The sequence below is a fragment of the Aestuariivivens insulae genome (assembly GCF_022662195.1).
GTDB lineage: Bacteria > Bacteroidota > Bacteroidia > Flavobacteriales > Flavobacteriaceae > Aestuariivivens > Aestuariivivens insulae.
In genome coordinates this window covers 1-115,343 of the sequence record NZ_JAKMCS010000001.1, presented here as the reverse complement: position 1 = coordinate 115,343, position 115,343 = coordinate 1, and the positions used below count along the sequence as shown (strand labels likewise).

At 38.6% G+C, this 115,343-nt stretch carries 83 protein-coding genes and 1 pseudogene (1 of these 84 running past the window's edge); 37 read left to right on the top strand and 47 right to left on the bottom strand.

Going from position 1 to position 115,343, the window contains the following annotated elements; translation table 11 throughout:
* From MR062_RS00420 to MR062_RS00405, 4 genes are all read left to right on the top strand, one after another.
* Positions 1-355: the end of a sodium:solute symporter family transporter gene (locus tag MR062_RS00420; protein ID WP_242202078.1), read on the top strand. It extends 2,327 nt beyond the left edge of the window; the window shows 355 of its 2,682 coding nt (coding positions 2,328-2,682); its start codon lies off the left edge, out of view; the stop codon is at positions 353-355.
* A gap of 342 nt (positions 356-697) precedes the next feature.
* On the top strand, positions 698-2,167 hold the full coding sequence (locus MR062_RS00415; protein WP_242202077.1) for a BspA family leucine-rich repeat surface protein: 1,470 nt from the start codon (positions 698-700) through the stop codon (positions 2,165-2,167).
* Positions 2,168-2,299: 132 nt separating this feature from the next.
* Positions 2,300-2,731, top strand: coding sequence for a nuclear transport factor 2 family protein (locus MR062_RS00410; protein WP_242202076.1), 432 nt, complete (start codon positions 2,300-2,302; stop codon positions 2,729-2,731).
* A 110-nt stretch (positions 2,732-2,841) separates the two neighbouring features.
* Positions 2,842-3,165: a DUF7670 domain-containing protein gene (locus MR062_RS00405; protein ID WP_242202075.1), complete on the top strand. Its 324-nt coding sequence runs from the start codon at positions 2,842-2,844 to the stop codon at positions 3,163-3,165.
* A 135-nt stretch (positions 3,166-3,300) separates the two neighbouring features.
* Here MR062_RS00405 and MR062_RS00400 read toward each other — a convergent pair whose 3' ends face one another.
* Positions 3,301-3,750, bottom strand: coding sequence for a hypothetical protein (locus tag MR062_RS00400; RefSeq protein ID WP_242202074.1), 450 nt, complete (start codon positions 3,748-3,750; stop codon positions 3,301-3,303).
* A gap of 350 nt (positions 3,751-4,100) precedes the next feature.
* Between MR062_RS00400 and MR062_RS00395 the strand changes: the two genes are divergently transcribed.
* The 6 genes from MR062_RS00395 (at position 4,101) to MR062_RS00370 (ending at position 8,948) form a co-directional block, all read left to right on the top strand.
* Entirely contained in the window at positions 4,101-5,261 is a 1,161-nt protein-coding gene (locus MR062_RS00395; protein WP_242202073.1) for a DUF2652 domain-containing protein, read from the top strand.
* Between the two features lie 276 nt (positions 5,262-5,537).
* Positions 5,538-5,951: a DsrE family protein gene (locus MR062_RS00390; RefSeq protein WP_242202072.1), complete on the top strand. Its 414-nt coding sequence runs from the start codon at positions 5,538-5,540 to the stop codon at positions 5,949-5,951.
* Between the two features lie 156 nt (positions 5,952-6,107).
* Positions 6,108-6,971 carry a helix-turn-helix domain-containing protein gene (locus MR062_RS00385; protein WP_242202071.1) on the top strand — a complete coding sequence of 288 codons (864 nt, stop codon included), beginning with the start codon at positions 6,108-6,110 and terminating at the stop codon, positions 6,969-6,971.
* 108 nt (positions 6,972-7,079) lie between these two features.
* Positions 7,080-8,204, top strand: coding sequence for an acyl-CoA dehydrogenase family protein (locus tag MR062_RS00380; protein ID WP_242202070.1), 1,125 nt, complete (start codon positions 7,080-7,082; stop codon positions 8,202-8,204).
* Positions 8,205-8,340: 136 nt separating this feature from the next.
* On the top strand, positions 8,341-8,610 hold the full coding sequence (locus tag MR062_RS00375; protein WP_242202069.1) for a hypothetical protein: 270 nt from the start codon (positions 8,341-8,343) through the stop codon (positions 8,608-8,610).
* A gap of 2 nt (positions 8,611-8,612) precedes the next feature.
* Positions 8,613-8,948, top strand: coding sequence for a hypothetical protein (locus MR062_RS00370; RefSeq protein WP_242202068.1), 336 nt, complete (start codon positions 8,613-8,615; stop codon positions 8,946-8,948).
* 22 nt (positions 8,949-8,970) lie between these two features.
* Here MR062_RS00370 and MR062_RS00365 read toward each other — a convergent pair whose 3' ends face one another.
* The gene (locus tag MR062_RS00365; protein WP_242202067.1) at positions 8,971-10,134 is read right to left on the bottom strand and encodes a hypothetical protein; all 1,164 of its coding nucleotides are present in this window, start codon (positions 10,132-10,134) and stop codon (positions 8,971-8,973) included.
* A 254-nt stretch (positions 10,135-10,388) separates the two neighbouring features.
* Between MR062_RS00365 and MR062_RS00360 the strand changes: the two genes are divergently transcribed.
* Positions 10,389-10,718, top strand: coding sequence for a DUF6090 family protein (locus MR062_RS00360; protein WP_242202066.1), 330 nt, complete (start codon positions 10,389-10,391; stop codon positions 10,716-10,718).
* A gap of 516 nt (positions 10,719-11,234) precedes the next feature.
* Here MR062_RS00360 and MR062_RS00355 read toward each other — a convergent pair.
* The 5 genes from MR062_RS00355 to MR062_RS00335 all read right to left on the bottom strand — a co-directional run bounded on the left by MR062_RS00355 (position 11,235) and on the right by MR062_RS00335 (position 17,315).
* Complete coding sequence (locus MR062_RS00355; RefSeq protein WP_242202065.1) at positions 11,235-12,437, bottom strand: hypothetical protein; 1,203 nt, start codon at positions 12,435-12,437, stop codon at positions 11,235-11,237.
* Between the two features lie 89 nt (positions 12,438-12,526).
* Complete coding sequence (locus MR062_RS00350; protein ID WP_242202064.1) at positions 12,527-13,288, bottom strand: outer membrane lipoprotein-sorting protein; 762 nt, start codon at positions 13,286-13,288, stop codon at positions 12,527-12,529.
* 18 nt (positions 13,289-13,306) lie between these two features.
* Positions 13,307-15,685, bottom strand: a complete 2,379-nt coding sequence (locus MR062_RS00345; RefSeq protein WP_242202063.1) for an efflux RND transporter permease subunit — start codon at positions 15,683-15,685, stop codon at positions 13,307-13,309.
* A 2-nt stretch (positions 15,686-15,687) separates the two neighbouring features.
* Entirely contained in the window at positions 15,688-16,296 is a 609-nt protein-coding gene (locus MR062_RS00340; protein ID WP_242202062.1) for a DUF2461 family protein, read from the bottom strand.
* A 158-nt stretch (positions 16,297-16,454) separates the two neighbouring features.
* The gene (locus MR062_RS00335) at positions 16,455-17,315 is read right to left on the bottom strand and encodes a helix-turn-helix domain-containing protein (protein WP_242202061.1); all 861 of its coding nucleotides are present in this window, start codon (positions 17,313-17,315) and stop codon (positions 16,455-16,457) included.
* A 156-nt stretch (positions 17,316-17,471) separates the two neighbouring features.
* Here MR062_RS00335 and MR062_RS00330 point away from each other — a divergent pair, with 156 nt between their 5' ends.
* The 4 genes from MR062_RS00330 (at position 17,472) to MR062_RS00315 (ending at position 19,402) form a co-directional block, all read left to right on the top strand.
* Positions 17,472-17,939, top strand: coding sequence for a GNAT family N-acetyltransferase (locus MR062_RS00330; protein WP_242202060.1), 468 nt, complete (start codon positions 17,472-17,474; stop codon positions 17,937-17,939).
* 211 nt (positions 17,940-18,150) lie between these two features.
* Positions 18,151-18,519 (top strand): DsrE family protein, encoded by a 369-nt coding sequence (locus MR062_RS00325; protein ID WP_242202059.1) that lies wholly within the window; start codon positions 18,151-18,153, stop codon positions 18,517-18,519.
* A gap of 11 nt (positions 18,520-18,530) precedes the next feature.
* The gene (locus MR062_RS00320) at positions 18,531-18,899 is read left to right on the top strand and encodes a rhodanese-like domain-containing protein (protein WP_242202058.1); all 369 of its coding nucleotides are present in this window, start codon (positions 18,531-18,533) and stop codon (positions 18,897-18,899) included.
* 128 nt (positions 18,900-19,027) lie between these two features.
* Positions 19,028-19,402, top strand: coding sequence for a hypothetical protein (locus MR062_RS00315; RefSeq protein WP_242202057.1), 375 nt, complete (start codon positions 19,028-19,030; stop codon positions 19,400-19,402).
* A gap of 24 nt (positions 19,403-19,426) precedes the next feature.
* On the opposite strand, the gene MR062_RS00310 is transcribed toward MR062_RS00315, so the two are convergent.
* Positions 19,427-20,311 (bottom strand): helix-turn-helix domain-containing protein, encoded by an 885-nt coding sequence (locus tag MR062_RS00310; protein ID WP_242202056.1) that lies wholly within the window; start codon positions 20,309-20,311, stop codon positions 19,427-19,429.
* 536 nt (positions 20,312-20,847) lie between these two features.
* Here MR062_RS00310 and MR062_RS00305 point away from each other — a divergent pair.
* Positions 20,848-21,498 carry a class I SAM-dependent methyltransferase gene (locus MR062_RS00305; RefSeq protein WP_242202055.1) on the top strand — a complete coding sequence of 217 codons (651 nt, stop codon included), beginning with the start codon at positions 20,848-20,850 and terminating at the stop codon, positions 21,496-21,498.
* 459 nt (positions 21,499-21,957) lie between these two features.
* Positions 21,958-22,602: a hypothetical protein gene (locus tag MR062_RS00300; RefSeq protein WP_242202054.1), complete on the top strand. Its 645-nt coding sequence runs from the start codon at positions 21,958-21,960 to the stop codon at positions 22,600-22,602.
* Positions 22,603-22,738: 136 nt separating this feature from the next.
* On the opposite strand, the gene MR062_RS00295 is transcribed toward MR062_RS00300, so the two are convergent.
* Entirely contained in the window at positions 22,739-23,230 is a 492-nt protein-coding gene (locus tag MR062_RS00295) for a hypothetical protein (protein ID WP_242202053.1), read from the bottom strand.
* 402 nt (positions 23,231-23,632) lie between these two features.
* The gene (locus MR062_RS00290) at positions 23,633-23,902 is read right to left on the bottom strand and encodes a hypothetical protein (protein ID WP_242202052.1); all 270 of its coding nucleotides are present in this window, start codon (positions 23,900-23,902) and stop codon (positions 23,633-23,635) included.
* A 363-nt stretch (positions 23,903-24,265) separates the two neighbouring features.
* On the opposite strand from MR062_RS00290, the gene MR062_RS00285 reads away from it, so the two are divergent.
* Positions 24,266-24,688, top strand: a complete 423-nt coding sequence (locus MR062_RS00285) for a hypothetical protein (protein WP_242202051.1) — start codon at positions 24,266-24,268, stop codon at positions 24,686-24,688.
* 246 nt (positions 24,689-24,934) lie between these two features.
* Here MR062_RS00285 and MR062_RS00280 read toward each other — a convergent pair whose 3' ends face one another.
* Positions 24,935-25,486: a hypothetical protein gene (locus MR062_RS00280; protein ID WP_242202050.1), complete on the bottom strand. Its 552-nt coding sequence runs from the start codon at positions 25,484-25,486 to the stop codon at positions 24,935-24,937.
* A gap of 36 nt (positions 25,487-25,522) precedes the next feature.
* Positions 25,523-27,070: a hypothetical protein gene (locus tag MR062_RS00275; protein ID WP_242202049.1), complete on the bottom strand. Its 1,548-nt coding sequence runs from the start codon at positions 27,068-27,070 to the stop codon at positions 25,523-25,525.
* A 481-nt stretch (positions 27,071-27,551) separates the two neighbouring features.
* On the opposite strand from MR062_RS00275, the gene MR062_RS00270 reads away from it, so the two are divergent.
* Complete coding sequence (locus MR062_RS00270) at positions 27,552-30,383, top strand: IPT/TIG domain-containing protein (RefSeq protein WP_242202048.1); 2,832 nt, start codon at positions 27,552-27,554, stop codon at positions 30,381-30,383.
* A 567-nt stretch (positions 30,384-30,950) separates the two neighbouring features.
* Here the strand turns inward: MR062_RS00270 and MR062_RS00265 are convergent.
* The 23 genes and pseudogenes from MR062_RS00265 to MR062_RS00155 form a co-directional block, all read right to left on the bottom strand.
* Complete coding sequence (locus tag MR062_RS00265; protein ID WP_242202047.1) at positions 30,951-33,257, bottom strand: hypothetical protein; 2,307 nt, start codon at positions 33,255-33,257, stop codon at positions 30,951-30,953.
* 373 nt (positions 33,258-33,630) lie between these two features.
* Positions 33,631-35,097 carry a vanadium-dependent haloperoxidase gene (locus MR062_RS00260; RefSeq protein WP_242202046.1) on the bottom strand — a complete coding sequence of 489 codons (1,467 nt, stop codon included), beginning with the start codon at positions 35,095-35,097 and terminating at the stop codon, positions 33,631-33,633.
* Between the two features lie 131 nt (positions 35,098-35,228).
* Positions 35,229-35,951: a gluconate 2-dehydrogenase subunit 3 family protein gene (locus MR062_RS00255; protein WP_242202045.1), complete on the bottom strand. Its 723-nt coding sequence runs from the start codon at positions 35,949-35,951 to the stop codon at positions 35,229-35,231.
* Positions 35,952-35,954: 3 nt separating this feature from the next.
* Positions 35,955-37,679 (bottom strand): GMC family oxidoreductase, encoded by a 1,725-nt coding sequence (locus MR062_RS00250; protein ID WP_242202044.1) that lies wholly within the window; start codon positions 37,677-37,679, stop codon positions 35,955-35,957.
* A 355-nt stretch (positions 37,680-38,034) separates the two neighbouring features.
* The gene (locus MR062_RS00245; protein ID WP_242202043.1) at positions 38,035-38,703 is read right to left on the bottom strand and encodes a bifunctional 4-hydroxy-2-oxoglutarate aldolase/2-dehydro-3-deoxy-phosphogluconate aldolase; all 669 of its coding nucleotides are present in this window, start codon (positions 38,701-38,703) and stop codon (positions 38,035-38,037) included.
* A gap of 17 nt (positions 38,704-38,720) precedes the next feature.
* Complete coding sequence (locus tag MR062_RS00240; protein WP_242202042.1) at positions 38,721-39,767, bottom strand: sugar kinase; 1,047 nt, start codon at positions 39,765-39,767, stop codon at positions 38,721-38,723.
* 65 nt (positions 39,768-39,832) lie between these two features.
* Positions 39,833-41,227 carry a glycoside hydrolase family 76 protein gene (locus MR062_RS00235; RefSeq protein WP_242202041.1) on the bottom strand — a complete coding sequence of 465 codons (1,395 nt, stop codon included), beginning with the start codon at positions 41,225-41,227 and terminating at the stop codon, positions 39,833-39,835.
* Positions 41,228-41,249: 22 nt separating this feature from the next.
* Complete coding sequence (locus MR062_RS00230) at positions 41,250-43,946, bottom strand: glycoside hydrolase family 38 N-terminal domain-containing protein (RefSeq protein WP_242202040.1); 2,697 nt, start codon at positions 43,944-43,946, stop codon at positions 41,250-41,252.
* Between the two features lie 55 nt (positions 43,947-44,001).
* Positions 44,002-45,069 carry a mannonate dehydratase gene (locus MR062_RS00225; RefSeq protein ID WP_242202039.1) on the bottom strand — a complete coding sequence of 356 codons (1,068 nt, stop codon included), beginning with the start codon at positions 45,067-45,069 and terminating at the stop codon, positions 44,002-44,004.
* Positions 45,066-46,244, bottom strand: coding sequence for a CaiB/BaiF CoA transferase family protein (locus MR062_RS00220; RefSeq protein ID WP_242202038.1), 1,179 nt, complete (start codon positions 46,242-46,244; stop codon positions 45,066-45,068). Before MR062_RS00220 ends, MR062_RS00225 begins: the two co-directional genes overlap by 4 nt.
* 56 nt (positions 46,245-46,300) lie before the next feature.
* Positions 46,301-47,350 (bottom strand): lactonase family protein, encoded by a 1,050-nt coding sequence (locus tag MR062_RS00215; RefSeq protein ID WP_242202037.1) that lies wholly within the window; start codon positions 47,348-47,350, stop codon positions 46,301-46,303.
* Positions 47,351-47,355: 5 nt separating this feature from the next.
* Positions 47,356-48,123, bottom strand: coding sequence for an enoyl-CoA hydratase/isomerase family protein (locus MR062_RS00210; protein ID WP_242202036.1), 768 nt, complete (start codon positions 48,121-48,123; stop codon positions 47,356-47,358).
* Complete coding sequence (locus MR062_RS00205) at positions 48,107-49,276, bottom strand: ABC transporter substrate-binding protein (RefSeq protein ID WP_242202035.1); 1,170 nt, start codon at positions 49,274-49,276, stop codon at positions 48,107-48,109. Before MR062_RS00205 ends, MR062_RS00210 begins: the two co-directional genes overlap by 17 nt.
* 14 nt (positions 49,277-49,290) lie before the next feature.
* Positions 49,291-50,088 (bottom strand): SDR family NAD(P)-dependent oxidoreductase, encoded by a 798-nt coding sequence (locus MR062_RS00200; RefSeq protein ID WP_242202034.1) that lies wholly within the window; start codon positions 50,086-50,088, stop codon positions 49,291-49,293.
* A gap of 9 nt (positions 50,089-50,097) precedes the next feature.
* Positions 50,098-52,002, bottom strand: a complete 1,905-nt coding sequence (locus MR062_RS00195; RefSeq protein ID WP_242202033.1) for a sugar porter family MFS transporter — start codon at positions 52,000-52,002, stop codon at positions 50,098-50,100.
* A 41-nt stretch (positions 52,003-52,043) separates the two neighbouring features.
* Positions 52,044-52,739 carry an RraA family protein gene (locus tag MR062_RS00190; RefSeq protein ID WP_242202032.1) on the bottom strand — a complete coding sequence of 232 codons (696 nt, stop codon included), beginning with the start codon at positions 52,737-52,739 and terminating at the stop codon, positions 52,044-52,046.
* Positions 52,740-52,755: 16 nt separating this feature from the next.
* Complete coding sequence (locus MR062_RS00185) at positions 52,756-56,193, bottom strand: glycoside hydrolase family 38 N-terminal domain-containing protein (RefSeq protein WP_242202031.1); 3,438 nt, start codon at positions 56,191-56,193, stop codon at positions 52,756-52,758.
* Between the two features lie 204 nt (positions 56,194-56,397).
* Positions 56,398-59,286 carry a glycoside hydrolase family 38 N-terminal domain-containing protein gene (locus MR062_RS00180; RefSeq protein WP_242202030.1) on the bottom strand — a complete coding sequence of 963 codons (2,889 nt, stop codon included), beginning with the start codon at positions 59,284-59,286 and terminating at the stop codon, positions 56,398-56,400.
* 60 nt (positions 59,287-59,346) lie between these two features.
* Complete coding sequence (locus MR062_RS00175) at positions 59,347-59,544, bottom strand: hypothetical protein (protein WP_242202029.1); 198 nt, start codon at positions 59,542-59,544, stop codon at positions 59,347-59,349.
* Positions 59,545-59,719: 175 nt separating this feature from the next.
* Positions 59,720-61,195, bottom strand: a complete 1,476-nt coding sequence (locus MR062_RS00170; protein WP_242202028.1) for a RagB/SusD family nutrient uptake outer membrane protein — start codon at positions 61,193-61,195, stop codon at positions 59,720-59,722.
* Positions 61,196-61,209: 14 nt separating this feature from the next.
* Positions 61,210-63,408, bottom strand: a complete 2,199-nt coding sequence (locus MR062_RS00165) for a SusC/RagA family TonB-linked outer membrane protein (protein ID WP_242202027.1) — start codon at positions 63,406-63,408, stop codon at positions 61,210-61,212.
* Positions 63,409-63,608: 200 nt separating this feature from the next.
* Positions 63,609-64,223: pseudogene (locus MR062_RS00160) on the bottom strand (carboxypeptidase-like regulatory domain-containing protein); the annotation flags it as partial.
* Between the two features lie 304 nt (positions 64,224-64,527).
* A complete protein-coding gene (locus MR062_RS00155; protein ID WP_242202026.1) occupies positions 64,528-65,559 on the bottom strand; it encodes a LacI family DNA-binding transcriptional regulator in 1,032 nt (343 codons plus the stop codon).
* A 629-nt stretch (positions 65,560-66,188) separates the two neighbouring features.
* Between MR062_RS00155 and MR062_RS00150 the strand changes: the two genes are divergently transcribed.
* From MR062_RS00150 to MR062_RS00120, 7 genes are all read left to right on the top strand, one after another.
* Positions 66,189-69,365: a DUF1553 domain-containing protein gene (locus tag MR062_RS00150; RefSeq protein ID WP_242202025.1), complete on the top strand. Its 3,177-nt coding sequence runs from the start codon at positions 66,189-66,191 to the stop codon at positions 69,363-69,365.
* Between the two features lie 5 nt (positions 69,366-69,370).
* Positions 69,371-70,825, top strand: coding sequence for a DUF1501 domain-containing protein (locus MR062_RS00145; protein ID WP_242202024.1), 1,455 nt, complete (start codon positions 69,371-69,373; stop codon positions 70,823-70,825).
* A gap of 20 nt (positions 70,826-70,845) precedes the next feature.
* On the top strand, positions 70,846-72,171 hold the full coding sequence (locus tag MR062_RS00140) for a c-type cytochrome domain-containing protein (RefSeq protein ID WP_242202023.1): 1,326 nt from the start codon (positions 70,846-70,848) through the stop codon (positions 72,169-72,171).
* A 16-nt stretch (positions 72,172-72,187) separates the two neighbouring features.
* Complete coding sequence (locus MR062_RS00135; RefSeq protein ID WP_242202022.1) at positions 72,188-73,276, top strand: NHL repeat-containing protein; 1,089 nt, start codon at positions 72,188-72,190, stop codon at positions 73,274-73,276.
* Positions 73,277-73,532: 256 nt separating this feature from the next.
* A complete protein-coding gene (locus MR062_RS00130) occupies positions 73,533-74,342 on the top strand; it encodes a phytanoyl-CoA dioxygenase family protein (protein ID WP_242202021.1) in 810 nt (269 codons plus the stop codon).
* A gap of 29 nt (positions 74,343-74,371) precedes the next feature.
* Positions 74,372-75,304, top strand: coding sequence for a 3-keto-disaccharide hydrolase (locus tag MR062_RS00125; RefSeq protein WP_242202020.1), 933 nt, complete (start codon positions 74,372-74,374; stop codon positions 75,302-75,304).
* A gap of 152 nt (positions 75,305-75,456) precedes the next feature.
* Complete coding sequence (locus MR062_RS00120; protein ID WP_242202019.1) at positions 75,457-76,476, top strand: sterol desaturase family protein; 1,020 nt, start codon at positions 75,457-75,459, stop codon at positions 76,474-76,476.
* Between the two features lie 444 nt (positions 76,477-76,920).
* Here the strand turns inward: MR062_RS00120 and MR062_RS00115 are convergent, their stop codons facing one another.
* From MR062_RS00115 to MR062_RS00105, 3 genes are all read right to left on the bottom strand, one after another.
* On the bottom strand, positions 76,921-80,277 hold the full coding sequence (locus tag MR062_RS00115; RefSeq protein WP_242202018.1) for a VCBS repeat-containing protein: 3,357 nt from the start codon (positions 80,275-80,277) through the stop codon (positions 76,921-76,923).
* A 128-nt stretch (positions 80,278-80,405) separates the two neighbouring features.
* Entirely contained in the window at positions 80,406-82,247 is a 1,842-nt protein-coding gene (locus tag MR062_RS00110; protein WP_242202017.1) for a RagB/SusD family nutrient uptake outer membrane protein, read from the bottom strand.
* A gap of 11 nt (positions 82,248-82,258) precedes the next feature.
* Complete coding sequence (locus tag MR062_RS00105) at positions 82,259-85,432, bottom strand: SusC/RagA family TonB-linked outer membrane protein (protein WP_242202016.1); 3,174 nt, start codon at positions 85,430-85,432, stop codon at positions 82,259-82,261.
* A gap of 342 nt (positions 85,433-85,774) precedes the next feature.
* Between MR062_RS00105 and MR062_RS00100 the strand changes: the two genes are divergently transcribed.
* The 3 genes from MR062_RS00100 (at position 85,775) to MR062_RS00090 (ending at position 90,961) form a co-directional block, all read left to right on the top strand.
* Positions 85,775-86,662, top strand: coding sequence for an AraC family transcriptional regulator (locus tag MR062_RS00100; RefSeq protein ID WP_242202015.1), 888 nt, complete (start codon positions 85,775-85,777; stop codon positions 86,660-86,662).
* 211 nt (positions 86,663-86,873) lie between these two features.
* The gene (locus tag MR062_RS00095; RefSeq protein WP_242202014.1) at positions 86,874-90,335 is read left to right on the top strand and encodes a glycoside hydrolase family 38 N-terminal domain-containing protein; all 3,462 of its coding nucleotides are present in this window, start codon (positions 86,874-86,876) and stop codon (positions 90,333-90,335) included.
* A 131-nt stretch (positions 90,336-90,466) separates the two neighbouring features.
* On the top strand, positions 90,467-90,961 hold the full coding sequence (locus MR062_RS00090) for a hypothetical protein (protein WP_242202013.1): 495 nt from the start codon (positions 90,467-90,469) through the stop codon (positions 90,959-90,961).
* Positions 90,962-91,468: 507 nt separating this feature from the next.
* On the opposite strand, the gene MR062_RS00085 is transcribed toward MR062_RS00090, so the two are convergent.
* From MR062_RS00085 to MR062_RS00060, 6 genes are all read right to left on the bottom strand, one after another.
* Positions 91,469-92,239: an SDR family NAD(P)-dependent oxidoreductase gene (locus MR062_RS00085; RefSeq protein ID WP_242202012.1), complete on the bottom strand. Its 771-nt coding sequence runs from the start codon at positions 92,237-92,239 to the stop codon at positions 91,469-91,471.
* Position 92,240: 1 nt separating this feature from the next.
* A complete protein-coding gene (locus MR062_RS00080; RefSeq protein ID WP_242202011.1) occupies positions 92,241-93,617 on the bottom strand; it encodes a sugar porter family MFS transporter in 1,377 nt (458 codons plus the stop codon).
* Between the two features lie 94 nt (positions 93,618-93,711).
* Positions 93,712-94,749, bottom strand: coding sequence for a mannonate dehydratase (locus MR062_RS00075; RefSeq protein WP_242202010.1), 1,038 nt, complete (start codon positions 94,747-94,749; stop codon positions 93,712-93,714).
* Positions 94,750-94,789: 40 nt separating this feature from the next.
* Complete coding sequence (locus MR062_RS00070; RefSeq protein ID WP_242202009.1) at positions 94,790-96,973, bottom strand: MGH1-like glycoside hydrolase domain-containing protein; 2,184 nt, start codon at positions 96,971-96,973, stop codon at positions 94,790-94,792.
* A 108-nt stretch (positions 96,974-97,081) separates the two neighbouring features.
* A complete protein-coding gene (locus MR062_RS00065; protein ID WP_242202008.1) occupies positions 97,082-98,329 on the bottom strand; it encodes a polysaccharide deacetylase family protein in 1,248 nt (415 codons plus the stop codon).
* Positions 98,326-101,040, bottom strand: coding sequence for a glycoside hydrolase family 38 N-terminal domain-containing protein (locus MR062_RS00060; RefSeq protein ID WP_242202007.1), 2,715 nt, complete (start codon positions 101,038-101,040; stop codon positions 98,326-98,328). The genes MR062_RS00065 and MR062_RS00060 overlap by 4 nt, the downstream gene beginning before the upstream one ends.
* Positions 101,041-101,406: 366 nt before the next feature.
* Here MR062_RS00060 and MR062_RS00055 point away from each other — a divergent pair, with 366 nt between their 5' ends.
* The 6 genes from MR062_RS00055 (at position 101,407) to eno (ending at position 107,749) form a co-directional block, all read left to right on the top strand.
* On the top strand, positions 101,407-102,495 hold the full coding sequence (locus MR062_RS00055) for a mannonate dehydratase (RefSeq protein ID WP_242202006.1): 1,089 nt from the start codon (positions 101,407-101,409) through the stop codon (positions 102,493-102,495).
* A gap of 173 nt (positions 102,496-102,668) precedes the next feature.
* A complete protein-coding gene (locus tag MR062_RS00050; RefSeq protein WP_242202005.1) occupies positions 102,669-103,733 on the top strand; it encodes a lactonase family protein in 1,065 nt (354 codons plus the stop codon).
* 36 nt (positions 103,734-103,769) lie between these two features.
* Complete coding sequence (locus MR062_RS00045) at positions 103,770-104,546, top strand: SDR family NAD(P)-dependent oxidoreductase (protein ID WP_242202517.1); 777 nt, start codon at positions 103,770-103,772, stop codon at positions 104,544-104,546.
* Between the two features lie 10 nt (positions 104,547-104,556).
* Positions 104,557-105,402 (top strand): fumarylacetoacetate hydrolase family protein, encoded by an 846-nt coding sequence (locus MR062_RS00040; RefSeq protein WP_242202004.1) that lies wholly within the window; start codon positions 104,557-104,559, stop codon positions 105,400-105,402.
* Positions 105,403-105,454: 52 nt separating this feature from the next.
* On the top strand, positions 105,455-106,450 hold the full coding sequence (locus tag MR062_RS00035) for a phosphotransferase family protein (protein WP_242202003.1): 996 nt from the start codon (positions 105,455-105,457) through the stop codon (positions 106,448-106,450).
* 12 nt (positions 106,451-106,462) lie between these two features.
* On the top strand, positions 106,463-107,749 hold the full coding sequence (gene eno, locus MR062_RS00030; protein WP_242202002.1) for a phosphopyruvate hydratase: 1,287 nt from the start codon (positions 106,463-106,465) through the stop codon (positions 107,747-107,749).
* 194 nt (positions 107,750-107,943) lie between these two features.
* Here eno and MR062_RS00025 read toward each other — a convergent pair whose 3' ends face one another.
* From MR062_RS00025 to MR062_RS00015, 3 genes are all read right to left on the bottom strand, one after another.
* Positions 107,944-109,803: a lectin-like domain-containing protein gene (locus MR062_RS00025; protein ID WP_242202001.1), complete on the bottom strand. Its 1,860-nt coding sequence runs from the start codon at positions 109,801-109,803 to the stop codon at positions 107,944-107,946.
* A gap of 25 nt (positions 109,804-109,828) precedes the next feature.
* Positions 109,829-111,058, bottom strand: coding sequence for a DUF4185 domain-containing protein (locus MR062_RS00020; RefSeq protein ID WP_242202000.1), 1,230 nt, complete (start codon positions 111,056-111,058; stop codon positions 109,829-109,831).
* Between the two features lie 91 nt (positions 111,059-111,149).
* Entirely contained in the window at positions 111,150-113,897 is a 2,748-nt protein-coding gene (locus MR062_RS00015) for a GH92 family glycosyl hydrolase (RefSeq protein ID WP_242201999.1), read from the bottom strand.
* A 153-nt stretch (positions 113,898-114,050) separates the two neighbouring features.
* On the opposite strand from MR062_RS00015, the gene MR062_RS00010 reads away from it, so the two are divergent.
* Together MR062_RS00010 and MR062_RS00005 are read left to right on the top strand one after the other, a co-directional pair.
* Positions 114,051-115,043 carry a hypothetical protein gene (locus MR062_RS00010; protein WP_242201998.1) on the top strand — a complete coding sequence of 331 codons (993 nt, stop codon included), beginning with the start codon at positions 114,051-114,053 and terminating at the stop codon, positions 115,041-115,043.
* A 124-nt stretch (positions 115,044-115,167) separates the two neighbouring features.
* The coding region (locus tag MR062_RS00005; protein ID WP_317235759.1) for a helix-turn-helix domain-containing protein at positions 115,168-115,343 on the top strand (176 nt) is incomplete at its 3' end.

Here is a 115,343-nt window from a genome sequence, read left to right as displayed (position 1 = left end):
CACTCTGGGCGTGGGTATAATGGGCACCGTTATTGCCTGTTTAATGGCGGCTTTCCCCGTCACTTCCATATTTTTCTTTTTTCAAGAAATGATAGGGCTTTTTGGTAGTGCCATAGCAGGGATATTTTTGCTAGGGGTATTTATAAAAAAAGCCCATTGGAAAGGGACTTTAATTGGAGCTATATCAAGTATTGTAACATTGATATTTATGAAATACAATACAGCCATTAACTTTTATATTTATCCACTTATTGCCATACCCATATGTGTTGGGATAGGTTACATTTTTAGTTTAATAATTCCGGTAAAACATAAAGCTATTGATGGGTTAGTGTATGTTAAAAAGCATCATTAATTTCCCTACCCAAACCATAAAGAGTCAAACATCAAGACTTTCAGCAATTACATTTTAGCAAAACAAGCTACTTTGTCCAATTTTTTCTTTTAATAAAGAATAGTCTATTTAAAAGTATAATACTATAGAGTACTAATTTCACTTTCATTTTCAAACTAAAATTCGTACTTTTAGCTATCTATCTCTCTTGCTAATAGCAAAATTACCCATCATGGGGTATTTCAAATAATGCCCTTTGTACCGTTTGGTTCCCAAATTCCATTTGCTAACACTAGGCATGTTCCGTTTTCAATTGAAAACGGAAAAACATCTATAACTGTTGTTTAACCTTAAAATAGCGTCATGAATACAAGGTTTTTTTGCTACATCAATCCCCAAAAATTTTTAAATGTATTTGTCCTTTTCTTTTGTTCTTTTGCATTTTCGCAAACGGAGTTTATCACCACTTGGAAAACCGATAATCCAGGAGTATCAAACAGCACGTCCATTACCATTCCAACTACCGGTGCAGGATATAACTATGAAGTAGATTGGACTTATGATGGGATGACCTTCAACGTCGAAGACACAGGGGTTACAGGAAATATTACCCACGACTACATGGCTCCAGGAACTTATACTGTGGCTATTCGTGGTGTCTTCCCTAGAATCTATTTTAACTGTGGAGGAGATAAGGAAAAAATCATGTCCATTGAACAATGGGGAACAATAGCTTGGACATCTATGGCCGACGCCTTTGCCTGTTGTGAAAATTTAACCTATAACGCTACAGATGCCCCTAATCTTTCTGGGGTCACAGACATGTCTTATATGTTTAATTATTGTATTGTATTTAATGGCGATTTAAGCAGTTGGGATGTAAGCAACGTAACCAATATGGCTAACTTGTTTAATGATGCGAATTCTTTTAATGGAGATATTAGCACTTGGGATGTAAGCAACGTAACTGATATGCGCGGTATGTTTTCCTATGGCACCCCATTTAATGGAGACATTAGCTCCTGGAATGTTGGAAATGTAACTCGTATGGATTTTATGTTTCAATATAATACGGTATTTAATGGTGACATAAGTAATTGGGATGTAAGCAGCGTGATAGATATGGACCAAATGTTTGAGAACAATACGGCTTTTAATGGGGATATTAGTGGTTGGGATGTGAGCAATGTAATTCATATGAGCAGTATGTTTGCTTATAACAACGCTTTTAATGGAGATATTAGTGGTTGGAATGTGAGCAAGGTTGAAGATATGGATAGCATGTTTGATAGCAATACTGCATTTGATGGCGATTTAGGCAATTGGGATATTAGTAGTGTAGAGCGAATGGACAGTATGTTTTACGAAGCTACTTTATCGACTACCAATTACGATAACACCTTAATAGGCTGGAGCACTTTATCTATTGGCGAAACTCAAATCCCTGGCCCTATTTTGAATATCCAGTTTGACGGTGGGTATAGCACCTATTGCAATGGTGAATCGGCACGCCAAACACTAATAAGCACATACGGCTGGTCTATTAATGACAGCGGAAAGGATTGCTCTGGTCTAAGCGTTGATGATTATAATCTTACGTCCTCATTAAGGTTGTACCCTAACCCCACTAGAAATATATTACACATTAAATCTGAACGTAGCATAGAACGCATTTCCATATACGATGTAAATGGCAAAACCTTAATGGATATAGCCACTAAAAATGAAAGGCTAAAGCAAGGCCTTCCAATAGCTAATTTAGCAAGCGGATTGTACTTTATTAAAGCCCATTCAAATGATGGACAAGCCACAACTAAATTTATAAAACAGTAAACTTTGAGTTACTATTTCTGATTTATTTCTTAACACTATTTCATTAACAGTTTATCATAATTTCACTAAATCAATTTCTGTTCTTCCCCAAAAACACTATTAAGAACACTCCTCCTTTTAAAACTTATCTTTATGAAAACTTTATTCTGTACCATCGCTCTAATTTTGCTCGTATCTCTTTCATTTTCCCAAACCCAAGAAAGTTTAAAGAAACGTATTCAAGAACATTATAAAGCCATTCACGCAAAAAACACTGAAGCTCTTTGGTCGCATCATTTGGAAGAATTCACCATGTTCCCTTATAATGGCCATGCATTATATGAATCTGGATTTAAAAAAACACATAAGGACATGGGAACCACTTTAAAGCTGCCCAGCCCTAATGTTGTTATGAAACACTTTAATTCCCAAATATATAACAATGTAGGGATTGCCACCTTTTATTTGGATGGATCGTATGACGGCAATATCACTTTTGGCCTGTACAGGGTCACCGCTGTTTGGGTCTGGGAAAATGGTGTATGGAAAGAAGCCCACCATCATGAGTCTAAATTGGAATATTAATGGATCTCTGAACCATAGTCCTTATTCGGTACTGACTAACATAAAAACACCTGTTTTCTAAGATTTCCTAAGTTTACCTTATTTATTATGCCTCTTTTAAGTAAAATAAGATGAAAGCAAATAAAGCTGCAGTTATAATAAGATGGATCGCCAGAATATATGGAAGTATCGTGCTCTTAATACTATTAATTGCTCTATTTAGGATTCTTGCAGGAGGGCATAACTTTTTATCCGATTGGAAAAGTATTGTTCTGTATTCTTGCTTAATTATTGGGCTTTCAATTGCCTACAAATGGGAATTAATTGGAGGTGCCATAGCTACTTTGGGATTATTAATTTCTGGGTTTATACATCCTTTATTGTTGCCTCCAGGAATTCTATATATAACGTATTGGTTTCTTAGTAAAAGAAGGGAAATCAAACCATTTAAATGAAAGACCCCTCAGAACAAGTTTCACAACTGCCATAACCTTCTAGCTATAAGACTTCCTGTAATTATGTAGGCTTTACTCATGAAACCTAAAAGGACAGGGTTACCCCTATGCTTGTAACATTACCAAGCATTGATATTAACGTCTGCCTGCTTTTTTTTTATGATTATGTTTTTTTCCAGAACCTTTGCCTTTTTTTGAACTAGCATTATGCTTTAATTGATGAAAGGCTGCAGAACCGGGTTTTACACCCAATTCTTTGGCTATAACACCCCAACCTTTTGACTTATGCGACCTGTAGACTGTTAATACCCTGTCTAAGGACACCCTGGCTATTTTTGCTATTTCTAAAGAGATATAAATCTCACCGGGAATCATTCCTAAGCTTACAGACATATAATTAAGTTTCTTTTCCGAAACGTTATATGATACATGCATTTCTTTATTAAAGAGGCTTAAATCTAAGTTTGCGCGGCTGTTTATAGTTTTTAAATCTGAATCTAACTGTACACTTCCTGTATTAAAGGCAATCTGTGCAGGTGCTAAATAAACACTACATGTAAGCATGAATAGAAGTAGGTATTTCATGGTATCTTGATTTGGGTTAATACACTTATCTACGAGAGAATATTTAATTTGGTTTAGATACTACAGATTTTATTGGAGAAACTACTTCTCTTCACAATAAATAACGGCACACCCCTATTACCCGACAAGCTATTTAAACAATTTATTTTCTCAAGTTATTTTGTTATATTTATAGGTCTGTTAATACATAAGCCCCTTTCTTGATCTTATTATGGGGATATGCAATAACCCATAGGCACATCTTCATTTATAAAACTTGGTTTTTCGCCATACTTGAGTTTTTAAACGCGTTAACCAATGTTAATTATTTCAATACTGCCAAAAGACTACTCATTTAAAGCTTGAGAATTATGAAATCAACCAATGACCATTCCGCCGAACCAACGCTCCTCTTTATACCAGACATAAGTGGTTTTACCAAGTTTGTTCACGAAACCGAAATATCCCATAGTGAGCATATTATTAAAGAACTGCTTGAGACGCTTATAGATGCCAATGAAATGAATCTTGAAATCTCTGAAATTGAAGGAGATGCCATTCTTTTTTATAGAAAAGGCAAAAAACCTACTGCTGCCGAAACCTTAGCACAGGTACAAAGAATGTACATTAAGTTTCATACCTGCTTGAGAAAGTACGAATCGCAACGCATTTGCCAATGCGGGGCCTGCGCCAATTGTGATGGCCTTCGCTTAAAATTTATTATTCATTATGGAGACATCTCTATCAATCAGGTGAAATCCAGATCGAAACTATTTGGAAGTGATTTGATTGTCGCCCACCGCCTAATGAAAAATGATGTTCCCTTAAAAGAATATGTTTTAATTACAGATCAACTTATAAATGCATGTTCATCTTGGGTTGAAATTGATCAGGTAGCTTGGGCAACACCAAATCACGGCGAAGGACACTACGACTTTGGCGAGGTTAAATATTGTTACTTGCCGCTAGCTCCATTGGAATCGCATATCCCTCCACCAACTATTGAAGATTATGCCACAACGCTAAATATGAGCAAAGTCCTTTCTGTGGAATCTGTAATAACAGCACCTATAGAATTGGTATTTGATGTGGTCTCGGATGTTAATGCCAAACACCTTTGGGTGCTAAACGTTAAAGGGAGTGATAAGACAAATGGTGAAATCACAAGAAATGGCAGTACCCATAGATGCATCATGAACGAAGATGAAAACGATCCTTTTTTTACTTCACACAGCTTTAAAATAACCAAAGACCTTATAACTTGGATAGATACCAACCACACACATGACGCTAATATGGTAGTCACACTTAGGCGTATAGGAAAAGGCTTGACAAGAACAAATCTAACCGTTTTAAAAAAGATAAACCCGTTAAAAAAAATACTCTTTAATTTATTTATGAAGAAAGGTTTTGTGCAATTCTATGATGCTTCATTAAAAAAATTGGATACCTACTGCCAAGGTTTACAACAAAAGGGAAAGAACCATACAACTAGTATTTTACTGGAACCTGTGAGTTATCCTGTAGCCTAAAACAATAAAAAAACCTACTCTAAAATCATTCATATACTATTTAATACCAATGGTATAACATTGCCTGCTTTAATATTTAACTATTCGTCCTAAGTCATATAAAATCTGTTTCAACATTGGCTATATATTAAACTACCCTACCCAAAACTCTTCTAACACCAGTAAACATGTTAATAGCTACGCATTAACTTAAAAATCAAAACAATGAACTTTTAAGCAAAACCCACAGTTCATCTTTGTTATTTCTTTGCATGAAACCATTAAAACTTTAAAATCATGAAAAATATTTTAGCCGGTGTAATTTTAGCTTTCTCTTTTTTTAGCTCCTATTCCCAAGACACCAATCAAAAGATCATTATTGATGTAACCAGTACTAATTTTAAGGTATATCAATCTGTATTACTTACATTAAAAATAATGACAAAAAGCCACCCTAACACACAATTTGATGTAATCGCTTACGGTGAAGCGGTCCCCATGATGATGAAAAACCAATCTGTGGTGGCCAACAAAATATTAAAGTACAAAAACAATAGCAATGTTACCTTTACAGCCTGCGAAGTAAGCATGTCCTTATTCAATATTAAAAGAGAACAGTTATTGGATGGTGTTCTTACTGTTGAAAATGCTATAGACGACATCGTAAAGAAACAAGAAAAAGGGTGGGGCTATATTAAATCGGGCGGTTAAATAGCATCTCATTCAAAGAAAACCTATCGCACACACAATCAACCCCTTTTCCTCACACAGCTTTTTATTTATAAAATTTAATGCTTAAATTTGTTAAGCTGCCCTTTATTTATTCTCTAGAATTACAATATCCTAACACCCTTTTAGAAAAAATAAATGGATAACTTATTTGAAAGCATAAAGGAGAGTTTAGTCTTCAACAAGTTCGCATTAGATGAACTTGTTTGTGTAGAATATACCTGTGGTGTTGTAGATGAAGAAGTAGGGGTTTATACGCAGTCTGATTATATCATTTATGTTTTAAGTGGTAAAAAAACCTGGCGCACTATTGAAAACGAGTGGCTCATGGAGGCTGGCCAAACCATATATGTAAAAAAGGGTGCTGCCATTGTACGACAGTTTTTTGAGGATGATTTTTGCATGTTTGGATTCTTCCTTCCAGACGACATTATACGCGAAGCCCTAAAAGATGTCATCCATAACATCCCTATCAACAACCAAATAAATATACATCAATTTACTGCGACAAAACTTTTGCCTAAAGACTACATAAATGATTTCATTAAGTCTATGTATCCATACTTCAAGGATAGAAAGGAACCACCCGAAGCTATTTTGAGATTAAAACTAAAAGAACTCCTAATAAACATTTTATACAATTGCGAAAATGACCTTTTGGTTTCCTATTTAAAATCGGTTACAATTAACCCCGAACCATCACTTACCCATATTATGGAAACTAACTTCACTTTTAATTTAAGGTTAGAAGAGTTTGCAAAAATGTGCCACCGCAGCCTCTCTAAATTTAAACGGGATTTCTTTAACCATTATAATACAACACCGGGTAAATGGTTATCCAATAAGCGACTCGAACATGCGGCAGGTTTGCTATTGAACTCCAATTCCAACATTACCCAAGTTGCCTTTGATTGTGGTTTTGAAGATGTCTCACACTTTAGCCGGGCATTTAAAGAAAAATTCGGAATGAGCCCAAGCAATTATTGTAAAAGCCTGAATTAATATCATTTACAGAGGCCTGAACTTCTAAAACCAACTTTTAAACTTTTAAGCAAAGCATAGTGATGACTATACTGCGAAATTTGCTGTATCAATTTAATCTTAAAAATTATGTCATCACTAACACTACAACATTCAGACTGGCAAGTATTAACAAACAACATTGGTAAAGATTTTGCCCAACGATCCTTAAAGCACGATTTAGAAGGCACTTTTGTAAAAGAAAATTATAACCAGCTTAGGGAACACAATTTCTTTTCGGCCGCCATTCCAAAAGAATTGGGTGGTGGTGGCTTAACACATTCTGAGATGTGCCAAATTATTAAGACCATCGCACATTACTGTAGCTCTACTGCATTATCCTTTTCAATGCATCAACATTTAATTGCTGCTGCTGTTTGGAAATACAAACATCAAAACGTTGGTAAAGAAATGCTCCGCAACATTGCACAAAATGAACTTATACTTATTAGTACCGGAGCAAGGGATTGGCTGGGATCCAATGGCGAATTAAAAAAAACAAATGGAGGATATTTATTTTCAGGCACTAAGCATTTTGCAAGTCAATCTGCAGGAGGAGATCTTGTTGTTACCAGCAGCACATATTTAAACCATAATAACAACTGGGAAGTGCTACACTTTACAGTGCCAATGACTTCAAATGGGGTTTCTATTTTAGACAATTGGGATGTTATGGGCATGCGGGGCACTGGATCTAATTCAATCCTTTTTGAAGACGTTTTTATTCCAGACTCAGCAATCTCTCTGTCGAGGCCTAAAGATGAATTCCACCCTGTTTGGAATGTGGTTTTAACCGTAGCTATGCCCTTGATTATGGCAACCTATGTGGGTATTGCAGAAAAAGCAAAAGCGATAGCAATTGAAAAAGGCAAAAAATACCATCGCAATCAAGACCATATAGCCACCCTTATAGGGCGATTAAATAATACCTTATTAAGCGCCCAAACCGAATGGAAAGCCATGTACGCCCTTACAAACGAACTTGATTTTAGTCCTAATGAAGCAACTACAATGGATATTCTAACCCATAAGACCAATATTGGTGAGACCACAAAAAAAACAGTGGACTATGCTATGGAAGCTATAGGCGGGCAAAGTTTCTATCGTGCCAATATTTTAGAACGATTATTTAGGGATGTGCAAGCCTCTCCATTTCATCCCTTGCCCAAATGGGAACAGTATGCCTTTACAGGAAAACGATTGTTAGAATTGTAATTAGTGCTCTTATCATTTTAAGAATTATCTATTAATGAAACATAAAGTAAGTTCGGGCAATAGCATAAGAACCTCTAAAGAGAAACATTAATTCAAATTCTTAATTACAACTTTCTTAAGATTAAAGTATTGCATTATGAATTTAGAACACCTTTATATCGATGAACTCATTGCTTTACGTGAAGAAGCAAGACAATCGAAGAACTACAAATTATCGGATGACATACGGGACTTTTTAGACAGCAAACACATATTCGTTTTCGACACGCCAAACCAACAAGTGGTCTACCATAGAACAACAGGATCCCGTGAAGATCTTATCAATGAGCTAAAAAAAGAACAACGGGCACAAAAGCTTTTCGATGCCTGGCTATATTCGGTAAACAAAACCTTAAAAGCATCTTAACCATGAAAACTTTAAACAATACACAACATAAAAACCGACTAAAGGCTTTCATACTAACCTATTGCTCCAGTGCCAATAATAGACACTCTAATCAAGAAATAAAGTTTATCAAATCCAAAACCAAAATTGATAATTTAGCCCAAATCTATTGTGAAATTAATAAGCATAACGATTATCAAATCATTCAAAAAATAGTGAGCTGTATTGATAAATATGGGTACACAAAACATGAGATAGAAAACCTGCTCAATGACATTAAAGAAATGATTGAAATCAATAGCGGCTATAGTTTGTTGCAATTGAATACCTACAGAGGACTAAAACACATTCTAAGGTGAGCTATTACAACGGACAATAATTTTATTGATAATAATCTATGGTTCGTTCGATGAGAACATATTGCGGTTTATTTTTCTGGTTATCAGAAAGCATACAGCTTATCCAATTCCCATATGAATCATAGGTATATTTAGCGGTAAATTCCGATATTTTTTTGTTTTTTTTAAATAATGCATGGCTTGTATGATTACCTCTTTCATCATATCTGTCTACAGATTTTCGCTTATCACCCTCTACTATTATTTCAATTAATTTATGGGCTTCATCAAAGATTTTGGTGGTGACATACTCTAAAGCCCCTTTATCATCATAGGTATAGATAACATGCTTTTTATCGCCATCCAAATACTCATGTGTTCGCTTAAATGTTCTTGTATTGCCCTTAATTTTCAAGAACCCTGTTTTACTTGGCTTTTGTTCTATAATTTTAATCTCCTCTTTTATTTTATCTTTACTGTTATAGTTGTACTCCCAGGTAGTAATGCTATTATCATACATTCTCATTGGTGGCAACCCCTTTTGCAATGACCTTTTCTCTACATTCTTTCTTTTATTTTTCAAAAGGCCATTTTCAAAATATTCATATTCCCACTGCACGGTTATGGTATCTATAGTTTTTGGTTCTAAAGGACCTATTTGTGTCGTATCGACATACCTATATTTCTCTTTCAACAAATTTCCCTTTGCATCAAACAATTCAAAATAATGGTTGTTTATTAATGTAATGCTATCAAATTCTGCTTCTTGTATCCCTTTCAAGTCATTCTCGCTTGAAAGAAAATATCTGTGGTAATCTTCATCGACAAGGTCCCTACTAAAATATTTATAGAATAATTTTTTAAACCAACCCTTAATAGGCACAGACTGTTTATTCCACCTCGTTGTTAAAAGATGCCCCTTGGGATCGTAGGTCATTTTTAATACAATGCTATCATTTAACTCGAGCATGGTCATTACGGCCTTTATTACATTATTATATTCGTTATAGTAATAATTATCCTTTAAATAATACGCTCCCTTATTATTGGGGTAATATATTTCCGTTACAAGACCATAAGCATTATATGCTATCTTACCTGTAAAAAAATTTCCGTCAATGTGGTAATCGTGTCTTATTGTAAAAACCTGCTTTTCTTTACTAATTTGTCCGTTTACCACCTGTGCCTTAAAAAATTTCGCGTCCATACTTTTTATATGACTTTCACTATTAGCCTCTTGGGCCCAAGAGGCCAGGCTCAATAGCATGCACAGCGATATATAGTATAAACACCTCATTTCAATGCCCTTATAAATTAAAATATTCCAAATATCCAATTTTGACTCAGTAATTTAACCCTTAAAATCATTTCCTAAAATGATCTATATCATTATAAAATGTAGTTTATGTCTGCTTTATTTACATTTTTATTGTATTTTCTTATCGTATTATTCTATCTATAATGAAATTCTTTCGTAAAATCTGGCAACAACTGCTTTCTGAAAACAAGTTCAGCAAATACCTCATTTATGCTATTGGAGAAATTATTCTTGTGGTCATTGGTATTTTAATTGCTCTGGCCGTAAACAACTGGAACCAAGAAAACAAAGAAAAGGATTTGGAACAGGATTTGTTAGTTAGAATCCATAGGGATTTGGTACTGGACACCATTAACTTTAAAGGCTTAATCACCCCCAACAATAAGTTAAGGGAAGACCTTAAAGACTTACTTGTAAATTTGTATAACGGTGTCGATTCTATGGAAGAGGCACATCTCCTAAGCAATACATAGAACCTATTACTGGGCCAGCAATTTGCGCCAAACGACAATACCTACCAAAGCATGTTGAGTTCTGCTTCCTTTAGGACTTATAATAAATCCCGAATTAAAACATAACATAATCGATTTGTATAGTGAATACGATCAAACTAGGGCCTTGTTATAATCTATTAGTTATTGGAGATTGGTATTGCCTCTAACATAGATTTTAACACAGACTTCATTAAATTTTGATGTGGTGTTTCAGATATATTCCAGAGCCAAGACATGTTTAATGCGCAAGATTATGCTTTTTTAAATGATAGGAATAGTCCGAAGTTTAAATTATTTATAAGAGCCATGTCTTCGGCTGCCTTTTACCAAAAAGTAAACAATATCTACCGATTGAAACTCATTAAAAAGTGTAATACGGTTTTGAAATCCATTGATCAGGAACTAAAGAAGGAGAATCATACTTAAGCAAGTGAACAAACAAACTCTCCACTCACGAACATATAAATTAATAACTATTAGACAGGCTTAAGCTTCTTAAAAATATTTTAGAATTGTAAGCCCTATAAAACTATCATTTTTAAAATTCGACAAGAAGTTCTCGTTTACGGCAATACTACTAAAAATCCGTCCTTCCAATTCAAGCTTGATGGTGCTACCTATTCTTCTTGAGGCTTCAACCCCAATTATTTTACTACTTTTTTCTAAATCGCATATTACACCTAATAAAATAGAAGTATCCTGAACATCATTAAACGCAATTCTAGAGCCCAAAAAGACATCATTTTGCAAAGCACTTAAAGTTAATGCATCACGTTCGTCGAAACTATACTCACCAATTAAGCCAATATCAATACCAGAGCTGTTTATATTACTTATTGTATACTCTAATCCGGCGGTAAAAGCTATAAATTTTTGAAGCGTACTTGACCTGTAAATAGATTCTAACTTCCATAAAAAGGCATTATTGGTAATTTGAAGATCTAAACCTACTTGATGTATAATGGGATAAAAAGCCATAATACCTGCTTCACTGTTAAATTGAATAACAGGTTCTCTTCCGGTACCATAAAAATATGACAATCCCAAATCAAAACTATTAAAGCTATTACTGTACCGCATCGCAACATCCTGATGCCATGCTTTAGCTGCACTTTCATAGCCTACATTATTAGTATTTATAATTACAGGAAATCTAAACCGTCCCTTTTCTCCTGGCAAGGTTCTTTTTCTATGGTAAGGTAAATAGAAAAAATCGAAAGTTCCCTGCTTGGTATTAATAGAAAACTGTAGCATAGGCTGCCCTAGTTTTTCCTCGCCGTCAAAACTTTCAATAGCATCGGTCTGATTAATAATGTCTACCAAATGATTACTTTCTGTAACTCCCCAAAATATCTTTTTCAACCCAATGCTCAACTCCCAATTCCTGCTTACCTTAAGATAATAAAACTCTCTAAAATCGAAATGTGTTCTTTCCTCATCCACATCAACCCTAGCAAACCCTTCTATGTTTAAACTATTATCATTGGCTTCCCATTCCAGCGTATATGTAGGCCTAAGTGCCACTGATGGAAAATATCGATTTTGCCCATTGAAAGATGGAGCCTCCATAAAAAACCTGTTTTCCATTTCAATTTCCAAATCTAAGGTATGGGAAGACCTATTAGTTCCCTCCCTTTCTTGGGCATGTCCTAAACTCAGAAAAGCGACTATTAATATGACTATTAAACCGAATTGCATTTTATAAACATTTATAAGAAATTGGGAACATAGTTTCAGTTCCCAATTTCAATAATCAAACAACTAATTAAAATCTATACAGCACGATTTCAACTTCTTTTTAAAGCATTTTGGGTAAAATGATCGTCGGTTAGATGAACATCAAAATCATAATTCAAAAAATACAATAAGGTTTCTTTATGACTTTGATGGTTAACCATATTTAATCGAGAGGCCCTCCAATATTTTCCTTTATAAAGATTATAACCGCTATAGGTTAGAGTTTTTAACAGGGCATTTTTTCGATCATAGAATTCAATTTTTTCAATACGGTATTCAGCATCCTTATTATAACTTACCACTCTTTTGGTATAACCCGATTTTGGGTCGACTGGATATTGCTCAACTACCAAGAGATGGTTATCTGCTTTCAAAAATTTATAGGTATACTTTTCAACTTCTTGCGAAGACAAATCTTCATAAGCAAACTCACTGCCTACAAAGGGTCCCGATTTGTTATTAGAAGAAATACGTTTCACTCGCTTAATGGATGGCAAGTACAACCATTGGTCATCTGCTCCCTGTTTATGAGTATAGGTTAGAGTAGAAGTACCCTTAACATCCTTAGGGCTATTAAAAATAATCAAGGATTTATCTCCATCTTCTACCAATTCAAGTGTACTAACCTCTAAGGCCCGTTCACTTACTTGTCCGTTCCTATTCTTTAAGACCATTTTTAATGTGGAAACAGAACTTTTAAATCCAAGATCAGCATTTTCAGCTGCTTTTGCTATCTCCAGACCTCTATCTTGCGCTTGGGCCACGGTATAAATCATGAGAGATAGGACCACCGTTAATAATACTTTTTTCATTGTTATTAATTTTAATTGTTATCTGTAATATAAAATTGAGGTATATTTTTTCTTAGTCCTTTTTACGGAGCTTGTTATAATTAATAATGCAGGCAACAGGAGAAAATCAATTATTAAAGCCGCAATAATTATAACTAAGGTAATTCTGGCCATATAACTATTTAGGGCAAAAGACGAGGTTGACAATACCGCAAACCCGGAAACCAGGACCACTGTAGTGGTAATCAAAGCTTTGCCCACAGTTTGAAACGCATATTCTACCGCCCTTTCTGGGCCATAACCATATTCCCTTCTTGCTCTTAAAAACTTACTCATAAAGTGTACGGTATCATCAACGATTATCCCCAGTGTCATTCCAAAGACTATCACCATACCCGTGTTAATTTGCGATTTGTACAAGGCCCAAATACCAAAGCCCACCAATACAGGCGCAATATTCGGGATTAGGCTCAATATCCCAAGTTTAAAATTCCTTAAAGCTAACATTAACACTAAAGAAATTAATAGTAGTGCCACAATATTGCCTTTAAACATACTATCGGCCTGTCTAAACCCCAGTTTAGAAAACATAAGCATAGGGCTCACCCCTATAGCATGCATGGCTTTGGGTGTATTTCGCTTTAACCAATCCTCTCCTCTTTGTGCAAATGCAATCATATCTGGGCTGTCTAGATTTTTTACTGTAACCGTTACCCTTGATTCAGATTTGTCAACATTTATCTGATTATTTAAATCCAATCCAAAAGGCAAGGACAGTTCATAAAGCAATAAATACTGGGCTGCTTCTTCCCTTGTTTCTGGAATTTTATAATAACCTTCATCATCACCATGCATCGATTTATTAATACGCCGTGCGACTTCGCTAAAGGCATTAACATGAACCACTTCTGGTTGATGGTACAACCAATCTTCAAATTCATTTAACTTTTTTAAGTATTCTGGGTTATTGATACCACCACTTTCACCACTACCAATGGAATACTCGACATTGTAAACCCCTGTTAAGTTTTCACTTATATAATCGGTATCCGATCTAAATTGAACGGAGGTATCGAAATAATTAATAAACTCGTCATTAAAGCTATTTTTGGTAGATAAATAGGTTAATCCTCCAATAAGACCAAAGGATATCAAGGTAACCATAATGGGGCTACCAATAACCAGACGTGACAATCCTCTATACCAATCCAATGTATGCCCGGAATTTTTACTGATTAGCTTTACCCCTCTTTTCTTAAAGGGCAAAATAGCTACAAGTGCCGGTAAGGTGGTAGTAGAGAACAAGAATGCCATCGTCATACCAAAGGCTACTATGTTTCCTAAATCCCAAAACGGTGGCACATCACCAAAGTTCATGGTTAAAAATCCAATGATCGTGGTTAAACTGGTTATAAAAACAGGCATAAAATTTAAACGCAGCGACTCTATTAGGGCATCATATTTATCAAGTCCCTCCTTTTTCATTTTCTGTAGCATCGTTATGAGGATGTGTATACTATCGGCCACTGCCAGAGTTAAAATCATGGTAGGGAATACCGATGAAGGCGGAGTTAATTTTATACCCATAATCCCCACAAAGCCTACAGTACTTACTATAGAGAACAAGACCACCAATAAGGTAGCAACAGTGCTTTGCAGGCTTCTTGTTAGCAAAAAGGTGGTTATAATAACAATAAGCAGCATAATACCTGTCAAGCCCATGTCTTTCATTGAGGCTTCAAAAAAAGCTGTATTCAAAGGTACCATCCCAGAAATATGCACCTCAAACTGTGGGTGCTTTTGTTGAAATTGTTCTACCATCTCTCTTACTGAAGTCATTACCTCGGGCACTTCTACAGCACTATCCTCCCCTGGTAGTCTAACCGTAATATTAACTGCCGTAACACTTCCCGCTTTGTTAATAATTCTATTGACCAACATTGGCTCTTTTAATGCAATATCCCTTATGGCCTTTATCTCGGTTTCACTTTTATGTTTTGAATCGTAAGACAGGTCATCAACATAAAGGTCATCATGCTCGGCACTGGTGTGTTGAAAATTAGTTATAGCATCTACCCTTGAAGAATATGGGGTATTCCAGGCATTTGCAGTTAACTCTTCAATGGCCATTAAATTTTCCCTGGTAAAAACATTCTTGTTTTTTGGTGAGAGCACCAAAATTACATTATCATCTTTGGTATACTTATCCTGTAATGCATCAAAAGCTTCTAATTCAGGATTGGATTCACTAAAAAACACATGGTAATCCCCATCGAATTTCATTGTTCCCTGTAACCCTAAGGCTATGGTTAACACAATGGATGCTATTAATACATACCATTTATTTTTGATAACAAACCTTGCCCAGTTAATGGCAAATTTATTAGCTGAATTCCTTATTTTTTTAAACGCATTCATAATTATTTATTTAAAATAGTTTTAAAAGTATCTATCACTGGTTTTGACATACGCCAATACATTAATATCAACTCATTTAAACCCTCGTTATCAATAATATGTATAGGTAAAATGGTCTGAAAAGCCATACTATTTTTCTCTTTAATCAAAACTCCGAAGGTGTTTTTGAAATGTACTTGTTCCGTCAAAGCATCAATCTTATGCATTTCATCTTCAAGCCTTTTAATTTGAGATGGCTTAAGCTTAAAGCAACCCAAAGCCATTTTTATGTATTGGGCTCCTATTTCAAGATAAAAGCCTGGCTCTTCCTTAAATTTTCTGCCCTTGGCACTTATTAAAGCCGATTTAAATAGCTTATAGGGCTTTCCATCTTTGTTAAACCTCATATCCTTTTGAATCCTGAACACGGCATCACTGGTTTGAATTTTTATGGCTGGATCTTCAACTTTAATAGCTCCCAACAAATCATCGATAAAACGGTGAAACGGTAAGTTTACACGATGTTCGTAATTAGATTTGTTCAATAAGAACCATTCCCGATTATTATGCCTTTCAAGTGCTTCAAAAAATTCAATATAGTCCCGTGTAAAATATTTTGTAGTCGTTTCCATTTTATATGATTTGCCAGAACATGTCTGCTTTATCCCTTATTATGATTGAACTGTTTTAAAGTTTCAATGCAAAGAAACAGCACAGATTAATTTTACATTATTCAAATAAGCCCAATGTTTTGACTAAAAAGTCCAGACTGCTATTTTGTAGTATTTTGCTAGTCTATTTTTCTAAATGAGGAAGGTGTTGTATTATATTTTGCTTTAAATGCCCTACTAAAATGGGCAGCACTTTCAAACCCACAATCGTAGGCTATTTGGGAAACACTATCAGTATTTAATTTTAAATGTTCTGCAGCTTTTTTAAGCCGCCTTTCTAAAATCCATTTTCCAGGGCTGGAGTTATAGTGATTTTTAAAATCTCTTTTAAAGCTCGATTTGCTTCTATTACAAAGCTTGGCTAACTGATCTAAATTTAGGTTATAATAAAAATTGGCCTCCATGATATTGGGCAATGAAGGAAGTTTGTTTATAACAACATGCTTTAAATATGAAGCTATTTTTAAATTATCCTTACTGTTTGCCAAACTTAACATAAGTTCTTTGGCTTTTAACTGCAGCATACTATTCAACGGCTTATTGGTATTATGGAAATACCCCAGTAAGGACTGAAAAAAGGTTTCTAATTCAACACCCATTTCAAGTGGTTCTACAACAAAGGTATCTGCCTCATCCATATTTCTAATGGGTATTTTTTTGATTTCGTCGTTTAAACTGGATTTAATGATATGATCTGAAAAAAATATGCCAAGCATGCAAAACTCTTCCTTAAAGCTTTGTTTGATAATAGATGCTCCCTTTTTAACATATAAAGCCTCTCCTTTTTTTACTAACCATTGCGATTCTTTGGTACTCCATGTTTTTTTTCCACTTAAAATATATACGATATAATCGTACCGTGACCATATTTCTATAGTATCTTGATCTAATGGACACTTATATTCAACAAATAAAAGATCATCTACCTCAAATTTATTCGGAACAATATTACTTTTCATTATGGAATAGAAGTCGTACATAAATTAAAAGAAGTGGTTAATGCTTAAACAAATTTAAGTAATTTAATAGTGTTGTTATATAAATCCTCCCATTGCTGTTTTATACCTTTTTTTAAGAAAACCGTACCTTTAGGCCTGAAGCATAATTTTTTAGTGCAAATAATGTATTAGGCCCTTATGGAATTCCTTCAAATGTTAACCATACCAGAACCATTTAAGATTGATATTTTCAACTTATGGAACCAAGAATACCCCCAACAATTAAGCTATGAAACTTTGTCTGACTTCAATAACTATTTGAAAAAGTTAACCAAAGCCTCACACATATTGATTATTAAGGATGGCAAGGTGTTTGGGTGGTATGTCGACTTTATACGTGATAACAAAAGATGGTTTGTTATCTTATTAAACTCCAACACTCAAGGTAAAGGTTATGGCACCCAACTATTAAATCTGGCCAAACAAAAAAAAATGGAACTTAACGGATGGGTAATCGATCATAATAACGACTTAAAATATAATGGCGAACACTATCTATCACCTTTAGGGTTTTATCTAAAAAATGGATTTGAAATCATTTCTAAAGATCGGTTAGAACTAAAAACCATATCTGCCGTTAGGATTAGGTGGCAACAACCGAATTAGCAAAAGTCTAACAATGAATTGATTTAAGAATCTAAGCACGTTACTATTTATATAACAACATTTTAATCGTCAACTTAAAAAGTCTCAACACAAGTTGAGGCTTTTTAAGTTGACCCAATCAGGCCATTTTTTGAACGTATCGATCAATTCCCTCTTTGCATTCCTATATACATTTGCCTCATAATCAATTATTAATCAAATAAATTAAATCATGAGCACAACAAAGAAATTAGTCGTATTAATAAGCTACGGTTTAGATGATGAAAGAGCATCTGTAGCTTGGAGCATTGCAAACGGAGGTATTAAATCTGGTTTGGACGTTAGTATTTTCCTGGTAAGTTCTGGCGTAGACTGGGTTAGAAAAGGAGCCGCCGACAATGTTCACCTTAATCCCAAAGATCCAACTATGAAAGCAATGATCGATGCCGTTATCGACAACAAATGCAGGATCATGGTTTGTCCGCCCTGTGCAGAGGTAAGGGGGTATTCTGTAGACAACCTTATTGACGGTATTGAACTTATTGGGTCTGGAGCCTTACACCAATTAATTATAGAAGGTGCCGAAGTCATTTCAATTTAAAATTTAAAACTATGAACCATTCAAATGTAACAACTTCCAAAAAGGCTATTCCACAAGTAACCTCCAATCAACTAGATGCTATTATTGCCGAAGAACATTTTAGTATTATAGACGTTAGAAACCCAAAGGGCATTGAATCCCAAGGCAGCATCCCCAAGGCCCATAATATTCCTTTTGAAACTATTGAACATGCCGTCGATAAAGAACATGAAGATTATAACCCTATTTTCGATGGTGACGGGCCTTTTTTATTTTGCTGTACGGGAGGCGTCATGTCGTATATGGCAGCTCTAAAAGCTCAGGAAAAAGGTGTTGAAAATGTACATAATTTAGAAGGTGGGCATGCCGCTTGGCTAAAATTTAAAAACACACAAAATTAACCTCTAAATCTTGAGAAGACACGCTATATTAATACAAAATGCAAGTTTTCTAATATGTTTAAATAATTACTAACAACTGAAAACTTGCATTTTATTTATTACTTACAAGTAACCTTAAAATTAATTTCATGGATTTATTAACCACCATATTGACCGTTTATGGCATATCTGCCATTATAACTATTAGTAAACTATTTGAACCCCTAAGGGATTTGGCCGAGAAACACAGCCCTAACTTCTGGAAATATTTAACAAGTTGTATGCAGTGCTTACCTTTTTGGGTCGGACTATTGGTGTCGCTTGTAACGGAAGCGCCCCTCGTTGTTAGCTGCGAATTATTTCATCCGCTATTAAATGGATTTTTCACCTATGTGTTTTCTGGAGCATTTTTTAGTGGAACCACCATGCTCATTCATACCCTATTTGTTAGGCTAAAGGGCAATGACTGGAAAGACTATCAGGAAAAGGAAAAACAAAGAAAAATAAAAAAAGGCATCCTTTAAAGCATTAACCTAATGTTTTATGCACTATGCAACACTATTTTGGAGTGATTTTTTTGCGTTTCTCCACTGCTTGGGCGTTTGACCAAATTTATCTTTAAAACTTCTTATAAAGTGGGAGTCACTTTCAAACCCGCAATCGTAACAGATTTGCTGAATGGTAAAGTCTGTACCTAACATTAAATTGCTGGCCAGATTTAATCGCTTGGTCAATAGCCATTTCCCTGGTGTTGTGTTATATACATTTTTAAAATCCCTTTTAAAGGAGGATGTGCTTCTACCACATAATCTTGCAAATTCATCTATTTTTAAATTATAGATAAACTGTTCTTCCATAATCTGCTCTATTGTGCCACCTGCATTTTGGCCAATAGTATAAAACACGTTCTTAATTTCAGCATTGTTGTAGTCCGAACAGATGTTCAGCAACATTTCCCTAAATTTTAATTCTATAATTTTTTGTGAAATTCGCTTGCCTTCCTTCAAATAGGAGAAAAAAGAATGATACAAGGCTTCTAAACTTTCCGAAACTTTAATTCTATATATAAATTCTGGATGATCTATTTTCTTCAGGGCCTTTATTTCACTGCTAATATCTTCTTGTACGCATCGCTTTACAAAATCATCTTTCATAAAAAACATGAGCACACAAAAGCCTTCTTCAAAATATTGTTGGTTTTTAAAGGCTCCTTTTCTAACAAAAATGGATTGGTTTTCTTTTACCAGATATTCATTGGCAGGGGTAATCCATTTTTTTTGGCCACTTAGCACATAAACCACACTATGGCATTCTGACCATGCCGTAAACAATTCTTCTTTAATAGGGCATTTAAACTCTACTATTAAATAATCTTCCCCAATTATTTTATTATAACCAGGGGTTTCTAAAAAATGTTTATATGAATCGAACATCTGTTGCGGCCTATAGATTCATCATAAAGTTAACAATCTTTTTTTAAATTAACACACTACATTCTAAGCATTTACGATTTTCACTCATTCCTACAAACCTCCTGAATGCCTCAAAAAATAATGACTTTCTATTTAAGGAAAATTATAGGAAGATAAAAAAGGGAGTCCCACGCATCATTTAACTCACTAACGACCAGCTTTATATCAGTTTTAATCACCCTCTATTATTCACTATATTTATACTTTATTCTAAATAAACCACTATGGATTAAAAATCCATAGTTTTAAACAAAGAATGAAATTCTTTTGGAGTTGGTGTTGTCATTCCGAATGTGTCACACTGAGCGCTGTCGAAGTGAGGCACGAAGAGGAATCTCATAATTTTGATGTATGATGAGATTTCTCTCTTTAGCCTGTCTTGAGCGACAGTCGAAAGATACGAAATGACAGTCAGTTTGCTAAAAGTTTATAGAAACTAAAGTAACTACAATGGAATTGCAGGGTTTTAACCTTTAACTAAATAATAAAATTTAGGCATGGCCTTTTCAAAAAATGAATTAAGCGATATGTATGGTTTTGAAAGCCCATTCAAACCAGACCCAATCGCCAAGAGGGCTTTAAATTATATTAAAAACAACAATAAACTTCTAGATATAGGTTGTGGTGAAGGAGCAGACAGTGTGTTTTTTGCCAAAAATGGATTTCAAGTTGATGCTTTAGACAATAACGCCATTTACTTAAGTCGTCTTAAAGCTTATAAAAATGACCATCAAATTTCAAATATTTTCATTCAAAACTGTGATGTTATCACTTATAATTATCCGAAACACTATTATGATGTTGTAAACTGTATTTTAGTGGGATGCTGCATGAGAAAAAGTGAATTTGAAAGCCTGCTTACATCAATAAAACAAACCATAAAACACAATGGTTTTATAATCATGTCCTTAAGAAATTATCTTGACCCAGAGTTTATTGAATATTCTTTAACAGAAAAGATGATAGAGCCCAATACTTTTCTAAAAAAAGATGCATGCTGTAAAACAAGGTATTATATTGAAAAAAATCGCCTTCGTGATTTATTTAAGGATTTTGAAATTCTATATTACTTCGAAGGGTTATCTCCAGATAAATATGAAGAAACAGAACATCATGGAGATTCATACATTATCTGCAAGAAAGTATAATATTAATCAACCACTTTATTACAACCTTTCTATCTCCAAACTTAGCTCTCACTCTACAAAAAATAACAATGTACAACTTACCATTAAATTAAAATATTCACTAATTACTAAGCTCATACATTCTTTAATCAATTATTAAAATTTCCCATCGGGATCTTCATTCCACATGTCAATAACATTCTTCCAAGTTCCATCACCTTCTTTACGCCATACGGTAACCGTTTTATTAAACAACAATACAAACTAATAAGATACAAAAAAAAACGACCTTAGCTTATGACTTTACTCATTAGATTTCTTATTCAATACCCCTAACTTTTCATGTTTTAGTCCTAAACTTAGAATGACACTTTAATTCCTCTTTATTTGGGCACACTCCCCTTTGCACTGTAACCACTTAACCTTGCTCCTTATCTCCTGTGTCCTTTACATACATTTTAATAATAAACTTTAACTATTATGAAAACCATTAAATTAACTTGGATTGCCCTGATTATAATCAGTCTGACCTTTTCTTGTTCTAATGGGCCTTTAGAAAACAACACTTCTTCAGCGTTAAAAACAAGCAAAACATTAAAAGTTTCCAAAACGGTAACTGTACCTTTTAAAGCCGACTTCTTTACCAAAAGAGACTACTCCTTTACGCCCGATTGCACTGAGTATGCATCGGATGGTTATACGGGCAACTATCAAGTTGGTGAGGGATCTGGAACACATTTGGGGGAATTTACCGTTATCATTTCTTTCTGTGGAGCCCCAAACCTTCAGTATAAAGCTGGTGAAGGTGTTTTTGTAGCTGATAATGGGGATGAATTATTTTTTAATATCCCACCATGGGGCGTTATTGGACATATTTACCCCATATTTGACGACCCTTATTACGAGCTTTGGTTTGGTGACGATTTTGAAATTACAGGCGGAACAGGACGTTTTGAAGGTGCCTGGGGACATGGTGCAACGGACAGCTGGGTGAATCTTTCTGAAAATGGCTGGATGATGACTCCAGATGGGCCTATTCCTGATGGCTTTATCCCAGAACACCAAACCGACCATATGTTTACAGGAGAATTAACTTTTTACCCAGGCAAACGGTCTAACAAATAACCAAACGAACCTCATCTTTTTGTGTAAGGAGCCATTAATTTTGGCTCCTTACATTTACAAGTAAAGACCTTACAAAAACCTCCAAAGCAAAATAGCTTCAACTTGTATTGAAGCTATTTTTAAAAATGTATCACCATTAAGTGTTTTGAATACTGGATCTTAGATTTTTAAACATATTAACCCAATTTGAAAAAAACTTAAAATGTCTACTGAGTTCATAAGGTACCATGTCAAACCATATTTTCACTCCAGAGGGTTTTTCCGCATTTAAAGTTAAATTATTTTCAATTTCAAAGTCTAAATAATCATATACGCTTTTATTTTCTACAACCCCATCTTTAAAAATAAATTGATTGTCATTACCCAAATAAAAACGCAAACGTGTATAAGTATTTGGTGGTAAGTTCATTATTTTTTTTAATCGATAAAAACGGCCATAACCTACGCCCTTGATATTTAAACTATATTGATCGGGAAAGTTTAATATAAAATGCTCAACCCCTAAGCTATCCATAGCCGTTATCTTGGTAATATTTAAATTCATTTCAGAAACACCAAGATTATAATTTCTTGTGTTTTTTAATATCAATTCTTTTATGCCTTTATTATCTTCTTCAAGTTTTGCCAATACATAAAATGCTATCGGTGAAAAGGCCCACATATTTGGATAAAAATTTGTTCGTCTCATAACTAAGTATATTAAAATTATACAGTGCAAAGATGCGACATAAACATCTTGAAGAAATCATTAAAATTTTCCAATATATACACTCATTTAACCCGTATATGAAATTAGTTTATTTCTGAGTTAATTTAGCATATACAACGCGGTTTATTTGAGAATAATTAAGATGAAATAAATAATAAATCGAAGCCATTTGAAAATTACCAACACGCCTATGGACCGTAGCGTTAAAAAGATGTGAAATAAGGTTTATAAACCCTCCCAAAACAAAAAAACATCACAATGTGCTTCACATAACAAAGGAAAGCCTCACATGGAGAAACAATACAATTATTTATAGAATATTTAAGTTTTGTTTCTTTTGAAAATAGCCTGAATTGCTGCTACTGCTAAAAGAAGAGAAATAATTCCTACAACGCACAGCATAAGAACAATAACCCAACCAAGAATAGATTCTGTCAAAGGTATTTCGTGACCATTTCCTTTAATGATTTGTCTAACTCCTTCAAAAAGATGGGCTACTCCAAATATTAAGGTAAACGCACTAATAATTCCTGAAATTATAAGAATAACCACATTAAAAAAAACAGGGTTCTTCAACAATGGATTTTTCATAACACCTTATATATAAAGCCATTACAATTTACTAAAAAATAAAGAATATACCTTTTCAGAAGAACAAGCCCCTATTAAACAAAAAAGCCTGTCTGCCGACAGGCAGGCATCCCAATGTCCTTCACAAAAAAAGGAAAGCTTTCCATTGGAATTCCATTCACATTGAACTTTATTACCTCTTTCTAAGTCATCCTAAGTTCTTTTTTTTAATAAGAATTAGCTAATATAAATACCCTTGACTTAATGATATAGTTATTAACTTTTTCTCAAATTACATTGTTCGTAACATTTTGACCGTTTTTTTAATTATATTATATTTTTACATACTTTTAATTGCATATTAACCAATTAAAATCTTAATTTATGTTTTCAAAAACGAATTTAGTTTCAACTTTAGTAGGCGCCGTTTGGTCCTACATTGGAGGTTATTTGCTTTGGTCAAAGCTTGGCGCTTCACTTTTTGAAGGTCATGAAGGAACTGCAACAGGGCTTTGGAAAGAGACCCCAGATCAAGTTCATAACATTATCGCTGGCGTAATAATGGCTTTTGCTTTTTCTACTATTTATTCAAAATTATCCAATAGTGGGCATACCATTTCTCATGGCGCAACTTACGGATTATTAGTTGGTCTCTTTGTCGGATTTGGAGAAAGATGGTATGATTTTGCTTTTGCCAACATGATGGATATGACAGGAACAATCATTAATGGCATTTTGAATCTAGTGTTTTACTGCATTTTAGGTATTTTAACTAGCATAGTATACAATAAGGTGAAAAGCGCTTAAACACAAATTATAAAAACAAAAAGCCTGACTAAGTTTGGTCTTAATCAGGCTTTTTTGTGTTTTTATGAGTTCAGCATCTCAACCATACATTGACAAACCCTAGGGTTTGTCAAACAACACAACTATCTTTAGCTAAAAAAAGCCTCAACTTGCGTTGAAGCTTCTTTGCAATCTTCCGGTCTGGACGGGTTTTATTGAACTGATGGATTTATAGACTATTACTGCAATTCAAAGCCTCTAATACATTTATATCCTTTTTTTATGCTGTTTTTTACCATTAACATAATACATAACTGTAGTATCACATTTTTCAGTTATACACAGCTCTTTACCATGTCTTTTTCTGCCATTAAATTCACAGCTATAGATTAATTTACCGTCTTTAAAATCTTCTTCTAAAATCCTTCTACCATCATAATCATAATAGGTGGTTTTAAACACATCCCCTTCTAGATGAAATCTAATTACTTCTCTTAATACATAAGGATTGTCTTTATTGTAAATATATTTAGAATGTGGCTTTCTTTTTTGTCTTCTATAAAACATTAAAGTATAATGGATAACCCCTCTTTCTACGTAATCTTCTTGTATCAATTCCCCATTCTTTTTTCTTCTATGAATTAGCCCTGTATACAAATTATCAGTTTCATATTCATATAAGAGATCATTGTAAACATAAATATCATCAAAATCTGCTACAATAGGCTTTTCCTTTAATTCCTGATCTTGTGAAAAGGTTTTACAGGACATACCCAAAGTGACCATAAATATGAATAGAATTTTATGTGAAAACTTCATTTTGATAAGTTACGAACATTTAGTTCTTTAATTAAATTACAACTCTTCTTTTGACCATTGTGCTTTTTTTACCAAATCGGGATAGCCAGGAGCATATATAAGTCCTCTTTTAAATAACTTATAAGACGTTTTGTACTGCTCTTTGAAATAATAGTAATTGCCAGCTTTTAGATAAAGCTCGGCCAAAAGCCCCTTATCTACCTCTTGTAGTACATCTGTATTATCAAGTACTTCTTCTAATTTTTTCAGGTACTCAATACCCTTAGTAATTTCTTTGTTTTTTAAGCTTTTATAAGAAATTTGACCAAACAAATGAACTAAGCTGATGTTATAGCGATTATTATCTTTTAAAAAAGGATATTTTTTACAACTGGATTTCAAAGCATTTAAGGCTTTTACATCATAAGACGAAAGAGCCACTTTTCTAAAAGCTACATATTCTATAATTTGTTTAGCAATTTTACTTTTGGAATTTATTTGTATTATGGCATCACTATACTCCAGGGCATCATCCAAATATTCATCACTTGCTGCCCTTCTAGCCAAATATTCATATAAAAACTCAACACATTCATTTTTTACGTCTTCTTTCTTTAATAATTTAAATTTAGCTATAGCCTGTGCAATAAAATCTTTATCATTATCATCATGATCAACTATTTTATATAAAGATGATTTTAGATTGGACAAAGTATAATCTTCTGTATAATTAGAGATCTCCAATAACTCTACCAAAAAATCAATATCATCCAAAGAATTAAACTCCAGCTCATTTATTTTTAAAAACATAACATTCTTGAGTAAATAGTTAACTACAACGGATGAATAAAACACCTTTGATTTTCTAAAATTATTTAATGCATTATCATAATCTGCAACTTCTAGGTTCGTTAAGCCTTTGTTATAGTATTGCATTCCAATTAGAGCTCCCTTATCAATAAACTCTTTTCCATAATAGTAATCTTCATAAAACTTCATATATCCCTTTTCAGAAACCTCTTCCTTTGTAGCCAACTTATAAGCTATTAATTCATCTACCATTTTCTTCACTTCAGATTCTTTTGGAATAGCAAACCCATATGCACCCGGCACTGTGGTCTCCAAATATATCTTGTATGTATCTGGATAGGCAATAAGAAAAACATGGGAAGGAGTTTCTTTTATATGATAAGGTATTTCTAACATTTCAAAAGCAAAAGCATACAAGGCCGTTGCTGTTACACAGTTATAAGTACCGTCCTTGAACATATCTGTAAAGTATGAACTTAACTCATACTTCCTAAAGAAGGTATTATGAAGTTCATCATAAATATTCCTAACCCTCTTTTTTTCCTTCTTATCTTTTACCTCCTTGGGGGGCATTTTCTTTATTACAGATAAAACGTTTTGGTAATATCCTGAAACAACATCTTCATTAACTAATGAGTCTATTGCTGTTAAGCTATCAAAAAAATTATAGTTTAAACTATCCTTCTTATAGGCCAGAAATATACTTTCTTCATAAGAAGAAGAATAAGATTGAGAATTTGAGATAAAAACAGAAACTAGAGCAAGAGGAAGAAAAGCTACCTTTATTTTTTTCATGTATTCTTGACAATATAAATTAACAGGCCTAATTTAAACAATTATAGGAAAAACTTTATAATTTCAATGCACCTTTTAAGATTTAAAGCACACCTTATTGGACACCTTAATTAAAGAAATGATCCAATTACAAAATGCTAAAAAACAAAAAAACATCTCAACCATACATTGATAAACCCTAAGGCTTACCAAACAACACAACTAATCTTTAGCTAAAAAAAGCCTCAACTTGCGTTGAATATATTTAGACTTGTTAAATAACAATGAAACAATAAAGAAACTCATAACATATGACTATCGGACCTTTTCTTTCTATTATATCTTTTCCTACCCTTTTACTGTATAAAAACATTTACTGAAACATTTTTGTTAGACCTATGTAGACTATTGCTTTTTTACTGTTGAGTTTACTTTTATTAATTGAAAACAAAATGTTGTTTTTCATTTGTTAAAGTTTAAAATATCAAAAAATAAATTAGCTTTGTTTAAGAAGAAAAATCCTATGCTTAGAAATCCATTATTAGTACTGTTTATTTTTTTTATTTCCTGCCAAGTAGATGATTCCAACACCAAAGAAGTCTATAAGAAAGTGGAAATAACCTCATTTTCTATTGAAGACAATACTGAAAGTGGTGTAAAAACAAAAACCCAGCTTAATATTCAAGGCTACAATAATATAGCTTTTGAAAGTCATGGCGTTTTTGTTCTACATGAAAATTTACTAGTTAAGAAAGTTGAACAAGGAGAATTAAAAGCTAGTAGTTTTGAAACCATAATTAGTTCTGGCATTGTAAAAGGAGAAACGTATAAGGTATTTCCATATACCCAAGTTCAAAATCAAATAATCCATGGAGACACACTTGATTTTATTAGTAATATCGATATAAACATTAAAATCAAAGATTTTACTCCAAAAAAGGGATTTGTTTATGATACAATTTCTATAAAAGGAGAAAATTTTTGTTTATCACTTCCAGACAGCCCGACTAGATTTCTTTTAGGGGAAAGTTACCAAAACGTTATATTCGAATCAGATAGTCTTATCAAAGCTATAGTTTCGCCAAATATTAATAAATCCAAACTGGAACCTACGTTAAAAAATTGCGGTGTAGACACCCTTATTGAAAGTTTATTTATAATTAACCCTCCTTTTTTAGATTCAATCTCTTCTACCGAAGCATATGTTGACGATAATTATTTTATTTATGGTAAAAATTTCCATTCCCAAATAAGTACCGTATGGATTAATGATGTAGAAACACAAATAAACAAGCAACGCTTAGATATTGATAAATTAGAAATAACAATACCCGAAGGGTTACCTAGCGGATTACTTGATCTAAAAATAAAAGTGCTCGATACCATTATTGAAAAGAAAAGTTTTTACCAAAGTACATCTCCTAACATAATAGAGATAGACAAAAGAAACACTGGGTTTCTCGACACACTTACCATTAAGGGCAACTATTTATTACAACCAAACAAAGCACTGGATGTATTAGTAGGTGGAAAATCCCAAAGAATATTAAGTTCATCAATTGGTGAAGTTAAAGTCATTATTGATAAGTATTTTGAAGATCCTTCCCCTAAATTAGTGTTAAAATCTGGTAGTTTTGAAATTATTGAAGATATCACCATGTTACCTCCAGAAATACTTTCTGTTGATAAACCTAATTATCATTTAGCCAATGATACAGTAACATTAAAAACAAAATATTTTATTGCAGGATCTAGTGGCAACATAACTGTTGGTGGAGTATCACTTAGATATGGCAATACCTTTACAAATGTTGATAGTGAAGGCAATATAAGTCTACCCCTAACTGATTGGTTAGAAACCGACAAATTATATTCCTATTATATTTTTAACGGCACTGGTGTTTTAAATATCAACATTGAATCCAGTTATGGTTCGGATAATCATGATATAGGCATTTATGCTCCAACAATTAATTCCATTAACGGAAGTTCCTTTTTACATGGTGAATACATTGAATTAACTGGATTGGATTTTGGCTACAATAGAGTATGTGGTGTATATATTGATGATGAGTTAATTGAAAACCCAGGCACATCAGCTTATACTAGTTATAATAAAAATATAAGATTTCGAATTCCTGAAAATATACCTTCTGGTGTTCATACTTTAAAAGTTAAAACTGGAGGGCAATTTTCAAATGAAATCACCTTTAACATAAAGGCAATAACAACAACCGGACTTTCCATGACTTCGGGTGTTAGAGAATTAGATATATTTACCATAAATGGAAATAATCTAGAAAACAAATATGGCTATACCTTAAAGGTGGATGGTATTTGGTGCGATATTATTCACGCATCAAAAAACCAGGTTAGTTTTAAGCTCCCCTACCACACACCACTAAAACAGAACATGCCTGTGACCATCCACTATGGACCAGAAGTTATAAACGTTGGTTCAATTAACGGAATTGAACCTTATTCTAGATTAGAAAATTATCAACTTCATAGTCAATTCCACACTAGCAGCACGCATTTCGAATTTAACGGAAAACTTTACTTCTTCAACCATTATGGTATATTTCAGTTTAATGAACTCAATTCCATTTGGGAAACTTATGAGCCTAGCTTTCCTTACGGCGGTTATACAAACTCCAATGGCAACAAATACATATCCACGGTTGACAATAAAATCTACATCCCATATGGAAACAACCTTCTTGTATATGACATGATACAAAAAACATGGGAAACGCCAATAGAATTATCTCTAGGCAACGACAACACTTATATTTTATTTTCTTTTGTAACCTCCGAGAACGAAGCCTTTCTTTTTATTGAAGATCAATCGGAAGGCTATGTGACATCATTTATTAAGTATAATTTATTAGATCATACTATTGAAACTCCAAGTCAACCAAACTACCCTATAAGAAGTAGTGCCCTTGGAGACGCACTATACTATCATGATGGGAAGATATATTTTGACCCAAGAGACCAAAACATCCAAGTATTTAATACTGCAAACAATTCGTGGGAAGATATTGGCTTTCCAAAGGACATAAAATATCATTACAAAAATAATTTATACGTGTATAACGATGTACTTTACTTAAGCGGAGGGTTCGAGTATGCTTCTCAACCTGTTTTCAATTTATATGCCTATAATTTAAACACTAAGACTTGGACGGAAAAAACACCAATGCTTTTTAAAGCAGGGAAACATGCCGTTTGGGGTAATGGAGATTCCTTGTATTTTGGAATCGGTTTCAACATTTACTACCATGAAAACCAAGAGATGATTAAGTACAAAATTAGTGACGACCCTCGTTAACCAAATTGAAACCCCCAAAACAAAAAAGCATCCCAATTTTCTTCACAGAAAAAAGGAAAGCTTTCCATTGGCTAGCACTGAATTTATATTCAGCATCTCAACCATACATTGACAAACCCTAAGGCTTATCAAACAACACAACTAAATTTTAGCTAAAAAAAGCCTCAACCTGCGTTGAAGCTTCTTTGCAATCTTGCGGTCTGGACGGGACTCGAACCATATACGCTTAGACCCTATAAAATTGGCCCCATCACCAGAGTTCACATCTCATGTTGACGATTTGTGAACTTATATATCATTTAATTTATGTCAAAATAACTTCGCACTGCAAATATAGGATTTGTGATATTCTAAACAAATACAATTTTGATTTTTTTCAAATGAAGCACCATTGGAACATTTAAGGTGCGGAGCCCTCCAAAATATTAGTTAAACTGTAGCTATTATTCATTTCTAATCAATCAGTTCTATTTGTTGCTCTAACAGATTATACATGCTATACTTAAGATCAATAACTTGGCAAGGCGATCTACCCTGATTTTACCGCACATTGATTGTAAAGTCAATTTAATGTGATTCAGGAAAGAGTACCGGCTTGCCATCCTTAAATTTAATGGTATAATAGGCTCCTCTATAGTATACATGATGCAACTCACTTTCTCCATTAAATGGCCATCTTTTTTTATCCTCAATAATTTTACCATCAAACTGCGGGTTAAAGCCAAAGAAGTTTCTAATAACAGCTTGGGATATCCCAATTCCGGATGAACTCTCTCTATTGTTCCACCCACGTTCAGCAATGCGTACTCTGGCCAATTTATTCAATTTATTTTCTCCCCATAATTCTCTGGCCTGCGCCCAACCACCTTCGTATGTCACAGGTTCAATGTCCCTATAAAACCTCAAAGCGGCCTCCGTATAACCCATTTTATCCATAGCATCCATTGCTTCTGGAATCCATCCATCGAAACTCCCCAATGGCCCATGGTCGGGGCGGTCGGAAAAATCCGCAGCGATGTCATTTAATGACTGGGCCCTCATCCAATTGTTGGTTCGCAATTCCCTATTGAAGAAATCCATCATTTCCTTTTTGATATCCGGACTTACATCGTCTGCAAGGAACTTTCCAAAATAAATAAAATCCAATACGTGGCGAACCTCCACTTTTTTATTGTTGGGGTAAAGACTGTTCCAAGCACCATTGCCCGCATATAATTGAAGAATATCTTCGGTCATCTCATTTGCAAGTATCTCCAATTTATCAGCCTTTTCTTCATTCCCCCTTTGTTTATGGATTTTAGCAGTCTCCCGCATCATCCATACATACCCTATATTAAATGAAGGGACTATATGTTTGTATGTTGGGACACATTCTAACAGATTCCACGCATCTGGGCCAAAATCAGCCAGTTTGTACAATTCGCTTTCGTATCCAGGTTGACCATAGTTAGAAAGATTTTGCCAATTCAAGGCATATTCCTCCATATGCTGTAACAAGGTTTTACCTCCAATCACCTCATCCAAAAACGTATAATCTCCAGTTGTCACCAAATAGTCCCGTATGATTTTGAACAGGCACCAATAATTGGCAGAATATCCATTTCCAACCCCGTTACCGTTTAGATTATCTTGCCCATAGGAAAGATTGGGATCTATCTTTATCCAAGACTTGATATGTTCTTTCATCATCTTTGGGTCGACGAGTGCCCACAAATCCGACCAAATTGCAATATCCCAAAAAAAAGTGGTGGTTGCACCCCATCGGGGACCACCAGTCAAATAAACTCTTTCATGCTGCTTCAAATTGGTATTGAGCAAATATAACATCGTCAATGGCCCCATATAATACACTCTTTTCACCTCTTGATCGGTGGTCTCCAAAATAGGAAAACTACCTGAAACCAAAGCATTATTGGGCGTGAACAATTGCTGCCATTTCTTCTCCCACTCGTTTTTGATGGCATTAAATGATTGATCAAAATGTAGAGACCACTCATCAACCTTACCCATCATATAATCTATATTATCCCCATAGGTCATAAAATACTTGATTACTTTTGATTCTCCAGGATCCAATTCAAAGTTCCATGTGGCTTTACCTCCTGAGTTCATGGATTGAATAGCATCTGGTTTTGTCACCAAGCTGAAGGCACTTACTGCAGGTGTGTTTTTGTCCTGAATAAGAATTGCCTGGTTTTGAATAGTGGCCTTATAGTGCTTGGAGTTCAATACTTCTTCATCGGTCGGCCATCCCTTTGTATTCTTATAAGAATCCTCTGGAATTTGCAAACGCATGCTATCTAATTTCGGATTCCGCTCTTCTGTCCTTTCTCCGTTCCAGTCTGGATATGGATACCACCATTTCCAATCACCTTCGTTATATTGACTGATATATCCTATCATGTCCAAATCGACATGAACCCTTTTTCTTGTCTTGTGTTTATTTTTGATTTCAACTGCCCAGAGAATAGCATCGTCTTCTACCATCATTCGTGTGGAGCTACCTATGGACAAACTATCAATCATTCCTTTCCTAAGTGCCTGATAGGGTTGCCAACGAAACAATGTAGCTTCCGGTGTTTTGTCATTTATTTTCAAGGTTCCAGTGTGATGTCCACCTGAATATGGGGCCGAAACAAACCAACTTACTGATGTAATATCCCTATTGAGTAAAGCCATTCCACGAAAATTACGAATTGAAGGTTCAATAGCCATGGTATCGGTTGACATCCAAATGCCCGAAACTTCATCTAGTGAAGGAATTATATCTTCAATTTTATTCTTTGTGCTTGGACTATGCTTACAATTATATGATAGCAGTACCAAACACAACAAAAAGAAGGTTAGCGGTAATGCTTTTATTGTTTCAATCATATTATTGTCCTGTTATGCTTTAACTACAGTTAGTGAATTCATTTTTGACGGGACGGGCTATTGACTTAGGTTAAGTTTAGCCCAATCTCACTGAAATATCAATACTTTAAATAGAGTATATCTGTTTACCAGTAAGCAAATCAATAGCTAAAATTAAGATGTATTACCGCAAATATTTAACGTATTATTATCCAATGATTAATTTATTTTAACTATAGTTGCTGATTTCAATTATCCTGAATTGATTAATAAAGTTTTTACGGTTTCCAAAGGCTTTATGAAAACAGTGTTTTTTGTTTCCATATTTAATGAATCTGATGCTAGTGGCATATAGGATAAAACCTTTGTTACAGATTGACAGAACTATTGGAATCTAGTTCACTCCTAAATGATATTGGTAAAACTGCCAAGCCTCTCGGGCCACATCACGTCCCAGTTCCAAACCAGCAATATTATCCGCTTGAATGTGATAGCCGCCCAATACTCTCGATATCCCGGCCATTTCCGCGGTTTTACTAAAGGTTGGGAATTTTAATGTTACGGTATCCCCCAAGTTGTCTGGTTCTGTCATGGCACCTGCAACCAATTCCACTTCAGATCCAAACTCATCGCTTCCCGTCCATAGTTTCAAAGCTTCGGCGCATCCGCCACTAATGGTGCTATGTCCTGAGGTATAACTTGGGAAGGGAGGACATAAAAAGGTGTCAGGCGAATACGGTCTCCATTGGTTGCCATCCATCTCTACCATGCCTTTGCCAACGCCACCCCATGCCTTTATCTTTTGTTGGTCATAGTATTCATGAACCAAGGCAAAAGGCCGGGCAAAATCATAGTACATTTTACTGTCCCATGAAGCGATAAATGCATCCATGGCCACAACTTGGTTGTAGAAGAACATTTTCACGTCTTCATCGAGCGTATGGTCATCTCTAATGGATACTTCTTGGGCAAATTTTAACCAGTGCCCTGCCTGCTGTACAGATTGAGGTCCATCACGCATAAACTCCACCAATGCTTTTTGCTCATCGGTAAGGTTGGCCTGCATTTCAATGACTTCCTTTACCTCTTCCTCCAATTGTTTGGACCCTATTTTTGGAGGAGGACCTGGTCGGAACTGGTCTCCGGATTTTAAGGAAATAGGCTCTACCTTGTCCCAAAAAGGAGTGAGACATCCAGGGGCAAATTTTCCACCTTTTCCGTCAGAGAAATATTTGGGCTGCCAACGGTTGGGGTCATTGTTTTGATCTACGGGGTTTACAGGCTCGTACCCGGTATAATCAAAATAAGGCTCACCATTGGAACCTTCTTCCTCTCCATATTGATTGGCTCCATCACCTTTTCTGGCTTCAATGACCGCTTTTGCTGCCAAGTTTCCAATCCCTTCGGGTGTGGTCGGGTCCAAAGATTCGTTGTTTGGGTCGAGGCCCAGCTCCACCATAAAATTGGTAAAAAGCTCTTGGTCTGAATAATAATATTCATTCATGGCCCTGTAAGCGGCATAGCTAATGGCGATTTCCTTGTTCTTAAGAGTTTGCTCATCCGAAGGGCGTCTTTCCACACCATCAAGATAGACCGGAATTGCTTTTTCATCATATCTGGACCACGCATCAAAGATGGAAACAAAAATCAATCCCAAAAACCTAGAGGTAATCGTAGGCCTTGGCTTGAACATTTCAGTATCGTTTGCGGTGGCGGTGATGGCCATTTCGCTCCATTGATAGGCAATGTTGTCCGCACCTTTGGGTTGGATTTCCTGCATTTGTTGATTATTATCGGGATGGTTTTTACCTCTACACCCCGAGATAATCAACATAAAAACCATTAATACTGTAATTCTCATAATATTAAATTCATCTAAGGTTCGATTCTTTTACCTTTCCATTTGTTCACCGGATTCTGAGAGAGTTATAATTTAACCCGACAGACTATGACAGAAGAGATTCAAGAATGTCGAAAATCAGAAAAACCATTTTAGCTGATCAGATTTCCATTCTCATCCCATTTGGCTATAACATTTCTTTTGCTTTGATCAACACATTTGGCCAACCATTCCGGCTCATAGGAAACCCCATGTTGATCCAAGACATCCTGAGGGACTCCGTCCCAAACGTTAGGCATATTTCCTTTATAGCCCAATTCCTCGATACCAATTTTAGATGTGTAGAATCCCGTCATTGTAAGATTACGCACCAGGGTAAAGAAGTTTACCTCAAAAGGACGATCTCGTTCCGAAACTTCTGGGTCATAATATGCAATTCCATCCAATATTGACTTACGTTGTGCTTCAGAGGCCATTTTAAAGCTTGTACCACACTTAATATTGGCTTCATGGTCCAACCACATTAAACCTCCCAATAATGTCGTTTGTATACTTTCCGAATCATAATCCCTTGCCATGAAATCAATGAAGTCTACCACATTGGCATCGGAGGCTCCTTTGAACTGATCGCTTGAAGGCAAAATCATATCACAAAGCACAGCCATAGTTTCTTTTTGGTATTCATTGAAAAAACTGCCTTCCTCCTTGATATCGGCCAATTCCTGATTTTCATATTCGGTACGCCACTTTACGGGATCATGGACGGCTTTTTTTATTGGTAAAGTTTCATCATTTTCTGGCTTACAGCCATTTGCCAGTAGTCCTGTAGCGACAGAACCCAAAACAATCGATTTCAAACTTTTTCTTCTGTCCATAATCTATATATTTTGTTTTTTGAGTTGATCTACAATGTAATCGGAAGCCCGCCACGAAAGTGCCAAGATAGTCCAGGTACAGTTTTTGTCAGCTTGTGATGTGAATACTCCTGCATCCACGATGAACACATTGTCCACATCATGCAACTGCTGATATTTGTTGGTTACCGAAGTCTTTGGGTCGTCGCCCATGCGGGTGGTTCCAACTTCGTGAATGATACGTCCAGGAGTGTGTAAACCATAGTCTTGTTCCCGTCCAGGTTTAGTTCCCAATAACTCTCCCCCCATATTGGTCAAGATCTCTTCGAAAGTATCGTGTGCATGTCGAGCTTGGTTTCTTTCCAAATCGGACCATTTGTAGCGGAATCTTAGCACAGGAATGCCCCATTCATCGACCACGGAAGGATCGATTTCACAATAATTGTCCTTTCGCGCAACGGATTCCCCTCTTGCGGAAACACCCACCACGGCTCCATAATATTTTTTGGCGTCACTACGAAGCATGTCGCCATACCCGCCTACTTTAGTCCCGAAGAATTTGTTAAAGTCGTTTACATTGAAACCAAATCCATAACTTGGCATACCCATTCCGCCCCAGATTTCAAGGTGATAACCCCTTGGAAAATCCAATTTGGAATTATCGCCCCACCATGGTGAGTAAACATGCATGCCACCAACCCCATCCTCATTATAGGAAACTTTCCTGTTCATTAGGTCGGGAATAAACGCCGCTCTATCCGCACCAGTTGAATCATGAAGATATTTTCCCACATGATCACTACTGTTCCCCAATCCATTGGGATGCTGTTCGCTCTTTGAATTAAGAAGGATTCTAGCAGTACTGCATGCCGAGGCGGCTAAAATGACCGTTCTTCCCTTAAGTTGGTACTCCTTACGGTCTTCCTTGTTGATATAGGATACTCCTGTGGCCCTTCCTTCATCATCCGTTGTCACCTCGCGAACCACACTGTTTACAAAAAGATCTACCTGTCCCCTGCTCTTTTGAGCTGGAAATATAAGACATGTACCTGCTGAGAAATCAGCATATACTTGACATGCCCTATTGCACTGGCCACAATAAAAACATACTCCCCTTTGGTCATTTATCCGTTTGGTCAACATGGACATCCGAGAAGGATACACGGGAACCCCGGATTTGCGCGCGCCCTTGATATAGAAAAGCTCATGCAATCGTGGTTTGGGAGGAGGAAGAAAATAACCATCAGGATCGTTTCGAAGCCCCTCATTGGTTCCAAAAACCCCTATCAATTTATCCACCTTATCGTAGTAAGGCTTTACATCATCATACCCAATGGGCCAGTCATCGCCGTACCCATCAATGCTCTTATGCTTAAAATCATCAGGGCCGAAACGTAATGAAATACGTCCCCAATGATTGGTTCTCCCCCCTAACATATGGGATCTAAACCAATCAAACTTGGTACCTTCTTTGTGCGTATAGGGCTCACCTTCTATATCCCACCCTCCATAGGCGGCATCAAAATCACCAAAAGGCCTGAAACGTGTAGCCTTTCCTCTTCTTTCGGATTCCCACGACCACTTTAACTGTGTTTGCTGCTTAGGATCCGCAGGATCAAAAAAAGGTCCAGCTTCTACGATGGCAATGTTTAAACCAGCATCAGCCAAGGTTTTTGCAGCCATACCTCCTCCTGCTCCAGACCCCACAATAATGGCGTCGTATATCTTTGCATTTTCTATTATCTGCATTTCTACTTTTTGTTTATTCTTTTAGGTTATCGATGACTAGGTATTTTATCCACATCCGGAACCCTGATTTTTCATAAATCTTCTTAAATATGCCAACATTTTTGTTCCATTGAGAAAAAAGAAGTGAATTTTGTTAATATTCATTCAACAATGGATAAAATCGATAAAACGACAACATAATTTGAATCTTCTGATAAGCGTTTATTGACTTTGAAGAAGTTCACCCATATCATCTCAATTCATTAATGAGGTTTAGTAGGAAACCGACCCAAATTTTTTCGGGCCAGTTCCCTCCAACTAAAAACTAAACTAAATTACTGATAGCCATATGTTTGACCGTATTGAGGCTCTTTTTTCATTTTTTTACCAGAGCAATGGTATCCAGAACTTTTCGTACTGCATTTTTCATTGACTCATAGTCCTCATGTTCCAAAAGTTCTTTAGATATCAACTTAGAACCTATTCCAACACAGGTGACACCCGAAGCAAACCAAGCCTCAAGGTTTTCCCTTTCTGTACTTACCCCTCCTGTTGGCATAACACATGTCCATGGTTGAGGACCTTTAATCGCTTTTACAAAACTCGGCCCATAGGTAGATCCAGGAAACAACTTTACCATTTCACAACCTAATTCCTCCGCAGCATTTATTTCTGTCAAGGATCCACAACCAGGGGTCCAAAGGACCTTGCGCCTATTGCAAACTATTGCGATATCTTCCCTAAATGAGGGCGTCACAATAAAATTGGCTCCCATCTGCATGAACAAGCTAGCGGCAGCGGCATCGGTTATGGAACCCACTCCCATGATCATTCCCGGAAGTTCCTTCATCGCATATTTATTGAGTTCAGCAAATACCTCAAAGGCATAATCGCCTCTTGCGGTAAACTCCATTAAACGTGCTCCGCCATCATAGCAAGCTTTAAGCACTTTTTTGCCCAATTCGATATCGGGATGGTAAAAAAGGGGGACCATTCCCGTATCCCTCATTGTATTTACTACATCAATTCTTGAAAATTGTGCCATAGTCTCAATTTAGTTTTTTATCGGGCTACCCGTCCAGAAGCGTCTCCGCCCATTAATTTTTCCACTTCGGCAACTGTCACCAAATTAGCATCCCCTTTTATCGTATGTTTCAAGCAGGAAGCCGCTACCGCAAAGTTCAATGCATTTTGGTCATCCTCAGGGTATTTGAGCAATCCATATATCAATCCGCCCATGAAGGAATCACCTCCTCCTACGCGGTCCACAATGTGTGTTATCTGGTATTCGGGTGACTTGTACATCGTCTCCCCATCGTATAGAACCCCTGCCCAAGTGTTATGGGAAGCTGAGAGAGAACCTCTTAAGGTAGTAATCACTTTTTTAGCCCTAGGAAACCTTTTCATCATTTGCTCACAGACCGATAGGAATGCCTCTGCCTTTACATGCTCACCCTGGGTGGTAATGTCCAATCCTTCAGGTTTTATACCGAAGTGCTTTTCGGCATCCTCTTCGTTACCCAGAACAATATCACAATGAGAAGTTAGCTCGGACATGATTTCCTCTCGTTTGGATTCATCACAATAGTTCCAAAGTTTTGCCCTATAATTAAGGTCTGTAGATATGGTCACACCCATATCACTGGCCGCTTTTACGGCCTCCAAGCATGCATCCGCAGCACCTTGTGAAATGGCAGGCGTAATTCCAGTCCAGTGGAACCATTCCACATCCTTAAATACAGAATTCCAGTCCACCATGCCCTTTTCTATCTCGGCTATGGCCGAATGTGCGCGATCATATACCACTTTACTGCCGCGCGAAACTGCTCCGGTCTCCAAAAAATAGATGCCCAGTCTATCACCTCCATAGATGATTTTATCAGTGCCCACACCACGCTTGCGCATCTCCATGAGTGCACACTCCCCAATATCGTTCTTGGGAAGGCGAGTCACAAAGTCCACGGGGACCCCATAATTGGCCAAGGATACAGCCACATTGGATTCTCCCCCACCATATACCGCATCAAACGAAATTGTCTGTGAAAACCTTAAAAATCCAGGAGGTGCCAATCGTAGCATTATCTCCCCAAATGTCACAACTCTTTTCATAATAAAATTCTTTGTATCAGTTTATTTTTTCTTTGTTAGCCCCTGAACGATTGGCTCAAAACAGGTCACTTCATTTTTATTGCCGCCCCAAGTATGTCCAATCCAATAGCTTGGCAAACTCCCAATCTATTCTTTTCTTGCATTTTATCCAGGTCCCAAGTATGTACATTATCTGCGAGCCCCCATAATTCTCGAAACTGCTCTATATATTTCTTGTCTGCATCAACTGTCGTAAACTCAGCGGAAAATTGATTGTTGGATATATCCCTGGTATTCCACACGGCCTCCAATGTCTTCTGTATGGGCAGGTTCCAGTCGATTCCCGTCATCTTTCTCTCTTCATCCGCACTGATATACCGAAGAAGGATACCCCGTCCCGCAACATAATCATTGCCGTGTTGTGGTCCAAAACTTGACAGGCATGGGGCTTCTCTAATAATATGGTCACTATTTCCTACAAGTGCTTTCTTGACGCCATTACCCAATTTTTGAATTATGGAGTTAATCCGGGCTCTGAAGTCCATTTCATTGAATTCCGGGTCAAGACGATTCCTTCCGATATAGGAGCCAAGATGTGAGCTCAGCCCGTACATATCGGTCAATGCCGCTATTAACATCCCTTGATCCCCTGACCATACCCAACCTTCTGCCCATGGCGGATGTATTTTTTCCTGATAATCAGAACCCTCAAAAAATGCCATCGGTCGCTCTTGTACCATAGCAGCTGAAGCGGATATCTCTTTTAAATATTCATACTCCTTTAACTTAAACCACTGATCAAACCATTTCCATTGTTTGTAGGCCATTTCAAGATACTTATCGTTGTCCTCCATCCCTTCAGTGAGTGTTAAACGATAAATCCGTGAAGAAAGAAGGAACAGCAGTACGTTCGTAACAGTATTTTTTACCCCCTTGCTATCGCCATTGGCATCACCGTTCCTGCATCCATGCGGCACGGGGTTTCCTGTCTCGGAATGGTCATAGGCGGTCTTCTTTTTATATTCCCAACATAAATCCACCGAGAGTTTCAAATATTTGTCGGCAAGTTCCTTGTCCCCCATATTGAGCAAATGTTTGCGCGCGTTGAGCCCCATTAAGCCCCACCAACCAAAATCATCCGCCCATAGGGTCCCAGGGTCATAGCTGGCAAAGAAGGAAAGATTTTCTTCCAACATGTTGCGAACTTGGTCTTGAATTACATTGACTTCGTCATTGTCTGGCCATCTTTGAACCATTGCTGAAACAAAGACCAGACAAGCATCAAAAGTGTTGCCTCGTTTCCAAAAGTCTTGGAAATCCCATACCTCTGAAAATCTTTTGAAAGCTTTGATGGATTGCTCCAAGAGTTCCTTGTCCTCGTCTTTCCCGTTTGTTGATGCTCCGCAAGCCGTAAGAGCACCAGCAGCCGCTAGCAAAATGCTGTAACTACCTGTTGCCTTTACAAATTTTCTTCTTTTCATGACTGTATTGGGTTTTGCTTCATTATTTAAATTTTAAGGTCTCAATGGCGTTATGCCCCACTTCTATGGAAATGGTGTTGTCCTTCGCCCTTAATTCACTTTCTGTTTTTTCTATCAAAGAGGTACGCCATGCCCGGTCCACGGTATTGAAAACATTGATTTTGGCTTCGGAATCCTGTCCATCGGCCTCAAAAATCCTCATAACAACTTTATTATCATCCTCTGCTTTCTTTAAGGTGCTGATAACCAAATTACTGTCGCTGACACTAAAGAAGCTTTGCTTGTTGGGCAGTACACCTATCCTATACCGAACAGGATCCACTACCTTTTGAAATTTTTCGTTATGGGCTGTTCCAAATTGACGTCCGTTCCTCCACCCTGGCTTGTGGGATGTCAGACTGAACGAAAAACTGTGGTCACCGGTTTGATGGTAATCGTTGCCTTCATGATGACAACTCTTTCTAGAGGCCAACAGAATGGGCTGTAATATTGTTTTTTGGCTCAAAGAATCGGTAGGGTCTTGCCAATCAGCGGTGACGACTGAGGAAGCAATGGTCACGCCATAATCCGAATCACTGGCTGAAATCCAATTACCGATGGCTCTTGGACGTATTTTGTTGACTTCCCCTTTATAAAATTCACCTCCCGTTCCTTCCAACTCATCCTCACCTACAGTTACTGCACCAAAAGGGACTTCGTACGTCACCTTTCCGTTGTCAAGATCAAGTGGGAAGGCGATTCTGAATTCACGGAACATGGTACCGTTCCAATTCAAAAGATCCACATCAAAATCAATTTTCTTTGTAGTATGGTAGAGTTTGACTTTCATTTCAACAATGGCATCTTGCATGGGCTGTCGCATTACAATCGATGTGAACACAGGCCCTTCTTCCTGAATGGACCACTTGGTTTTGGACGTTGACAGTCTATCAAAGAATTTGGTATCCGGCTGCTGCACCTCGGAGAATTCCCCAGCTCCGTTTCCCACGGAGTTCAAAGCAAAAATCTCCCCCGCTTTGAATTTACGTGAGTCTATAAGTTCAACGCCAAGCTCCTTATCGAAGATTCCTTCCAAACCACCGTCACCAAAGCGCAATCGATAGTAAGCATTCTCAATGGTATTATCAAAATCAGTAGACACTATAGAACGTTCATCTTCTGATAGTTCCATATAGAATGTTTCAAATCCAATGGATGGCACTTTTTGGGCCTCAAAATTTATTCTTACGGATTTAATCGAATTGTCAGGGTAACGTTCCACGTGTGATTTTTGAAACGGAATCGCTTTATTCAAGCTGTTGAATAGTTTGAACCCATAGGCCTTAGCCTGATCGAACTTGATATCAAAATTCACGATACCGCTTCGATTCCAACTTAAACTATTGAAAACCACAATAGGTATTCCCTTTTGATCACCATGTTCAATCCTTCCAGCAATATCTGTAATTGATGATTCGAGCACGCTGTTGGCCTCAGACCTCGCATAAATGAATTTTTGTAAAAATGTACGATCGGTGACATCCCCTCCTTTACCACCCCATCCATGATCGGGATAAATCTTTGCCTCCCAGGCTCTTTTTAGCTTTTCGGCAGGATACTTGTCAAAGCTTCCATCCAAAAGCGCATTGATTGTGGCAAACTTTTCTGCCTGGGTTAGTAAAATATCCCCTTCCCTACTGGCCTTTAAAGCTTGCTGATGGGATGCTCCATGTATATAGACCCACATATTGGGACGCTCTCCTTTGATTACCTTCTCTGGAAGGGTTGTCTTTTCCACTTTTTCAAAGAATTCATCAGCGGTTGAATGGATTATCTTTGGCAAGTTGATCTTAATTTTTTTTCTACCAGCAGCTGTTATGTACTGAATCCCGTTCCACTTTTTAATAAATGGCTCTAAATTTTCCACAGGGGTCTGGTCCCAAATGAACTCATAATTAAGCATAACGGGCATTACAGGGTTTTTCGTTGGCAAGTTGTTATATAAGGTGTACCAATCCACAGCATCTCTGGCCATTTTTTGTATGCCTTCTTCATCTTGCATTCCCAAAAGGTTGTAAAAATCCATATAATGATTCCCCGGACTATAGCATGTTACTCGTGAACCATCAGGTGACTCCCAGTAGAACAATCCCTTGATATGTCTACTAAAAACAAAGTTTTCCACTCCAGCCTTTTTTGCTAATTGAGGCATTTGCATCGTTCGGCCCGGTACGTCAACATTGTAGTACGTGGAGGCTTGGTATCCATTAAGGTTATCTTCCATCCACTTTGCGCCCCAATAGAATTGCCTGGCAAGTGATTCTCCTGAATACATCCCTTCGTATGCCTGAACGTAGGCACCACCAATCCCTATCCTTCCTTGGTCAATAAAATCAATAAAGGCTTCTCTTTCTTCGGGATGCCGGTGAAGGTATTCCATGACAATGGAAGATTGTTCTATATCCATTTTAAAGTCGGGAGCTTCCCTTAGCTTTTCAATATATGGGGTCAACCATTTTTCATCCCGGTCAATTTTACAAATTTCAGGTTCATCCAACCAAGCAATATCTTCATGCGTGGTGTTGAACAACAGAATGTGACCGTCTGCCAATTTTGACTGTGACAGTGACTTGAGGAGCTCATAAGTGTCCACCTCAACATTTAGGGTTTCTTGTGCTGTCAACGGATGTAGACCCATAAATGATACTACAAGTACAATGGAAATTATAACCTTTTTCATAGTCTGCTAGTTTTCTTACAGTTATTGTTAATTTGTGCTTATCGTGTCAACGGTATCATTCGTTCTTTACCATGGCCAGTGCTGCTTTCATATATCCCATGGCATAGGACATTCCTGCGTACCACGGAGCACCACAGTTCATTTGCGGAGTATGGTCTGGTATGAGCACGCCATTGAAATTGTTCTTTTTTAGAATCCGTAAAATCTTGAACATATCAATGTCCCCTTCGTCGACAAACACTTCCTTATAGTTGGGTACCTTACCCTTTACATTTCTAAAATGGATGTAGGATACCTTGTTCTGCTTGGTATACTGGTCTGTTGCCTCGTAAACATCCCCTTCCGTCATTTCTGCTATTGATCCCAAACAGAACTCCAGTCCATTGTTCGGGCTTGGTTTCAATTCGATTAACCTTTGATACATATCCGGTTGAAATACCAGTCTCGGTGATTTTCTAACAAAGGGCATGGGAGGGTCATCGGGATGGGCAGCCAGCTGTACCCCAGCCTCTTCAGCCACAGGGACCATTGCATCCAAGAAATACGCTAACCTGTCCCATAATTCTTGATGGGTTGTCTCAGGTAGGTTCCCTTCCTTTGCATTCTCGTCATAGACCATGTTCCATACCATCCCATTCGGTATAGGGGTTTGATCAACAGCTCCTTCCATTCCAACAGAGACCGCCCCACCTCTTGCATATGGGCCAATATTTCTTGATGACACCCCTGCAAGTGAAAAATTATACCCAAATACTGGAATACCGGCCTGGCCAACGTTTCTGATCAACTGCTTTAGATTTTCAAGCTGCTCGTCTCGTTTAGGTCCCCCCAAAAGAACATCGTACCAATGTGCTGGATCAAAATTTTCAATGGCCTCCAATTCAAGTCCATGTGCATTGATTTCCTCCTTGATGGCTTTTAGCTCCTCATAGCTCCATATCTCGTCCTGTTTTCCTGCTTTTCCCCATCCACTGGAGCCCCCAATAGGTTGATCTGCACTCTTATCGTTGTGACCAAAATAATCGACCATATGTATCACCAAATGGGTAGCTCCACACTGTTTGGCAAATTGGTAGTGCTGCGAATTGAGCATATGTTTGTATAATCCGAATCCTAATTTCATAGCTGCGCTTTTTGTTTTAAAAATTTTGTGATGTCATCGGCTTCATAACCGCAAAAGTCCCTAAGAATTTCTTCAGCATTCTCATTTAATCTGGGCGAGGGTCGGTAAATCCTTTGTGGAGTTTCACTGAACGAGACCGGAAAACCAGTTGTTCTGACCTTACCGATTGAAGGATGATCTATTTCTATTATCATTTTATTGTGCTTGATTTGTGGATCATTCACCATATCGTCCAAAGTGTTTACCTGCGAGCACCATATATCCTCCTCCAGCAATAGATCCAACCATTCCCATGTTGCCTTTGTCTTGAAAACAGCACCAAAATCAAACCGAATTTGATCACGGTTCTCAATGATATTGTTTGAGATGAACGCTTCAGAATTATACTTTTCCAGCCCCATTACTCGAGCTAATTTTTGTACAGAGTTCATTCCGATGGCTATATAACCATCCTGGGTATGGTACAATCCGTATGGTGCCCCTACCCACGGATTGGGAATTCCACTTTCACTGCGATCAGGACTTGACCCTTTGTGAAGAAAAGCGGTTATTTCTTGAATATGGAATCCTACGATGGAGCTTAAAAGGTTCGCTTCTATCTTTTGTCCCTTCCCACTTGTATATCGAGCTTGCAATGCTGCCAATATGGATTGGTTGATAAATAGACTGGTCAAAAGGTCGGCTTGTCCCACGGCGGTTACCACTGGAATATCATCCTTTTTACCATTCAAGGATGGAGCCCCACTAATGGACTGAGCCAATAAATCTTGTCCAGGACGTTTTAGATAAGGACCTGATGATCCATATCCAGAACTGGAACAATAAATCAATCTGGGGTTAAGTGCTGACATGTCCTCGTATCCCAATCCCAATCGCTCCATCACCCCTGGTCTAAAATTCTCAATAAGAATATCTGCTTTTTGGATGATTTTTTTTGCTGCTTCAAGGCCTTTACCATCTTTTAGATTAAGTGCTATGCTTTTTTTGTTTCGGTTAAAGCTTACGAAAGAGATACTTTCGCCAGCAGGATACAGGTTTCCATAGGAGTAATGTCGCATCCAATCCCCTTTTATTGGTTCTATTTTTATAACCTCCGCACCCATATCGCCAAGCATTTGGGTAGCCCAAGGACCTTGCGCCAATTGTGTGAAATCCGCAACTATCAACCCATCCAAAGGTCCTTTATTTGTTGTTTTATCATACATACTGAATCGGTTTAGTTATTCAACGCCTAATTTGGAAAAACGATACAGGAGGGTGATTTGATGTCTTTGGTACGATAACGCTCTACCAATTCACCTGTATCTATTGTTTGATATACAACTGTATCATGTGAATTTTGATGACACGCAATCAGCCACAGACCATCCGGGGTCAAATTAAATTCTCGAAGTTCTTCCCCATACGTGTATTGAATGTGGACAACCTCGAGTTCAGACCCAGTCACCTTAAATACTGTTATGGCCTCTAAGCCTCGATTGCCGACATACAAGAACTTACCGTTAGGATGCATTCGTATGGCTGATGCGCTCGGCTTATCCATAAAATCATCGGGCAATGAGGAGTAGACCGCCACCTCCTTGAGCTTACCTTGGGCATATTGTAAAACACCAATATTTGCCGTCAATTCATTGATTACGTATGCTATGGTCCCTTCCTTATTAAAGACCATGTGTCGAGGACCACCACCGCGCGTGACCACGCAGTCATTCTTTTGATTGGGCAATACCATTCCTTCTTCAAAGGAATAGGCCTTAATGGTATCTATACCCAAATCACAAACATAAATATCCTTCCCGTTTGGATGGATCGTTGTTTGATGGGCATGAGGCCCTTCCTGCCTCTCCCTATTGATACTCTTGCCGTGATGATAAAAATTATTCACCACTTTTCTGATACCCACATGATCGTCTGTCAATAAATGAATTATATTGCCTGTTGCATAACAAGCAACCATAACATGGTCTTTATGGGCCAAAATGTGGCATGGAAATCCTCCGATGATACGCTGCTCATCAATCAATTCCAATGAAAAATCCTTTTTTATCTTGAAAGATTTCACTTTAGGGTCTTTATCCTCTTCGATTTCCGTAGCACAGAATATATAGTTAGAGTTGGAATCAACGGCGAGGTAGCTAGGATTTCGTTCCATAATGCTGTGCACTAGATTCAATGCTCCGGTAACCGTATCAAGTTGAACGGTATAAATACCCTTGCCAATGCCTCCAAACTCTGGTATTGGATATTCTGTATAACTTCCCATATAAAATGTCAACATCATATCTGTTAGGTTTTAGCCATAAATTTTTGAATGGCTTTTTGAGCTTCGTCACGATAAAATAAATCTAGTACAACTCTCCCCTCCTCAGCTATTTTTTTATTAAAATCGATAGGGGAAAGACTGAGGTTTGCCAGTTTTTTTAACTCCCCTATTGCCTTGGTTGGCCTTCGCGCCAATTTATTTGCAAAGTCCAACACCTCATCTTCAAACTTTGAATCCTCGTAAACATGGTTCACAATGCCCCAATCCTCAAACGTAGATGATGTAAATTGCGCCCCTGTAAATAGTATTTCTTTGGTTCTGTTGATTCCTATTTTTTGTATCAGCCGTTGTGTTCCTCCTCCTCCTGGAACCAAACTTAAGAACACTTCGGGCAACCCCATTTTTGAACTTTGGGAAGCCAAAATCATATCACAGGCAAGTGCAATTTCAAAACCGCCCCCAAGAGCAAACCCATTAACAGCCGCCAACCAGGGTTTAGGAGCCTCTTCTATACATCGGTACAATTCGGTTCCTTTTTCTTGAAAAGATTGAAACTCTTCTGGTGTTTGGTTTGTATATTCCTTGATGTCGGCCCCCGCCATAAATGCTCTTCCATTGCCCGTAATGACACCTACAAGAACATCCTCTGTTTGATTCACCTGCTCGATACCCGCAATAATCTCATCCATCATTTCTCGGTTCATGGCATTCAGTTGCTCTGGTCGATTAAACCTAAGAATGGCTACTTGCCCGTGTATTTTAATGTCTATATTTCTAAATTCTTTCCCCATATGCAACTTCCTCTTTAAAAATTTCATTCAAATCCTTTACTGCTTTCATTGATGGAGTGTCCTCAATAAGAGCTTGGTGCAATAGATCGGCTCCTTGTTCTTGAAAAGAGTTCCATCCAGCATATTGGGGTCGAACATAGACTTTCTCCATAGTTTTCAGCGTATTACCAAAGAAATTATGGCAAAGTGTATTGTTGGCTTTATCATGCCAGGCTTCCAAATGACTGGGCTGGCCTTGGCTCTTGGTATAAACTCCCTTTTGTGTTTCCCCACTGGAAACATATTTGGCATAGGCCACGGCCCATTCTGGGAAATCCGTTTTTGCGGAGACGGCCAGTCCCACTCCACCCAATATTGTAGATATATCGGTTCTTGGATTCGTTGGACTGTTTTGAAAAGTGATTATATGATTCCTGAAATTATCCCTTGAATAATTGGTATAGCCAAATAAATACGGTGCGCAAACAATATCATCGGTAGTCCCCATCCTATCCAATATCTGTATGGGGTTCCAATTTAACGACTCTGGATGGATGAATTTTAGATGTTCTTTGAGTTCATCGAGGACTGTGGTGCCAATTTTTTCATCAATTCCATTTTCTTGGATAAAATCAAATCCCCCATCTTGCGCACAAAGTGTTAAAAATGCACACCATAGGTCTGTTGGGCAAAGTGCCCAGGCCACTTTGAACTCTTTGGGGACCCTCTTGTAAAAATCAAACAGCTCTACCCTAATGGTAGGCCGCTTCAACTTTAAGTTTGTCATTAGGTCATCCCGGTATGCCGCCACCAAAGCGGCAGCATCAATCGGCAATGCATACAAATGCCCTCCAAATCTATACGATTTATACGTAGGGCCAACGGATTGCTGTTCCAACTCCCTTAAGAAGGTGTCTGGAAGATAGTTCTCTAAAGAAAGCAACAACTTGTTTTCATGTGCCTGCCCCATATAGGGATGGTCTATGGTAATTAAATCATAGGTCTCAATCAAATCCTCAATGGGCATATCACCAAATTCTTTCAAGGACCTAATATGCCAATCAATGGAAACGCTGGGGTTTCTAGTGGAAAATATCTTTGAGGTTTCCCTCAATGGTTCATATCCTCTAGGATGATCCCATGCAATTCCCTTTAATTTTATCTCCTTCATCATAGGCTCAACTCGCATTAATATTCTCGTTTTGGTCTGGGATCGTACTGAATGGTGCCGTTCATATATGATCCATCAACATAAATGTCCGCACCATTTATATAGGAAGCAAGGTCGCTTGCCGCAAATACAACAACTCCGGCTACATCTCCTACTTTACCAATTCTTCCTTGGGGAATCCATTTTTCAAATTTGTCCTTACCGAACTTGGAAATTTCAGCGCGATTCATATCCGTTTCAATTGCTCCAGGGGCAATGGATACAACACGTATGTTTTTGTCCGCTAGTTCCAAGGACAAGCATTTGGAAAACATTTTCAAACCTGCCTTAGCAGTACAATAATGGATGAGGCCTTTTCTCGGAACTTTATCATGAATAGAGGAAATATTGATGATAACCCCACCTCCAGATTTTTCCATTCGCAATCCTGCCTCTTTGGAACATAAAAAGGGGCCTTTTAAGTTGACGTCTATAACTTTATTCCATTCATTTTCAGACAATTCCAAAACATGGTCAATGGTCTCACAACCCGCGTTGTTGACGAGAATGTCGATGTTTCCAATACTATTGTCCATTTTCTTGAACATTTCGGATACTTCCTTGGCATTTGCCACGTTAGCACCAACACAAACGGTTTTTACCTTGTACTCGTTTTCTATTTGCAATGCCAAGTCATGTGCCTTTTGCTTATTGCTATGATAGTTGATGGCAACGTCTGCACCACAACTTGCCATTTGCTTGCATATTTCAGCTCCAATGCCTTGACTTCCCCCTGTAACCAATACCCTTTTCCCTTCTAAATCAATGTGATTCATAATAAATTATTAATTAGTGGTGATTTTGGTTTCAGTTTGAAAATGCTCTTTTACCTTCTTTCTAAACAGCTCCAGTTCAGACGGTCCCAAGTCATAATGCTCAAAATCATCAATATGGGTGTTGGACTTTTCCACTATGATAATCTCGCAGTCTTTCTTCATTACGATATTGTGCCACACCTTTTTTGGAATATTATAAGTAACCATTGGTTTCAATAATTCCATGTGGTATTCTATTCCCCTGTCATGAATTTCCGCAGCAACCAAAACGGCCTTACCCTTTAATAGTATAAATGCTTCGTCCGTAAGGTTGTGCCTGTCCAATCGCGTAATATTTTTGATGTCCTGTTCGGGCATAAAATTCAATTGTGCCACTTGCCATCCCTCTCTAATCAGAAAAGGGCTATATCCTTGCCCATTTGTATAGTAGGTCTCTATCATTAAGTTTTGTTCTTCTTTTAAATTTTTATTTTGATCTTGTTTCAACCACAGTTTTTCGATCTGCTCAAGGGTTTTGCCTTTGGTCTCTGGCACAAATTTCCATATAAACCAAATGGCAGGAACCGTTAGGGCGGCATAGATGAAAAATGTTCCTGATGGACTTATTTTTTCTATTAGAATTGGATTGGTCAGCGTAACCAGAAATCCAGTGAACATTAATACAAAGCTTCCAATACCAACGGCCAATCCCCGTATACGAGTGGGAAAGATTTCACTAATGATGACCCAAACAATGGGACCATAGGAAAAAGCAAAACTAGCCACATATAACAAAAGTGGAATAATCACATATGCTGATCCAAGGGCGAAAAATAAACCTACCCCTGACAACGAAATAAATGCACTTATAACACCGACCAGCAGCAATTTTCTCCGACCAAATTTTTCTATATTAAAAATGGCGACAAATGTGAACGCACAATTGACTACCCCCACCAAAATGGCGCCCAAAAATGAACTTTCCACATTATCCACGGATTCATTGATAATGTTGGGGGCAAAATACATAATTGCGGCAATACCGCTCAGGTGAGAAAACATGGGGAGTAGAATACCTATCAACAACGGAATACGTAAATAAGGCTTTTTCAGCTCAATGAAGCCGTTGGATTCCTGTTCAGGCATTTCCTTAATCTCCGCCATTTCCAACTCTGCTTGTTTTATGCCATAGAGTTTTACCATGATGTCCTTGGCTTGTGCATATCGTTTCTTGGAAATCAACCACCGAGGGGATTTTGGAACAATCAATAGCAAGGTCAAAAACATGATAGCAATGGGAACTTCTGTGCCAAACATGCCTCGCCAGAGTTCCTGGACAAATATCCACTCAAAAAAAGTGGTTCTCTGTTCCGATATAATTCCAGCAGCATCTCCTGCATTGCTCAACACGATCCAGTCGACCATAAAAGCCAATAATATCCCAAGGGTAATAGACAACTGATACAGCGACACCATTCTTCCCCTTGATTCCGGCAGGGAGAGTTCAGAGATATATATTGGAGCCACAACAGAAGTAATTCCAACTCCAATACCACCAATGATTCGCACTATGATAAGAAAGTGAAAAGCCGCATCTATTTTTGCTGTTATCCAAAAAGGATGCTCCAAATCCCCTATGAATTGCGGTGGAAGCATAGATCCCAAGGCGGAAAGGGTCAAACAAAGGGCCGCCACAATCAAACTTTTTTTTCTACCCAGCCGATCTGTAATGCCCCCAGCTAAAAGACACCCAAAGATGGTTCCCAACAAAGCGGAAGATACAATCCACCCTAGTTCTGCCGCGGACAAAGTGAAATGTTGCTCCAAAAATGAGTTGCACCCGGATATGATAGCCGTATCATAACCGAAGAGAAAACCCCCAATGGTGGAAACAAAACTGACAAGAAGTAAATAGTTGGATTTATTTGTGTTCATGATTGTATTAGGGTTTTTATCAGTGTCATGACGAAATGGAACTACATAATTCCAAATTTGTTGAACGCATCCACTGTGCTCATTCCTTCTTCCAATGCCTTTTTTACCAATTGTTCCCCTCTTGCCTTTTCAATTGCACCGGTAAACGCTTGATCAACTGCTTTATCTGGAATAATCAAGACACCATCTCGGTCCCCATAGACCATATCGCCAGGATTGATTCCAACACCATTAAATTCAATCGGCACGTTATAATCAATTACCTTACCTCGCGGACCTTGATCTTGGGCATAGCCACCTAATGAAAAGGTAGGAAAGTTTAAATCCAGGATTTCTTTGGTGTCCCTCGACCAGCCATTTACTACTGCTCCTGCCGCTCCAAGTTTAATGGCCCTAGTACTCATTAACCCTCCCCATAGGGCATATTCTGGGGAAGATCCCGAGCAAATGTATACTTCACCCGCCTTTAAACTGTCCAAAGCCTCGAACATCAGTCCGAATGGCTTTTTCATCAGCGGATTGTTGGTGTTCTGGGACACTTCCTCAAACACATCTGCCTCCAAAACGGGCATGGCTCTTCCTATGACCACAAAATCATGGTTCAAAGGTTTTATCTGAGGCTGTAAAAATTGATGTCGATACCCCATCTTATCCAGAATATCCCCAACTAGGGCAACAAAAAGCTCACGTTTTGCTATACTATACAGCTCCGCATCATTTTTCCAAAGTTTATTCATTGATTATATCTTTCTATTATTGTTTTTCAATTTGAAGACCGAAAGTCTCAATGGCATATTTACCGAGTTTCAGTGCTGAAGGTATAGGTGTAGGATATTCCTCTATGATATTGGTCTTGAAATAAGCATCGATGTCAAAGTAAGAGGACATATTCACTTTTTCCTCCCCACTAGTAAGATTATACATCCGTGCAATCAGATTCTGAGAATCCTCGGCCTCCTTTATGGTCGATATCAGCACATTTTCATTGTCTATTGCAAAAAAACTGGTGGATTCCGGCAAAGAAGCATCAATTGCAGTATCTGGATTTACAACTACAATCAACGGTTCATTTTTTTGCTTCGCTATTTTTTGTCCAAGCAGACTGCCTTTCCTTGTTGAGGTGAGCACGTTGTTGTAATAATGATTTCCACCTTGTGAGTATTCATTGCCCTCCCAATGACAAGACGTTCGGCTAGCCAACAATAAATGTTGCAGTACCGGTTTGTCTGAATTGTCTTTGGTCGGATCTATCCAATCAGCGGCAGCTACCGAAGAACTAAGGGTTATGGAAAGTTCATCATTGGAAGCGGATATCCAATCAATAATTCCTCTTGGATGCACATCTTTGGACAAAGCCGTATACATATCGCCTGCTGCTTTGATTTCATCTTTGCCGACTTGCACACTGCCAAAGGGAACTTCATAGCTAATCTTGGCGTTCTCCATATCCACTGGAAAAGCTGTTCTGAACTCTCTATACAGCTCACCTGACCAATTACGAAGACTGGTATTAAAATACATACGCTTCAGCTTATGGTACAATGTGACTTCTTGCCGCACTATGGCATGCAGTACTTCTTGCTCCAGTCGATATTTTGTGAATACCGGACCATTTTCAATGACCTCCCAATTGGCCTTATGCATACCCACTTGATCGTAGTCTACCATGGTAGGTTGTTGTACGTCCCCAAACTCTCCTGCTCCGTTCCCAATGGATTCCATTGTAAAAACATCACCCACCTTAAACCCGTCATTGGAAAAAAGGTTCTTCTTCAGCTCTTTGTCATAAACTTGTTTAATACCCCCTTTTTCAAAATCAACTCGATAAAATGCATTTTCATAGGTCTCCGAACTTGCGGTATTTACAGCATCTTCCTTCCCTTCTTGGATATAAAAAGTGGCATATCCAATAGAAGGAATATCTTCGGCCACAAAAGAAACTTGTGCACTTTTCAGGCTACCATCTTCATAATATACTTTGTCATGGCATTGGGAAGGAACGATTTTGTTTTCCCTTGAAACAATCTTGATGCCCCGAAAATGCCCTGGGGCAAAATTAACCGATGCTGTCACAGGGTCTGTTCTCTTCCAAGAGAGACTGTTGAAGAGTACGATAGGCATTCCGTACCGTTTGTTTTTTTCAATTCTTCTGGCAATAAAGTCCACACCCCTATTTAATAAGTTTTCTCCCATGGTCTGTGACTTCACAAGATTTGATTCAAATAGGTTGTCCGTAACATCGCCATCATGACCACCCCATCCATGGTCGGGATATATTTTTGATTGCCAAGCTTCGTCAAATTCCTCAAAGGGATATTGTATTTTTTTGGCATCAATTCTATTGGCTATCGTCAAGAACTTTTCAGCTGCAGGAAGCAACTTGGAAGCTTTGCGACTTGCTGTAAGTGCATCATGGTGGCTTGGCCCGTGAATATACACCCAAACGTTGGGGCGTTCTCCCATAATGGTATCAATTTGAGAAGCGTTTTTTTCCGCCATGGGCATAAATTCATCCATGGTCCGAAGCTCCATTTTTGGAAGAAATACTTCGTGCTTCACTTCCTCTTCATCCTTAAGCTCGTCAAACGTGTTCCAATTCTCAATAAACTCTGAATAATCTATTGCGGGCAGCATATCCTGACTTGATAATAATGGTGTTTGAATCTCGCTTCCTTTGAAACTTTCCTCCCAAAATTTTATTTGGTCCGCCCCATATTTCAACTTGTGGTTCATATCTCTGGAAAGATGTATTAAATCGTAACCATAATGACCTGGGGTGTAGGTAAATACAGAGCTTCCATCAGGGCTTGCCCAATGGAACATCCCTTTTTCATGCCTGCTTATGACCATATAATCGACACCAGCTTTTTTTAAAATTTGAGGTGTTTGAAGAGATCTACCTGGAACATCAACATTCCAATAAACTTTGGAATCATAGCCTCCAAAGGTCTTCTTGACCCATTTTTTACCAAGATACAATTGGCGGACTTGGTCTTCAGCATCGTACATATCCTCATAAGGGCAATTGTAACTTGCCCCTACGGATAAAAGCTTTTGGTTCAACAATGTGGTCAATTTTTCTTTGGACTCTGGGTGTCTTTCCAGGTACTCCCTCAACATGAGCCCATCTTCTATATCAAAACCGTAGTCATCCCGGATAAATGCGTCCTTGATTACCGGAGTCAGCAAAAGGGTATCCCGTAATATGATACATACCTCAGGACGATCAACCCAGGCAATATCCTGATGGCTTGAGTTCATTATAGAAACTGTTCCCTTTTCATATTTGGTATTGAAGAAATCATCAAAAGTCCCATAAAACTGAGGCTTGTACAACTTAGATAAAGAAGCAAACCACCCATTTTTGTAATACGTTTGATGATGGAAAAGGTATGCGCCTTTAATGTCGGTATTATTCATGGTACCGTCACCCTTATCAAATTCAAGCGCCAGCTCTACCCCATTGTACACAATAGCAAACTCTTTTTTTGGTGGTGAGATCACAAATGATGTTTTGGCCAGCTCCCCTTGTTCCTTGAAAACCATTACATTGCTTTTTTGTCCATCCGATATCAGATAAGCAGAATTTCCACTGAAGTGTTTCGGGGCATCCACATAGAGCAGGCCATTACTTTCTTTTATTACAAAGGCCAATTCTGAAGTCGATGATTTTTTAAGACGTTCCACGGCATCCGTAGCCTTGAATATCATTAACCAGCAATTGGAGTTTTTGCGTTGACCTGTAATGGTAACCTTTGCACTCTCACCTTTTTTAAGAAAGTCTATGGGCACTGTAAGTCTAAACACACCAATGCCGTCACCATTGGCATCTCTTCTAACCATTACGAATTCGGCATGTCCCCCATTTTGATTATTGGAAATCGTAAGCGAACCGTCCATATTGGTGTGAAACGTTAAAAGTTGCTTATCATTTATTTCTACGTCAAAAGGTTCATTGAGGTTGAGATCCATATCACTTAACATCAAAAAGGTAACTGAATTTCCCTTATGATCCTTTGGCACTTCACCAGTAAGAAATTCTATGGCCATATTCCCATTGGTTGCCCTGGTGATCATTGAAGTCCCAACATCTTCCCGAATGGAAGGGTAGGAAAAAAATTCCGATCCGGATAACATCTCCTTGTATCCTTCAATATCTGTTTTAGCCAGGTTGAACAAGCGATGATTCACATTTAACTCTTGTATGTGTGCGTTGCCCGTACCTTCGTGAAATTCTTCTGGAAGTGACTCTTTGGTGTCCGTGTTGTAGGCATACCCATGAACCTTTAAAAAACAAATTCCTAGGATTAACGCTACCCTTCTGACAAATACTTTAAACATCATAAAAAAACAATTTCACCTATATATTCCGTTTTAAACAAGTTGTGTAAGATTCTATTGATTGACGTCACCGGGTTTTGGAAAAATCAATTTATAAGTTTCAATGGCATTATGGCCGATGTTGATATTAAGATCCTGTCCTCCATTCTCCATCTTCATCTTTTCCTTTTCAATTAGATTGGTATGTATCAATTTATCAAATGGAACTGGCACCTTTACGGTAGGACTTTTATCCTTGCCTTCCATTTCTACGAGACGTACAATGACATCTGAACCTTCCTCGCTCTTTTTTACCGTACTGATTCGAACCATAGGGTCTGATACACTGAAAAAACTATGGGTTTCAGGCAATGGTTCTGAACTGTTTCTTGAGGGGTCAAAGACCGTTTTGAACATATGGTTGGATGCCGTACCAAATTGATAGGATTCCGTTGTACTTGGTTTGTGGGAGCTAATTGAAAATTTAAAATGATGATCTCCGGTCTGATGGTACCAGTTTCCCTCACCGTGGCAACTTTTATGGGAAGCCATCAAAATTCCTTGTAACACGGTATAATCCACGGCCTCTCTTGTTGGGTCAATCCAATCCGCCAAAGCCACATCTGTGGCCAAGGTAACTGCAAAATCATCCGTTTCCGCGGAAATAAAATTCAATACCTCACGAGGATGGATGGTTTCAGGTTTTTGATCATATGTGCCACCCCAAGCCCAGCCACCAGGTGCTTGTTTCATCTCTGTCTTGCCTACCTCAGCTATGGCCAAGGGAACTTCGTATTTAATACGGGCATTATCCATATCCAGGGGAACGGCAAACCTAAACTCCCTGTTATGTGTTCCATCCCAGTTTAGTAAATCAATATAAAAATCAATTTTTTTCTCTTGATGATATACCCGTATTTTTTGAACCACTTCCGTATGCTTAAACTTGGCCCGGTTCTCAAACTCACTAAAAACGACTCCATTCTCAACAATCTTCCAATGTGAATCGTGATTGCTCAATTGGTCATAATCAACCATGTTTGGCTCGGTCATTTGTGTAAATTCACCTGCGCCATTTCCATCATACCCCATGGAAAGGACATCCCCTCCCGAAAATCGTGTGGTATTCAAAATCTCTTTTCCCAAATCGTGATCAAACAAATAGGTAATACCACCCACTCCTAAATGTAAAGTGTAGTAAGAATTGGTCAAGGCATTTGGACTTACTTGGGCATCCAGTTTTATAGACTTTTTCCCTTTTTTCAGGTAATAGGTTTTATACCCAAGAGATGGTACTTCACTAGCATAAAACTGTAATAATTTTGGGTCGGTAAGGCTCGGTTGCGAAGGTACTATGTCCCCTTTTTCATCAACCAAATAATACCCCTTGGCGTTACTGGGAACTGATGCCGTTGCTATTCCGTTTCGTTTCCAAGACAAATCATTGAAAACCACAACCGCGTCATTACGTTTTGTATTGATCTTTGTTGCTATGGAATTTATGGAAGACTCGAACATTTCATTTGCTTCACTCGCTGCAAATTCCAACTTGGCCCTAAATATACTGTCGGTAATGTGTCCATTTAACCCCCCCCATCCATGGTCTGGATAAATGGATTCTTCAAAGGCTTTTGTCAATCTCGCCTCCGGATAGTTCTCAAAATTTGAATTTAACAGGGCATCCACGGTATTGAAGATTTCTGCTGAAGGCAACATTCTTCCTGATGCTCTTGAGGCGGTAATTGCTTTATGATGTCCAGGGCCGTGAATGTATGCCCATATGTTTGGGCGGTCACCTTCCAAATTTTCAAATTGGGGATTACCTTCTTTTATGTTTTCAAGAAATCCCGGTACGGTCGAATGCCTTAACTCTGGGATTTTCACTTTTGAATTTTTTCGGATCTCATTCCATTCTTTGACTACCTTGCCATAGTCAACGGGCCCCGAAGCATCATTACTGATTACAATGGCGAAATGTGGGGGCAAGTTGTGTTGCCTATAATAATCTGACCACATTTTCACCCGGTTCTGAATCTTTCGTAATGCCTCAATGGCATCATCATCAAATATTTTATAGAACATCGCAGCCCATCCGTAATTGCCGGGAGTATAGGTCAATACTGAGGATCCATCCGGTGAATGCCAATCATAAAACCCCTCGCGCATTCTTGAAACGAACAGATTCTCTGTACCCGACTTTGCTAGAATTTGTGGAAACTGTAAAGTCCTTCCAGGCACATCCGTGTTATAGGCCGTATTTTCCTGAATCCCGTCAAAGTTCTTTTCAATCCATAATTTGCCAAAGTACATTTCACGAATCAACTGTTCTCCCATCTGCATTCCTTCATACGGTTGGTTGTAGGTCGCTCCATAAACAAACCTGCCTTCCTTGTAACGCTGAATAACTTCTTGTTTACGGTCAGGATGCTCTTCAATAAACTCCTTCAAGTTTAGAGCTTGTTCCATTCCAAAATGATATACTTTATCTTTTTTCATGATATCCAATGCAGGGCCAATGATTTCGTAGATTCTATCATGCCTGCAGGCTTGGGGCGTGTCCATCCAAGCAATATCTTGATGGGAGGAAGAAATAATATGAAAAGTACCTTCTTCAAAATAGCCCCAATCAGAGGTAACCAATGGCGTAAAAAGCTGTGTCTTGCTATTTGTTTTTCCATTGGCGATAATTTGAATCATTTCCGGCTCGCCCATTACCGGGAGCCATACCCATGATTTTCCATTTTGTTGTTCAATCTTCGCTCTATTTCCATCACTAAACGCTATCTCCCTGTAACGAACGCCGGAATCATCAGAAAGCTGTCCCTTTACCATAATTCTATTATCAGAAAAAACATATTCATAGGGTCTCGGGTATTCAAATTTTACAGTACCTGTGCTCTGGGCCATTACCATAATTGGGCCCAATAGGATAAAAGGAATAAAAAAAATAATTACTTTTTTCATAGTGTATTTTAAAAAATTATAAGTGTCTAAAGACAAGTTCTAGCTGAACAATACTGTATTTTAATGGTCACTTAATCTACTAAAATTAGTTTTCCGGATTTTCATTGATTTTTGCCAATTGTGAATGATTTTTATCCCATTTAAGGTCTTGTAATCCAATACGGCAGAAAAGAAATAGAACCCCATTCTATTGAACAATACTTCATCACCAACTATATGGGTCCAATTATTGCATATACCAAATTTTGAAAGGTTCATCAATGGGATTTCGAGGCAAACCAATGGTAGGTTTCATAAGGTGAACCTCCCTCTTAATATCAACTCCGATGCTATTTGGTACAATCGCATTCCGTCTTGGCATAATAGCAAGGACGACATCAAGGCCGCCCTTGCTGAAATAAAACTAACTCAAACAAAATATCATATTATTTTCCTAGTCTGCTAAATTTGGATTCAGAATTACTTCACTTTGGGGAATCGGGAAAAATCGGTTACCCTCGGAAAATGTACTTCCATTGGGTAAGGTATGACCGACAAAGTCATTAAATCCTCCATTGTTGTCAAAGACAACACCAGTTCTTCTAATATCAAACCAAGTAAGGCCTGCCTCTGCAGGAAACTCCCACACCCGTTGTCTCCAGACTTCTTGTCTAAATTCAGCCTGACTTAGACTTGAAATATCTCCCAAACCAGCCCTTGCGCGAATTGCGTTTAAAGCATCATAGGCAGCGCCATTTGCGGAACCCACTTCATTTTGAGCTTCAGCAAAGGTCAACAATACATCTGCGTAACGTAGTAAGGGAATATTTTTACCAGAAAGACCATTTCCGGTCCTGTAATCATCATAAAAATATTTGTATACCGAATTATTAAAGGTAAACCCATCCAACTCATTGAAGAAAAAGCCTTGGTTCTGTCCTCTAAGGTCTAAAGGATCATAAGAATCAATAAATGCCTGTTCCGGTTCCATTCCCCCAAAATGCAGGCTCAATGGGCTAATGGCCTCACCTCCAATAGGAGTAAAATAACTTGTAATGGTAGACGTAACAGCTTGGTTATCATATTGAACCATAAATATATTCTCACCGATATTGTCAAATGAAGGACTACTAAGCTTATCGAACCAAGTAAGCTCTGCATCGGATTGGAATAAGCTGTACCAACCCGCATTAATGACCTCACTTGCCTTGTCTCTAGCCATCGCAAACTTATCTGTTTGGTTCAAAGGATTACCGGCCATGGTCAAGTACACTTTTGCCAACAGTGATTTTACGGCACCGTTGGTAACCCTGCCACTGGAATCTGTATTAGGGAGACCGGAACTTTCTGCTATTAACAAATCAGGAACTATAACTGTCTCATATACCTCAGCTATTGATGATTTTGGTAACTGGCCGTCATCGAGCGAGGAGGAAGGGATAAGGTTCAGTGGTATTTCACCAAAAATCTGTACCAATTGAAAATAATAGTATGCTCTTAAAAAATGTGCCTCACCAAGTAGACGATTTTCAATGGCAGTTGTCAAATCGGGGTCTTCAATGCCCGGTATTGAATTTATGGCAATGTTGGCGGCTTCGATACCACCATAATAGGTGTTCCAAAAAGTAGCTGCATTACCATTATTGGCACTATAATTGAGAACATAGGCATCCTCCATATCTGTATCCTGGGTTCCTACTGCGGGCATAAGCGTTCCATTGCTCACCTCCAATATGGAAAATCCCATTTTTGCAAAACCTGTCCTGTTATAAGGCGCTCTTAAAAAAGCATATATACCATTAACTGACTCTTGTGCATCCAGAAGGGAAGTCCCCACTGTAGTCTTTTCACTACGTGGCACTTCGTCCAAAAAGTCCTCACAGGAAATTCCGATTAAACAAACTATAAATATTACTATAACTTTTTTCATGACTTCTTTACTAATTAGAGAGTTAACATAAATCCTAAATTCATATTCATTGGCCTTGGATAGCCATTTAGCTCAATGCCTTCAGTAAACTGCCCGCCAAAGGAACTGACCTCTGGATCATAACCATGATAATCGGTAATCAGGAAAAAGTTTTGAAGGTTCATATAAATTTTTGCTGACTGAATCCCCAATTTCTCCATAAGCGACTTATTGAAATTGTACGCCAGATTCAAATTTTGACCTCGTATGAAGCTACCATCAAATACCTGCCCGGAATCCGCGCCATCAAACTTCAAGATATTCTTACGAACTCTTGGATATTGTGTATTTTGATTTTCAGGGGTCCACATTTGGTCAAAGAATTTTTTGTAAGTGTTACCATAACCCACCCTATCAACATTAAGAATGATGGAATGATCTAAAATATCATTGCCTTGATTGATAAGGATATCAATACTCAAATCCCAATTCTTGTATGAAAATGTGTTCCCAATGTTCATTGTAAAATCCGGTAGACCATTTCCAATGATTTGCTGGTCGTCAAAATTGAGCAGGCCATCATTGTTCTTATCCTCCAATTTAATGTCTCCGGGCCTTCTACCGTATCTTGCGGCCTCATCCACTTCATCAGTACCCCACGTTCCCAATCGGTTGTAGCCCCAAAAAGAACCGGCCACCTCACCGACACGGAATATTTGTTGATTCCACCATATTGGTGCAGTGAAAATATCGGCATCCTCGGTTCCCAATGATAGAATTTCGTTTTCGTTCATTGTGAAATTAACCGAGCTTCTCCATGAAAAATCATTCGTCTGAACGTTTAGACTGTTTACCAACAGCTCAATTCCGCTGTTACGTATCGAACCAGCGTTGGAGAGAATCGATGAATACCCTGTAAATCGTGCGATTGGAACATTAAACAACAAATCTTTGGTTGTCCTTCTATAATAGTCGGCGGTGATATTTACACGATTGAAAAGTCCTATGTCCAAACCAAGATTGACTTCTTCTGTTGTCTCCCATTTAAGATTATCATTACCGATAGACCCTTGGGAAGAACCAATGGCCCTTTGGTTATTGAAAACAACGGTTTGTACACCTGGACTTGCTATTCGGGCATAGTTGCCAATGGCATCATTACCGGTTTCACCATAACTTGCCCTTAGTTTTAAATTGGTAAATGTGTTGGAGTCTTCCATAAATGATTCATTGGAAATTCTCCATGCAGCCGCCACAGAAGGAAAGAATGAGTACTTGTTGTTCTCCCCAAAACGGGAAGAACCATCATATCTACCGGTTATGGTAAGAAGGTATTTGTTTTGATATCCATAATCAATTCTTCCGAAATAAGAGTCTATTGTATACCTGCCAAAGCCGCTTGCTACCACAGGGTCCGCTGTGCCTTGCCCTACATTATAAAATCCAAAGAAATCGTCAAAATCCTGAGCTTGGAGACTTGAAGTAAAAGATTCACTTTCCTGACGGGTTGCCCCGACTACCGCACTTAAGGTATGATCATCAGAAATGGTAGGGTTGTAGCTCAGTGTATTTTCAAAGATTATTTGCTCACCATCCGTGTTTCCTATGGTCGCAGAGTTTTGATTAATAAATGTGTCTAGACGACGGGCCACAAAAGTGTTGCCCATAATTAGATTATTTTGGACGGAGTAAGAAGTCCTTAATTTTAAGCTCTTGGTAAAGTCGATTTCCGTAAATATATTTTGGACTATCTGTCTTGTTTTTGTAATCCTATCGAGCAATTGAAGCCTATCTTTTGGAGTTGCTCCATACCAGACATCCCAAGTACCGTTGGCATTTACCAAATCATCCGCGTTAACCACGGAACCATCAGGATAGCGGGTTGGATATATAGGCAAATAAAACAACATTGCATAGGTAAGACCGTCTGCACCCAACCTATAGTCATCGACTATGTTTGTTTCAGTATCACTATAGGCCAAACTACCACCAATTTTAAGCCAATCGTTGATTTGAAAATCTCCATTAAACCGCATCGTGTTCTTTTTAAAGAACGTATTCAGCAAAATACCTTCATCATCTTGTGTTCCTGCTGAAAATGATATGTTATAGTTTTCTCCACCACCACGTACATTCGCAAAGTATTGTTGGGAAAAACTTGTTCTGGTGGTTTCGTCAAACCAGTCCGTATCGTAGATTGGTTCTCCAGCCCTTGTACCATCAGCTGTGAACAATTGAGGGTAATCGGATAATCATTCACGAAAGATGCATCTCCAACGCCCAAAGCCCGTTGATCGGCATCTAAGCGTACCTTGAGATCGTTCCAATATTCATCACTATTGAGTACTTCGGGCTTGTTTGCGGCTCTTCCAATTTGGAGATTGGAAACAATATCCACCGTGAATTTTCCAGATTTACCTCGTTTGGTGGTGATCAAGATAACACCATTGGCGCCCCGGGCACCGTAAATAGCCGTTGCAGATGCATCTTTTAAAACGGTAAAAGACTCTATATCATTGGGGTTTATCAGATCAATATCTACTCCAATGATTCCATCAACTACATATAGTGGTTCATTGTTCGCATTTAAAGAACCCTTACCCCTAATGGTTACTCTAAAACCTCCTCCTGGACGTCCTGAGCTGTTAAAAACATTGACTCCTGCCACTTGCCCCTGAAGGTTGTCCAAAGGATTTATGGTAATCCGCTTCTGAATTTTTTCGGCATCTAAAGTTCCAACAGAACCCGTAAGGTCAGACTTTTTTTGTGCTCCATAACCGACAACAACAACTTCATCCAGTTTTGCGGTATCTTCCTGAAGAGTAATGGTAACGAAAGTTTGATTTCCAATGGAAACCTCTTGAGAAGCAAAACCAATATAGGAAATCATCAAAATTGCGTTTGTTTGCGAGACATCTATGGAAAAATTTCCATCAAAATCGGTCTGAACTCCATTGGTTGTGCCTTTTTCAATCACTGTTGCACCAGGCAACGGTGTTCCGTCGGAATCAGAGACACTTCCCGTAATGGTAGTTTGGAAATCCCGCATTGCAACCATATTCCGTCTATACGTTTCAAGGTCATTGTTGTTTTTCAAATCTGTTAGAGTGCCATTTGCCTGTGTTCCTTGAAACACAAGCAAGAAGACCATTGCCATGAAACGGCAAGGCCAAATTCTTTGGTAGATTAGTTTGCTTTTCATAAAATCTAACTTTTGTTGTTTGTTTATAAGATATTTTTAATGTACACCATGCATAAGTAACTAAATCGGTTTAGTTATAAACCAAAATAGAAAATTTGGGATGACTTATAAATACATATTCACTAAATCGGTTTAGCTCCATATTAAACGATTAGGTGGTATTTCCACAAGATTGCCGAACCAGCAACTCTGTATCTAGTATTCTTCTTTTTTCATGAGCCTGTACGGCATGGGTTCCATCCATTTCATCCACCAAAATATCAACTGCTGCATTTCCAATTTCCTGCATGGGCAGCATAACCGATGAAATTGGTGGATCCACCAAATCGAAGGCTGACATTTCGGAAAAACTCATTACAGCAACTTCTTCAGGTATTTTAACACGTAATTTTTTGAGTGCTCTAAGACCTTCATGCGCCAAATAATGGGTGGCAAAAATTAAAGCATCCACCTTATTTGGAGATTTGACCATGGTACGTATTACACCTTCCATTCGTTGTTGATATTGATCTTGCGCCAAACATTCAACAAACACTTGATCTTGTGGACTACCCCCTTGTTCCACCGTATCTTGATAACCTTTTAACCTCTGCCTCATCGCTTCAAGGTCGGAAACAATGGTAATGAACCCAATTCTTTTTCTGCCCATCGCGAATAAGTGCTCTGTCACTGATTTTATACCCCCGTAATTATCCACTATTACATAATTTGTCTCTATCTCAGGGTAATGCCTATCAATGAGCACAAAAGGAAATTCAATCTGTTTGAGCATTTCAATATCGTCATGATTTTTTTGTGTTGAGGCAATAATAAGACCGTCAACCTGACGATTCTGCATTGCCTGTATCAACCAGGACTCTTTTACTGGGTTTTCATTTGAACTACTGAACAGCACCGTGTAGCCCATTTGTTTCGCCCGTTCTTCTATACGACCGGCTATTTTGGCGTAAAAGCTATCAGATATGTTGGGAACAATTAAACCTATGGTCTCGGATTTTCCTCGGCTTAGACTTCGCGCCAGTTGATTGGGAACATAATTGTGCTCCTTCGCATAGGCGATTATACGACGTTGAGTTTCTTGACTTATTTTATTTTCGTCGCCTTTATTGTTCAAAACCAAAGACACCGCAGTTTTGGATAAATTAAGATTCTTTGCTATGTCCTTTAAATATACCTTGCTCATGGTAACGAATAAAACTAAATCGGTTTAGTTAAAATTTCAACAACTAAATTTTCGTTAAAAGTACTTCTTTTTTTTATTATCCAAATTTTTTGATGATTATTTTTGATGATTATTCAATTTTATGGTGGTAAAAGTAAAGTATCCTGATTTCAGCATGTAAAACACCTATCAAGACCGGTGTGTGGATAGTCAAGCACTTCCTGAAGTGTCTCTTGGGTGTAGGAGAAATTGTTGCTGAATTCACCATTAAGATTTTTAGAGGACAGCTTCTGCAGCTAATGCCAATAACGAAACCACCATAAAATACAGGTAAAATCCATTCATTAATTTTATTTAAAAATCTTAATAACACTAAAATTTCCCCCTGTCAATTGCAAAATCCCCTACAATTTTACCAATATTTTGTATATTTGACAACTAAACCGATTTAGTTTATTGTTATTTTTTTACATCAAATCAAATTGTTTCTCTTTTATCCTCATATGGGATCAAAAGCTGCCATAAATGATAAAAATGATTCACAATTGGCAAAAATCAATGAAAATCGAGAAAGTCAATTTAATTAGCTTACGTCTTGAAAAATTTTCGTGAATTGAGTTTTATCTGGTGTGAGTTTTTAAAATATTGCTATGAAAGTTAATGCTGCTGTTCTTTTGTTTTTTTCTATACTTTTTGCGGTTGCCTGCAATGACTACAAAACGGAAGAGTTGGTATTGGCCGAAAAGGCAATTCCAAAAAAGATTGATTACAATTTTCATGTCCGTCCCATATTATCCGACAAATGTTTTGCTTGTCATGGTCCCGACAAGGCAAAGCAAGAAGCAGGTCTTCGGTTGGATACCTGGGAAGGTGCAACCAAAGAGCTGAACCAAACCCCTGGAGAACATGCCATTGTTCCCGGAAGCCCGGGCAAAAGCGTGGCCTTTCAACGGATGATGTCCACTGACCCAGAAACGGTAATGCCGCCCATTGAATCTCATTTAACATTAACCAATGAGGAAAAAGCAATTATTGCAAGGTGGATAGATCAAGGCGCTGAGTATGAAGATCACTGGGCATTTCAGTTTCCCAACTATTCAGGTCCTGTAAAAAACGATGAGAATGGAAGTGGCGAAAATGGAATTGACTATTATGTGCAAAAGAAACTTACGGCAAACGGATATGAATTCAGTCCCATGGCGGACAAAGAAACCTTGTTGAGACGACTCTCCTTTGATCTTACCGGCCTGCCCCCCTCACTTGAAGAATTGGATAGGTTTATATCCGGAAAAAAAACATATGGTGAAATGGTCGATCATTACTTGGCCTCTTCATCCTATGGCGAAAAGATGGCCACAGAATGGTTAGATTTAGCCCGCTACGCCGATACGCATGGATACCAATCGGACGGCCCCAGAAGAATGTGGCCTTGGCGGGATTGGGTAATCAATGCGTATAATGAAAACATGCCTTATGATCAATTTATAAAATGGCAATTGGCGGGGGACAAATACCCCAACCCCACCATGGAGCAGATGATAGCCACAGGTTTTAACAGAAACCACCTTATTAATGTGGAAGGCGGAATCATAGCAGAAGAATACCGCGTAGAATATGTTCTGGACAGAACAAATACGTTTGGCAAAGCTTTTTTAGGCCTTAGTTTTGAGTGTGCACGCTGCCATGACCATAAATATGATGCCATTTCGCAAAAAGAATATTTTGAAACGTCCTACTTTTTCAACAGTGTTGATGAAGTGGGTCAAGGACAGCGAGATTTTGGTCAAGCACAACCCCCTTCCATATTAATGACCACAGAAGAAGAGGAAAAAATCTTGTTGTTTCTGGAAAAGCAGACCCAAAAAGCAAAAAAAGAAATGGAAGACCTTTTGGTCAATTCCTCCAAAGACTATGAACAATGGGTAAACAGCGTTAACCTCAAAAACATGCTAAGCTCCATTGCCCCCAAGCCAATGGACCATTATTCTTTTGAAAATCCCAAAGAGTTTAAATCAGTACCTGGCATTAAAGGAAAGGCCGTTCAATTTGATGGTGGCAGCGGACTTTACTTTCCAGGAAAAACAAATTTTGAGCGTTCTTCGCCATTTTCATATTCATTTTATATTAAGGCTCCGGCGCCAAATGGAGCACTTAATTTTTTCACCCATTCCACAGGTGAATATGGCGGATTTAGAGGGATTGAAATGCAATTGGTGGACAATAAGCTTGAGTTTAGAATGTCGCACATGTTTCCCAATAATGCCATAAGGGTCCAAACCACTGAAACGGTTGAGGAGAATCAATGGGTACACGTAGGCATTACCTATGATGGTTCCAGCAAAGCAGCGGGGGTTCGAATTTTTCTTGATGGAACACCTCAAAAAACCTTGGTTTTGAGAGATAATCTCTACAAATCAATCATTCCCTATCATCACGAAAATAGTAATGACACCTTTGGAATAGTATTTGGTTTTCAGGGCAATGCCCAAGGTTTCCCAGATGGTGCTTTGGACGAATTTGAGATCTATGACAAAGAACTTTCCGAACTGGAAATAAATCTGTTGGCTAAAAATACCGCTTTTGTGGAAAACGTCCTGAAACTTTCCAAGGAAGAGCTTTTAGATAACAAATACCTAAACGAATTCTATTTCCTAAGAAAAAATAGTAAAGCACAAGAACGACGAAAACAGTTGGCCAAGACACGGAAAATCCTAAATGACACCATCACAACCATTCCAGAGGTTATGGTCATGAAGGATATCCAGGATAGTATACGAAAAACTTATGTCCTTGAGCGTGGGAACTATGATTCACATGGTGAAGAAGTTGGTCCTGGACTCCCCAAAGCCCTTATCCCCTCTCCAGATGAACAACCCAAAACACGTATGGAATTGGCCGAATGGTTGGTCAGCAAAGAAAATCCACTTACCGCCCGTGTAATTGTAAATCGTTTTTGGCAAAGTCTCTTTGGACGGGGACTGGTTGAAACTTCCAACGATTTTGGCAGACAGGGCAGCCTTCCAACGCACCCAGAGCTTTTGGATTGGTTGTCGGTGCAGTTTACCGAATCTGGTTGGAACGTAAAAAAATTGATGAAGCTGATGGTCATGTCAAGAACTTACCAACAGTCTTCACAAGCCAGCCCGGAATTGCTTGAAAAGGATCCCAACAATGAGTTTTTGGCAAGAGGACCCAGATATAGGCTTTCTGCCGAAATGATCAGGGACAATATTTTGGCGGCAAGCGGACTCTTGGTTAAAAAAGTTGGTGGGCCAAGCGTTAAACCGTATCAACCTGAAGGGCTATGGCAAGAAAAAGCCACCTTTATTGGAGAAAACAAATATAAACAAGGCACAGGCGACGACCTCTATCGCAGGAGTCTATATACCTATTGGAGACGGACCATACCTCCTCCATCCATGATTACCTTTGACGTGCCGGATAGGAATTTGTGCACAGTCAAACGACAATCCACTACCACACCGCTCCAACCCTTGGTCATGCTGAATGACCCCCAGTACATGGAAGCAGCAAAAGTCTTGGCAGAAAGGGTAGTTCGCTCAGAAAAAGAGGAAGCGGAAACCCAAATTACCATGGCCTTTAGATTATTGACAAGTAGGTTTCCCAATGAAGGGGAACTTAGCACACTTAAGGAACTCTATTTAAATGAGAAAAAACGTTTTAAAGACGAACCGGAAAATATGGCACATATACTTAACATAGGAGAATATAAACTAAGTCCCGCAATGATGAATGAAAGTATTGCAGCATTGACTGTGGTAAATAACATTATTATGAATTTTGATCCAGTTTACACAAAATATTAATGAATATGGCACATAAAGAATCTATACTGAAAGGATTGGGAAGGCGGGATTTTTTAGGAAAAATGGGAATGGGGCTTGGCTCAGTGGCACTTTGGTCCCTTCTAAATCCAGTGGATGTTCTAGCGGGAACCGGTATCTCTGGAAACGGGGGAACTATAAAAATTCCCCACTATGTTCCCAAGGCAAAAAGAGTGATATATCTATTTCAAAGTGGAGGACCTGCACAACAAGATCTTTTTGATTATAAGCCACTTCTTAGAGAACTTAATGGACAGGAACTTCCCGGTAGTGTAAGACAAGGCCAGAGACTAACGGGAATGAGCGCTTTCCAAAACTCATTGCCGTTGGCAGGAAGCCATTTTAATTTTAAACAATACGGCAAAAATGGCATGTGGGTAAGCGATCTATTGCCCCATACCGCCAAAATTGTGGATGAACTTTGTTTTATTAAATCCATGTACACCGAGGCCATAAACCATGATCCGGCAATAACCTTTTTCCAAACTGGCTCGCAGCAACCAGGTCGCCCCTCTATAGGTTCTTGGTTAAGCTACGGTCTTGGAAGTGACAACGAAAACCTGCCAGCATTTTCCGTTTTGCTATCAAGATCCCACCCGTTTGGACAACCCTTGTATTCGCGCCTCTGGGGGAACGGCTTTCTGCCATCACAGCATCAAGGGGTTCAATTTAGATCGGGAAAAGATCCTGTTCTTTATTTGAGTAATCCGCATGGCATAACAGGAAAATCCAGAAGAAATGCTTTGAATACTTTGGAAGAGCTGCATACCATAAATGAAGATGTGTTGGGATCCCAAGAGCTAAACAGTAAGATCAGTCAATATGAAATGGCCTATCGAATGCAAACTTCAGTACCTGAAGCCATGAGCATCTCCAAGGAACCTGACTATATTCTGGATATGTACGGTCCTGAAGCAAAAATTCCGGGCACTTATGCCTACAATTGTGTTTTGGCACGCAGACTTGTGGAAAGGGATGTTAAGTTTGTACAACTGTATCACCAAGGCTGGGACCAGCATGGCAATCTGCCCTCGGATATTCAAAAACAGTGCAAGAGTACCGACCAACCCTCCGCGGCCTTGGTCATGGACTTAAAACAAAGGGGGCTTCTTGAAGATACCTTGGTAATTTGGGGCGGTGAGTTTGGAAGGACAAGCTATAGTCAAGGCAGACTGACCAAGGACAATTACGGAAGAGACCACCATCCCAGGTGCTTTACCATGTGGATGGCAGGAGCTGGGGTAAAACCAGGGTACATACATGGACAAACAGACGATTTTGGATATAACATCACTGAAAATCCGGTCCACGTACATGATTTCCAAGCTACTTTAATGTACTTGCTCGGCATAGACCATGAGCGGCTCACCTATAAGTTTCAAGGCAGAAGGTTTAGATTGACTGATGTACATGGGCACATTGTCAAGGATATTTTGGCATAATGCAAATTGAATAGAGACCTATGGATATAATGAATTTTATAGGAAGGTTGCACCCACTTGTGGTCCATCTACCTATTGGATTTCTTTTTTTGGCGTTGTTGGTGGAATGGTTCATAGGAAAGGGTAAATCCAATTCTTCTACAAGAATTGTACTTTTTATTCTCATTTTAGGAGCGCTTTCTTCAGTAGTAGCAATAGTTTGTGGATGGTTATTGGCCATGGACGGGGATTACGAAACCAGTCTATTGTCATGGCACCGTTGGTTAGGTACCGCAATTGGTATTTTGGCCATCATAGCACCAATAGCCAAATATTTTTCAAAAAAACAACTCTACCGCGTTACCCTTATCTCCATTGGATTGCTGCTTGTGGGCACTGGGCATTATGGAGGCTCATTGACCCATGGTTCAGATTATTTGATACAGCCACTCAAGGGAACAGTTTCCGAAAACAATTTTGACCTCTTCGAAATCCGCAACCCCGACTCGATCATAGTCTACACTAGTTTTATACAGCCCATGTTGGAACGTAAATGCTATGACTGCCACAATTCAGAAAAGGACATGGGGGGCTTGAACATGGACTCGTATGCAAAGCTACTTGAAGGGGGGGACCACGGAAAAGTCGTAACTAACGACCCTTGGTCAAGCGAATTGATTCTAAGGGTGACCTTGCCCAAAACCAATGAAAAATATATGCCGCCAAAAGGAGCCCCTTTAAATTACAATGAAATCAGTCTTTTGAAATGGTGGATTGAACAAGGTTCAGATTCCCTAAAAACCATAACGGAGATGGAACCTAATAAAACAGTCAAGCATATTTTGGCCTCCAATTACAAAATAGATACAAGTCCAAAAACCTTTGTCGAACGGGTTCAGGCACCTTCGGTAAATGCCTCCATATTGGATTCACTTACTCATCTGGGGTGGGAAATCAACCAAATTGCTGAAGGCAACAATTTTTTGGAAGTTTCCCCTAAGAACAAAAACTTGCTTTCAAAAAAAGACTTATCTGTTTTGGCAAAAATCAAGGACAATATTACTTGGCTGGACCTCTCCGGACTCGCTCTAGAGGATGCTGATATTGGCATTATTTCCAAATTCAAGAACCTTACCAAACTTCAATTGGGCGATAACGGCATTACAGAGAATGGATTGGTTTCACTTTCTTCGTTAAAGCACCTGGAGAGCCTGAACCTTGCCAATAATCCCATACAATCTGAAAACTTGGATTGGGCCAAACCTCTGACCTCACTCAAACGAGTCTATCTCTGGCAAACAAAAACCAACCCTGACAGTGTGGATAGAATACGTGAAAGCTTTCCTGAGATACAAGTAATCCTATAACTAAAATATCATGTCAATGGCAAACAAAAACAATAATCGTCGTAAATTCTTAAAATCATCAACTTTAATAGCAACTGGTACTGTTATGGCCCCAATATTCGGCAATGCCCATCAAGAAAAGAATACAAAAAGTGACATTCGTTCAAACAGGGATGATGGAAGAATTATTGGACACGGAGATTTTAAATATAGGATAAACAAAAAGTGGGGAACACAGAACCTTAGTGAGTACCCTGTAATGGATTGCCATGAAATGGTGCAGGATAAGGCAGGTCGTTTATTGCTCTTAACTAATCACCCCAAAAACAATATGATCATTTACGATAGGTCGGGCAAAGTTTTGGATACCTGGACACTTGGTTTAAACGGAGCCCATGGGCTCACGATTTCGGATGAAGGTGGGGAAGAGTTTCTATATATTGCTTCAACCACGGACCATAAGGTTTTCAAAACAGATTTGAAAGGGAAGATTCTTTTGGAGCTTGGTTATCCAAAAGAAACCGGAAAATATGAGTCCGCGGAAAAATATGTTCCCACCGAAACTGCCATAGGTCCCAATGGGGATATCTATGTTGCCGACGGGTACGGTCTGGACTATATTATCCAGTACAGCTCAAAAGGTGAGTTTATTAGATTTTGGGGCGGAAAAGGTGAAGAAGACGGTAATTTTGATTGTTGCCACGGTATTACATTGGATGATAGGGACAAAGACAATCCCATTTTATTGATTACCTCCAGATCAAAACAAGAATTTAAACGGTTTACTTTAGACGGCCAGCATTTGGAAACCATTCCAATGCCCGGTTGTTGGATATGTAGGCCAGTAATACATGGGGAAAATCTATACTTCGCGGTCCTCGTGACAAAAACTTGGGGCGCCTATGATGGTTGTATTGCCGTTTTGGACAAGAACAACAGGGTAGTTTCACTTCCAGGTGCTGATGCTCCAATTTATGAAAATGGGGTCTTAAAAGAACCTCAATATGATGATTTCTCTTTTCTGAACCCGCACGATGTTTGTATAGATGATGACGGTAATATCTATGTCCCACAATGGATGTCAGGAAGGACCTACCCCTATTTATTGGAACGTATTAAAAGCTGATTTCGGGTAACCCTTAACAAACACCTATCAAATTCACTCTAGTTTTCTGAAAAGCATGTTGTAAAATAATTTTATGAAATGTGATACACAACAATCGATTGTAAATGGGGCTTATTCGTTTATAGTATTGCATAGTGTTATAAATAATTGATACTCTCTTTATCAAATCGATTTTTAAAGATGACTACATCGAGAACCAGGATCCCTAAGTCAAAAAGCAAATAATTGAAAGTAATGAAATATTTAACTCGGAAATATGGATGTAACAATATTAGACAAACCCTTTAGCTTGACACCAACTCAAATAGCATTCTATAAAGAACATGCCTTTATTAAATTAAAAAAAGTGTTATCCCCAGAAATAATTCATCATTATAATGACATTATTTCCAAAAAAGTATCCGAATTAAACAAAGAAGACACGCCTTTGCACCAAAAGGATACATATGGAAAGGCCTTTTTGCAGTTGTTCAATCTTTGGACTACGAATGAAGAAATTCAAAAATTCGTATTTAGTTCCAGATTGGCCCAGATTGCCACCGAACTCATGGAAGTGGATGGTGTAAGAATCTATCACGACCAGGCATTATTTAAGGAAGCTGGGGGTGGAATAACCCCATGGCACGCGGACCAGTACTATTGGCCATTATCATCGGATAAAACCATAACAGTTTGGATTCCACTTCAGTCTACCCCATTGGAAATGGGACCTCTTGAATTCAGTGCTGGGAGCCAACATATTGTTTCTGGAAGAGAACTCGCTATTGGAGATGAGAGCGAGCGTAAAATCAGCGAAAATCTGAAAGTGACCGATTTTCCACATATCATTGAAGCTTTTGACATAGGTGAAATCAGCTTTCATTCAGGTTGGGTATTTCATAGGGCAGGTGCCAACCAAACCAATCAATCTCGGAAGGTAATGACAGTAATCTATATGGATAAGGATATACGTATTAAAAAACCAGAGAACAAAGGTCAGGATAATGATTGGAAAACGTGGTGTCCAGGAGTTAAGATAGGAGGAATTGCAAACTCCCCAATCAATCCAATATTATTTGAAAAATAGTGCTCTCCAATAAAATATAAACATGTAAAATGCGAAAGATACAATCTCCAGCCGTTTTTGTTATAGTAATTCTCACGATGTTCAATAGTATTGGCCAACACAAGAAAAATCCTATTGAGGGCCGTTGGAACATAACCATAGACCATAACGGCAACCCTGCATCATCTTGGTTGGAAATAAAGCCTTGGGGGTTTACCAAGGTAGGTAGATTTTTGCATACGGGAGGGTATCCCAGACCCTTGTCGACCATCAATGTCGAGAATAATAATTTTGAATTTAGCGTTCCTTGGAATTCTGAAAATAGAAAGCTAAAAGTACGTGGAACTCTTAAAGGAAGGCATTTAAATGGCACCATATATTATCCCGATGGAAAATCTTACCTATGGACCGCTGATAGGGCTCCAGAATTAGCTTATGAGAGTAGCCCTACATGGGATGCTCCAATAAACCTCTTCAATGGACAAAATCTTGAGGGTTGGCACACCACAGGACCTAATCAATGGATTGCCAAAAATGGGGTTTTAATGAGTCCCAAACCAGGTTCAAACTTGATAAGTGATGTTAAATTCATGAATTTTAAATTGCATATAGAGTTCAGGTACCCCGAACATGGCAATAGTGGTGTGTATTTGCGAGGAAGATATGAAGTTCAAATTGACGATAGCAAAGGTAAAGGTACGGATTATGATGTTCTCGGAAGTATTTTTGGTTTTCTTGAGCCCCTTCAAGTAGTAGCCAAAAATCCAGACTCTTGGCAAACATTCGATATTACATTGATAGGCCGTAGGGTCACTGTTGAGGCAAACGGTATAGTAATTATCGACAATCAGAGCATCCCCGGTATTACTGGAGGAGCACTCGATAGCCAAGAAGCAAAACCAGGTCCTTTTGTTCTTCAAGGCGACCACCACCCCATTGAGTTTAGAAACATCATCGTTATGCCAATGAAATCGGAAAAATGAAATTGGAGCTAACCATATTTCAAATCGTAAAATAAGTGTAACTAGAAAATATGAGGTTTTGAATACCATAATAATGGCTTTTACGCATACCAAAAAAATTACACGATGAGCGTTACATGTATCATTTTAACTAAAAAGAAAGTACAACGACCATGGGGTTCTTAGACACATTTATCAATGAGATTATTAGGTTTTCAGGTATATCAAAAGCCTTGGAGATTCTACAAACGGGTGAATATGGTACATTTCAAACTTTTGATGGTATAATAGCACTGGTTTACCCTATAATCCCATTGTTATTGGTTCTGGAGTTTATATTGGGTATTATTTACAAAAAGCCGAACACTAAGGTATATAAGGTCAATTTTCTGATTTACATATTCAACAGGTTCATCAGCAGGTTTATTGCCATAGCAATGGTCACTTTATGTATTGGACTCTTTCAAGAATATGCATTGTTTCAAACACACATGACCTGGTATTGGTTTATTTATGGATACATCATTTGGGAATTTGCACACTTTCTATATCATTATTGGGGGCATAAGGTTCGTCTTTTGTGGTGCCTACACTCAACACACCATGCACCAGAAAGTATGAACCTGTCCGTATCCTATGCACATTTTTTTTTGGAGGCTCCTTATGCAGATACCATCAGGACTACCATTTGTATCCTTATGGGCGTACAGCCAGAAATGCTTTTTTTAATAATGTTTGTAGATGGAACATATGGTGCCTTCATCCACGTTGGAGAAAATCTCATAAAAAAACCTCAATTCGGTGCTTTGAGTAAATTTATTCTTACCCCATCTCATCATCGGGTTCATCATGCTAAAAATCCCCTGTACATGGATATGAATTTTTGCAACCTCTTAAATATATGGGATCGAATTTTTAGGACCTATCAAGAGGAACAGGGTGATATTCCCATAGAATATGGAATAACCCGAGAAATGAATTCAGGTAACTTTATTGACGTATATTTTGGAGAGTTTATTGCCTTATATCAAGATGTTTTCAATGCACCTACACTAAAAGATAAAATCTTGTACATTTTTATGCCACCGGGTTGGAGTCACACCGGTGACCACAAAACATCTAAAGTCATTAGAGAAGTGTATTTGAAAAATAAAGCTAAAGCTGCAACCACGAAAATTGATAGCATTTCTTGAGCTTGAAAAACATCAAAAAAAGGTGCCTGACTAGATGCCTTGTCTTTGGAGAAATCAAAATGCTTGGTTGCTTTTACAAGTATTGAGCCTGACGCATTGAAGCATCAGGTGTAAAGTTATCATCCTATTGAAAATAAGTGGATGGACAATGTTCCTATCTATCCAAAACATAAGGGTAAGTTTTGCTTTCATCAATACGGGAGGATTACCCATTCCCAGAACTGTTCCAGGATCTTCTTTTCTAGAAATCGTGCCCAAATCATCTTAAATGCAACTGGGGGTATCCTAAGATTATGAACTTTGGAATCAATTCACACAATAATTAGACCGTTAAATTATATCAATTAGAAAGGACCCATAACTGGGTCCTAACTAACTAAACCAACTCGACCACATGCCGTTTAAAAACAACAGGATGTTTCCAATAACTATTCCCGCATGCTGTTATAAATTGTTACCCTTGACCTTTAACAACTGTAGGTAATCATCATTTTTTGCCAATAAAAAAGCTTTGCTCCCATCCGCTAGGTGAATGACATTTATTGATTTAACCTCCCCAGATATATGGATTCCAATCTCGTAAGGCATGAGTATCTCAAAATCTCCATTTCCTTTGCCCAATAGCACGATACCATAACTGGCATCATTTCTTGGTGTTTCAACTTCGGAACCATAAAGATTCCCTGCTGCTAAAACATCAAGTATTCCATCACCATTGAAATCACCTGTTTCAAAATCATTCATTGAGGAAAGCTGGGCCAGCAGTCCCAATCTTTTGAGTTTAAAAGTGCCATCACTCAAATTCTCCATATAGGCACTACCAAAATCCTCCACTTGGTACTGAGTTGCTTTTTCTATATGTTCTTTTGAATAGACTTCAATAAGATTGGCTTCGGCAAACGAATTATAATCCTTGAATTTCTTTTTTATAGCTGGAATTTGCTGAGAAGAACACTCCCTGCCCCTTACAGGGTACTGCACCCCGTTGTTATAGTAAGATAAAACTAGGTCTTCTTTATTATTGCCATCATAATCATATGCGTACAGTGAAAATGGCTCACCTTTTTTAGCTTTGTACTTGTAATTGTATCCCAGGTTGCCCATAATAAAATCCATATCTCCGTCTCCATCAAAGTCACCATTGACCATACCATACCACCATCCTTGAGTCTTATCTAGATTAACCTCTTGTTTATTATCAACAAATTTTCCATCAGTGTTCATTAAAAAAGTAATCGGCATCCATTCACCAATGAGCAGAAGATCTAAGGCATCGTCTTTGTCAATATCTATCCATTTTGCTTTGGTAACCATCCCCAAGCTATCCAAAACTGGTGCGATAATATTGGTGACATCGGTGAATTTTATTTTTCCATTCTTGCTGTCGTTTCTTAAAATTGTACTTCTCGGAGCTTTGGGATATTCCCGGGGCACTACCCTTCCAGCAACGAACAAGTCTAAATCACCGTCGCCATCATAATCTGCAGAAGTTACATAGCCGCCGCTTTCGGTCATCTTTGGCATTGTGTCAGAAGTAATATCTGTGAACCTTCCTTCGCCGCTATTAAGATAAAGCCTATCCTGATAGCCTTTATGATTCTTTGGATACTCATTTCCACCACTAACCACGTACAAATCTTTAAGTCCATCTCCATTGACATCGAAAAATAGTGCAGCAGTATCCTCTTGAAATTTAGCATTCTCCCAAGGCATGTTTTTCAGTGAAATAAATGTGCCGTCCAACTGTTGTACATAAAGTTTTCCAACATCGCCGTATGAAGCCCCTATAAAAAAGTCATCAAGTCCATCGTTATTGATATCACTTACCGATAATGCAGGTCCATATTCAGAAATATTATGTGGTAACAGTACTTGATATCTATAATCATCAAATGCATTTTCGGTGTGTTTGTGATGGAGACCAACTTTTTGGGTAACATCTTCAAAAAGTCCCTTATTTTTCTTTTGTTCCTTTTCTGTTTCTGTAATTGCAGAAGCAAGTTCATAATCCAACACCTTTGTTTGGTTTACTTTAACGTTTTCAAGCAAGTAGGTGTTTCCGTCCGGCCATTCCACTTTTATGCTTTTAATACCAGTACTGTTACCTAACCCAAAAATCAATTCTGCCGGAACAGAAGATTGAAACCCTCTTGTCATTGTAAGTTCTTGGTACTGGGTAATTGAATCATTGGTTACCCAAACTTTGGCGCCAATACCAAATGGATTGTTTTCAGGGCCCTTAAAACGAAACTTGATATAATTGCCCAAAGCATTTTCAACCGCTTGATTCTTGAACACACTAGCTATATCATTTAGATTACTGATAACAAGGTCCAAATCACCATCATTATCGAGATCGGCATAGGCGACCCCATTTGAAAAGCCTTTCTCGTAAATGCCCCATGCTTCCGACACTTCATTAAAAGTAAGGTCTCCCGAATTCTTATAAATCAAATTGGGGATTTTTTCCGAAGGCATTTGGGCGTTCAAGGCAACCTTATCTGCCGTACCCAAATCAATATCCTCTAAATTGATAAAAAAATCTTTGTTGTTGATTTCATAGCGTATTCCATTGGTCACCACCAAGTCTTTGTTACCATCAAAGTCAAAATCGGCGAAAAGCGGTCCCCAGCTCCAGTCTGTTGAATGAACTTGCGACAGGCGTGCTATATCTGAAAATAACGGAAGTCCCTGTTCATTTAACCCCATGTTCAATTGCAACATATTGGCCGAATATTGATGATGCATATTGTTCTCAACAATGCGATGAAACCTATCGGGGTCCATACTATCCATATTGGCCTTTGACCTTCTGTTATCGCCCGGAAGCATATCGGCCTGGAACAAATCCAGATATCCATCGTTATTGAAATCAGCAACATCGGTTCCCATCCCAAAATAGGCAGTATGTTTGGTCAACTCAAGATTATAGTCGGTAAAGGTGCCGTCTTGATTGTTGATGAGAAAATAATCTGGAGTAACAAAATCATTGGAGACATAAAGGTCCTGCCAGCCATCTTGGTTGTAGTCTCCAACAGATACTCCCAATGAAAGGCCGTATTTAGACAAATTTGCTTCTTCCGTAACATCGACAAAACCATTGCCTGTATTTTTATATAGTCTATCACTATCTTTATAAGGTACATTGTTTTGTTGGTAATACTTAAATTTTTGCATGTTCTGCCCCGCTGTGTTAATCGGATAATTAAGCACATAAAGGTCTTGGTCCCCGTCCCTGTCATAATCAAAGAAAACGGCCTGTGTACTATTACCCTCGTCAGCAACCCCGAACTTTTCCGCCATTTCGGTAAAAGTTGGCACACCTTCTTTATTGGCATCGTTAATGTAAAGGAGGTTTTTTGTGGTTTTCCATTTTCCTGAAACGCTAACATATATATCAAGCCATCCGTCTTGATTGGCATCACCCATGGTCACCCCGGTTACCCAACGGTCATCGGAACCAACACCTGCTTTAAGAGTAATATCCTCAAATTCAAAGTTGCCCTTGTTTAGGTATAACTTGTTTTCAACCATGTTACCGGTGAAATAGATGTCTTGCAGGCCGTCATTATTAATATCACCAATGGCGACACCTCCACCCATATAGATTTGAATGTATTCAAAGTAATTAACCGAATCGTTTTCCTGTAGCGTGTTGGTAAAATCAATCCCAGATTGTTTGGATAAAACCTTAGTAAATAATCTTTGTGTTATTAACTTTTCCTTGTCAGTTCGCCCACAATTGGTCAATAACAAGAAACCAATAAGCACACCTATACACTTTAATATTCTATCAACCACAATAATTTCTATTTAAGACATTGTAAAGTCACATTTAATGAGTTGTTAAGAACCACAGAACCACCTACTTGTACTATGTAGGTGGGTATCTGGGATTAAAAAAACTAAACTAACTCAAACTTCAGATTCTAATCATATCCTGGATTTTGTTCAATTCCAGTCCTGTTTATTTCATCCCTAGGAATTGGCAATAGATAGTAAAAATCACCTGGCCAAGGAGTACGTTGCTCCACCACTGGTCCATATTCAAAGGTAAGGGTACCACCATCTGACCAATCCTTTGTCACCGATGTCAAACCATTTACAGGATTCTGATCTATATTACCAGGCCCTGCTTTCCATCGGAGCAAATCCCAAAATCTATGGTCTTCCAAGGCCAGTTCCACTGCCCTTTCATTTCGATACACTTGAACGAGCTCATCACCGCTAGCCGTTACCGGCGGCATATCCACAGATGGTCTTGCCCTGACCATATTTATATAAGCTCTGGCCTCCTCTTCATTTCCAAGGGCAATTTGTATTTCTGCATAGTTGAGATACATCTCTGCCAATCTGATGAAAGTGGTAACGTTATTATAATCATGCTGAAAATCAGCTCTTGGACCGGTAAAATCCAATAGTTTATTGAAAATATACCCTGTCTGTATATTCCAGTGAAAAGGAGTACGGCCCTCTACCCAGTATGTCCTAGAATCACGACCAAAATCGAATAGGACCTGACCATTTATGGGATCTACCGCTGTTGGGTTTTCATTGGGTATATCCGGATTTGCATCCTCCCAATACTCATAGGTCCTTGTTGTAGACCTTCCTCCATCTATGAGGTTTACTGGAGCATCAGGATATAATATGTTCAAATAAAATCTTGGGTCCCGATTCACAAATGGATTTTGCGTATTGTATCCTGAAGCTGGATTTAATGTGAAATTCTCATCCAAATAAGGATATTCTCCATTGGTCATTTGGTGCATATTCACAAATTTTTGAGTGGGGACCTGTTTCTGCTGTGCATCAAACCCTGCTGGCCAAAAATCATAATTGTATCCCCAAGCTAATCCAAAAGCCCTTGATTCAGTACCATTTTGTATAGTGAACTCACGACCGAAGATGACCTCATCTTGTTTTATAGGTTCTCGCTGTACTTCTACATGATTCGGATGCAAACTATATCCAAGAGCAAAAACCGCTTCATGAGCTGCTTCGGCAGCCTGCCATTTTGAAATATCATTGGAAGGATTGTTCAATGGGCTTGCCATATATAATAACAATCTTGCTTTCAATGCTAGAGCCGCTCCTTGGCTGGCTCTTCCAGTCTCCATATCCTCCCCAGCCAATAATTCGGCACTTCTATCCAGCTCATCCAAAATAAATTGTGCAACTTCATCATAAGTGGCACGGGTTACAGGAGTGTCATCCGCTTCACCTAAACCAACTGAGTTTGTCAATAAAGGAACACCTCCATGATGTCGCAGTAGTTCAAAATAGATATAAGCTCTTTGAAAGGCTGATTCACCAGTCAGCACTCTTAATCGATCAGTATCCAAATCGGCTTCAGCTGTCTTTTCAAAGAAAACATTTATTCTTCTTAGGTAATTATAGGAATGAGACCATAGATGTCCGCCTTCACTTTGTATTTGTGTGAAATTTTCGGCCAAATCAGGTGTTAGGTTCCCTTCTCGATATTGAATCGCAGAGGCATTATAAATCAAAGTTTGATCTTGAAATGTGCCTATATCTGTCAACCCTATATACCCTCCTGCATCTGGGTTAAAATGCTGCCGTATTCCTCGATAGTTTCCATTTACATAATTCGTCAAAAATACTTCATCGGTGAAAACAGCATCTTCACTTATTCGATCCAATGGGGTCAATTCCAAAACGTCTTCCGAGCAAGAATTTAAACATAATACTACTATACCTAACATAATAGGCATGATAAGCTTCTCTGTTTTATTAATAATATTTTTCATGTCTATTTTTTTTAGAATCCTACGTTAAAACCTAAATTGATAGTACTCAATTGTGGAAAATCAAATCTGTTGGTAAACTCTGGATCACCCCGATCAAATTCGCCCAAAGCGTCGAAAATTGTAAAAATGTTAGTGGCGCTTAAATAAATTCTAAAACTATCAAAAGTGTTCATTTTATCTAATACGCTGTCAGGAATACTGTACCCTAAGGATGCCTGTTTCAACCTTAGATAATCAGCATTTCTCCACCAAAAGTCACTACTTGCGCCAGCATCTAAACCTGTTCTGAAGATTCTTGGAAACTCCGCATCTATATTATCTGGACTATATGTTCTATCAACGTAATAAGACAAATTATTTCCGCCACCACTGGCGTTAAACTCATTATTGATTTGCTTTTTAAACCTGCCCGCACCTTGTAAAAGCATACTCATATCAAAGTTTTTAAAGCGAGCTACAATATTCAATCCGTATTGGATTTCAGGAAACAACTTGGTATCAAACCTATACCTATCATCTCCATTAATAGTTCCGTCACCATTTAAATCAGCAAAAATTAAATTCCCGAGTCCAGCCCCTGGATAATTTACATTGTTGTCCAAATCTTCTTGAGTTCTATAAATACCGATTGCCTTATACAATAGACTTGAATTAAGCGGATTACCTTCGAGTTTTTGGAATTCCGACCCTTCCGCAGGGGGAACTTCATCAAAGAATTTCACCTTATTTCTAGCAAAGGTGAAATTTCCAGTAAAGCTAAGAGAGAAATCATCATTGTTTTTAATACTGTAAGTCACTTGCCCATCAAAGCCTTCATTAGCGAATTCCCCAATGTTCTCACTAGGAGGTATGATACCAAAAACATTTGGTATCGATGAATTTCTTGCCGCCAAAATATCGGTAGTGTTTTGCTTGAAATAATCAAAAGCAAAGCCTAATTTTCCATTAAATAAGGAACCTTCCAATCCAATATCAAAATTCTCTGTTTTTTCCCAAGTAATATTGCGGTTTGGAGCAACGTCTGGAACTAGTGTCTGCACATCTTGACCACCAATTACGTAGCCGCCTGAATTATCACCAAAACCAGATGGGAAACTAAAGGATTGTAAAAATTGAAACGGATCGACCCTATCGTTACCCAAGATGCCCCAAGATGCCCTCAGTTTTAAATCACTAAAAACCTCAGGAATGAAAGATTCTTCAGAAAGACGCCATCCTGCGGACGCCCCTGGGAAGAATCCAAATCGTTTTCCCTTGGGGAATATACTGGAACCGTCATATCTAAAATTAAACTGGAACAAATATTTGGAAAAAGCAGAATAAGAAACCCTGCCAAAATAATTTTGTCGAGAAGTTTCAGAAGCCGATCCATCGGTAACCCAATCGTCTTGATTAAGGCTACCAGCAAACAATTCATCTATTGCCGCTGAATCAAAATTAAGTCTTCCAGCTCGAAAGAAATTTCCCTTGCCTTCATTTTGCTCAAAAGCCACAAATGCTTTTAAATCATGATCTTTACCAAATCGCTTTTCATATTCCAGCCGAAAATTCAACGTTAACTGATTGGACTGCCTAAATGTTTGAATGAGACCAGGAGGTTCAATCGTTCTAGACTGTCTTCTAGCTACTTCACCATTCTCATCAAACTCATACCAAAACCAAGTAAAATCAAATGTTCTATCAATCCAATAGGAATGATCATAGGCGGCAAAACCCTTTGCAGACATTCCATCCAAAAGCCAAGGTAATTTCCAGTCCCAATTTATTTTGGCATTAAAAACATCATTGGTAAACCTTCCGTAACCTGGGCTTGTCACCCGGGCAGCGGGATTAAATTCCGAAAAACCAGATGCCGGTGTACTGGGATCTCCGTTGATAAAGGCCGGCAATAAAGGACTTGTTACAGCCAATTGGCTTCCAACTCCACCCGTATCCCCCTGTGGCCTTTGGGTAAATTTACGCCTAGCTTGAACATCAAACTGCAAATTAAGATTATCAGAAACATCTACATCAAGATTTGAGCGAAGGTTGAATTGCCTCAATTGTGTTTTATCGTCATTGACAGCCAAGGCACCTTGCCGCGCATGTCCAAAGGAAGCAAAATACTTGACCCTCTCGGAACCACCAGTCACATTAAGGGAATGCCTACTTTGCAATAATGTCCTACCTCCAACAATATCATTCCACCAATCAGTAGATTCCCTGGTACCATCTTGAAAGTCCTCAATCAATTCCTGTGGAAAAGAGGGATTCCTGCCATCCAATGCATCAGCAGTATTGTTTATTCTCATAAATTGCAATGCGTTGGCAACCCCTGGCTTACCAATGGGCCTAGAGAAACCTTGATCAAAACTGTAATTAAATTTGGCCTTCCCAACCCTACCACGTTTGGTCGTCACCAAAATTACACCACCAGCAGCCTGTGCACCATAAATAGCGGCAGAAGCATCCTTTAAGACCGAAATACTCTCTATATCACCACCATCAATTCTGTTCAAACCATCCGGATCCCTATTTGCTACCCCATCAATTACAATTAATACCGGTACGTTACCATTGAACGTACTCGAACCGCGCACTCTCAATTCTGAATCATCGAATCCAGGAGCAGCTCCTGACTGCTGCACAAAAAGACCTGGGATTTGCCCCTGCAAAGCATTCGAGGTTGAAATGGCAGGGGTTTGCTTCAATACAGGCCCTTCAAGTTGTGTAATGGCATTGGTAACTTCAGCTCTGGTCTGCGTCCCGTAACCAATGACAACGACCTCATCCAAAGATGCAATATCCTCTTCAAGTTTAACATCAATGGTTGTTGCGCTTCCAACCAACACTTCCGCGGACGCAAAACCGATATACGATATCACCAGAGTCGCACCTTGTGAAACATTGAGGGCATAATTGCCATCAAAATCGGTTTGGGTACCATTGGTCGTCCCTTTCTCAACAACAGATGCACCAGGTAGCGGAACACCCTCAGCGTCCGTAACCGTGCCACTTATTTGATTCTGAAAGACCACGTTTTTGAGTTCAAAAGAATTGATGGCGCTCGTTTCAGCATCGGAACCCATAGTTGCCATTGAATGGCCCCCATTTGCAAAAACACCGATACTGGTCAAAACAAAAAGCACCAAGAATAATCCATCAAGTACTTTTTTGTTGAATAAATAATTAAAGGTTGTTCCCATAATTTTCAGTTGTTAGTTATTTAAATGTTTGTTAGTCAAAAAAAACCATTACTGCTGAAGGTAAAAGCCTAATTAAGAATGAATTACAACTCAAAAGACTTTTGTGCGATGTCAAAATGAGACATTATAAACTATACAACTATAATAAGTGCACTGTCCAGCACAACCACCGCAAGTAATTGTTTCTGGGTGCAAGTTAAATTATGTACACCTTGTCATTTTCTGTTTTTTTAACCTCTTTTGAATGAATATTAACAATTAGACTCTTTATTTTTTATTAAATTGGAAATTATCTTTAATTTTATCTATCGAAAGTCATTTTGATTACACAAGAACTATAATATGAAAGCCTCATATATTAAGATTGCAGCGGAAAAGCAGAGTCAATTTTATTGTTCTTATCTTGACTTACCCCAATTTGACCACCCATGGCATTTTCATCCAGAAATGGAACTTACACTAATATTGGAGAGCAGCGGAATTCGATATGTCGGAGACAATACCTCCAGGTTCAAAGCAGGAGACCTAATTCTTCTAGGACCCAACGTACCCCATCTATGGCAAAACAGCAAGCCCGGCGAAGACCACACCTCAAGAAGCAGGGCATTAGTACTTCAGATTCAACCTGATTTTTTTTCCAGTGTTTTTAAGAGCTTAAATGGCTTGGAGCCCATTATCGAACTTTTCAAAAATGCGGATCGAGGGATTTCTTTTTCCCGTAATACAAGTAAAGCAATCACACCTTTATTTAAGGAAATACATGAGAAAACAGGACTGCGCAAATGGGCTGCTGTATTCACCCTAATGGCCCAACTCGCTGAAGTCAAAGATTATAAATTATTGGCAAGCACCGGTTATGTTCCGCAAATAACCAGTCAAGACTTTGATCTCATGAATAAAATCTTTAAATACGTGAGGGACAATATTGATTCTAAAATCACCCTTCAGGAAATGGCTGACCTTGCTTACTTGACCAAACATTCTTTCTGCCGTTTTTTTAAACAAAAAACAGGAAAGTCTTTCGTTACATTTCTGAATGAGTACCGTATCAATCACGCCAAAAGACTATTATTGGAGAGTAAATATCCTTCAATTAACGTAGTTGCTTTGAAATCTGGGTTTCCAAGCGTACAACATTTCAATTCAAAGTTTAAGGAGCTCAATAATGGCCTAACACCTTCAAAATTCGTTAAAAATCACCATGAAGTCGAAACAAAAACAAATCTTTGAAATAGGTTACCCCTTAGATTAAGAACACTTTTATAGAGAGTTAATATCCATTAATAAATCGACAATATCAGTTAACAATAGAGGTTGTTTAAGCTTTACTTTTATCTGCTAGTAATGTTAATTTCCTCAATCTTCAGATTCATCTATTAATGTATCCCAAAAGTGAAGGGAATTATCTGTCAGTTCATTTAAAGATAAACTATATTAAATTATGAATTTTACTCGTTCACTCGCATCAATTATTTTGTTTTTGTCTCTTTGCAATGGAGTCAATATTCACGCCCAAAGAAACTTGTCTTACGGAGAAGCATTTCTTTCTGGATATTTCGAAAAAATAAAAGGAGATGAAATACAATACCCCTCGGGAATCGAGGGAGTCCAAAAAGCACTTTTGACACGGGCCTCTACCGGAGACAAGGAAATCCAATGGAGAACTGTTGAGATCTCAAAAAACACAACAAGTGGCTCAACCACATTTGTTCATTACATAGGTTATGGCAATGGAAGGCCTGGAACCACTTTTGATTTCTATGTTAATGACCATAAAAAAGGACAGATAGTGCTTCCGAAGTCCGATAAAGATAATTGGCGGGTTCCATTGAATGGAGGTGAGAGTTTGGAGTTCATTAAATCATACACTGATGGAAACGGAGATCGCTATGGATACCTTTATTATTCCGTCCCGAACATAAATTTGGAAAAAGGAGCATCCTTGAAACTAGGAATTACCGGGACTAGACAAAATACATCAACGTGGTTTATGGTTTTTAAGCGTAATTTGACGGAAGGTATCGATGTCACTCCGCTACCGGCAATATTGTCGAAAAACAATCAAAGAAATCAATTGGTATCGGTTGAAATCACCTATCTAAGAAAACCTGTAACAGCAAAATTGAGCATCGACGGCACCACTAAAAAAACTTTTGATCTTAAACCTGGGATACAAACTGTTGAAGTTGCTCTTCCCGTAAGCAAAAAAAACAAACGGATAAAGGTGACCTTGGATATAGATTCCAAGAAATTATCTCAAACCGTTACGCTAAAACCTGTCAAAAAATGGAAAGTAAACTTTGTCCAACATTCACATACAGATATTGGTTACACCAGGTCCCAAACGGAAATTTTGGCCGAACACCCCAGGTACATTGATTATGCACTCGATTATTGTGATGCCACAGATGATTTTCCAGAAGCATCAAAATTTAGATGGACATGCGAAGCATCATGGGCGGTAGATGAATTTTTGAACAGTAGGTCCCAGAAACAAATTGACAGGCTGAAAAAAAGAATTCAGGAAGGTAGGATTGAAGTCACAGGGATGTATTTCAACTTTAATGAGCTTCCAGACGAACAATCTTTGGCCGCCTCTCTGGAACCCATAAAAAACATTTCTGATAAAGGAATTAAAATAACGTCTGCAATGCAAAATGACGTAAATGGCATTGCATGGTGCATGAACGATTATTTTAATTCATTGGACATAAAATATTTGACCATGGGAACCCATGGTCACAAAGCACTGATATCCTTTGATACACCATTGGCTTTTTGGTGGGTATCGCCTTCCGGAAAGAAGATGTTAACCTTCAGGGCAGAACATTACATGCACGGAAATACCTTTGGTATACATACAGATGATTTTCAAGGGTTTGAAAAGGGGTTACTGAACTATTTAATAAAGTTGGAGGAAAGAGGTTATCCCTATGATATAACTGCCATACAGCATTCCGGTTTCATGACCGACAATTCACCTCCATCAATGAAAGCCAGTGCCCTGATCAAAGAATGGAATGAAAAATACGATTGGCCAAAAATCAAAACGGCTGTAGCAAGTGATTTTTTTGAAGAATTTGAATTGAAGAACGGTGATCAACTTCAAGAAGTACAAGCGCATTGGCCGGATTGGTGGACCGATGGTTTTGCATCCGGTGCCAGAGAGGTTGCTGCCACAAGAAATGCACATGTTGACCTTATTTCAGGACAGGGTGGACTTGCGATGGCCAAACTATTAGGGTCTAAAATGCCACAGGGTTTAGATCAACGAATTTTTGAAGCCAATAAAGCCCTGCTCTTCTACGGTGAGCACACCTTTGGAGCACAGGAAAGTGTAAGCCAACCTTATAGCAAGGCAACTATGGAACAAAGAGAGATAAAAGAATCCTATGCGTGGGAAGCCTCACGAAGAGCAAGTATGATAAGTGAGGAAGCAATTGGGCTGTTGAGTGAATATATTGGTAAAACCAATAATCCATCCTTGGCTGTCTTCAACACCCTAAACTGGCAGCGAGAAGGGTTAGTGCAGATTTTTATTGATCACCAACAAGTACCTCCCGGAAAAAAAATAAGGTTAAAAGATGAAAATGGGAAAGTCTACCCTGCTCAGGTTCTTAAACCATGGCACGGTGGTACCTACTGGGTGGCATGGGTTGATGATATCCCTCCGTTCGGATATAGAAAATTTGAGCTAGATGTTTATCAGGAAGAACATTCGCATTCCCACGGTATAGGTGCAGACCACACACATGACAATGGAATGAATTATGAGGATAAAGGAGATATTCTTCAATTGGATAACCCGTGGTATTCTATACAAATCAACAAAAAACAAGGAGTAATAAATCAAATATATGATAAAGATATTGCCAAAAACATTGTTGATGAAGATTCAAAGTACAGCATCGGTGAATTTATTCTTGAAAAGCTGGGAGACCGTGATCAACTCTTCAGTAAAAGAACCATAAATGGAGAAAGTTATGGCCCATTAACCAATTATACTAGACAGTCGCTTGACAGTGTCTGGCTTTCAGAGATCAAGGAAGGTGAGATTTGGAATACCATAAAATTTAGAGGCAAAACAGAGACGGCGTATGACCATAATGATGCATTTCTATTTGAAATCCGACTTTTTAAAACGACCAAAAGAATTGACTTCGCTTATGAGCTAAAGAAAAAGCCGATTACAGATCCTGAAAGTTTCTACATTTCATTCCCTTTTGAATTGGATAAAGGAAAAATTCACTTTGAAATATCAGGGGGAGCCATGGAAGCTGGAGTTGATCAGGTTCCAGGATCGGCAAACGATTGGAATACGGTGCAGAACTTCATCCAAATAAAAAATAATGATGAACAAATTGTACTGGTCTCACCTGAAGCACCCATTATGCAATTTGGAGCAATCAATACTGGTCGTTTCGAATATAAGGGAGTACCTCAAAGCAATAATCTTTTTAGTTGGCCGATGAACAACTACTGGACTACCAATTTCAATGCCGATCAGAGAGGCATGTATACCTGGACTTATCAATTGACAAGTATGGATAAAAACAGTGATAAAGAAGCAGCGAAATTTGGTTGGGGTAGTCGTGTTCCATTTTTATCCAGGGTAATACCTGGAAGTCCAATAGAAAAGAAAGCGATAAATTCCTTGTCAGTACTTTCGAATATACCAGACAATGTGCTTCTAATCAACGCAAGACCCTTAGAAAAGGAACGAGGAATACTAATCCATTTAAGAGAATTGACCGGAAAAAGAAGCTCCTTCTTACCAAAGATTCTATCCAATAAATCAGTGGAATATTATGAAGCCAATGTTGTTGGTGAAAAACTAAAAAAGGTATCTAATATTGAACTAGAAGGCCTTGAAAGCAAGTTTTATCATATTACTTGGGAGTAAGCTTATAAGAAATAGAGAATGCAAACCTGAAAAGTCCGTTGTAAGGCTTTTCAGGTTTGTCTTCATTTAGTGTTCAGCCACAAGTTATCAATATCAAAAAAATGTGAGTTCAACTTCTGCAAAAGGCCCTTATGTCCATAGAGTTGGCTCATGGGACAAAGCAAAATAAACAACAAGAATATATTATGCCTATTGAAGAATACAGACACCGAGGTCAAGGATATGAACCTTATTTAATTGGCCCACGATGGCAGGTAGCACAACTCAATTACATGCCTGAACTTTCACCCGATGCCATCACTAAAATCGATGTTCACCACAAAACCGATGAGACTTTTTTATTAATGGCTGGCCAAGCAGTTTTGATTGGAGCTGAAATCCACCAAAACAAAGTGCAATTTACAGTTGTAAACATGGAACCAAAGGTTTTGTATAATATCCCAAAAGGATGTTGGCACAATATAGCACTTTCCGAAGACGCTGAAATTTCAATTACCGAAAATGCCAATACACATCTGGGAGACTTTGATTTTTACCAACTTAGTAGACCAGAACAGAAAGAATTGAAAAAACTAATCAAATCTGTTTGGAAAAGTAAAGACTCACTTGCCAGTAAGGTAAAATAACAATGGTGTAATTAGCCAAAATTATACTTACTTGATGTGTTCTCTCTTTTACACCTTTTCTTAAATTATTCCAATCCATCAACTGCGAGGCTTTGCGTGAAATAATTGCCCTTCTTATCATTACGAAGAAATATAAAAGGAACAACATATTTTAAGCAGGATACCGTTTTAAAACTGAGCAAAAATCACCCCCAAACAGTTTTAGACGCCTTTACGTTCTCTATAATCCCTCTGAATCTAAATAAACTACCTAAGTAGAGGTTGGTGTCCCTATTCCGGTCTTCCATATTAAAATCCCTATAATCAAGATAAAATAAAAAATTATGAGAATAATATGTATTTATTTTATGAATATAAAATATGATTGGTTCACATCCTTATCTGAAAACCTACATCCAAAATAATGCCCGCCTAGGCCTAAATTACGCACCGGCTGCCGCTTAAGGTTACAAAGTTTTGATTCATTACTTCAATTATTTGTAAATTATCAACCTACTTTTTGTGTAATCACATGTATCGTGGAAGAGAGGTAAGTCCTCCATCTACTTTCAAGTCATCACCAGTTATAAAACTTGACTCATCCGATGCCAAAAATACAGCAGTCAGTGCTACTTCAATTGGTTCTCCAAAACGTAACATTGAGGCTTGAAATTCAGAGCCCTTCACGTAATCCTCTCCTTCAGTTTTTATTCTTTCCTCTGCCATAGGTGTTAAAATGGCACCAGGAGATATCGTGTTAAAACGTATATTCATATCTCCAAACTGTCCTGCCAATTGGGTCGTCATTGAAATCATACCTCCTTTTGCAGTAGCATAGGCAGTCCAGTCATTCCAACTCCTGTGGGCTTGACCGGATGCTATATTAATCACACTGCCATTTCTGTTGGAAATCATGGAGGGCAAACAGGCCTTGATACATCTGAAGACACCCTTGAGATTAATGTTCATCAAATAATCCCAATCCTCCTCCGACATCTCCATAATATTACCTGAAATGGACACTGCCGCGTTGTTCACCAGCACATCAACCCTTCCATATTTATCTAAGCAATAATCCACCGTTTGATTTACTGAGTTCATCTTGCCAACATCACAAGCCAAAGCAACCGCTTGATGCCCTTCTTTTACGATTTTTTTTGCTTCCCTACTACATTTTTCATTATTGATGTCCGCCATCACCACAATAGCTCCTTCTTTTGCAAATGACTGGCTTATCGCAAGGCCAATTCCGTCAGCAGCACCTGTAACAATGCTCACTTTATTTTTTAATCTATCCATTTCAATTTCTATTTAACCAATATTTTTCGATATTCTCCAAAGTTTTCCCCTTTGTTTCTGGCAATAATTTCGCAGAAATAAAAATTGCAGGAACCAAAAAGGCAGCAAAAAGCCAAAATGTTCCATAGGGTTTTAGGTTCTCCAATAACCAGGGTGTCATTTGTCCAACAAAGGTCGCTCCTACCCATACGGCCATTGTTGCTATGGACATGGCTGCCCCACGTACCTTTAGGGGGTAGATTTCTGACAATAGGACCCATAGAACCGGTCCAAAGGAAAATGAAAAACAAGCGAGAAAGGTAAGTATGAATATCATAAGCAAATAATTATTATTGACCTGCAAGAAAAACAAAGAACCAACGAAAATCAATGATACCATCATGCCTAATATTCCATATATCAATAAGGGCTTTCGACCCATAGCGTCAATTTTCCATAGGGCCAAAAAAGTGAATATTACATTGACAAACCCAATGAGAACTTGACTTCCGAGAGCCTCGCTTAATTCAAAGCCACCTTCTTCCAAAATCTTAGGCCCATAATAAATAATGGCATTGATTCCACTAACCTGGCTCAATAATGCCAATGATATTCCAATGATCATTGCAAGTGAGAAAGGACCGGACGAGAGGGACTTAAAACCATTAGATTTTTTGGACAAAATTTCTTCGATGTTGCGTATTTCACGATCAGCTTCCATTGATGTGAGAAAGCGAACCATAATATTTTTTGCCTCTGCATGCCTACCTTTCATCGCTAACCATCTGGGACTTTTCGGAATGCCGAACAGTAACAATAGAAATATAAATGCTGGTATGGTCTCGCTTCCAAGCATAGCCCTCCAGACTTCATCGATGAATATTTTTTTTATAGCCATGGTTCTTGATTCCAAATATTCCGATGTAGATAGTGATAGTAAATAGGCATTTACAAAATAAGCGGTCAAAATGCCCAATGTTATGGCCAGCTGATATAAGGATACTAACCTACCTCGACTCTTGGCAGGAGCTACCTCGGATATGTACAATGGAGATATCATGGAGGCCACACCTACACCAATACCCCCGATAAGCCGATAAATGACTAGACCTTTGAAGGAAACTGAAATTACGCAACCAACGGCGGACAAAGCAAATAATATGGCAGACATCAACAACATATTTTTTCGTCCATATCTATCACTCAGTAAACCTGCCACAACGACCCCAAGAATTGTACCCACAAGTGCGGAGCTTACATACCATCCTTCCATGACCGTATTGAGGTCGAATTGTGATTTCACAAAACCAATTGTTCCTGAAATAATGGCCGTATCATACCCGAACAAAAATCCCCCCAGGGCGGCGATCATGGCTAAAAAAGTAACTTTATTTTTCATTTTAACGGTTTATTTGTTGAGCTTGATTCTTGTTTGAAGTATCATCTAATACTCTAAATGGTTTTCGTTTACCTAATTTGGCTTATTCTCAATCTTAATCCAGAGCCGCCATAATACCCTTGATATAACCAATAGTGAAAGACCTACCTCTTTCTTCCCAAGACCCGTCACCTATAATTTTAGGTACATGACCGGGCATTATCATACCTTTGAAACCAACTTCCTTGAACTTCTTCAGCACAGATACAGGATCATAATACCCTGGCATATCAACGAAGACCTCGTTAAATTTATGGTTATTGACCAGAGAATTGGAAACTGTTTGAAAATGTACATATATTAACTTGTCCTGCTTTGCAAAATATTCTGTTACTGCGTTAATATCCTCTCCCATTTCAGAAAAATTGCCTAAACAGTATTGCAGGCCGTGATTATCACTTTTTACCAATTCCATAGCCTTTTTATACGCCTCAAAACTCCTGAACAACTGGGGTACTCCAGCCAAACTTGGTACCGGTGGATCGTTTGGGTGTAGTGCCAAGGTGACACCGGCCTTTTCTGCAACAGGCAATACACCTTCTAGAAAATACTGATAATAATCCCACATTTCTTCTTCTGAAAAAACACGGCCATGAGAAAGGGGAGCATTCTTAAAATCATTAAGGTTCACACTCATGGCTTGAGCCCCACCCCTAATTCTATATGTAGTGGATGATCGCCATACGCCTGTTGGTGTCCATGCATAACCCAAAACCGGAATCCCAGCACTGCCCATGTTTGAAATGGTTTCCTGAACGTGTTTCAATTGTTCTTCCCTACCTGGTTGACCTGTCATGATTTTATCATAGAAGGTCCAAGGCATATTTTCTAACGCGAGTAATCTTATACCTGCATTTTCCACTGTATTGCGGAGCATGAGCATATCTTTATATTCCCATTGATAGTCCCCGGGTAGGGGTAAGGAATCAAAGTTGGTGTCAATAAGGTTATTCCTGTACATGTTTAAAATGATATCGTCCACGCCTAATTGCTTAATAAGGGTAAGTTTCTCTTCGGTAGGGTGCATAAATGAGCCAAAACCAGGGCGCATTGGGAGATTGGCCCATTTTTCTGATTTTAGTAGTCTTTTCATAGTTGTTTGTATTGTTGTTGTAAAGGTTAAGTACTAGTGTTTATTGAATTATGATTACCGATTCCCCGTAGAATTTAGTTTCAATAAGGGTGTCATTCTCGTAAACCGAAAAAGTCTTTTTTTCAAGTTTGACCCCGTAGTTTTTTCCTCGGTACATAATGTTTTTCATTTGAGCTGTACCTATGTCCTCATTATTGATAGGTTGAAACGTTATAGTATTGCCTTCCATTTTTACACCGAAGGTTCCGAATATAATAGCTTCCATTCCGGCACCTGCCGAAATCTCCAAGGGCATGGAAGAACGATCTTGTTCAGGCCTATCGGTACGTGCGTTTTGAGGTAAATAAGGGAAATGATCAATAGACCTTATGTGTCTTTTGAGGACATCCCAGCCCTTTCCGGCAAACCCTTGTTGATAAAGGTATTTTGAAGCTCTACCGGGCAATCCTAAATATTGGCCACCACCGCCCCAATCAGAGTCGATCATATCCCAATGGACTTTGTCTTTCGGAGCTATGGAATACACACCAAATTTCCCTAAAAATATACCTTCTTGAAGATGGCTCACTAATTTATTTACTTGATGGGAAGGCAAATAATCTGCACCTAAGAGATCAAAAAGATGAAACGTCCAGATGGTACCTTTGGTGCCATCGGGGTAGAGGTTGTCAAACCAACCTTCTTTCTCGTTCCACAAATATTTGTTGACTAAGGAAGTTAGTTTTTCTGCCTCTTTAGCATAGGTCTTCTCCAAGCTTTTTTCATTTCTCATTTGCGCCCAATCGGCCATGGTGTGCAAAAGGTCAATTGTCAAGGTATTGGTTATAGGTACGGCATGATTGTATCCATCTGTACGTATTTCAATAATCTTTTCGGTATTATAGCCCACATCGATTAGGCCAAGCTCGTTGGTATAATTGGTTTGGAGTTCGGTTACCCAGCGTTGCATCCATTCCCATACAGAATTGCCGGCAACTTTTTCATCAAATAGGGAATAATCGCCTGTGTGCTTCAAATAAGCTTCTATCATTAACTGAAGTGCAAAAGGTTCCTGAATATATAGATTGTCCCATTGCGCACCATTCCAACCCACATAGGTTCTATTCATTTTTACATGCTCAAAATCCGTGAGGATGGCACCTTTTAAACTTTCGGGATCTAGCATGGCAATAACATCGGAAGCATAGGAGGTGTCCCAACTTATAGTAAAAGGCCATGTGCCTACGGCCCAAAACACATCTGATATGTAATTAGGGTTTTCATATCGGCTCATTAAAACCGACAGCATACACCTGTAGTAATATTCTTCCAATTGCTTATTAGAACTTGTAAGCTGTGGGAGCCTATCGTAGGCCCAAGCCAGCATTTCACGGGTCTTTTTATCCGCGGCCGCCATACGTTGGGGAATGTCAGGCTGTATTATTGCGGGATCGGGTTGGCCCGTTTGGTAAAATTTAATGGCGAAATAGTAGGTTTTAGATTCGCCGGGCTTTATGTTTATTTCAAACCCTTTATCGCTGACGGTTTCAATAGTGGATGACACACGGGCACGTGCCCCTTGGCTGCCAAGGGTAAAATTGTCGATTTTGTTGACTTCAATTGCAGTCTCTTTGCCACTGACCACTATTTGCTCGGCAACCTGGTTGGGCTCGAGGGTCATGTTCAAATCCTTGGAATTTCTGTTGGTCAGAATCAGTTTAATAAATACCTCATCGTCATGGTAAGAGACATTTGTCCAACTTTCCAACGAGAAACTAACCCATTTCTGGTCGTATTCTTTGTGAAATGTACCTTTCCTGTGACTGGAATTGGGCTGCCAATTTTCGTCTTGTGTAACCACGATGGAAGGAGAATTTGGTCTGAAGTTGGAACCAAGGGGATCATAACTACCGCGATCATCTATCCATGATTTCCACTTGATAGGAACATCATCCTCGATTATACGTCCGGTAGCCTTGTCGTGAAAGTTTAGGTTAAAATGGTAGAACTCGGATTGAATGGGCAAGAAGTTGACATTCGTGAACTGGGTGACGCTGTACTGTCTTGGACTTACAAAACCGCGATAGTTGATGAGCAAGGTTTGGTAGTCATCAAAGGCCATTTGCTGGCTGTTCATTGCGTAGTATTCTGGCTCAGCAGGAGTTGGTATAGTCTGTGCTGATACCTGTTGATTTGCGCAAATCAAAGCAATTAAAGCTAATATTGACAATTTGCGTTTTTTCATATCATTAAGAGTCTTTAATATTTATTTTTCTATGAGTTGTTCTAAAATTTATGTGCAAGTTGTTAAAGTGTTCTAAACATAAATTTTCCATTGGATTTCTACTTCGGCCTACAGGCAATAGATTGATTTGTATAGTTCGTTCAAATCATTCATGATTTTAGACGGAGGCCTATTTTTTAGGATGCGCTCATGCAATAAAACGCATCCTTGATCCTGAAATTCGTTCCACCCAGTATGCTTTGGTCTAACGTATGCTTTTTCTATGGTTGAAAGGGTGTCTTTGAAGAAATTACCGCACAAAGCGTTGTTATTCTCATTCTGCCAAGCTATCATGTTTCCTGGTTGTCCATCATTTAATGTAAATACACCTTCTTGTATTTCAGATTCCACAAAATTGGTCGCTATATACGGATAATTGGATTTCGAAGAAACCGCCAACCCAACGCCTCCAAGTAGTGTTGAAATATTTTTTTGTTTACCAACTGGACTATGGGTAAAATGTACAACGTATTTCGTATATCCTTCTCGGGAATAGTTGGTATAACCAAACAAATGCGGACAGTAGAGTATGTCTTCCCCATTTCCCATTTTATCAAGAACTTGGATGGGATTCCATTGTATGGATTCCGGATGAAGAAAATCAAGATGATGCTTTATCTCATCTAATACCATGCTTCCCACTTCTTTATTGAAAACCCTATTCTTCCTTCCAGTATTATGTATTCTGCGTTCTAGCTCTTTTATTTTCTCAGGTTTTTGTTTTGACATCCAGCGAAAAAGTGGCTCACTGGTTCCGATATTCCACCTGAATTGGTCATTTTCGCTCCAAGAATCAGTTTCTTCATAATATTCAAGAGCTAGATCGATTCCTTCTTCCCGTACTCCTCTCCTTATATTTTGGTAATAGGTTATAAAGCCAAGAACATGGTGAGAGATGGCTGCATAATATATCTTCCATTTCTTTTGCGGCTGCCATGTCATATGTTTCCCATCCAATAATCGGCCTTCTTTATTGAGCAATGTAAAGGTCATATCTGTGGCTGATTTAACATCTGGAACCAAAACATTGAAAATATGACTACCAGAGTCAACTACACCAAAATCGGTAATGAAGGTTTCATAGTCTGCTAATTCAAGCTTAAGACGTAAAGAAGTTGTAGTGCCACGATTCTCAACCTTAATTTTTGCAATTTGCTTTAGGGTTTTATCAGATTCTTGTCCAGGAAAGAAAGGGGTTGGGCTAATTGCTGAAATTGTTGGTTGTTGGGCCGTTAATGGCTCAAAAGCTGATACAGCACATAGAGAAAGAACGATTATTTTAACTCTTATTTTAGAAAACTTTATTGATCTCATCATTTTAAAATAAAAGTTACAGGTTGATTCTTTTTAAGGTCATAGCTAAAGGAATCGTCAACAATTTCAACTCCTATGCTATCTATGACATTATTTCTTAAATCACATCTATATGCCCTTTCGAAACTGCCGCCGTTTGTCAACTTTACAGTACAGGCCCCATCTTTTCCTGCCTGTTCCCAAAGCCTTAAGATCGTACCCTCTTTGCTTTTGTAAAAAGCAGTGACCAAAACACCTTTTTTGCTAATTCCTATTCCATTCTGTGAAGTAGGGTGTACACCAGCTTTTCCGTCGTAATAAACCCCTTGTAACGGCACCCTGGTCTCTTCGGATGGCGTGATGAAGCTTTTTTCCGAATCATATTCCTTATAACTCCATAGGTACATTTTTGAAGAAAATGAGCCTTCAATCCATTCAGAAAAATTAGTGCCCCATTGATTATTGAAAAGGTTGACAAAAACGTTGGCGGTTTTTGGTTTTTTGTCCCCTGTAAATTGAAATAGTCCCGGCGCATCGATACTAACGGCAGGTGACTCGGGTGAATTCAGACCAATTCCATTCCCATCTGCATCAAAAAGTGTCATCGATGTATTTAAGAAATGATAATCAGTATTGGAATTTTCCAATAAATCCGTTTTTGGATTTACGATCCCACCAGTACGGTATAGCCTATAATCGGGACTGTCAACATTAAAAGAAAATGAAATCCATCCTGCCTCGGGCAAGGCGTTTGGTTTTTTACCATCAACTCCCCAATTAATTTCAACATAGGGTTGATTTTCGTAGAGCGTATAGCTCATCAAATAGGACTGCTCATCTTTGTCGCCAAGTTTGCACCAAACAGTGGCCCGTACCGCATTGCCCATATCTAAATAGGTGATTTTATTACAACCGCCTTTAAAGATTTTAGTCTCTTTATAGGGTACTGACGAGCGAATCATTTCAGGTTTTGCCCAATTCTCCGCTCCTGGTTTTATGTAATTTTTATTGTAAAGGTCAATTACTCTTTGCCCAGGGCGTTCTAGAAAATACGCTCCAAATCCGTACTCACTTTCCCTATTTACCAGCTCACGTCCATTTTGCTTGTCGACTAATGTTTTAATCGTACCTTTTTCTTTGTCAATTTGAAGTTTAAAGTACTTATTCTCAATAATGTTGGTAGTTTTGTCCATTACAATGGACTGGTTATCGGCAATTGGTTCCAAAATGGGAATATATGTTTTATAGCCCTGCGCGGGTATAGCTTCTACATCAAATGTTAGCAGGTTTTTATCATCATAAACTCTTGTAATTTTACCAGTGCTAAGGTCTTTAAGGCCGTAAATATGGAAATCTTTGGCATACACCCCAGCAAACATGTTAACCCTGCCACCCCGCTCCCAAGCCGAGGGATTGTAAACTACTATCCTTTTCCCATCAACGTTGACCGATGAAGCTAGTTTTTTTAATTTGCGATTCAATATGGCCTCAACAATTTTTTGTGCCTTTCGTATTCGGTTTCTTTTTTCAACCCATGTGGCTTCAAGATAATCGTAATGACCCAATGCCTTATTTACTTTAAATTCATCGTTATATGTCCATTTATGTTGGTTCCCATGTGACAAGGCTGCCCCAAATGTATGCTCATCATACAACAGCATGTTTTCTATCGCAGGTTGCAAGAGCTCTCCCTCTGAATTTGACGTAACCCCCCACTGCTTCATCATGGTGCCCAACGTTTCCACATGGAAGGTTTTGCGCTGAAGTTTTTTACTTAATTTGGTTTCAATAGGATTGGACATATAACCATGAATCCACGTGTCTGGCATATCCCCTTCAACCACGGGCAAATCAGGACCTTCTTCCATAATCTTGTCATAGAAATCAGATAACCTACCCATCTTGATATTCACATTGGGCAGTTTTTTTTTGGTCTCCTTTAGTAATTTAGCTACATCTTCAGGTGATGGCGAACCTGTATTTTCATGTGTATGTATCATCGCCAACCATGTTTTATAGGGCCAATTTTTCGGAGGCAAAATCCCTGAACCATAGTACTCTGACCAATAGAATGTCATCAACTTGGAGCCATCCGGTCCTTTCCACCAAAAAAGTGTAGGAACTTTGGGAGAAGCGGAGCCCGGGTTACAACCTATGTGGAGCAGATCCACCCCTGCATTGCTTAGCAATGTAGGTAATGCCCAAGAATGACTTGGGACATCTGTAAATTTCGCATCTCGTGCCTCTGGCAACCCAAAACCCCTATTCAAATCAGAAGTATAGGAAAACCCACGCACCATGCTTTCCAGGTCGCTAGCTTCGGTCTGTACATTGAAGGCGAAAGCATGGGGTACCACTCTCCCATTTTGGATCGCTCGACCCAGCGCATCACCTTTGTTTTCTGGACTGTTTTCCATGATATATTTCAGTGGCCAACCTGGAATCGTCCAAACAAATTGTTCCTCTTTTGGTAAATCAGCAGTGACCTCCAACGACCTGAGGGTTTCATCCAACATAGAACCAGTGTATTTTTGAAGCACTCCCTCTCCCCAATCGGTATACCCCACATCCACATGCATCTTAAAAACCACAATAATATCTGTAACCTGGCTCTCATTGGACCCCCCATCAATATCTACAGCTTCAAATTGAGCATTTAACTTGACAACAACCAATAGCAATGTCACCAATAAGTGAACCCGCAATTTTCCTAAAGCAAAAACTATAAATCTCATAAACTCCTAAACAACTTTAAATTTTAATCACCACTTTAAGAACAAACAGTCTCAAAAGTGATCATCAAATATATGATTTATAGATACGGACGGATGATTTGAAATTTGCGCATTTTGAATGTATTTTAACATGGGTGTGTGCCAACAAACTAATTCTATAAAATTTATTACTGAATTAGAAAAGATGGTTAATATTCATTCAAAAAAAGATAAAACCAAAGAATAGGCTGGCGGAATAAACCGATAATTTTACCCTACAAAAAAAGGGCTGCCTGGTTCACAAAAACTTTTTTAAAAGATCAGAAATCGGGGTTGTTTGATTGACAGGCGCTAAATCTTTTATTAAAATTTAAGACAGAAATTCGAATGAAATTAGGTTTTGGACTATATAGCCACATGCTGAATGATGAGCATTATAAGATGGCCAGGCAATTGGGAGCAACCCATATTGTGGCCCATTTAACGGATTATTTTCACAAAAGTGACACCGGTTCGGATGACCAACCGTTGGGCACTATTGACAAAGGATGGGGAATAGCAAAGGAAACAAGTGTTTGGTCTTACGAACAGCTTATCTCACTTAAAGATGAGATGGCCAAATTCGATCTCGAACTAGAGGCCTTGGAGAATTTCAGTCCCGCATTTTGGTATGATATCCTATTGGATGGACCTAAGAAAAAAGAACAGTTCGAAAACCTGAAAATCCTGATACGCAATATGGGAAAGGCCGGTATTCCCATTATGGGATATAATTTTTCATTGGCCGGTGTTGCTGCAAGAACCATTGGGCCATACGCTAGAGGAGGAGCTATCTCTGTTGGCATGGAAGGTATATCAGAGGCGGTTAAAGCCCCAATACCCAAGGGAATGGTATGGAACATGGTTTATGACGAAAATGCGACAGGGGGCTTTTTGGAAACCATCACCCATGATGAATTGGTGAATAGATATAAAGAGTTCCTGTCTCAATTGTTGCCTATTGCCGAGGAGGCCGGTGTTATCCTGGCCCTTCACCCTGATGATCCACCAATTAAAGAAATGAGAAAACAACCTAGAATGGGGTATCACCCTGACCATTATAAAGATGTCATGCAGTTCTACAATAGCCCAAATCATCGAATGGAATTATGCTTGGGGACGTTAAGTGAAATGGAAGATTCGAATGTCTATGAAGCCCTTGATTACTTTGCAAAAAATAATAAAATAGGGTATATCCATTTGCGAAATGTAAAAGGCAAGGTTCCAACTTATAAAGAATCATTTATTGACGAAGGTGATATGGACGTTGAACGAATCATGGAAATTTTGAAAAAAAATGATTTTCAAGGTGTAATCATTCCGGACCATGCTCCTCAAGTGAGTACACAAACACCTTGGGTGACAGGCATGGCATTTGCCATGGGATATATTAAAGCAATGATGGATTCCAGCAAAAAAGAAATCAAGGCTAATTAAGTTCTCCAGTACGATTAACTCGATTACGTATTACTTGGAAATTTGAGAAAACATCAAAAATGCCTTTGGGAGGACACGTTAACATTTTGGCATGATGTGATTTAGGGGTTATCGTAATAGGCACAAAGCAACCAATAGGTTGATAATTAGAAAATTATACAAATCTAAGCAAAGTGAATCAATTATTTTATGTAGGTTCTTATACCAAAAAAGGTGGATACTTCCCTAAAATCAACGGTGAAGGATTGACGGTTTGGTCCCTGGATATAAATTCAGGCCAGATGAGAAAACTGGTTACACATGAAAATATTGTCAATTCCACCTATATGACCAAACTAGGCGAAGACCTACTCTTGATCGCATCGGATGAATATTTTGATCCGGGCAATATTCTTGCTTATCGCATTGAAAAAGGCATTTCCTTGCTAAAACTTTCGTCCCAAAGCACTTTAGGGACAGCGACCTGTCATGTAAGCACAATGAATGGGGCTTCTCCTATGGTATTTGCCACCTCTTACTTGGACAGCAAACTCTCTATATACGAAATATGCGATGGCAATTTGATGCCAGCACACTTCATCTATGAATTCCAGGGAAATGGTCCCAATAAGGATAGGCAAGAAGATTCACATGCGCACTGTGCCATAGTTTCCCCGAGTGGAAGATGGCTCTACGTTTGTGACCTGGGCAGTGATGCCATATGGTTACTGGACTTAAAAAATCTGACTGGTGAAGAGTCAGATCTTCGCAAAATCATATTGCCACCGGGATATGGCCCGAGGCATCTGGTTTTTTCGGAAAAACATCCATTGGTATATCTTATTTGCGAATTGAACGCCCATGTACTTACATTACGCTATAATGAGAAAACAGGTATATTAGAACTTATAGATGATATTCCAACACTTCCAAAAGATTATACGGGTCTGCCTTCAGCATCCGCCATAAGGTTGCATCCCAATGGAAAAACCCTCTACATCTCAAATAGAATCCATAACAGTATTTCGGTTTTCTCCATTGATCAAAAATCAGGAAAATTATTTTTTGAATCACGATTTAATACAGAAGGAGACGAACCAAGGGATTTCAATATTGACCCCAGTGGGAAATGGTTGATTTGTGCTAATCAAAATTCGGATACTTTGACAAGTTTTGAACTGGACAGACAAACTGGCCTCCCAAAACATGACAATCAAGCCATTGAAGCTTGTGGTACACCGGTTTGCGTCATCTTTTAACCTATTCATAATAACATAATTACTATGAAAAATAAAATGTTTGATTTGACAAACAAAATAGCCTTGGTGACAGGAGGTGCCGATGGCATAGGCCTAGCTATATCCAAAAAACTGTCAGAACAAGGTGCTGTTGTACACATCTTGGACATTAATCAAGAAAAAGGAGAGGCCTCCACGATAGAAATAGTAGCTGATGGCGGTAATTGCCATTTTTGGACCTGTGATGTGTCTGACCAAAAACAAGTTTTATCTATTGTAAACAAAATTTATGATCAGAATGGAAGTATTGATATATTGATTAACAACGCAGGTATAGCTCATATTGGAACAGCGGAGGATACCAAGGAACATGATTTTGACCAAATCATGAAAATCAATGTCAAAGGAGTTTACAATTGTGTTTTTGCATGTATCCCGTATATGAAAAAACAGAAGAAAGGCTGTATTGTAAATATGGCTTCAGCTGCTACCGTAGTTGGCCTTCCCAATAGATTTGCCTATTCAGCGAGTAAAGGTGCCATCACCACCATGACCTATTCCATCGCTAGGGATTTTGTACAGGACAATATTCGGTGCAATTGCTTATCCCCTGGTCGTGTGCACACTCCCTTTGTGGACGGCTATTTGGCAAAATATTACCCTGGTCAAGAATCGGAAATGTTTGAAAAGCTTTCAAACACCCAGCCGATAGGCAGAATGGGGAAACCTTTGGAGATTGCCAATCTTGTCCTCTATCTATGTAGTGATGAGGCCTCATTTATGACAGGCAGCAATTATCCCATCGATGGTGGATTTGTAACACTTAACACTTAAATTATACAGTATGCATTTAATACGATTTGGAGAAAAAGAACAGGAAAAACCTGGAGTATTCATAAATGGAGATAGAAGAGATTGTTCAGAGCACTTTGAAGATTGGAACCATAATTTTTTTGCCAGTAATGGTCTAAACAAATTGACAGCAATGTTAAAGGACAACCCAAATGCTTTTCCGAAAGTCGATAAAAACATACGTTGGGGAGCCTGTATAGCAAGACCAAATATGATTATATGTGTAGGGCTAAATTATACTGACCATGCCAAAGAAGCTGGTTTGGCCATCCCGACGGAACCCATACTTTTTATGAAAGCAACAAATACCTTGAACGGTCCAAACGATAATGTACAAATACCAAAAAATAGTACTAAGACAGATTGGGAGGTGGAACTTGGCATAGTGTTGAAAAAAGATGTGCTGTACCTAGAAAATGAGCAGGAAGCCTTGGAGGCAATTGCAGGTTATTGCATTATGCATGATGTTTCGGAAAGAGAATTCCAAGTTGAAAGACAAGGTCAATGGGTCAAAGGTAAATCATGTCCGGGATTTAGCCCCGTTGGACCCTATTTGGTTACTTCAGATTCCATCCCCGATGTACTGGACCTGAAAATGGTTTTAAAAGTTAATGGAGAGGTCATGCAAAATGGCAATACCAAAACAATGATATTCAAGCCTGCTTTTTTAGTACACTATATTTCACAATTCATGAAATTGGAAGCAGGGGATATAATAACCACAGGAACCCCTCCAGGTGTAGGTTTTGGCAAAACTCCTCCTACCTATCTGAAAGCTGGTGACATTGTAGAAGTGGAAATAGAACGATTGGGCAATCAAAGACAGACGTTCATTTAATCGAACGAAACCAAAGATCGATTTAACAACCAAAATTCAGGGAATAAAACCAATGAAACATAATCAACTCATTAATTATTTGGTAAAGAAAGAACTAATACACTCCACGTCAGTCAAAGTAAGTTCACTTAGTGGCGGAATTTCAAGTGAGTTACTTCTTATTGATGACGGGAGTAACAAGTTTGTGGTCAAAAGAGCTTTGCCAAAATTGAAGGTCAAGGATGATTGGTTCGCCGATGTCAAAAGAAACCAAATAGAACTGCGGTACCTCAAATATGTTGCAAAGATTCTGCCGGAAGCCGTACCTCAAGTATTTTTTAGTGATGACCAACATCACTTTTTTTGCATGGAAATGTTGGAAGGTGGTCTTTCCAATTGGAAGCATCTACTATTGAAAGGAAAAATCAATAAATCATTCGGGCAAATGGCTGGTAAAATTATGGCCACCATTCATAATTATTCCGCGGCAGACATCGAAGCAAAGAAGACTTTTGACACCTTGCAGAATTTTAAGGAGTTGCGCATCGAGCCATACCTTTTGTATACGGCCGAAGCCCACCCAAAGTTAGAGTCCTATTTTCATGCCGAAGCCAAGCGATTGGCGTCAGTCCAAAAATGCCTTGTCCATGGAGACTTCAGTCCCAAAAACATTTTGGTGTCCAAAGATCGTTTCGTCCTACTGGATTGCGAAGTCGCATGGTATGGCGACCCCATATTTGATCTGGCCTTCCTGTTGAATCATTTTATTCTCAAAGCTGTGCATATCCCCGATAAGGCAGCTCAGTTGATAGCTCTGGCCCAAGAAACCTATGCAACTTACTCCGAATTGTCAAACCATGCCCGAGAAGAACGGTTTGAAAGCCAATTAATTCACCTTCTCTTATTACTGATGTTGGCAAGAGTGGATGGTAAGTCCCCCTTAGAATATTTGCAAAATGATCAACAACAAATTGTTAGGGATTTTGTTTATCTGGAATTGGCCAATGGTACAACAAGCTTTAAGGATTTTATAAGGACATGGAAAGACATGATCTCGATAAAACAATAATTAAATTTAAACATGAAAATAACAGATATAGATGCTTTTCAAATTTATGATTCCAGAGGATATCCAACCCTTGAGGTAGAGGTAACCCTGAGCAACGGGATTAAGGGACAGGGAATGGTGCCCTCTGGAGCTTCAACAGGACAGTTTGAGGCGCATGAACTCCGGGATGGAGATGAAACAAGGTTCAAGGGAAAGTCAGTTGGAAAGGCTATTCTCAATGTAAAAACAGAAATATCGGGTGCCTTGGCAGGAAAATCTGTTTTTGATCAAGAAGATATCGACCAAACCATGATAAAACTGGATGGAACCAAAAATAAGTCAAGACTTGGTGCCAATGCAATATTGGGAACTTCTATGGCGGTGGCAAGTGCCGCCGCTGAAACGAAGGATGTCCCCTTGTATGAATATTTGGGCTCAGGAACAGGAAATTTGCTGCCACTCAATGAAATTCAAATACTCGGTGGTGGTGCGCATGCGGGTTGGTCCAACGATATTCAGGACTTTCTGGCTATTGCCATTGGAGCCAAGAGCTACGAAGAAAGTCTTGAAATTATTCATAATATCTACCATAGTGCAGGAGAAATAATGAAAGAAAGGGGGAAATGTGTAGGTGTTGCAGATGAAGGAGGATGGTGGCCTAATTACACGTCCAATGAAGAGCCTTTTCAAGTGTTTTTGGACGCTACCGAAAGAGCTGGATATATCCCTGGTAAAGATGTTTCGATATCATTGGACATTGCCGCAAGTGACCTTTATAGAGAAGACAAGTATCATTTACCCTTGGATCATAAAAGTTTTACCCCAGATCAGTTCTATGCATTATTGAAATCTTGGTGTGAAAAATATCCCATAATTTCAATTGAAGACCCATTTGCTGATACAGATGTCACTAATTGGAAACGATTTACGGCTGAATTTGGCGATAAATTACAAATCATTGGAGACGACCTATTTACAACTAATAAAAATCGTATACAAGTAGGTATTGATCAAGGGTTGGCCAATGCCGTACTAATTAAATTGAATCAGATAGGTACCGTTACCGAAACCATGGAGGCCATACGACTTACACAAAATGCGGGTTGGCTTCCCGTAATATCGGCAAGGTCCGGTGAAACCGAAGATGCTTTCATATCTCATTTAGCAGTGGGAACAAATGCCGGACAATTAAAAGTAGGGTCATTTTCACGGAGTGAACGAATGGTCAAGTGGAACGAAATCCTTAGAATAAAACGCCAATTGAAGGGTAAATCAACTTTTATCGGGAGTGGAATTTATGATCGTATTTTAAAAAGATAAGTTATTCTTATCCCTTTAAAAAGCTTGTATCAAGACATTAAATTCTGAGAATACTGATATTTTGTGCCACTAATGACACTCGTGCTCCAGAATCCCATCAACAGTTTGTCTTATATTATAATGGTATTGTAATTTAAACTTGAACATAGTTGTATTCACAAATCTACTTGAATGGCAATTTGGTGGGCAGATTTTCATCTCTTAAGGGAAAAGTGTGATGAAAATGTACCTTGATTTCCAAACTCGGTGCAATAGTTCACGGTGAACCAATAATCCGATGAAGGCAGATTTCTCCCTTGATAAGTACCGTTCCAACCAATTGCACTGGGCCCAATCGTTTTCAATAGATTTCCATACCTGTCAAAAATAGTAATGATGGCATCCGTTTTTTGCTCCCTCAAACAGACAATATTCCAGAAATCATTAGTGCCATCCCCATTAGGGGTAAAGAATTTCGGGAATTCAAGAACCAAAAATTCGTCAACTACCTCATTGCTGCAACCCGATGTTTCCCTAGCTCGTAGCATATGCGGTCCACATCCTTCAATATGTTCAAAGACAGCCTCAAGTTGCCACGGACCGTCATCCAGTTGATATTCATAGTCGCCAGTCCCCCCTTCCACAACCGCCAGCACTTTTTGATTGTCATCAAAAAAATCTGAAATCACCACTGCCTCTAAAGAAAGGGTCCTGATCGGTAGGACTTCTATGGTCATAATTGCTGTAGCAACGCATTGTCCTGCCTCTGGTGTAAAAGCATAGGTTGTGGTCTGTAAACTGTTGGGAGCGGGGCTCCAAGTGCCCACTATACCATTTCTGGATGTATTTGGCAGTATGGGTAAACTATCTCCTGCGCAAATAGTTTCAATCTGGGTAAAAGTCGGTTTTACCAAAGGGATTACTTCAACCTCAATACTGACCTGTTCGGCACAGGGATTTGAAGTGGGCAAAAAAGTGTAGGTCTGGGTCAAGGTATTATCAAATGTAGGTGTCCAAACCCCTTCGATACCATTCAAAGAGGTCATGGGCAATTCAAAGGAAGTATCACCCTCACATATTGGATCTATGGGGTCAAAAAAGGTCGACTCAATCGGATTGACTGAAATTCTTACCTTCTCTTCTGTAACATCACCGCACACATCTGCAATGATAACGGTATAATCCGTTGAAACCATTGGTGAAAAAACTGGATTGGCCACCGTTGGATCACTAACACCCTCAATAGGAGACCAATTGTAGGAGACACCACTAGCGATTGTTGCATCAATTCCTATGGAGTCTCCGGCACATATCACCTCATCCTTCAACTTTAGGTCATCCACAAAAGAAACACTGTTAAAACATACCTGATGTAGGTTTGCAAAGCTTCCGGTGGAAGCCACAAACCCAAAATACACTGAATTATCCCCTGAAAAAATACGGTTCATTATATCAAGATTTAATTCAATCCTGACTTCACAGTCGAAGTAAACACGAAATATAGTGCTAGTAGCACTCCATTCAATCTTTATTTCATGAACAAGACCATCCTCTACATCTTCCGATGTAGCACTCGCCTGTACGGGCCCTGCCAAATTGTTTATACTGTTATGGTCTGGAACACCGTTACCAACAACAGCCAGATGATCCCAAATGGGATCACCAAATATCTCGTTTTGCCATGTGTCAAATTCAACGGCCAGAGAGGGAGAAATTCCCTGGTAACCAATACCGGCACCCGCATTGCCAAGTTCCGGAATGGGATTACCCTTGAATACCAACGCCATTCCATCAGCCCCGTTAGTATCTTTATTTCCAAAATTGCCCTGAAACGAAATGATAAAGTCATTTGAAAAATCTATGGGGTTGTTATACCAAACACCCCCTCTTTGATTGAAATTATCAACTGTTATCAAAAAGCAATTATTCCCTATATCAGAGGCATCGCCAATCAAATTTGACTGTAGTTGAGCATTAAGACTTACTGGATTCAAAATCGTGGATAGCAATAGAAAGATAACGACAATACCCGTAAAATGTCCCCTAACCTCAGATTCGACGTTATGAAAGGCCATGTGAAACGTATACAAGGCTTTTTGATTATTCCACATCCCTAACCGCTACATTAATAAACCTGGGTCTGTATAAATTTGGATCGTTTAAGATATCATTGAAAAAATCAAAGGAATTGACATTATAGCTGATCAAGATGGAATCTTGTGTTGATAGATGCGGGTACGCCTTGGAATTATAGGGAAAATAGTGTTCTCTCCAGGTTTCCTTGGGAACATGATAAATGGTCTTTCTTTCATTGAAGGGACCTTTCAAAGATGTTCCTATTTGAGTGGAAACCTCATCACTCATCGTAAAATATTGATAGACCAATAGAATCTTACCATTGGGTAGTGGTGAGACGCTCATTTCATTGGAGACATCCCAAGTGATAAATGCTGCATCCTTTACATGGGGCAACCACTGATGGCCATCCCAAAAACGCCATTTGTCAAAGTAAAGAAAATCAGACGAAAGCACCCTTGCCACTAAAAGACCCTTTCGCTCGTTTTGGTTGGAAACCCCGTAGATGTATATATATCCATCTGGGTCGGGGGCTCCTGCCGACTTTGTATTCACATAGATAGCACTGCCAAAAGAGGTCTGGTTTTCGATATTGAAATGTGGCGTCTCAATTTGCTCTGTTTTATCAAAGTTTGGAACATCTCCTTCAAGGGGTACTTTTAAAATATGCACCCCTATCTGCTCAAAACCAAACCCGCCAATTCCAGTAGTGTCCTTTGGTTGAATTGGATAAGCAAAGATATACAGGTTCCCATCCCCCTCATTGTTCACAAATCCATCACCCAGCCAGTAATAATCTCCTTCTTTAGAATGTTCTGTTTTGGGAATAAAAAGGGATTTGGGGCCACCATGGTCATCAAGATTATAATGAAATGAAATTTGATGGCTATTGGACTGACCGCCTTTTAAAAGTCCAATAGAGTTATTGATCATCCTATAATCTGCATTTGCCAATTTCTTGCCATCATGAGTGCCAACCATGGTATCCCCAAAAGTGAATAGGGTGACCGTATCATCTGAAGCGGGCAAAAATTCTTTTCCATCCAAAGGGATACCAAAAATTCCATCTCCACCAAACCAACCCTCGTTTCTAACAAAAAGCATATCCCATGCTTCGGATCCTGCAGCGATATTGCTAGTAGTTTCACTTTTATTTTTTCCTTTGTGAAGTTGACCACTCAATTCACTGAGATCGAAAAATATCAAAAACAGCATAGCGAAAATCAATTGTATGTTCCTTTTTCTGTTCTTCATAAATACTACTGACCTGATTTGATTGGAATAATCCATGTGTTGCATCTCTAATACGACTTATCTTTCGTTCCTGTTCCTATTCAAAATTCCATTAATCTACGGGTGGGGCCTCCTCAATGCCCCAGTTTTTGTTTGGTTTATCCCCCAACCAAATCTCCAGATGACCACCATTCGCAAAATCCTCATGGTAAAACCAAAAGTTGTCCAAAACTTCTCCGTTCAATTTCACCTTTTGTATATAGCAATTGGTTTTTGAATTATTATAGGTTTTAATTACGAACTCATCCCCCTGATAATACTTTTTATCCAGTGTAATGGTTATCTCATCAAATACTGGAGCCGTAATCTCATAATAAGGTCGTTGTGATTCTGTACCAACAATATTGAACAATCCAATTGACATCAACGCGCTTACCCCACCCATCTGTCCTTGGTCTTCATCATGCCCTCCCCAACCTAGGTCGGGTGTTGTCCCTCCATAAGCTTTTTCATTTACTTGTCGTACCCAATATTGCGTAAGCCATGGTGCATTGGCATAGCTGAAGACGTGTGCATTGGAGCATCCCGGTTGGTTGGCATAACTGATATGACCAGACCCATAACTGTGCACAAAATTATTTTCCACCTCTTGTTCAAAAGCATAATTGAGCTTTTCAATCAACACATCATCTCCTCCCATCAATTTTGAAAGCCCTTTTATATCATGGGATATACCCCAAGTAGCTTGCCATGCATTGGCTTCAACATAACCCCAATTCTCCAAAGGATCGGTCGTGCTAAAATTACCATCACGGTCTTTGGGGAACAGTAATTTTTTATTGGGTTCAAAACAGTTTTTCCACGATTCGGAACGCTTTAGAAAATAATGGTAATCCTCCATTTTACCCAATTTTTTAGCCATTTGGGCTGCCCCCCAATCTTGAAATGCAGCCTCAATATTAATACCTGCGTTATTGGGCCACCACCCATTTTTATCATAGAACTCCAAGTCCTTGGCAAAGAAATCACCACCACCCATCATACCTCCTGGAAAGTGGTTCTTTTTTATCTGCTCAAATGCATTTTCGGCATCTGTTTTGGTAAGGATACCCTTCATAAAAGTGCTGACCACCAGATTTGTAGCGGGACATCCCGTCATAATAAAAGAGTACCCGCCACCCGATGGCCCTCTGGGCAACAAACCACCATTGTTCGAATATGCGACCATTGAAGCTGCCATATCATCTTGAATTTCAGGCCATGCCAAACCCCAAAGTGTATTTAAATTCCATTGGGTAAGCCAAAAAGCATCAGAATTATACATATTATGAAGTGGTCGCCCTTCATTGTCTTTACCAGGGTTTTTGATTAAAAAGTTGGCATCGGTCATAAAACCATCGGTCAAGTTACCTGTATTTGATTTTTGACCAGTGGTCCTGTCAGGATAATCACCATTTACATCATTTATACGATGACGACCTAAAAGTACGTGCCATAAGTCGGTGTAAAACTTAGTACGTTGAGACGAAGTTCCTCCATCTATCTTGATTTTTTCCAGCCAATCGTTCCAAATACTCCTACTTTCACGTCTTACCGATTCGAAATCCCATGTGTCACATTCTACCAATAAATTCTTCCTAGCGTTCTCTATACTTGTATAAGAAAGCCCAATTTTCATTTGTACCTCTTCACCCGCCTTCACCTTATAGGCCAGAGATACCCCAAGACTATCACCCTGAAGTGTTTTGACTTGCTTGAATCTTTCATAATCGTTCCACCCATTAAAAGCGTCCCATTTTTTATCCACTTGTACAATAAAATAAATTTTGACATCCTTGGGACCGACGTTATAGGCGCGTTCGACTGAACTCACGGAACCTTCATATTCATAATCAGTGACCTTTTCCACAGTTGCATTGGTCATTTTACTATTGCCCAAAAGACCATGGAGCGATAAAAGTAATTGTGCCTTAGCATCTTGGGTCCATCGAAACTTATAAAAACTCACTCTTTCGGTTGCGGTTTGCTCTACCCAAACCTTACTATCCGGTAAAAAAACACGATGGTAGCCAGGTCTGACAATTTCATCATCATGTTTGAACTTTGATTTCCAGGCATCTTCTCCCAAGGTAGGATCTACATCTTCCAAAGTTGGCATTAGGTTCAATCCAGATAAGGTCCATGCATGTATCTGGGGAAAACCCAATATCTCATCTGAAAAATAGGCATAGCCACCTCCACTATTGTTCCAATTTTTGGTCATGGGTGCGGCACTGACCAATCCATAGGGTCGTTGTCCCGTTATAAAAAGGAAGAACCGACCTCTATTGGTTTCAATATAGGGGTCGACCCAATCCACCACTTCCATATATTGATGATAGGAAGGAAAGACTTCAATTTCAGATAGCCCTGCTCGGGAACCTATACTATCGCCGACCACAAAACGGACAAATTTTGTATCCTTTGATTTAAACGAGATGGCATGGGCAGTACCATCCATAGGCATATTCACTTTAATGCTACTCCCATCACTAAACTCAAGAGTCCCGCTAAGAACACGACCCATCTCCGTTGGATAGTTATAGATAACAATTTTATCCACCGACTGCTTCTTATCCCATGATAGCTTAATCCAACCATTTTTATCGGCAGCCATCCAATTTCCCTTACCATGAACTGACATAATGCCATCGTTGATGTTATTGTGATGAAACTTGTTACTCTGGTCGGAGGAGGAAGTTACAGTTGCCGAGGACGCAATACTCAACGGACCGGCAAATCCAATCGAATAAACAAATAGAAAGACGTAAAAAGTAACATAAAGTTTAGTGATATTCATCGATACAATAATTATTTTCATTTTAAAAATGGTTTCGAAAGCGATTTTCAACTTCACATTAAAACCAGAACTATATCCCAAAAAAACAGGGAAAATAACATAAATACTTATAAATCAATATCTTAAATTATTATTGATTTTATCCATGAACAACAAATATAATTTTTTTTTGATATGTACGTACATTTGTACATATATTTGTTTTACTTTATAATAACAGTAGCCTTATCCATAATGTCCAGAAACACATCACAACATCTATTACCCCTTGAAAAAGACCTAGATACCATAGAGGGTTATGATATCTATCCGACCTTTCCTTTGAAAGAAGGCCATATAAAATCTGGTTACAGCAGTTTGGTCAACGAAATATCCACCAACAGGATTGTTATCCTAGATGGGTATATTGGCGTTGATTGGGATGAAGTAAGCAATGCCATAAGTAACAAACTTCGAAAAGAAGGACTTTCCGTCGACTTGATCAACATTGTTGATTACCTAAAGCAGGAAAAAGAGATAATAGAAATGGTACAACCCTATTTAGGTGACTATGACTCCATTTTTGGACAAAGGGCAGATCTCTTACTAGGTGATTATTTTGACCTAGAAAAATTGGAAAACTTACAAATCAACGCAGATGTTGATATCACACTAGTATATGGAACTGGGGCAAGCCAGTGCAATATTGAAGGTTTTTTAATCTATTTTGATTTGCCAAAGAACGAACTTCAATACCGAATGCGTTCCCACAACATCAGTAATTTGGGCCACTCATGTTATAAACCTCCCAAAGAAGCCTACAAACATTTCTATTTTGTCGATTGGGTCGTACTCAATAAAGAAAAAAAAAGACTGTTGCCCGATATCCAGATTATTGTAGACCAACAGCGACCTAATCAACCCACATGGACCTCTGGTTCAGCCCTGCGTGCTACTTTAAACGCCATGTCCCAAAGTTACTTTAGGGTAAGGCCCTGGTTTGAGCCAGGTGTCTGGGGCGGACAATGGATGAAAAATAGATTTGAAGGTCTACCCGAAAACGTACCCAACTATGCATGGTCCTTTGAAATGATCGTGCCAGAAAACGGAATTCTTTTGGAAAGCAACGGCTATATCTTGGAGATTTCCTTTGATATGTTGCAAAATTCGGACAAAGTATACCACTAACTTCGGAGCAAAGTGAGCCACCCTTGCCGGTCTAAATTGAGCATAGCTTGCCGGACGAAAGTGAGCCACTAAGAATCGTTTCTATTTGAGTTTACAAATAATCTTTCTTTTACAGGAAAAGATTATGGCAAACAAACAAATAGACATGCGAAAAGTAAAAACCTTATTCAAGTTACATTCCCAAGGCATCAGTAAACGGCAGATAAGCACACAGCTAGGCATATCGCGCAATACCGTGAGCAAATACATTAGCTTTTTTAAAGCCTTTAAATTAACGGCCTATGAAGTGTCCGCTTTAAG

What these genes read in the sequence shown, in the direction of transcription:
- MR062_RS00415 (WP_242202077.1), top strand. Translation starts at nt 698, where the DNA reads ATGAATACAAGGTTTTTTTGCTACATCAATCCCCAAAAATTTTTAAAT.
- MR062_RS00410 (WP_242202076.1), top strand. Translation starts at nt 2,300, where the DNA reads ATGAAAACTTTATTCTGTACCATCGCTCTAATTTTGCTCGTATCTCTT.
- MR062_RS00405 (WP_242202075.1), top strand. Translation starts at nt 2,842, where the DNA reads ATGAAAGCAAATAAAGCTGCAGTTATAATAAGATGGATCGCCAGAATA.
- MR062_RS00400 (WP_242202074.1), bottom strand. Translation starts at nt 3,750, where the DNA reads ATGAAATACCTACTTCTATTCATGCTTACATGTAGTGTTTATTTAGCA.
- MR062_RS00395 (WP_242202073.1), top strand. Translation starts at nt 4,101, where the DNA reads ATGAAATCAACCAATGACCATTCCGCCGAACCAACGCTCCTCTTTATA.
- MR062_RS00390 (WP_242202072.1), top strand. Translation starts at nt 5,538, where the DNA reads ATGAAAAATATTTTAGCCGGTGTAATTTTAGCTTTCTCTTTTTTTAGC.
- MR062_RS00385 (WP_242202071.1), top strand. Translation starts at nt 6,108, where the DNA reads ATGGATAACTTATTTGAAAGCATAAAGGAGAGTTTAGTCTTCAACAAG.
- MR062_RS00380 (WP_242202070.1), top strand. Translation starts at nt 7,080, where the DNA reads ATGTCATCACTAACACTACAACATTCAGACTGGCAAGTATTAACAAAC.
- MR062_RS00375 (WP_242202069.1), top strand. Translation starts at nt 8,341, where the DNA reads ATGAATTTAGAACACCTTTATATCGATGAACTCATTGCTTTACGTGAA.
- MR062_RS00370 (WP_242202068.1), top strand. Translation starts at nt 8,613, where the DNA reads ATGAAAACTTTAAACAATACACAACATAAAAACCGACTAAAGGCTTTC.
- MR062_RS00365 (WP_242202067.1), bottom strand. Translation starts at nt 10,134, where the DNA reads ATGGACGCGAAATTTTTTAAGGCACAGGTGGTAAACGGACAAATTAGT.
- MR062_RS00360 (WP_242202066.1), top strand. Translation starts at nt 10,389, where the DNA reads ATGAAATTCTTTCGTAAAATCTGGCAACAACTGCTTTCTGAAAACAAG.
- MR062_RS00355 (WP_242202065.1), bottom strand. Translation starts at nt 12,437, where the DNA reads ATGCAATTCGGTTTAATAGTCATATTAATAGTCGCTTTTCTGAGTTTA.
- MR062_RS00350 (WP_242202064.1), bottom strand. Translation starts at nt 13,288, where the DNA reads ATGAAAAAAGTATTATTAACGGTGGTCCTATCTCTCATGATTTATACC.
- MR062_RS00345 (WP_242202063.1), bottom strand. Translation starts at nt 15,685, where the DNA reads ATGAATGCGTTTAAAAAAATAAGGAATTCAGCTAATAAATTTGCCATT.
- MR062_RS00340 (WP_242202062.1), bottom strand. Translation starts at nt 16,296, where the DNA reads ATGGAAACGACTACAAAATATTTTACACGGGACTATATTGAATTTTTT.
- MR062_RS00335 (WP_242202061.1), bottom strand. Translation starts at nt 17,315, where the DNA reads ATGTACGACTTCTATTCCATAATGAAAAGTAATATTGTTCCGAATAAA.
- MR062_RS00330 (WP_242202060.1), top strand. Translation starts at nt 17,472, where the DNA reads ATGGAATTCCTTCAAATGTTAACCATACCAGAACCATTTAAGATTGAT.
- MR062_RS00325 (WP_242202059.1), top strand. Translation starts at nt 18,151, where the DNA reads ATGAGCACAACAAAGAAATTAGTCGTATTAATAAGCTACGGTTTAGAT.
- MR062_RS00320 (WP_242202058.1), top strand. Translation starts at nt 18,531, where the DNA reads ATGAACCATTCAAATGTAACAACTTCCAAAAAGGCTATTCCACAAGTA.
- MR062_RS00315 (WP_242202057.1), top strand. Translation starts at nt 19,028, where the DNA reads ATGGATTTATTAACCACCATATTGACCGTTTATGGCATATCTGCCATT.
- MR062_RS00310 (WP_242202056.1), bottom strand. Translation starts at nt 20,311, where the DNA reads ATGTTCGATTCATATAAACATTTTTTAGAAACCCCTGGTTATAATAAA.
- MR062_RS00305 (WP_242202055.1), top strand. Translation starts at nt 20,848, where the DNA reads ATGGCCTTTTCAAAAAATGAATTAAGCGATATGTATGGTTTTGAAAGC.
- MR062_RS00300 (WP_242202054.1), top strand. Translation starts at nt 21,958, where the DNA reads ATGAAAACCATTAAATTAACTTGGATTGCCCTGATTATAATCAGTCTG.
- MR062_RS00290 (WP_242202052.1), bottom strand. Translation starts at nt 23,902, where the DNA reads ATGAAAAATCCATTGTTGAAGAACCCTGTTTTTTTTAATGTGGTTATT.
- MR062_RS00285 (WP_242202051.1), top strand. Translation starts at nt 24,266, where the DNA reads ATGTTTTCAAAAACGAATTTAGTTTCAACTTTAGTAGGCGCCGTTTGG.
- MR062_RS00280 (WP_242202050.1), bottom strand. Translation starts at nt 25,486, where the DNA reads ATGAAGTTTTCACATAAAATTCTATTCATATTTATGGTCACTTTGGGT.
- MR062_RS00275 (WP_242202049.1), bottom strand. Translation starts at nt 27,070, where the DNA reads ATGAAAAAAATAAAGGTAGCTTTTCTTCCTCTTGCTCTAGTTTCTGTT.
- MR062_RS00265 (WP_242202047.1), bottom strand. Translation starts at nt 33,257, where the DNA reads ATGATTGAAACAATAAAAGCATTACCGCTAACCTTCTTTTTGTTGTGT.
- MR062_RS00260 (WP_242202046.1), bottom strand. Translation starts at nt 35,097, where the DNA reads ATGAGAATTACAGTATTAATGGTTTTTATGTTGATTATCTCGGGGTGT.
- MR062_RS00255 (WP_242202045.1), bottom strand. Translation starts at nt 35,951, where the DNA reads ATGGACAGAAGAAAAAGTTTGAAATCGATTGTTTTGGGTTCTGTCGCT.
- MR062_RS00250 (WP_242202044.1), bottom strand. Translation starts at nt 37,679, where the DNA reads ATGCAGATAATAGAAAATGCAAAGATATACGACGCCATTATTGTGGGG.
- MR062_RS00245 (WP_242202043.1), bottom strand. Translation starts at nt 38,703, where the DNA reads ATGGCACAATTTTCAAGAATTGATGTAGTAAATACAATGAGGGATACG.
- MR062_RS00240 (WP_242202042.1), bottom strand. Translation starts at nt 39,767, where the DNA reads ATGAAAAGAGTTGTGACATTTGGGGAGATAATGCTACGATTGGCACCT.
- MR062_RS00235 (WP_242202041.1), bottom strand. Translation starts at nt 41,227, where the DNA reads ATGAAAAGAAGAAAATTTGTAAAGGCAACAGGTAGTTACAGCATTTTG.
- MR062_RS00230 (WP_242202040.1), bottom strand. Translation starts at nt 43,946, where the DNA reads ATGAAAAAGGTTATAATTTCCATTGTACTTGTAGTATCATTTATGGGT.
- MR062_RS00225 (WP_242202039.1), bottom strand. Translation starts at nt 45,069, where the DNA reads ATGAAATTAGGATTCGGATTATACAAACATATGCTCAATTCGCAGCAC.
- MR062_RS00215 (WP_242202037.1), bottom strand. Translation starts at nt 47,350, where the DNA reads ATGATGTTGACATTTTATATGGGAAGTTATACAGAATATCCAATACCA.
- MR062_RS00210 (WP_242202036.1), bottom strand. Translation starts at nt 48,123, where the DNA reads ATGGGGAAAGAATTTAGAAATATAGACATTAAAATACACGGGCAAGTA.
- MR062_RS00205 (WP_242202035.1), bottom strand. Translation starts at nt 49,276, where the DNA reads ATGATGAAGGAGATAAAATTAAAGGGAATTGCATGGGATCATCCTAGA.
- MR062_RS00200 (WP_242202034.1), bottom strand. Translation starts at nt 50,088, where the DNA reads ATGAATCACATTGATTTAGAAGGGAAAAGGGTATTGGTTACAGGGGGA.
- MR062_RS00195 (WP_242202033.1), bottom strand. Translation starts at nt 52,002, where the DNA reads ATGAACACAAATAAATCCAACTATTTACTTCTTGTCAGTTTTGTTTCC.
- MR062_RS00190 (WP_242202032.1), bottom strand. Translation starts at nt 52,739, where the DNA reads ATGAATAAACTTTGGAAAAATGATGCGGAGCTGTATAGTATAGCAAAA.
- MR062_RS00180 (WP_242202030.1), bottom strand. Translation starts at nt 59,286, where the DNA reads ATGAAAAAAGTAATTATTTTTTTTATTCCTTTTATCCTATTGGGCCCA.
- MR062_RS00175 (WP_242202029.1), bottom strand. Translation starts at nt 59,544, where the DNA reads ATGAACCTTTCAAAATTTGGTATATGCAATAATTGGACCCATATAGTT.
- MR062_RS00170 (WP_242202028.1), bottom strand. Translation starts at nt 61,195, where the DNA reads ATGAAAAAAGTTATAGTAATATTTATAGTTTGTTTAATCGGAATTTCC.
- MR062_RS00155 (WP_242202026.1), bottom strand. Translation starts at nt 65,559, where the DNA reads ATGAGCAAGGTATATTTAAAGGACATAGCAAAGAATCTTAATTTATCC.
- MR062_RS00150 (WP_242202025.1), top strand. Translation starts at nt 66,189, where the DNA reads ATGAAAGTTAATGCTGCTGTTCTTTTGTTTTTTTCTATACTTTTTGCG.
- MR062_RS00145 (WP_242202024.1), top strand. Translation starts at nt 69,371, where the DNA reads ATGGCACATAAAGAATCTATACTGAAAGGATTGGGAAGGCGGGATTTT.
- MR062_RS00140 (WP_242202023.1), top strand. Translation starts at nt 70,846, where the DNA reads ATGGATATAATGAATTTTATAGGAAGGTTGCACCCACTTGTGGTCCAT.
- MR062_RS00135 (WP_242202022.1), top strand. Translation starts at nt 72,188, where the DNA reads ATGGCAAACAAAAACAATAATCGTCGTAAATTCTTAAAATCATCAACT.
- MR062_RS00130 (WP_242202021.1), top strand. Translation starts at nt 73,533, where the DNA reads ATGGATGTAACAATATTAGACAAACCCTTTAGCTTGACACCAACTCAA.
- MR062_RS00125 (WP_242202020.1), top strand. Translation starts at nt 74,372, where the DNA reads ATGCGAAAGATACAATCTCCAGCCGTTTTTGTTATAGTAATTCTCACG.
- MR062_RS00120 (WP_242202019.1), top strand. Translation starts at nt 75,457, where the DNA reads ATGGGGTTCTTAGACACATTTATCAATGAGATTATTAGGTTTTCAGGT.
- MR062_RS00110 (WP_242202017.1), bottom strand. Translation starts at nt 82,247, where the DNA reads ATGAAAAATATTATTAATAAAACAGAGAAGCTTATCATGCCTATTATG.
- MR062_RS00105 (WP_242202016.1), bottom strand. Translation starts at nt 85,432, where the DNA reads ATGGGAACAACCTTTAATTATTTATTCAACAAAAAAGTACTTGATGGA.
- MR062_RS00100 (WP_242202015.1), top strand. Translation starts at nt 85,775, where the DNA reads ATGAAAGCCTCATATATTAAGATTGCAGCGGAAAAGCAGAGTCAATTT.
- MR062_RS00095 (WP_242202014.1), top strand. Translation starts at nt 86,874, where the DNA reads ATGAATTTTACTCGTTCACTCGCATCAATTATTTTGTTTTTGTCTCTT.
- MR062_RS00090 (WP_242202013.1), top strand. Translation starts at nt 90,467, where the DNA reads ATGTCCATAGAGTTGGCTCATGGGACAAAGCAAAATAAACAACAAGAA.
- MR062_RS00085 (WP_242202012.1), bottom strand. Translation starts at nt 92,239, where the DNA reads ATGGATAGATTAAAAAATAAAGTGAGCATTGTTACAGGTGCTGCTGAC.
- MR062_RS00080 (WP_242202011.1), bottom strand. Translation starts at nt 93,617, where the DNA reads ATGAAAAATAAAGTTACTTTTTTAGCCATGATCGCCGCCCTGGGGGGA.
- MR062_RS00075 (WP_242202010.1), bottom strand. Translation starts at nt 94,749, where the DNA reads ATGAAAAGACTACTAAAATCAGAAAAATGGGCCAATCTCCCAATGCGC.
- MR062_RS00070 (WP_242202009.1), bottom strand. Translation starts at nt 96,973, where the DNA reads ATGAAAAAACGCAAATTGTCAATATTAGCTTTAATTGCTTTGATTTGC.
- MR062_RS00065 (WP_242202008.1), bottom strand. Translation starts at nt 98,329, where the DNA reads ATGATGAGATCAATAAAGTTTTCTAAAATAAGAGTTAAAATAATCGTT.
- MR062_RS00060 (WP_242202007.1), bottom strand. Translation starts at nt 101,040, where the DNA reads ATGAGATTTATAGTTTTTGCTTTAGGAAAATTGCGGGTTCACTTATTG.
- MR062_RS00055 (WP_242202006.1), top strand. Translation starts at nt 101,407, where the DNA reads ATGAAATTAGGTTTTGGACTATATAGCCACATGCTGAATGATGAGCAT.
- MR062_RS00045 (WP_242202517.1), top strand. Translation starts at nt 103,770, where the DNA reads ATGTTTGATTTGACAAACAAAATAGCCTTGGTGACAGGAGGTGCCGAT.
- MR062_RS00040 (WP_242202004.1), top strand. Translation starts at nt 104,557, where the DNA reads ATGCATTTAATACGATTTGGAGAAAAAGAACAGGAAAAACCTGGAGTA.
- MR062_RS00035 (WP_242202003.1), top strand. Translation starts at nt 105,455, where the DNA reads ATGAAACATAATCAACTCATTAATTATTTGGTAAAGAAAGAACTAATA.
- eno (WP_242202002.1), top strand. Translation starts at nt 106,463, where the DNA reads ATGAAAATAACAGATATAGATGCTTTTCAAATTTATGATTCCAGAGGA.
- MR062_RS00025 (WP_242202001.1), bottom strand. Translation starts at nt 109,803, where the DNA reads ATGGCCTTTCATAACGTCGAATCTGAGGTTAGGGGACATTTTACGGGT.
- MR062_RS00020 (WP_242202000.1), bottom strand. Translation starts at nt 111,058, where the DNA reads ATGAAGAACAGAAAAAGGAACATACAATTGATTTTCGCTATGCTGTTT.
- MR062_RS00015 (WP_242201999.1), bottom strand. Translation starts at nt 113,897, where the DNA reads ATGAAAATAATTATTGTATCGATGAATATCACTAAACTTTATGTTACT.
- MR062_RS00010 (WP_242201998.1), top strand. Translation starts at nt 114,051, where the DNA reads ATGTACGTACATTTGTACATATATTTGTTTTACTTTATAATAACAGTA.